Source organism: Streptomyces sp. NPDC031340 (assembly GCF_055569945.1).
Map to the genome: position 1 here is coordinate 75,437 of NZ_JBVIIE010000007.1, position 114,395 is coordinate 189,831.

Consider the following 114,395-nt stretch of genomic DNA (forward strand, 5'->3'; position numbering starts at 1 on the left):
GCCGGGCGGTCACGCCGCGCAGCTCCAGCCGCCCCGGCCCGGGCGGCAGCCGGCGCGCGCCGTGGACGGGGGCGGGCTGCGCGAGCACCTCGCCCAGGCGGCCGGCGGCGGCCCGGGCCCGGGCCAGGCTCGCGAACTGCCCGACGAGCACGCCGACGCCGGTCGCCAGCACCGCGTACCGGGAGGCGGCCAGCACCTCGCCGACCGACAGCCGGTGCCGCACGAGGAGCACCCCGGCCACGGCGATGACGCCGAGCTGCAGCAGCGGCGCCACGGCGACCGCCCGGGCGGCGGCCCGGCCCTGCACCCGCCACATGCGGTGCCCGGCGTCGGAGAGTTCGGGCAGGGGGCGGAGCACCCGTGCCGCCTCCTTGTCCGCGGTGCCCGCCGCCCGGACCGTGCGGTGCCCGGCGACGGCCTCGGCCAGCGCGGACGCGATCCGCCCCTGCACCCGCTGGTAGTCGGCCACACAGCGGGTGGTGTCACGGCTGAACGCCCGCAGCAGCAGCGTCAGCACGGGCGCCCCGGCGAGGAACACCACCGCCAGCCACGGGTCGATGAGGCCGAGTGCCGCCATCCCCCCGAGGGGGCCGACGACCGCGGCGAGCAGCGCGGCCCGGGCGGCCGGAGCCGTCCCGGCCTGCGCCGCGTTGCCGACGAGCCGTGCCACCAGGTCGCCGGAGCCGAAACGGTCCGCGGCCCGCGGGCCCACCGCCAGCACATGGCCGGTCAGCCGGCCGCGCAGCCAGGCCGTGGTACGGGCGTCGACGGTGCCGGCGAGCACGCTCTGGCAGGCGTCGAGCAGCGCCAGCAGCAGCACCAGCCCGGCACAGGCGAGCACCCAGCCGGTCGCCGGGGCGCGCGCCAGCAGCAGGTCCAGGGTCCGGCCGAGCGCGGCCGGCAGCAGCAGTCCGCCGCCGGTGGCCGCCACGCTCACCAGGCACAGGGCCACGCAGCGGGCCGCGCTGTGGCGGGTGGCGGGGCGCATCACGTCGGGGGCGTGCCCGTCCTCGGCACGAGTGGTCATACGGCCGCGGCCTCGCATCCGGGATCGCAGGAGTGCGCGCAGGACCCCGGGCGGCCCCTCCCCAAGGGAGCGGACCGCCCGGAGCCTCAGACGCTGGGTCGCGTCAGAGACAGATCAGAACGCTCGCGGCGCTCACGCACGAGAGCAGGCTCGCCGTGCTCGCGCCGCCGTCGGTGCGCTCCTCGGACTCCATCGTCTGCAGGTCGAGCAGTGCCATGTGGGTTTCCTTTCGCTGGGTTGACCCTTGAATCCCTTGATGGGGACGGGGTTGTGTCACGACTCCGTCAGATCGCGGAGCCGCGTTCGGTGGGCCGCCGCAGGGGCGGCAGGAACGGCAGGTGTGCCTCGGTCTCGCCGTCGAGGGCCGCCGCGAGCGCGAGCAGGCACCCTGCCGTTCCGGTGGCGAGGTCCATGGACAGCCGCATCATCTGGTTTCCGGGGAAGGCCAGTTGGCCTTCGTACGCCATCGCGTACCAGCCGAGCGCGTCGATCTGCTCGGCGCGGCGCCGGTCGGTGGCGTCCGGGTGCGTGGTGCGGCTGAGGTGCAGGATCATTCCGGCGCGGCCCTGGAAGAGGCCGGGCTGCGCGTAGAAGCGGGACGTGGCCGCGGTAAGGATTCCGGCGCGGGCCTTGTCGAACTCCGCGTCGTGTGCGTGGACCAGGTAGTCGTCGAGGACCATGCCGACGCCGGCGCTGCCGTCGCCGAGGTACGGCAGGGTCCGCCAGCCCTCGTCGACCTCCAGGCCGCCGCCCTTCTTCTGGACGACGCAGTGGTCCAGGTCCCGGCGCAGAGCGACGGCGGCCGCGTCCAGCAGGTCCCGCTCGCCGGTCAGCTCGTACTGCCGCAGCAGGAACAGCGCCTGGCCGCTCGCGCCGCGCAGCAGTCCCGCCCGCCGCCGTTCGGCGGCCGGCTCCCCGAGCCGTCGCACCAGGATCCGCGCGGCGTCGGCCGCCCGTTCCCGCAGCTCCGGCTCGCCCGTGCGGCGGGCGAGTTCCCCGAGGACCAGCCCCAGCCCGGCGAGGCCGCCGTGCAGGTCGGAGGAGAGGTTCTGCCACTGCTCGGCGAGGATGGACCCGACGATGTCCAGGGCCCGCTGCCGGTGACCGAGCAGCTCCAGGACGTGGGCGACGCCCGCGAGGCCGTCGTACAGCCCGAGCGGCGTGCCGGGTGGGGTGGGGTCGGTGCGGGCCAGGAGCCAGCGCTCGCCCTCCTCGTACCGCTCGCCGCCGCCCCGGGCCAGCGCGTACAGCACACCGGCCGCGCCGTGGGCGAGCCCGAGCCCGCCGCCGTCGGAGAACTGGGCGATGTCCCCCGGGAAGAGCCGGTCCGCGCGCTCCGGGGTGGCCGAGGCGAGGACCGCCTTGACCATCGAGTCGCGGCTGTGCGGCCAGTCGCCCGGCCGCACGAACGCCGGCGACCCCACGGCCGTGCCCCGGGTGATCTCCCGTACAGCCTCGTCCAGGAAGCCGGCGGGTATGTCGGGGAACTGCTCCGCGATCACCTCGGCCAGGTGGGCCGCCTTCCCGCGGTCCACCACGAACAGCGTCGTGACCGGCAGGAACAGGGCGAGCCGCAGGCACGCCAGCGCGTAACGGTCGACGTCGGTGCCGGTCCGGTCGGGCGGGGCGAAGAAGCCGGGGTGGGCGACGACCTGGCGGGCGCCCTCCGCCACCGGCGCGGCCGCCTCGAAGTCGATCAGGTGCACCGACTCCTCGTCCGGGGCGACCATGATGTTGAAGACGTGCAGGTCGTTGAAGACGATCCCGCGGGCGTGCAGCGCCTCCACCGCCCGTTCCACCGCCCCGTGGATACGCACCGCCCACCGTGTGTACGCGGCGACCGCGTCCGGGTCCGGATCGGGCGAGAGCAGCGGATGGCGCAGGGCGAAGAAGGAGTTGAGCGGTCGCCCCTCTAGGAAGTCCATCACCAGGAACCGGTGGTCGCCCAGTGTGAACCAGTCCCGCACCTCCGGGACCACGCCGGTGCCCGCCACCTGCTCGAGCGCCCGCTTCTCCCGCTCCAGCCGGGCGATCGCGTCGGCCCCGTCGGAGGCCAGCCCGGCGTGCGGCCGGCCCTCCTTCAGCACGACCTTCCGCCCGTCCCGGGTGTCGGTGCCCACGTACACGCCGCCGCCGTTGGAGAAGTGCAGCGCCTTCTCGATCCGGTACGGCAGCTCGCCCACCGTCGTGGTGTTGCGGGCCTCGAGGTGCGGCCGCAGGAACGACGGCAGCGTCACCCACTCCGGCACCTGGAACGACGGCGCCCGCCGGTCCGGCACCATCCGCCCCTCGCCGTCCCGCACCGCCGGCACCAGCGAGCCCCGCTCGTCCACGACGTAGGTGCGCGCGAACGCGCCGTAGCGGACGTACAGCGGACCGTCGTACCAGCGCAGGTCGGTGAGGATGTACGGGCCTTCGAAGCCCTCCAGCAGCTTGCCCAGTTCGCGCAGCACGAGGTGCAGCTGCTCGTCGTCGGCCGGGTAGACGGTGACGAACTTGCCGCTCCCGTCGCGGCCCGCGTACTTGGTGTTGCGCAGGTGCAGCAGGTGCGGACCCGGCACGAACTTGAAGGGGATGCGGCGCGGCACGCAGTAGTCCCACACGATGCCGGCGATCCGCTCCGCGTTCTCCCGGGTGGCCGAGGCGTGGATCTTCCAGCCCTGCGCCGGGCCCGCGAGCGGGCTCCCGTCCGCGGCCGGCGGTGTCAGTGTCAGCCAGTCGCCGATCCGCGCCGCCTGCCAGCCCTCGGGCACCTCGCGGCGGGCCGTCTCGTACAGCGCCGTGTCCTGCCCGGCCGCGGACAGCCGGTCCGGCGTCTCGTAGAAGTGTCTGTCGGCGAGCGCGTACACCTCGTACCGCTTGTCCATCGATCCCCCCTTGGTGGGCCGGTGTCGAGACTTCCAGCCGGCCGGCGGGCCCGACAGTCACGCCTGTCACGAGTGCACGGTGCGATACGCACGGGTCAAGAGATGTTCGGTTTGTTCGATCGGCGGCGCCTGACGGCCGCGGAACGTTCACGGGGGCTGCGCGGGCGCCGGATACGCGCTGTAATGACGAACGTGGTCAGTGAGGGCGCTGCGGAACGCAGAACCGGAAGCCTGCGTGCCGAAGGTGCCCTGAAGGTGCTCATGACCGGCCAGGACACCCCCGAACGGGTGCGCCGGGTGCTGGAGCAGGCACTGGTCTTCGCCGGGGCGGCGTTCGCCGCCGTGTACACCCCGTCAGAGGACGGCGACCTGCTGTGCCTGGCCGAGTCGGTGGGCGTTCCCCGGACCCTGTTCGGGCTCCGCGACGGCTACCCCCGCTCCGGCCGCTCCCCGGTGGCCGACGTCCACCGCACCGGCCGCCCGGTGTTCCTCGGGCCCGAGGAACTCGCCGAGTGCGCCGACTCCCGGCGCACGCCGTCGCCGGAGTTCCACCTCGCCGTCCTGCCGGCGCGCGGCGACGACGGCGACGACGGGTGCGGCGGCTGCCTGGTCGCCGTCAGTGACCGGCCCGGGGGCTTCGGCGCCGAGGACCGGCGCACCCTGGAACTGGTCTCCGAGGCCGTCGCCCTGCCCGCCCCCGAGCAGGCGGCGGAGGGCGGGGTGCTGCCGCCGGGGGCGTTCGTCCTCGCCGCGGACACCGGACGGATCGAGGTCGGCGACGGCATCCTGGAGCTGGTCGGCCTCACCCGGGAGGAGTTCGACGGCAAGGCCGAGACGCTGCTCGGACTGACCGTGCCGGAGGACCTGCCCGCGCTGATGTCCGTGGTGGAGGCCGACCACATGCCCGCCGGCGAGCGCGAACTGGAGTTCCGGGTGCTGCAGCCCGGCGGCCCGCCGAAATGGCTGCGGCTGCGCGGGCGGCTGCTGCCCGGCGGGGAAGGCCGCCCGGTCCGGTTCGTCGGCACGGTGGCCGACGCCTCCACCCTGCGCTCCGACGTCACCGACGTCGCCCGGGTCCAGCGGCTGGCCGCCGCTCTGGCCACCGCCGGCACCGTCCGCGACGTCGGCCAGGCCGTGGTGGCCGCCCTGCGCAAGCCGCTGCGGGCCGACCGGATCGCGCTGGCCGAACTGGAGGGCGACCGGCTCGTGGTCACCGTCCTCGACCCGCCGGAACCGGAGTCCTGGCCGGAGCTGTGGCGGCTGGAGTGGCGTTCGGAGTGGCCCGACGCCCCCGTGCGCGCCATGCCCACCCTGGCCGCCGCCCTGCGCGAGGGCCGCACCCAGATCTGGCCCGCGGGCACCGCCCTGGAAGCCGCCCTCGCCGGCATCGGGCCCGGCGGCCTCGCCGTGCTGCCGCTGCCCGCCGGCGACCGGATGGCCGGCGCCTGCCTGATCGGCTGGGACGCCCCGCACGACTTCAGCCCCGACGAACGCGCGCTGCTCACCGCCTCCGCCGGCCTCGCCGGGCAGGCCCTGACGCGCGCCCACGCCTTCGACGCCGAGCACGAACTCGTCGGCATGCTCCAGCGCCAGCTGCTGCCCCGCCGGCTGCCCCCGCTGCCCGGCGCGGTCGCCGTCGCCCGCTACCTGCCCGCCACCGCCGGCCTGGAGGTGGGCGGCGACTGGTACGACGTGATCCCGCTGCCCGACAACCACGTCGCCCTCGTCATCGGCGACGTCCAGGGCCACAGCACCGCCGCCGCGACCCTCATGGGCCAGATGCGCACCGCGCTGCGCGCCTACGCCGTCGAGGGCCACCCGCCGGACGTCGTCGTCTCGCACGCCAACCGCCTGCTGGCCGACCTGGAGACCGACCTCTTCGCCACCTGCGCCTACGTCGACATCGACATGGAGGAGGGCTCCGCCTGGTACGTCCGGGCCGGACACCTGCCGCCGGTGCTGCGGCACCCGGACGGGCACGCCGAGATCCCGGACGCCGAGGGAGGACCGCCGCTCGGGGTACTCACACAGGCGCGCTTCCCGATGAACGCCCTCAGGCTGCAGCCCGGAACGGTGATCGCCCTGACCACCGACGGCCTCGTGGAGTCCCCCGAATGCGACATCGACGAGGGCCTCGCCCGCCTCGCCCGCGGACTCGCCGCCTGCGACCCCGGCGATCTCGGCACCGTCGCCGACGCCCTCCTCGGCAGCGCGCACCGAGCCGACGACGTCGCCCTGCTCCTGCTGCGCTACGACGGCATGGCCTTGCGCCCGCTGCGCGAGACATGGACGGTCTGGCGCGTGCCCGAGGCCGCCGGACACGCCCGCCGATTCACCCGGCGGACCCTGCGCGTCTGGGGCCTGTCCCGGGACGACCTCGACACCGCCCTGCTGGTGGTCTCCGAACTCGTCACCAACGCCCTGGTGCACACCGACGGCCGGGTCCGCCTCGATCTGACGCTGCTCGGCGGGCGGCTGCGCGTCTCGGTCGCCGACTCCTCCCCCCGCACCCCCGTCAAGCCGACCAGCATCGGCTGGGAGGCCACCGGCGGGCGCGGCATCCTCCTCGTCGAGGCGATGTCGCTGTCGTGGGGGACCGTGCCGGTCAGCGGCGGCAAGCAGGTGTGGGCGGAGCTGGCGGTCGGCGCTCCGTGACCGGAAGGGCGTCGCCGTAGCCCTCCCTCTCCTGCCCCGGCACGTCAGCGGCGGGGCCTGTGATGTCCGTGTGCCGCGTTTGGCCGAATCCCCGCCGGGGACTCGTGAGGGCACCGCGGACGAAGCGGTGGTCCCCGCCCCGTGCGGGCGGGGAGGCAGAGCGCGCAGCAGAAGGAAGATGAAGTGCCGTGACGTCGCAGACCAGTGACAAGCCCGTCGACCGCGACCCCGAGACCGGCTGGCGCGAAGCCCGCCGCCTGCAGGGGAAGCGGGTCGTGCGGACCTGCGTCCCGGCCGTCGTGGACGACGGTCCCACCCGTACGGCGCAACTGGGCCCGGACTGGAACATAGTGCGCGGCGAGGACTGAACACACCCCGGAAGGCAGGCGTCACCGCCGCCGTCGGACGCGCCGGCGCAGCACGGACGTAACGAACCGGCCACACCTGTCGCGATCCCCTTGCCGGGATCGCGACTATGGTGAAGCAGATGAAGGCTCTCGTGCTGTCAGGCGGTGCTGGTACACGACTCAGGCCGATCACGCATACGTCGGCCAAACAACTCGTGCCCGTGGCCAACAAGGCCGTGCTCTTCTACGGACTGGAGTCCATCGCGGACGCCGGGATCACCGAGGTCGGCGTGATCGTCGGGGACACCGCGGCCGAGATCCAGGAAGCGGTCGGCGACGGCTCCAAGTTCGGCCTGGAGATCACCTACATCCCCCAGGAGAAGCCCCTGGGCCTGGCCCACGCGGTGCTCATCGCGCGGGACTGGCTCGGCGACGACGACTTCGTGATGTACCTGGGCGACAACTTCATCGTCGGCGGCATAGCCTCCCTCGTCGAGGAGTTCCGCGACAACCGGCCGGACGCGCAGATCCTGCTCACGAAGGTGGCGGACCCCCGCTCCTTCGGCGTCGCCGAACTCGACGCCTCCGGCCAGGTGGTGCGCCTGGAGGAGAAGCCCGAACGTCCCAAGAGCGACCTCGCGCTGGTCGGCGTCTACCTGTTCACGCCGGTGATCCACGACGCGGTGCGCGCCATCCGTCCCTCCTGGCGCGGCGAGCTGGAGATCACCCACGCCATCCAGCACCTGATCGACCAGCACGCCGACGTGCGCAGCACCGTCATCGAGGGCTACTGGAAGGACACCGGGAACGTCGTCGACATGCTCGAGGTCAACCGGACGGTCCTGGAGGGCGTCGAGCGGCGCATCGACGGCGACGTCGACGAGGCGTCGGAGACGGTGGGGCGCGTGGTGGTCGAGGAGGGGGCGCACGTGGTGAACTCCCGCCTGGTCGGCCCCGTCGTCATCGGCGCCGGAACCGTCGTCGAGGACTCCTACGTCGGCCCCTTCACCTCGGTCGCGGAGAACTGCCGCATCACCGACAGCGAGCTGGAGTTCTCCATCGTGCTGCGCGACTCCTCGATCCGCGGAGTGGGCCGGATCGAGAACTCGCTGATCGGCCGGCACGTCGAGGTGACCCCGGCCCCCAGCGTGCCCAGCGCCCACCGACTCGTCCTCGGCGACCACAGCAAGGTGCAGATCCACACATGAATCTCCTCGTCACCGGCGCCGCCGGCTTCATCGGCTCCCGCTACGTGCGTTCCCTGCTCGACGACGACGGGCCGGACGCGCCCCGGATCACCGTGCTGGACAAGCTCACGTACGCCGGCACTCTCGACAACCTCGATCTCGACCATCCCCGGCTGCGGTTCGTGCGGGGCGACATCCGCGACGCCGAGCTCGTCGACAAGCTCATGGCCGACGCGGACCAGGTCGTGCACTTCGCCGCCGAGTCCCACGTGGACCGCTCGATCACCGGGGCGCAGGACTTCGTGCTGACCAACGTGGTCGGCACGCAGACCCTGCTGGACGCGGCGCTGCGGCACCCGGTGGAGACGTTCGTGCACATCTCCACCGACGAGGTCTACGGATCCGTCGAGACCGGGTCCACCACGGAGGAGGCCCAGCTGCGGCCCAACTCCCCCTACTCCGCGTCGAAGGCGTCCTCCGACCTGCTCGCGCTCGCCTACCACCGCACCCACGGCCTGGACGTGCGGGTCACCCGCTGCTCCAACAACTACGGCCCGCACCAGTTCCCCGAGAAGGTCGTCCCGCTGTTCGTCACCAACCTCCTCGACGGCGAGAAGGTCCCCCTCTACGGCGACGGACTCAACGTCCGCGACTGGCTGCACGTCGACGACCACTGCGCGGGCGTGGAACTGGTCCGCGCCAAGGGCCGCCCCGGCGAGGTCTACAACATCGGCGGCGGCACCGAACTGACCAACAAGGAACTCACCGGCCTGCTGCTCGAACAGTGCGGCGCCGGCTGGGACCGGGTGGAGCAGGTGGCCGACCGCAAGGGCCACGACCTGCGCTACTCCGTCGACTGGAGCAAGGCCCGCGACGAACTCGGCTACCGCCCGCGCCGCGACTTCACCGCCGGCCTCGCCGAGACCGTCGCCTGGTACCAGGACAACCGCGCCTGGTGGGAGCCGCTCAAGCGGCGCGCGGCACTGCGGGAGACATCATGAGGTGGCTGGTCACGGGCGCCGGCGGCATGCTGGGCCGGGACCTGACCGATGAACTCGCCCGGCGCGGCGAGCAGGTGACGGGCCTGGACCGCGGCGCCCTCGACATCACCCGGTCCGACGCGGTCGCCGACGCGGTCGCCGCGCACCGGCCCGACGTGGTCGTCAACTGCGCCGCCTACACCGCGGTCGACGACGCCGAGACGGACGAGGACCGCGCGCTGCGCGTCAACGGCGACGGACCGCGCCACCTGGCCCGCGCCTGCGCCGCGGCCGGCGCCCGCCTGGTCCACGTCTCCACCGACTACGTCTTCCCCGGCGACGCGACCACGCCCTACCCCGAGGACCACCCGCCCGCCCCGCGCACCGCCTACGGCCGCACCAAGCTCGCGGGCGAACGCGCCGTGCTGGAGGAACTCCCGGACACCGGCGTGATCGTGCGAACCGCTTGGCTCTACGGGGTCCACGGCCGTAGCTTCGTGCGCACCATGATGGATCTGGAAGCCCGTCGCGCCACCGTCGACGTGGTCGACGACCAGCGTGGGCAGCCGACGTGGAGCGCGGACGTCGCCGCGCGCGTGGCCGACCTGGGCCCGCTCGTGGGCCGCGGCGCGAGCGGTGTCCTGCACGCCACCAGCTCCGGCGAGACCACCTGGTACGACCTGGCCCGCGAGGTGTTCCACGGCCTCGGCGCCGACCCCGGCCGGGTCCGCCCGGTCGGCAGCGCCGCCTACCCCCGGCCCGCGCCCCGCCCCGCCTACAGCGCCCTCGGCCACGGCCGGTGGCGGGAACTCGGCCTGCCGCCGCTGCGCGACTGGCGCGCCGCCCTGCACGAAGCTCTGCCTCACATCCGCAAGGAGTCCCTTCGTGAAACGCCATGAGTTCCTGCGGGAACTGCACAAGGTCAGCGCGAACCGCAACTACCTGGAGATCGGCGTCAACGACGGCCGCAGCCTGAAGCTGTCGCGGGTGCCCAGCATCGCCGTCGACCCGGCCTTCAAGGTGGTCACGGAGATCCGGTGCGACGTCCACCTGGTCAAGGCCACCAGCGACGACTTCTTCGCCCGCGACAACCCCCTCGCGCACCTGCGCGGCGGCCGGCACCCGCTGCGCAACCTGCGCCGCGGCCGCGCGCCGTTCGGCTACTGGCGGCGCACCACCCTGGACCTGTCGTTCATCGACGGCATGCACCTGTTCGAGTACGCCCTGCGCGACTTCATGAACGTCGAGAAGCACGCGGACTGGTCCAGCGTGATCGTCTTCGACGACATGCTGCCGCGCAGCGTCGACGAGGCGGCCCGCGACCGGCACACCACCGCCTGGACCGGCGACGTCTACAAGATCACCGAGATCCTCGGCCGCTACCGGCCCGACCTGGTGACCGTCCTCGTCGACACGCGGCCCACCGGGCAGCTCGTCGTCTTCGGCGCCGATCCCCGCAACCGGGTGCTGCACGACAAGTACGACGAGATCATGGCCGAGTACGACGTCCCCGACCCGCAGAAGGTGCCGGAGGCGGTCCTGGAGCGGGTGCAGGCGGTGCGGCCCGAGGCGCTGCTGGAAGCGGACTTCTGGCGCCCGCTGGTGCGGGCCCGCAATCGCGGCCTCAGGCGTTCCCGCGGCTGGGAGCCCCTGCGCTCGGCCCTGGACCGGCTCGCCGTCAGCCGCTGAACCGGCTCGCCTCAGCCGCTGGACCGGCTCGCCGTCAGCCGTTGGACGGCCTGCCGCGCAGCTCCTCGTAGCGCGCGACGCACGCCTCGTACGACGGCAGCAGCCCCGTCCGCTCGGCCTCGGCCAGCGACGGGGCCTCGGCGTCCTTCGGCGACAGCACCGGGGTGACGCCCTCCGGCCAGTCGATGCCGAGGTCCGCGTCGAGCGGGTGCACGCCGTGTTCCCGCTCGGGCGCGTAACCGGTCGAGCACAGGTACACCACGGTCGCGTCGTCGCTGAGGGCCATGAAGGCGTGCCCCAGTCCCTCCGCGAGGAACACCGCGTGATGGGTGTCGTCGCCGAGGCGCACCGCCTCCCACCGCCGGAAGGTGGGGGAGCCGGTGCGCAGGTCGACGATCACGTCCAGGACGGTGCCGCGTACGCAGGTGATGTACTTGGCCTGTCCGGGCGGCACGTCGGCGAAGTGCACCCCGCGCAGCACGCCCCGCCGGGAGACGGAGCAGTTGGCCTGCGCGAGCGACAGGTCGTACCCGGTGGCCTCGCGGAACTCCTCGCCGCGGTACCACTCGTGGAAGCTGCCCCGCTCGTCCGGGAAGACCTTGGGCTCCAGCACCCAAGCGCCCGCCATCTCCAGTGATCGCACGCTTGTCACCTCCCTCCGGCCCGGCCGCGGCCCGGCCTCCTGCCCACGGCGACGGCGAGCATCCGCCGCGCCCCGCGGACCAGCCGCCGTACGGCGCCGGGCCGGGGGGTCCGCACCACCCTGACCGACCGGCCGTCGCCGCTCAGGGACAGCGGCAGGGGCAGGAAGCGGGGTTCGCCGGCGTCGGGGGCCGGGCACAGCGTGGTGCGCCAGGTGGCCCCGCCGAGGGCCGCGACGGGCAGCGCGGCCTCCAGGAGGGCCCCCTCCGGGGCCGGCGACAGGGTGCCGGGCGCGTCCACGGAGGCGTCCGGGGAGGTGAACCTGAGCAGCACCGCGGTGTCGCCGGGCACGTGCAGCGGCACGGGCGCGCGCAGCCCGCCGCCGGAGACGACGGTGTCGTCGGGGGAGACCCGGTCGAGCCCCAGGCGCTTGCCGGCCCGGTCGACGTCCAGTGAGAGGTTGCCGTGCCGGTCGGTCCAGTACGGCAGGACGACCCGGCCCGCGACGACACCCGCCGACGCGGCGGCGCGGGCCTTGCGCGGGCCCGGCCCGACCCGGCACTCCTTGGTCCAGCCGCCCAGCCTCACCCGGGCGTGGGCGTCCCACAGCGCGCCGCGCAGCGGCTCGCCGCCGGCCGCCGCGGCCGGGTCGACGGTGGCCGACGCGCGCAGCACCAGCCGGGTCCGCCCGCCGTCCCCGGCCGGCACGATCTCCCGGGTGAGCTCGACGGGCTGGAAGTACTGGGCGGCGGTGGAGCGTTCGCGCAGCAGCAGGTCCGCGGTGGCCGTGCCGAACCGGGCGAAGGAGTCCGCGCACACCCAGGCGATCGCCTCGGCGACGTCCAGCGGCGCGCCGTCCAGCGGGGCGGGCGCGGCGCCGCCCGGGAACAGCAGCGGTGTGCCGCCCGCGGTGAACTCGGCGGCGAACTCGATCCGCAGCCTGCCGCCCGCCCAGGCGACGCCGGTGGGCTCGGCCGACAGGGCGACACCGGCCTCCCACTCGGCGAAGGCGACGACGTCGTCGTAGCGGTCGGCGGCGATCAGCGCGGCGACGACCTGCTGCGTGGGCTGCAGTCCGGCGGCCACGCCGGGGCCGAAGCGTTCCTTGACGACGTGGTGGATCTCCTTGAAGAGGCCCCGCCGGAAGTCGTCCGGCTGGGCGAGGAAGCGGCGGCCGCGCAGCCGCTCCACCATCTCCACCCGCAGCCAGCGCCGGTAGAGGCCGTCGCGCAGCGGCCCCGGCTCGGTGTACCGCTCGACGACGTCCAGGGCCTCCCGCAGGTTCTCGAAGTACCCGACGGGGTCGAAGCGCTGGAAGCCGGCGTTGGAGGAGTCGTCCCGGCGCACGTGGTAGTAGCAGACGTAGTCGCTGAGCACACTCACGTTGTCCGCGCGCAGGAACGCCTCGGTCACGAAGACGTGGTCCTCCAGCCGCCGCCGGCCCTCGGGGAAGCGCAGGCCGATGCGGTCCAGGAACTCCCGCCGGAACATCTTGTGCGGGGTGAGGCTGTCGATGAGCGGGGCGTCGGCGACGGAGGCGCGGGGCCGGTTGCGGCGGAACAGTTCCACCGGGACCGCCCGGCCGCGGCCGGCCATCTTGCCGACGACCACGTCGGCGCCGTTGGCCACGCCGTAGTCGTACATCCGCTCCAGGGCCTCGTGGCCCAGATGGTCGTCGTTGTCGACGAACATGACGTACTCGCCCCGCGCGGCGGCGATGCCGACGTTGCGGGGCTTGCCCGACCAGCCGGAGTTCTCCTGGTGGATGACGCTCACCCGGGGATCCTCGGCGGCGAGCGCGTCGAGCCGGGCCGGGGTGCCGTCGGTGGAGCCGTCGTCGACGAAGATCGCTTCGTATTCGTCGGGTGGCAGCGACTGCCTCAACAGCGAGTCGACGCAGTCCTCGATGTAGGTCCCCGGGTTGTACACGGGGATGATGACGCTGACCTTGACCGGCATCGGGCTTCCGAGCCCCCTCGGGTTCGCTTGCCGTGAATGATCGGATACGGGTGGCCAGATGCTAACTCCGCCGAGCGCCCCGCCCCACTCCGGACCGGCTGTGAGAGCGCCTGCCGGGGCCGCGTCGGCCCTGTGTCCTGGCCGGAGGCTCCAGTATCCCGGACACCGCGCCCCACTGGCCCGACCGGGGGACCCTCCGCGCGCCGCCACCTGCCCCGCATGCCGCGCCGCCGCGGTGCCCCGCATGCCGCGCCGCCGCGGTGCCCCGCACGCCGCGCCGCCGCGGTGCCCCGCACGCCGCGCCGCCACGGTGCCCCGCACGCCGCGCCGCCACGGTGCCCCGCACGCCGCGCCGAGCGCATCGGCCTCCCGGCGGCCCCCGCGTCTCCGGGGTGATCCGCCGGACGGGGGCCCTAGGCTGCCCGTGTGCGCCTGCTCCTCATGTCCGACACCCACCTCCCCAAGCGGGCGAAGCGGCTGCCCGCGGTGCTCCTCGCCGAGATCCCGCGCGCCGACGTGGTGCTGCACGCCGGGGACTGGGTGGACACGGCCACCCTCGACCTGCTGGAGGGCCTCAGCCGCCGGCTCGTCGGGGTGTACGGCAACAACGACGGGCCGGAGCTCCGCGTACGGCTTCCCGAGGTGGCGTACGCGGAACTCGGCGGGCTGCGCTTCGGCGTCGTGCACGAGACGGGGCCCGCGCGGGGGCGCGAGGCGCGCTGCGCCGCCCGGTTCCCGGACCTCGACGTGCTGGTCTTCGGGCACAGCCACATCCCCTGGGACACCACCGCCCCGACCGGACTGCGCCTGCTCAACCCCGGTTCCCCGACCGACCGCCGACGCCAACCGCACCGCACCTACCTGACCGCCACCGCCGCCGACGGCCGGCTCACGGACGTCGAACTGCACCGGCTGCCCCCGCGGTAGGCGGCTCCCGTGGCTCCCTCGGCGCGGGCCGGGGGAGGACCGGCCGGGCGGGTCCGGACTTACCGTGGAGTCAGCAGTGTTGACTGTGTCCGGACATGGCTCGACTGTGGTGGACATGCCAAAAATTTGCGCTCGTCTGCTCGCCGTTCTGGTGGTCCTGTGCGCAGCCGTGACGGCGACGGGTGCGCCGCCCGCCGCCGCCGCGAGCCTTCCCGGCTCGCTCTGGTTCGACGGGACGCCGCTGACCGTGGCCGACGGCCGTCTCGTCGACGGCACCGGCCGCGAAATCGTGCTGCGCGGCTACAACGTCTCCGGCGAGACCAAGCTGGAGGAGAACGGCGGCCTGCCCTTCGCCTCCGTCGCCGACGCGAGGAAGTCCGCGACCTCGCTGCGCGCCCTGGGGGGCGGCAACGCGGTGCGCTTCCTGCTGTCGTGGGCCCACGCCGAACCCGCTCGCGGCCAGGTCGACACCGCCTACCTGGCCGCCGTCACCGACCAGATGCGCGCCTTCCTCGACGCAGGGATCCGCGTCTACCCCGACTTCCACCAGGACCTCTACTCCCGGTACCTCTTCGACGAGGGCAGCTGGTACACCGGCGACGGCGCCCCCGAGTGGGCCGTGGCGGCCGGGGGCTACCCCAAGGAGTCCTGCGGCATCTGCTTCTTCTGGGGCCAGAACATCACCCAGAACAAGGCCGTGCAGCAGGCGCAGTACGACTTCTGGCACAACGCCCACGGCCTGCAGGATGCCTTCCTCGCCACCGCGCAGACGACCATGGCGTACGTCGAGCAGCACCTCGACGACGCGGAGTTCGCCGGCGTCGTCGGCTTCGACCCCTACAACGAGCCGTACGCGGGCAGTTACGACTCCGGCCAGAGCAGCCGCGCCTGGGAGCGGGACCTGCTGTGGCCTTTCTACCAGCGGTTCCGGGCCCGGATGGACGCGGCGGGCTGGCAGGACAAGCCGGCCCTCGTCGAGCCCAACCTCTTCTGGAACGCCAACATCGACTCCCAGAAGCAGGAGGGCGGACTGCTCGACGCCGGCACGCTCGGCTCCCGCTACGTCTTCAACACCCACTTCTACGACCAGAAGGCCATCTCCGGCATCCTCATGTGGGGCAAGGCGGCCGACGGGCAGTACACGACCGACTTCGGCGTGGTCCGGGACCGCGCAGCGGCCGCCGGGACGGCCGCGGTGGTCAGCGAGTTCGGGCACCCGCTCAGCGGCACGGTCTCGGACAAGGCGCCGACCGTGGTCAAGGCGATGTACCAGGCGCTCGACTCCCGGGTGCCGGGCGCGAGCTGGTGGTCCGAACCGGCGAGCTCCGGCCCGGTGCTCTCCGGCACGCAGTGGCAGTGGGACATCTACAGCGGACGCCACCACGAGCTGATGAACGGCAATCCCGGCAAGGTGCTCACCTCCGGTGACGCCTGGAACGACGAGGACCTGTCCGCCGCCCGCCTCGACGACACCGGCGCCGTGACGCTGCGTCAGGACGCCCGGCTGCTGGACCGGCTCTACCCGAGCGCCACCTCCGGCGCGACGGCCGCCTTCACCTACGAGGACCGCTCCCGCGACGGCTCCACCACCCTGACCTGGAACCCGGTGCCGAGCTCGCTGCCGAACGTGGCCCAGCTCGTCGGCGCCGGCCGGTACGGGCTGCTGGTGTGGCGCTCGGGCGGCGGCTCGGCGCCCACCGAACTGCACCTGCCGGCGTCCTTCCCCACGTCCGCCACCACCGTGGTCTCCGACCTGGGCGCCGTGTACGCCCCGCCGGCGTACACCACGTCGACCCCCGTCGCGGTCGCCGCGGAACCGGGCGGCACGGGCAGCCGGCGGCTGCTGCTCACCGACTCCGACTCGGGTGTCCTGCACTACGCGCTGGTGACCGACGGCGCCTCCGCGCCGTCGGCGGCCCTGCTGGGCGCGGCGCGGTCGGAACTGTCGGCCTGGGCGGCGGCGCACTTCTGACGCGCGAAAGGTCCCGGGCAGCGGCCCGGGACCTTTCGCGCGTGCCGGCCGGCTCGTCAGCCCGCCGACGGCCCCGTCCAGCCGTCCTGCACGTGACCCAGGCGCACCCGCTGCGGGTGGTCGCCGACCGGGACGGACAGGACCTTCTTGCCGGTGGCGAAGTCGATGGCGGTGACCTGGTCGGCGCCGCTCTCGGAGACGATGCAGTCCTTGCCGTCGCCGCTGACGGTGGCCCAGTACGGCTTGGAAGCGGTCACCAGGTCGCCCTCCTGGAGGGTGGCCCGGTCGACGACCGTCGCGTAGTCGTCCATCGTGCCCGCGACGCACAGCTTGCTGCCGTCCGGGCTCATCGAGATGCCGTGGTGACGCGAGTCGTTGACCCAGGTGGTGCGGTCCTCGCTGGTCGCCGGGTTCTTCGGCAGCGTCTTCACCCGGGTGATCTTGTCGGCGGCGACGTCGTACTCCATGAAGCCGTTGAAGAAGGAGACCTGGAAGTACAGCTTGGACTCGTCGGGGGAGAACACCGCCGGGCGGACCGCGTCCGAGAAGTTCTTCAGGCCGATGGCGTCCAGCCGGTCACGCATGTCGATGACCTTGACCTGCTTGTACGTCGTCGCGTCCACGACCGTGATGTGCCGGTCGCCCTTCGTCCAGTCCGCGGACGGGTCGTCGAGCGAGGTGTTCACGTCGCCGATCGACATGTTCCAGATGTACTTGCCGTCCTTGGTGAAGATGTTCTCGTGCGGCTTGTCGCCGGTCGAGAACTTGCCCAGCTGCTTGCCCGTGGTGATGTCCAGCACGTGCACGGTGTTCGCGGTCGACGCCGACACCGCGACCCGGGTGCCGTCGGGGGAGACGGCCATGTGGTCGCTGCGGTAACCGGACACGGCGAAACGCCAGTTGATCTTTCCGGTGGCCAGATCGATCGACACGACGTCGGCGAAGCTCGGCCGGGACACCACGACCGACTTGCCGTCGGGGGTGGAGTACATGTCGTCGACGAACTGGTCGTGTCCCTCGCCGACGCCGTTGCGGATCGCCATGAAGTAGATCCACTTGATCGGATCGGCGTTGATCTCCGCCATCCGCTGGTCCTTGTCGGGCACGACATTGATCCGGCCGACCTTCGCGAAGTCACCGGTGGACTTGATGACGTCGGCGGTTCCGTCCCAGTTGTTGCCGACGAACAGCACCTCGCGCAGGCCGGCGGAGGAGGCGTCCGGGGCGGCCGTGGCGGCGGTCGCGGGGGCGGCGACGGTCAGGGCGAGGGCGGCGGCCACGGAACAAAGGTGCCTGGTGGTGAAGGCAGGCATGACGGCTCTCTCCTCTGGAGTGGGGTAACGGGAGCATGCCGAAGTGCGGCTCGGCTGCACACTGAACATGAGGCACGTTCAGATTTGTACTTACTGGAAAGTAAGGAAGGGGAGCCCCGCTCCACAAGACTGTGTGCACGACAAAATCATCCGGCCGGCCGAGGTGGCTCAACTCGCGCCGGAGAAAGGTCACTTCGCATCCGTCCCGGCCGTTGACGCGCTCCTCGGTGCGGCTCTACCGTCGGCGCGACGTGCGTTCGGTAAGTCGACATCGATTCGAAATGCCGAACACTTCCCACTCCCAGGAGCCGCATGTACCCCCCTCACCTCTCGACCAGCAGAGACCTCCCGTGGCGCTGCGGAGCCGTCGTCGTACGCGTCCTCGCTTTCGCCCTGACCGCGACCGCCGCGCTCCTCTTCGCCGCCCCCGGCCCGGCACAGGCGGCGACGAGCCGTCAGATCGCCGTGCCCACCGCGCCCATGGGCTGGGCGTCCTGGAACAGCTTCGCCGCCAAGATCGACTACAACGTCATCAAGCAGCAGGTCGACGCGTTCGTCGCCGCGGGCCTGCCCGCCGCCGGTTACGAGTACATCAACATCGACGAGGGCTGGTGGCAGGGCACTCGCGACAGCGGCGGCAACATCACCGTCGACACGGCGGAGTGGCCGGGCGGCATGAGCGCCATCGCCGACTACATCCACAGCAAGGGCCTGAAGGCCGGCATCTACACCGACGCCGGAAAGGACGGCTGCGGCTACTACTACCCGACGGGCCGGCCCGCCGCGCCCGGCACGGGCAGCGAGGGCCACTACGCCCAGGACATGCTCCAGTTCTCCACCTGGGGCTTCGACTTCGTCAAGGTCGACTGGTGCGGCGGCGACGCCGAAGGGCTCGACCCGGCGACGACGTACCGGTCGGTCAGCGACGCGGTGGCGCGGGCGTCGGCGGCCACCGGCCGCCCGCTCACCCTGTCGGTCTGCGACTGGGGCAGGCAGAACCCGTGGAACTGGGCACCGGGCACGGCCCCCATGTGGCGGACCAGCACCGACATCGTCTACTACGGCAACCAGCCGTCCATGACCAACCTGCTGTCCAACTTCGACCAGGCCCTGCACCCCACCGCGCAGCACACCGGCTACTACAACGACCCCGACATGCTGATGGTCGGCATGGACGGCTTCACCGCCGCCCAGAACCGCACCCACATGAACCTCTGGGCGATCTCCGGCGCGCCGCTCCTGGCCGGCAACGACCTGTCCACCATGACCGCGGAGACCGCCTCGATCCTGAAGAACCCCGAGGTCGTCGCCGTCGACCAGGACCCGCGCGGACTCCAGGGCGTCAAGGTCGCCGAGGACGCCACGGGGCTGCGGGTGTACGGCAAGGTGCTCGCCGGGACCGGCAACCGCGCCGTCGTCCTGCTCAACCGCACGTCCGCCGCCCGGGACATCACCGTCCGCTGGTCCGACCTCGGCCTCACCGACGCGTCCGCGACCGTCCGTGACCTGTGGGCCCGTGCCGACGTCGGCAGGTACGGCACCGGGTACACCACATCCGTCCCGGCGGGCGGCTCGGTGATGCTCACCGTCACCGGCGGCACGGAGGCGGCGGGCAGCACCTACACCGGCGGCTCCGCGTTCACCGGGGTCGCCGCCGGCAGCACCGGCGTCAAGGTCGTCGACGTCTCCTACACCAACGACACGACCGCCCCCCGCACCGCCACCCTGAAGGTGAACGGCCAGACCGCCACCACGGTCGCCTTCCCGCCCACCGGCTCCGGCCCCGGCACGATCTCCGTCCAGGTCGCCCTGGCCAAGGGCACCGCCAACTCGCTCACCTTCTCCGGCGCACCCGCCCTCGACTCGATCACCGTCAGACCCCTGCCCGGCGCCGACGGCAATCTCGTCGTCGGCAAGCAGTCCGGGCGCTGCCTGGACGTCTACGACAACACGATCAGCAACGGCACCCAGGCCGAGCTGTGGGACTGCAACGGCGGACAGAACCAGGCGTGGACGTACACCTCCCGCAAGGAACTCGTGGTGTACGGCGACAAGTGCCTGGACGCCTACAACCTCGGCACCACGAACGGCACCGAGGTCGTGATCTGGGACTGCAACGGCCAGGACAACCAGAAGTGGACCGTGGGCGGCGACGGCACCCTCACGAACGTCCACGCCGGGCTCTGCCTGGACGCGTACGACACCGGCACCGCCAACGGCACCCGCCTGGTGCTGTGGAGCTGCCACGCGGGCGCCAACCAGCAGTGGACGCTGTCGTAGCGCCGCGCCGGCGGCGCGGCTGAAGCACGACCGCCACGATCATTGCCGTGGCCGTGGCCGTGGCCACGGCGCATGCCAGCAGCCGGCTTGCCGGCAGGCGGCGTCGCAGGCCGCGGTACCTCTTCCTCGTACTCGCCCCGCACCTCACGCGCACGCGCACGCGGGCCGTGTGCCGCCGGCCGGAGCGGACGCATCAGGTGCCCCTCGATCTCGTCGAGGAGCGTCCGGGCGTCCTCGCCGCCGCTCGTGACGCGGTCAACTCCCGCCGGCCGTGGCGCAGGTCGAAGGCCGGGGATTCGCTGCGGATGCGGGGGAGCGTGACGAAGTCGCGGCGCGGTGGCGGGCTGGACGTGGCCCACTCCAGCGAACGGCCGTAGCCGCACGGGTCGTCGGTCCCGACCGGCTTGCCGTTCCTGCCGGTCTTCCAGACGTTGTGGAAGAACGGCAGGAACGACAGGCCGAGCAGGAACGAGAAGACCGTCGAGAGCGTGTTGAGCGTCGTCGGTCCCTCGGCCGCCGGACAGTCGGGAATGCCGTCCTGCACGCCGTTCGCGCCCAGCCAGTGCTGGAACAGGAACGTGCCGTGGAATCCGGTGAACAGCGTTCAGGAAGTGATCTTGCCGAGGCGCGGTGACGTACATGTGGTGTGCCCACACGGTCACGGACAGGCCCGCGATCGCGATGGTGGCGTCGACCAGGCCCATGCAGCCGAAGACCGGCATGCGCGGACCAGCCGCCGGTCACGCTGCCGCGGGAGCGTCTCGTGCGCTGGAAGCCCGACGGCAGCCGCACCGAACTCGTCGTCGCGACCGACCCCCGGTATCCGGGCCGGCCCGTCCTCAGCGACGCGGGCGGCCCGAGTACGGCGTCGAGGCCGGCGACGGCGTGGATCACAGCGCCTGGATGCGCTGATCCCCCGGGCCGGGCGGCCGGCCGGGGCCGTGAGAAGCCTCAGGCCGTGGCCAGGAACTGCGTCGCCGCCAGTTCCGCGTACAGCGGGTCGGCGGCCACCAGTTCCCGGTGCGTGCCCACCGCGCGCACCCGGCCCGCGTCCATCACGACGATCCGGTCCGCCATCGTCACCGTGGACAGCCGGTGCGCGACGACCAGCACCGTGGTGGTCCGCGCGACGTCGGCCACGGTGTCGCGCAGCGCGGCCTCGTTCACCGCGTCCAGCTGCGAGGTCGCCTCGTCCAGGAGCAGCAGCCGCGGACGGCGCAGCAGCGCGCGGGCGATGGCGACGCGCTGCCGCTCACCGCCCGACAGCTTGGTGCCCCGGTGCCCCACCAGCGTGTCGAGCCCGGCCGGCAGCCGGGCGACCAGACCGTCCAGGCGGGTCGTCTTCAGCACCCGCGCGACATCGTCGCCGTCCGCATCCGGGTTGCCCAGCAGCAGGTTGTCCCGCAGCGAACCCGACAGGACCGGAGCGTCCTGCTCCACGTAGCCGATCGCCGAACGCAGCTCCGGCAGCTCCCAGTCGGCGACGTCGCGGCCGTCGAGGGCGACGGTCCCGGACTCCGGGTCGTAGAACCGCTCGATGAGGGAGAACACCGTGGTCTTGCCGGCGCCGGACGGGCCCACGAACGCGGTCATCCCCCGGGCGGGCACGGTGAACGTCACCCCGTGATGGACGTACGGAAGGTCGTCGGCGTACCGGAAGCGGACGTCGTCGAAGGCCACCGCGGCCGGCTCGGCGTCCGCCGTGGGCAGCGGGGCGGGGGCGGCCGCCGGCTCGGCGGGCAGCCGCAGCGCCTCCTGGATGCGGGCGAGGGCCGCGGCGCCCGTCTGGTACTGCGTGACGGCCCCGACCACCGCCTGGATCGGCGACATCAGGTAGAAGACGTACAGCAGGAACGCCACCAGGGTGCCCACGTCGATCGCCCCGGTCGCCACCCGCGCCCCGCCCACCGCGAGCACCGTGATGAAAGCGATCTGCATGGCCAGTCCCGCCGTGTTCCCGGCCGCCGCCGACCACTTCGCGGCCCGCACGCTCTGCCGCCACGACTCCTCGGCCGCCGCGTGCAGCGTGTGTTCCTCCCGCTGCTCGGCGCCGGACGCCTTCACCGTGCGCAGCGCGCCGAGGATCCGCTCCAGCGAGGCGCCCATCACGCCCACCGCGTCCTGCGCCTGCCGGCTGGCCCGGTTGATGCGCGGCACGATCACCCCGAGCACCGTGCCCGCCAGCAGGATCACGGCCAGGGTGACCCCGAGCAGCACCGGCTCCACCAGCGCCATCATCGCCACGGTCGCCAGCAGCGTCAGCCCGCCCGTGCCCAGGCCGACGAGCGATTCGGTGGTGACCTGACGCAGCAGGGTGGTGTCGGAGGTGATGCGCGCCATGAGGTCGCCCGGCTCGCTGCGGTCGACGGCCGGCACCCGCAGCCGCAGCAGGTACGACGACAACGCCCGCCGCGCCCCGAGCACCACCGACTCCGCGGTGCGCCGCAGCACGTACGAACCCAGCGCCCCCACCGCCGCGTTGGCGACCACGAGGAGCGACATGGTCACCAGCGCGCCGGTGATCGCCCGGTCGTGGGAGAGGTCGTCGATCAGTCCCTTGGCCACCAGCGGCAGCAGCAGGCCGGTGGCCCCCGTGAGCAGCGACAGCACGGCCCCCGTCAGCAGGGCCCACCGGTGCGGCCGTACGTACCCGAACAGCAGCCGCCAGGCGGGCGGACCGGGCTGGGCCTCTGCGATGCTCACGGCGCTCCTTCGGCGGGCGGGCGGAAGGCAACAGGCTACGTCGGCGGCCGTCGCCCGGGTCGCGCGGGGATCTCCGCCGGCGCCGCACGCCGTGCCGTTACCGATCAGTCACGCGTAGGGTCGGGAAGCACGGACATCGGCCCACGGAAGGGTTCAGCACCATGGCACAGGAAGTACGCGGCGTGATCGCACCCGGCAAGGACCAGCCGGTGCGGGTGGAGACGATCGTCGTGCCCGACCCCGGACCGGGCGAGGCGGTCGTCCAGGTGCAGGCGTGCGGGGTGTGCCACACCGACCTGCACTACAAGCAGGGCGGCATCAACGACGAGTTCCCCTTCCTGCTCGGGCACGAGGCGGCGGGCGTCGTCGAGTCGGTCGGCGAAGGGGTCACCGACGTCGCACCCGGCGACTTCGTGATCCTCAACTGGCGTGCGGTGTGCGGCCAGTGCCGGGCCTGTCTGCGCGGACGGCCCTGGTACTGCTTCAACACGCACAACGCCGGACAGAAGATGACCCTGACCGACGGCACCGAGCTGTCCCCGGCCCTGGGCATCGGCGCGTTCGCGGAGAAGACGCTGGTCGCGGCCGGGCAGTGCACCAAGGTCGACGCGTCCGTCGCGCCGCAGGTGGCCGGCCTGCTGGGCTGCGGGGTGATGGCGGGCATCGGCGCGGCCATCAACACCGGCAACGTGGGGCGCGGCGACAGCGTGGCCGTCATCGGCTGCGGCGGCGTCGGCGACGCGGCGATCGCCGGGTCCCGGCTGGCCGGCGCGGCGAAGATCATCGCCGTGGACATCGACGACCGCAAGCTCGAGACCGCCCGCGCCATGGGCGCCACCCACACGGTCAACTCCCGTGAGACCGACCCGGTCGAGGCGATCCGCGAGCTGACCGGCGGCTTCGGCGCCGACGTGGTCATCGACGCGGTCGGCCGCCCGGAGACCTACCGGCAGGCCTTCTACGCCCGCGACCTGGCCGGCACGGTCGTCCTGGTCGGCGTGCCGACCCCGGAGATGAAGCTGGAGCTGCCGCTGCTGGACGTCTTCGGCCGCGGCGGCGCGCTGAAGTCCTCCTGGTACGGCGACTGCCTGCCGTCCCGCGACTTCCCGATGCTGATCGACCTGCACCTGCAAGGACGCCTGGACCTGGGCGCGTTCGTCACCGAGACCATCGAACTCACCGACGTGGAGAAGGCGTTCGAGCGGATGCACCGCGGCGACGTCCTGCGCTCGGTGGTGGTGCTGTGATGGCCGCGCGCATCGAACGCCTCGTCACTTTCGGCCAGTTCACGCTCGACGGCGGCACCTGGGACGTCGAGAACAACGTGTGGATCGTCGGCGACGACCACGAGGCCGTCGTCATCGACGCCGCGCACGACGCCGACGCCATCGCCGAGGCCGTCGGCGACCGGCGGCTGACCGCCATCGTGTGCACCCACGCCCACAACGACCACATCGACGCCGCCCCCGCGCTGGCCGACCGCACCGGCGCCACCATCTGGCTGCACCCCGACGACCTGCCGCTGTGGAAGCGGACCCACCCCGACCGGGACCCCGACGCCCATCTGCGCGACGGCCTGGTCATCGAGGCGGCGGGCGCCGACCTCACCGTCCTGCACACCCCCGGGCACGCGCCGGGCGCCGTCTGCCTCTACGACCCGGGCCTGGCCACGGTGTTCACCGGCGACACCCTCTTCCAGGGCGGCCCGGGCGCGACCGGCCGCTCCTTCTCCCACTTCCCGACGATCATCGACTCGATCCGCGACCGCCTCCTCACCCTCCCGCCCGAGACCAGGGTCCTCACCGGCCACGGCGAGGAGACCACCATCGGCGCCGAGGCCCCGCACCTGCAGGAGTGGATCGACCGCGGCCACTGACCGGGCCGTATGCGGACAATCGCCCGCGGGAAGCCGCCTGCGGACCATCGCCCGCGGAAAACCGCCGGCGAGGAATCGCCCGCCGAAACCCGACAGAAGATGTCCGGCTTTCCCGGCACCCTCGATCCCGAGCACGCGGAACAGTTCACGAGGGAACGGGAGGCCGGGCATGTCCGGACCGCTGAAGGACAAGGTGGCGCTGGTCGCCGGGGCGACACGCGGAGCGGGACGCGGGATCGCGGTGGAACTCGGCGCGGCCGGCGCCACCGTCTACGTCACCGGGCGCAGCACCCGCGGGCACCGCTCCGAGTACGACCGCCCGGAGACCATCGAGGACACCGCCGACCTCGTCACCCGGGCCGGCGGCCACGGCATCGCCGTACCGACGGACCACCTCGACCCCGCGCAGGTCCGCGCCCTCGTCGAGCGCGTCGACGACGAACAGGGCCGCCTCGACGTCCTCGTCAACGACATCTGGGGCGGCGAGAACCTCTTCGAGTGGGACCGGCCGGTGTGGGAGCACGACCTCGACAAAGGACTGCGGCTGCTGCGGCTCGCCGTGGAGACCCACGCGATCACCAGCCACCACGCGCTGCCCCTGCTGCTGCGCCGGCCGGGCGGCCTGGTCGTGGAGATGACCGACGGGACCGCCGACTACAACCGCGACACCTACCGGGTCTCCTTCTTCTACGACCTCGCCAAGACGTCCGTGCTGCGCATGGCCTTCGCCCTCGGCCACGAACTCGGCCCGCGCGGCGCGACCGCCGTCGCCCTGACGCCCGGCTGGCTCCGCTCGGAGATCATGCTCGACCATTTCGGGGTCCGCGAGGACAACTGGCGCGACGCCCTCGACCGCGTCCCGCACTTCGCGATCTCCGAGACCCCGCGCTACGTGGGGCGCGCGGTCGCCGCACTCGCCGCCGACCCCGAGGCGGCCCGCTTCAACGGCCGGTCCCTCTCCAGCGGCGGGCTCGCCCGCGTCTACGGCTTCACCGACCTCGACGGCAGCCGTCCGGACGCCTGGCGGTACATGGTGGAGGTGCAGGACGCGGCCAAACCGGCCGACGTGACCGGCTACCGCTGACCGGCCGGGGCCGCCGGGTCCGGTCGCTCCCAGTGACCGACGGCCCGTCAGGGGCGGGCGGCGGGAGGCAGCGGCCAGCGCGCCGAGTGGCCCGGCGGCAGGGCCAGGTCCTGCCGCACGGCCGCGTAGTAGGCCTCGCGCCCGGCGCGCTGCCGGTCCAGCAGCGCCTGCCAGCCCCGCGGATCCCGTCGGCCCTCCCGCAGGAACGCCTCCATCTCCAGCACCGTGACCACCCACTCCCGCCCCTTCTCCACCACCCCGGGGCTGCCCAGCAGGATCAGCGCCTCCCCGTACGGGTCCCGGGCGGTCTGCGCCTCGGCCAGCAGCGGCTTCGCCTCCTCGGGCGAAAGCGGGTGCGGGTGCGGATCGTTGCCGAAGTGCGCGGCCAGCCGGTAGTTCAGCGTGACGGTCTGCTTCAACGACCGCGCCCAGTCGGCGTACGCCGCGTAACGGCGCTCCTCCCAGCGGGCGGCCTGCTCCCGCCGGAACCTGGCCTGGTCACCGCGCACGACCACCACGTACGAACCGAGCGCACCGATCACCACGCCGATGAGCGCGGGCAGTTGCTGAATGAACGCGGACATGCGGCGCACGCTACCTGCCCTCTTGATCGCCCGGGGAGTAGCGTCGGCCCATGGCCGACACCGAGCGCTTCGAGGGATACGGGATTCTCGTCACCGCCGCCGCCCGCGGCATCGGCGCCGCCGTCGCCCGGCGGCTGGCCGCCGAGGGCGCGCGGGTGCTGGCGACCGACGCGGACGGGGCGGAGGCGGCCAGGACCGCGGGCGTGCTGCGCGAACAGGGGCTCGCCGTCGAGGCGTTGACGTGCGATGTCACCGACCGGCGGTCCGTGGAGGCGGCCGTCGCCCACGCCGTGGACGCCTTCGGGTCACTGGACGTCCTGGTCAACGGCGCGGCGAACTGCACGCCGGACACCCCGCTGTTCGAGGACGGGACGGACGAGGCGTGGGCCCGCGACCTCGACGTCACCCTCACCGGCACCTACCGCTGCTGCCGCGCCGCCCTCCCGCACCTGGCCGCCTCCGGCCGCGGCGCGGTCGTCAGCATCGGTTCCGTCAACGGCCTTCAGGACTTCGGCAACCACGCCTACAGCGCCGCCAAGGCCGGCCTCGGCTCCCTGACCCGCACCCTGGCCGGGCATGCGGCCGCCCGCGGAGTGCGGGTCAACCTCGTCGTGCCGGGCACCGTGCGCACCTCGGCGTGGGAGGGACGTGACGAGCACCTGGAGGCGCTGCGCCCGCTGTACCCGCTGGGGCGGATCGGTGAGCCGGAGGACATCGCCGCGGCCGTCGCCTTCCTCGCCTCCCGCGACGCGGCCTGGATCACCGGCACCTCGCTGGTGGTCGACGGCGGCCTCACCGCCGTCGACACGGGCTTCCACGAGGTCGGCCGGCAGCACGGCGGGATCTAGCGGTACCGGCCCACCGCGCTCTTCACACGGCCGATCGCGGGCCGGCCGCCGTCGCATGGCCGGTTTTGGTCACCGTTTCGTCGCAGCTTACGGTGGTCCGCAACCTCTTGCCTGGGTGGATGGTCCAGGTAAGTGACAAGGACCACTCAGGAAGGGAATGTGCCGCCATGGGGGGCATAGGCAGACGGGCAGCCGTCGCATTCGGGATCACCGGACTGGTTGCGCCGCTCGCGCTCACGCTGGGCACCGCGCCCGCGCAGGCGGCCACGAGCTGCACCACGAAGACCGGTCCGTACCAGAAGCAGGTGGAGAAGTTTCTCGGCCTGACCGTGGACGGCAAGCAGTCGTCCACCGACTGCAAGGCCATCCAGGCCTTCCAGAACAAGCACGGCATCACGCCGAACATCGGCTACGCGGGGCCCGTCACCTGGGGTGTGATGGATCTCATGAACAAGCAGAAGGCCGTGGGCAGCAACCCCAACAAGGACGGCAAGTGCCCGGTGAACAAGGGCCGTATCGCCTGCGTGAACCTCTCGCTCCAGCTCAGCTGGATCCAGGACGGCAACAAGCTCGTCTACGGGCCCGTCCCGGTCCGGACCGGCCGCGACGGGTACGAGACCCGCACCGGCCTGAAGAAGATCTACTGGCGGGACATCGACCACGTCTCGAACATCTACAACGTGCCGATGCCCTACAGCCAGTTCTTCGACGGCGGCCAGGCCTTCCACTCGGTCAACCTCAGCATGTGGAACCCGCCGGGCTCGCACGGCTGCGTCAACATGACCACGACGACCGCGAAGAAGTACTGGTCGCTGCTGAAGACGGGCGACGACGTGTTCGTCTACGGCCGCAAGCCGGGCACCTGACGGCAGCGGGCCCCGGCGGCAGCCGCGGGCAGTCGACGGGAACGAGGGCGGTCACCGAAGCGTCGGTGGCCGCCCTCGGGCCTGTGGGTGCCGCTCGTGCCGCCGCACCCTGAACCCGACGTGATCAGCAACACGGTCATGAATGTCGCATTTGCCCTTTATTATTCACGCCGCCTTCACCGCCGCCCCCGTATGCTTCACACCATGTCCACCACTGTTGAACCCGTTTCCGATCGCTCGGCGGACGAGGTCAACGAGGAGATCCGGGCCCTGTGGCGCCGGTCGGGCGGGACACTGAGCGTCGAGCAGCGCGAGGAATACCAGCGGCTCGTCCTGGAGTGGGCCGCCGTGGCGGCCCCGCACCCGGTGAAGGCGGCCTGAGCGCCGACCGAAGGCGCTCACGCGTCAACACGCCGTCCCGGGGCACCCCTGCCCGATGGGCGCCCTCCTCGCACTGACCTCGGCCGTCTGCTACGGCGTCGTCGACTTCACCGGCGGCCTGCTGTCGCGGCGCGCCCACTTCGTCACCGTCACCCTCCTCGGCCAGCTGGGCGGCCTGCTGTTCGCCGGCACGGCCGCGACGCCGGCGCCGGCCGGCTCCCCGCGCCCCGCCGACCTGCTGTGGGGCGCGTTGTCCGGCGTCGGCAGCGGCACGGCCATGCACTTCCTCAACCGCGGCCTGGGCCGCGGCGCGATGAGCGTGGTGGTCCCGGTGAGCGCCGTCACCGGCGTGGCACTGTCGGTGCTGTGCGGCGTGCTGCTCCTCGGCGACCGTCCCGGGCCCCTCGCCTGGGCCGGCATCGTGATCACCGTGCCCGCCCTCTGGCACGTGGCGGGCGGCGGCGCGGCCGCCACGGGTGAGGGCACCGCGGACGGTCTCCTCGCGAGCCTCGGGGTCGCCGTGCAGTACCTGGCCCTGGCGCAGGCCGGAGCGTCGAGCGGCCTGTGGCCGGTGACCGCCGGGCGGGTCGCCGCCGTGGCCGTCCTGCTGCCGGCAGCCGTCCGGCACGCCCGCCACCTGCGTCTGCCACCTCGGCGGACCGGCCAGGCACTGCTCGTCGGGGCCGGCGCCGCGCTCGCCCTGATCCTCTATCTCCTCGCCGCCCGGCAGCAGTTGCTCGCCGTCACCGTCGTGCTCGCCTCGCTGTACCCGGCTCTCCCCGTCGTCCTGGGCCTCGCCCTCCTGCACGAGCGGGTCACCGGGCGGCGGGCCTGCTGGGCGCGGCGGCGGCCACGGTGCTGCTGACCGTCGGGTGAGCACGCCGACGACGTGCTGCTGACCGGCGGGTGTCGCACCGCGGCGGCGCGGGCCATGCCTCAGCCCCACGTCGTCGAGTAGTACCGCTGGTAGGCCTTGCGGTCCTGTTCGGCGCGGATGTAGCGGGTGGCCACCAGCGCGATCAGGCTGCCGGCGATCACCAGCAGACCCGGCCCGATGTTCCTCGGGTCGGACAGGCGGGCCAGCAGGGTGGAACCGGCCTCGGCGCCCGTCGCCGGTGCGGAGGAGCCGGGCGAGGCGGCGCCCGGCGCGATCGCGCTCCGGGTCGCGGAGGCGGACGGCGCGGGAGTCGGGGAGGCGCTCTGCCCGGAGGCCGCCTGCTTGGACACGATCAGCTGGACGCCGAGCGCCTGCATCGCCTTCGTCACCGGCTGGAAGAACGTCGTACCGCCCGTGGTGCAGTCACCGCTCCCGCCGGAGGTCACGCCCAGCGCGATCCCCTCGGAGAACAACGGGCCGCCGCTGTCGCCGGGTTCGGCGCACACGTTCGTCTCGATCAGCCCGGTGACCGTGCCCTCCGGGTAGTTGACCGTCGCGTCGAGTCCCGTCACCTGGCCGTCGTGCAGACCGCTGGTGCTGCCGCTGCGGAACACCCGCTGTCCGACGGCCGGATCGCCCACCCCGGTGATCCGCACCCCGTTGCCGTTGCCGATCGCCACCACGTCCGCGCCCTGACCGGCCGAACCGCTCGCGTACTGCACCAGTGAGAAGTCGCTTCCGGGGAAGTCCTGTTGGACGGTCTTGCCGAGCTGCTGCCGGCCCTGGTTGTCGGCGAACCAGAGCGAGCCGGCGGGCCCGCAGTGCCCGGCGGTGAGGATGAAGTCGCTCTGCCCGTTCGTCACGTTGAAGCCCGCCGAGCAGCGACCGGTGGTGGACAGGATCGGCTGCGCCCCGTTGAGCCGGGTGGTGAACGTTCCCCGGGTGCGTTCCATGCGGACGAAGCTGCCGATGCGGGAAGCCACTTGGGTCATCCGGGACCAGTCGTCGGCCGAGACGGTGCTGTCCGCCCGCACCACGACCCGGTTGGTCCGGTAGTCGAGCACCCACGCCGTGCCCGCCACACGTGGCGCCGAACGCAGCGTCGTCGTCGCCGACTTCAGCTCGTTCATGCTGTGCCGCACCATCGTCGCCCTGGCTCCGGCGCGCTCCACCCGGGCGGCCGCCGCCTTGTCGGTCACCGCGACGACCGGGCGGCCGTCGGCACCGATCCAGGTGCCCGCCGTGCGGGAGGCGCCCAGCTCGGCGACGAGCGCCGCGCCCGTGCCTGACGACGACCGGGCCGCGCTGAGGGGGACCGCGGAGGTGCCGGCGGGTTCCCCCGCCATGGCGGCCTGCGCCATCATGCCCCCGCCCAGGAGAAGTCCGCCGACGGCCGCCAGCCGTGCCACTCGCCGGACGATCCGTCGTCGTGCGTGCCTCATGCCTGGCTCCCGAAACCCCGAACAGCGCGGTGTCGCACCGCGGAGCGCTCCGGTCGTCGAGCGCCCTCACTCCATACGCGGCCGGGCCCGCCCGCGTTCACCGCGCGGACGGTCCTGTCCAGGTTGGCGGCGAAAGGAGTCGCAGGCCGGCCCGGCTGCCGTGGTGCCGGAGGGAAAGCGTCGCGCCGGAGGGAAAGCGTCGCGCCGGAGGGAAAGCGTGGCGTCGGACGGAAAGCGTGGCGTCGGACGGAGAAGGGGTGCGCCGGACGGAAAGCGTGGCGTCGGACGGAGAAGGGGTGCGTCGGACGGAGAAGGGGTGCGTCGGCGTCAACCGGCGGCCCGGGCGGCACGGTCGGGATCCGCCGGGGGCGCGGGACCGGCGGACCGTCCGACGAGCGGTGCCCGGCTGCGCTCGTCGCCCCATACCGACGCCGCGTCCACGTACGGCCGCAGCAGCGAGGTCAGTCCGGGGTCCGCCCGGCGGTGCAGCTCGTCGGAGCCGATCTTGCGGGCGATCCCGGCGAGGAAGTCCGCGAGCTGCACCCTCGGGTCCTCCCGGGCGGCCACGAGCCGCAGCCCGTCGAGCGTGATCCCGGCTCCCCGGGCCGTCTCCTCGATCCACGCGACGCGGTCCGGGGTGAGCAGGTTCTGCCGGTCGTGCACCAGGCGGATCCGGCGTCCGCCCCGGCTCCAGTACGCGGCCGTCCTGACGATGGACGGCAGCAGGGGATTGAGGACGGGGATCAGGGGCCGCCCGGCGAGGAGCCCGGCCCGGTAGGCGTCCGCGCGTCCGCGGGCCGCCGCGAACCGCTCCAGCACGTCCGCCGCCTCCGCACCGGCCTCCGCGCGGCGCAGCAGGCCGACGGACCGGAAGAACACGTCGACGGGCTGCCCGCCGTCGCGCACGCGCAGCAGGCGGTTGGCCGCTTCCAGGAAGTCCCGCCACAGCTCGTCGCCGAAGACCCGCGGTCCGGCCCGGAAGAGGGGGAGGGCCTGCCCGCCGTCGCCCAGCAGCAGACCGGCGGTGCGTTCCACGACGAAGTACGCCTTCTCGGTGAGGTGCACATGCGCGGCGCCGTGGATCGGCCCGCCGGGCGCGAGCAGCCATTCCAGCACCGCCCGGTGCTTCTCCCGCAGCAGGTGGCCGGCCTTGTACTCCTCGGCGGGCGAGCGGATCCGGTCCCGGATCTCCCGCAGGTGGCCGGCCGCCTCCGGCACGGCCAGCCGCACACTGGCGTGGGCGAACACGTCGGTGTTCCCGCCGGTGAGGTTCTCGCCGTCCGAGCCCGACTCGTCGCAGGCGACCTCCAGGACACCGGCGACCTCCAGGACACCGGCGGCGTCCCGCGCCGGCGCGGGACGCGGTCCGGACGCGTCGTTCCCGCTCACGCCACAGCCCCCTATCTTGAGCCTCATGACCAGGATCCCGCACGAACCGTCCGGTGAACCGAATCCACTGCGGGTGCTCTCCCTCGACCGGCTGCGGCGCCGTACGAGCATGAAGTGGCGCACCCACCCCGCCGACGTGCTGCCGATGTGGGTGGCCGAGATGGACGTCCCGCTCGCCGAGCCCGTCGTCCGCGCGGTCACCGAGGCGCTCGCGCTCGGGGACACCGGCTATCCGGCCGGCACCGGGTACGCCGAGGCGCTCGCGGAGTTCGCCGGCAAGCGGTGGGGATGGGACGGCGTCGCGGTGGAACGCACGGCCGTGGTGCCGGACGTCATGCTCGGCGTCGTAGAGATGATCAAGCTGGTCACCGGGCCGGGCGACCCGGTGGTCGTGAACCCGCCCGTGTATCCGCCCTTCTTCCAGTTCGTCGAGCACATGGACCGGCGGGTGGCCGAGGCGCCGCTCGGCGCGGACGGGCGCATCGACCTCGACGTGCTGCGGGACGCCTTCGCGCGGGCGACCGCGCACGGAGGCCGGGCCGCGTTCCTGCTGTGCAGCCCGCACAACCCGACCGGCACCGTGCACACCGCCGGGGAGCTGGCCGCCGTCGCCGCTCTCGCCGACCGGTACGGCGTGCGGGTGGTCGCCGACGAGATCCACGCCCCGCTCACCGCCTCCGGCGTCGCCTTCGTGCCGTACCTGAGCGTGCCCGGCACCGAGAACGGACTGTCGCTGATGTCCGCGTCGAAGGCGTGGAACCTGGCGGGGCTCAAGGCCGCGCTCGCGATCGCGGGCCCCGCGGCCGCCGCCGACCTCGCCCGGATGCCCGAGGAGGTCGGCCACGGGCCCAGCCATCTCGGCGTCATCGCCCACACCGCGGCCCTGCGCGAGGGCACCGCCTGGCTCGACGCGCTGCTCGCCGGCCTCGACGACAACCGGCGCCTGCTCACCGCCCTGCTGGCCGAGCACCTGCCCGCGGTCGCCTACGTGCCGGCCGGGGCGACCTTCCTCGCCTGGCTCGACTGCCGGGCGCTGGGCCTCGGCGACGACCCGGCGGACGTCTTCCTGGAGCGCGGGCGGGTCGCCCTGAACTCGGGCATCCCCTTCGGCACCGGCGGGGCGGGGCACGCGCGGCTGAACCTGGCGACCTCCCCCGAGGTGCTCACGGAGGGCGTACGGCGGATGGCCGCGGCACTCGGCTGAGGCAGCCGCGCCGGGCCGCAGCCCGGCCGCGCACGCCAGCAGCCCCCGGCCGCGCACGCCCGCAGCCCGGCCGAAGCCCGTTCGCGGCCCGGCCGCGTCCGGCGGTACCCGACCGCGCGCGACGGGTGCGCCGAGTCGCCGGTGTCCGCACCGGCGTCCGCACTGCCTAGACTCCTGCCATGGACGACACGCCGCTGAAGCGGCTCGGTGAGGGCAAGTACCTGCTGGTCACCAGCTACCGGAAGAACGGCACCCCGGTGGCCACCCCGGTATGGGTGGTGCGCGACGGCGACACGCTCGGTGTCTGGACGGCCGCCGACTCCTGGAAGGTGAAACGGATCAGGGCACGCCCGGAGGTCCTGGTCGGCCCCTGCGACGTGCGCGGCCACCCGGCCGGCCCACAGGTCCCCGCGACCGCGGAGATCGCCGACGAGGCGACCCTCGGCCGCTACCGCGAGCTGATCCGCCGCAAGTACGGCGTCCTCGGCCGACTCACCCTCCTCGGCAGCCGGCTGCGCCGGGGCCTGGACGGCACCGTCGGCATCCGGCTGACGCTCGAGCCCTGAGCCGCCGCGGACAGATCGGGGTGCGGCAGCGGTGAGGCGGGACGAGGGAGCGGCGGCGGACCCGGCGCGGCGCGTGTTCGACGCGGACCGGGCGGCCCGGCGCATGGGCATCGCGTTGCTGGAGCACGCCGCGGGCCGGGCCGTGCTGCGGATGACGGTCACCGCGGGGATGCTCAACGGCCACGGCACCGCCCACGGCGGGTGCCTGTTCCTGCTCGCCGACGCCGCGTTCGCCTCCGCCTGCAACAGCCACGGCCCCGCCACCGTCGCGGCCGGCGCCGACATCGACTTCGTGGCCCCCGCCCACGAGGGCGACGTGCTGACGGCGGTGGCCGAGGAGCGCAACCGTACGGGCCGCAGCGGGATCTACGACGTGACCGTGCGCCGCGGCGACCAGGTGGTCGCCGAGTTCCGCGGCCGCAGCCGCACGCTCAGGGGCGTGGCCGGACCGTCGGCGCCGGAGTGACCGCGCGTCAGGTCCAGGCGCGGTAGGGCTCGTCGACCAGCTGGAACACCGGCTCGCCGCGGACCGGGTCCTTCGCCGTGGACAGCCGTACCCGGTCGCCGCTGTGTATGCCGATCGGCGGGCCCATGACCCGGCCGCGCACGACGAACCCCTCGGCCATCTCCACGAGCGAGACGTTGCGCGCGGCGGGGGTGTTGCGGTGCACCACCGTGGAGTGGCGGACCGTGCCCACGCCCTCGCTGCGCTCCGTGCGCAGGTCGCTGCCCTGGCACACCGGGCACAGCAGCCGGTGGTACATCGCGGTGCCGCACCAGGTGCAGCGCTGGAAGAGGATGCTGTCCGTGTCCCGCGTGCCGGGATCGAGCACGCCCGCCGCGGAGCCGCCTGCCTGACGAGCAACGTTTCCTGAGTGGTGGTACACGCTGGTCCAACTCCCTGCACTCGGCCGGAATCCCACGTGCGCGAAGCACCCGGGCACGGGTGTGCGCGGTCGCCGTGCCACCGTGCACAGCGGTAGGGTATGGCACTCAGTGCCATAGGTAAAGGCACTGGGTTCCCTCTTTTTGCGGCTCAGTTCCGGCCCTGAACGGACTCGATCTCCTGGACCACCCGCCACAGCGGGGCCCCGCGCCGGGCCACGACGACCACCACGTCCTCGGGCTCGTCGGCGGCGGAGCGGCCGCCGGGGGAGCCGAACGCCGACTGGACGTAGCCCAGGGCGTGGTCCAGCGCGGCGCTCGCGTCGCCCTGCCCGCTCGAACGCAGCCAGGAGCGAAGGGCGTTGTTGTGCGCCGCCACCACGGCCGCCGCGATGACGTCGGCCCGCAGGATGCCGTCGCGGCGGCCCACGAAGCGGGCGCGCAGGTACTCGGCGAAGGTGCGCTCGTAGCGCCACACCACCGACAGTTCATGCGCGCGCAGTACGGGCACCTGCTTGGTGAGGCGGTAGCGCTGCACCGAGAAGGCCGGGTTCTCGGCGTACATCCGCAGCACCAGGCGGGCCGCCTCGCAGACCCGCCGCACGGGCTCGTCGTCGTCGGCGCCGCGGCCGAGGAACGCCGTCATGTCGGACAGGCACCGCTCGTGCTCGGGGAAGACGACGTCCTCCTTGGAGGGGAAGTAGCGGAAGAACGACCGCCGCCCGACGCCCGCCAGCGCGACGATGTCGTCCACCGTCGTCTGCTCGTACCCCCGCTCCAGGAACAACCGGAAGGCCGCCGCGATCAGCGCCTCCCGGATGGGAGGCTTCGCGGGCGCCGTCTCGCCCTTCAGGTCGCGACGGTGCGATGCGTTGCCGGAGCTCATGGACGGGAACGTAGCACTTGGAGCGTCAAATGGCACTCAGTGCAGCACGGATGGGGAACTGAGTGCACTCCGCCCGTTGACATAACCTTTCCGCACCCCATCCCACCGCACGCCCCGCACGCCCGAGGAGCCCCGGATGTCCTCCGCCCGAGCCCGCCTGCTGTACGTCACCGACCTGTCGTACCCGGCACGCGGGCGCCGCTACTGCGACGAGGACATACACCTCACCTCCCGGCTCCGCGAGGACTTCGACCTGGCCCTGGTCCACCCCCGCGACGCGGCCGCGCTGATGGACGCCTTCGACGCCGTCGTCGTCCGCAACAGCGGTCCGGTCCTCGGCCACCAGGACGCCTACGACGCCTTCCGCGCGCGGGCGGCGGCCCGGGGCACCCGCGTCTACAACCAGCTCACCGGCAAGGCGGACATGGCCGGCAAGCAGTACCTCGTGGAACTGGCCGCCGCCGGGTACCCGGTCATCCCCACCGTCGACCGCGCGGCCGACCTGCCGCTGCTGCCCGCCGCGGACGCCTACGTGGTCAAGCCCAAGCGGGGCGCCGACTCCGTGGGACTGTCCGTCGTCCCCGCCGGCCGCCTGCCTGAGCTGGGCCGCCTGCCCGGGCTGGCGGACGGCGGCGTGCTGGTCCAGCCGCGCGTCGACTTCTCCTACGAGGTCTCCTTCTACTTCGTCGACGACCGCTTCCAGTACGCCCTGTACGCGCCGCGCCCCGACCGGCGCTGGCAGCTGGAGCCGTACGAACCCACCGCCGCGGACCTGGAGTTCGCCCGGCGCTTCATCGCGTGGAACGCCATCGGCCACGGCATCCAGCGCGTCGACGCCTGCCGTGCCCCGGACGGCGGACTCCTCCTCGTGGAGCTGGAGGATCTCAACCCCTACCTGTCCCTGGACGCCCTCGACGAGACCCGCAGGGACGCGTTCGTCGCCGACCTGAAGGAGTCCCTGCACCGCTTCCTCGCCGCGCCGGTCTGACCGTTCGGCTGAACTCCCGGCGTTCCGGCCGCGTATGTGTTCCCGGGGGACGGGGACACCGGGGCGGGACCCCTGCCACGGGGACCCCTGCCACGGGACGGAAGGAGAGCACTGTGCCCATACCGCGCGCATCCGGCTCACCGGGCGACCGGCCGCCCCTGGAACCGGTCCGCGTCCTGCGCATGCGCCGCACCGACGCCCTGGCCGAACTGCTGCGGGACCTGCCCCGGGACGCCGGCTACGAAGCCGTCCCCGTGCCCGGGCCGCCGTCCGGTTCCGAGGACGCCACCCGGGAGATGCCACCCGTCCGCGACGACGACCGCGCGGGCCCGGTCGGCGCCGGGCGGCGCGGCGCCGAACCGCACGGAGCCACGGGTGCCTTCGGCGCCGGGCCCCGCGGCGGGGTTCCCTTCGGCGCCGGGCCGCGCGGCACGGGTCGTGTCGGCGCCGGGTCCCCGGGCACCGGTTCGGCAGGCCCGGACCGCTTCGGTTTCGGTCCTGGCCAGCGCCGCGCCGCGGTCGCCATCGCGGTCGCCGCGGCCGCGCTCGTCGGCTTCGGCTGCGCCCTGCTGCTGCCGGGCCGGCACCACGGCGCGGCGGCCGCCGCCTCGGTGCCGCCCGCGTCCGCCGAGCCGACCCCCACCGCCTCGGCGCCGGCCGCGGGCCAGGCCGATCCCGACGGCGCGGGCACCCTGCGCGAGGGCGACAGCGGACCCCGGGTGACGGACCTGCAGCAGCGCCTGCTGCGCATCCCGAACGTCTACGACCACGGCTCCACCGCCGGCCGCTACGACGCCGCCCTCACCGAGGCCGTCGCCCGCTTCCAGCTCTGGTACGGCGTCCGGGGCGACGAGACCGGCGTCTACGGCGACGACACCCGCCTGGCGCTGGAGTCCCGGACGTCGTCGGGCACCGGCTGACCCGAAGGGGCCGCACGACTCGAACACGGCGCGACGGGCCGGAAAGCCCGGTGCGTGGAGCGGTGGCACGCGCCACCATGGGCCCAGGGCCGCCCTGCTGCGGTGCTGGCGGCGGCACCGCGGTAATAGCCGAACGGACCCGGCCCGGCCCGGACAGGCCCTAACTCCGTGCTGCCGGCTCCGCGGGCCCGGCATCGGCCGGGACCCGGATGTCGAGGACGCACACGTCGTCCCGGTCCTCTCCGTCCAGCACCGCGGCGAGCAGCGGGGCCAGTGAACCGGGGTGGTCGGCCTGGTGGGCGGCGACGGCCTCCGCGAGCCGGTCGAGACCCCGGTCGAGCCCCTCGCCGGGCCGCTCGACCAGGCCGTCGGTGTACAGCACGACGCGGTCGCCGGGCCGCAGCAGGCACTCCGCCTCCTCGAACACCGGCGAGGCGGTCGCGCCCAGCAGCATGCCGCGGGGCCGGTCGAGGTAGCCCGCCCGTCCGTCGCGCACCAGCAGCGGCGGCGGATGCCCGGCCTGGGCCCACACCAACCGGCGTTCACCGGGGGAGTAGCGGGCGAGGACCATGGTCGCGGTGCCGTGCGTGTCGCGGGAGTGCAGCAGCAGCGTGTTGAGCCGGGCCAGGGCGCCGGTCAGCGACGAGCCGGTGATGACCATGCCCTTGGCGGTGAAGCGGAGCTGGGCCATGGTGGCGACGGCGTCGATGCCGTGCCCGGCGACGTCGCCGACCACGAACAGGGCATCCCCGTCGGGCAGTTCGAGGGTGCTGAACCAGTCGCCGCCGACGTGGATGCCGGACTGGGCGGGCAGGTAGGCGACTTCGACGCTCAGCCCGGCCGGCCGTACGGGGCTGGTCGGCAGCGGCAGCAGCGCGTGCTGCAGCCGCGCGGCCAGCGTGCGCTCGGCGCGCAGGACGTCGTGCTGGGTCAGTATGGCCCGTTCGCTCTCCACCAGGGCGAGTTCGGCGCTGCGCTGCACGGTCAGGTCCTGGACCACGCCGTGGACCTCGGCGGGCGTGCCGTGGTGGTCGGGCACCGCCTCGGCGACGAGCCGCAGATGCCGCAGCCCGTCCGAGGTCCGCACCCGGAACGGGACGTCGAACGGCCTCGCCTCCGCCAGCAGCCGGCCGAGGGCCTCGGCCAGCGCGGGGACGTCCTCGGGCAGCGCCAGGTCCACGAGCCCGCCCAGGTCGACCGGTCCGCTCGCGGGGTCCCGGCCGAACAGCGCGAACACCTCGGAGGACCAGCTCGCCTCCCGGGTGACCAGGTTCCAGCTCGCCCAGCCCAGGTTGCCCAGCCGCTGCACGTCCGCCAGGCGCTGCCGCTGCCGGTCGGAGGAGCCGTGGCGCACCCAGGTGACGATGAGTCCCTCGCCCAGCCGGGCCGCCCGCACTGAGTGGACGGACAGCTCGGCGACGCCGTCCACGACCTCCTGGTGCGCGAACGGCTCGCTCTCGAACGGCTCGGAGCCGGAGAGCGCGCGGGCGAAGCCCCGCCACAGCGGCTCGTCCGTCAGGGCCGCACAGCATTCCTTGAGCCGCCGGCCGACCAGGTCCTGGTGGCCCCCGCCGACCAGGCCGACGGCCTGCCGGGTCGCGGCGTCGATCCGGTAGTCCTCGATCTCTCCCGGTCCGGCGAGCAGCGGGGTCAGCAGCATGGCGGCGCCGGGCAGCGCGTCGAACACGGTCTGGACGGCGGCCGCGGCGCCGTCCTCGCCGGGCCGCGGGCGCGTCTCCAGGGCACGCAGCCGGCCGGCGCAGAGCCGGGCGGCGGCCAGCAACTGCTCCCGCACCCGTGCCGGGAACGGCCCGGTGCGGGTGCGCAGGATGCCGAGGCACGCGTCGGGCGAGTCGCCGTCGGCGGGCAGCGGCAGCCAGGCGCGGGAGCGCCAATGGCCGGGCGGATCCTCGATCAGCAGATACCGCCGGCGGTCCGTCTCCACGTCCTCCAGCCAGCGAGGCTCGCCCGAGCGCAGCGCGTCCAGCGCGGCGGTCCCGCTCAGCGGGGGAACCTGACGCCAGCGCGCGGTCAGGGTGTGGTCGACGCCCGCGTGCCCGATCAGTTCCAGCCCCCCGGCGGGCCTCCGGGCGTAGATCACGACCGCGTCGGCGCCGGCCTCCGCGGGGAGCCGCTCCAGCAGGCAGCCGGCCAGGTCGTGCGGTGTGGCGGCGCGGGCCAGCGCCGCGCCGAGGGGGCCGAGGCCCGTGGTGTCCTCGTCGGCCGGGCCCCGCGAGGTGGGGACGGCGGCGTGGGAGGACCGGACGCGCTGCCGTTCGACGGCCGGGCCGTCCGGCGGCAGCAGACTCCCGAGGGTGATCCAGCACTCCTCCAGCAGCGTCCGCCGGCCGGTCTCGGCGCGCCGCTGCAACTCCTCGGCGGCCGCGTCCGGCGAGCAGCCGGTGAGCGCCATCACGGCGCCCTTGGCACGCTCCAGGACGGCCGACGTCGCCGCCAGGTCGCGCAGCCGTTCCATCTCGGCGCGCTGCCTGGCGACCACCTTGGCCAGCGCCGCCGTGTCCAGCGCCCGGGACTCCGCCGGCATGGAGGGCTCGCTCGTCACCCGTCGAGCATGGCACACAGCACGCGGGCCGATCACGGGGATGCCTGGCCGGACTCCACTCGAAAGCGGTACATGCGCCCCGGTCCGGACCCGACCGGGGGGACCGCCCCACGCGGGTCCCCGGCGCTCGGGCGGCGGATACGGCCACAGCCGCGGCGGGCGGCTGGGACGGGGCACGACTCCCTCGGGCGACGCGGATCAGGCGCCGCGGAGCCGGTGCGCGCTCGGCGCGCTCAGCGGGCCGAGCCGACCAGGGCGTCGGTGACCGCGCGGACGCTGCGGGCGATGTGCTGCAGCTGGAGCACCTCCGCCGCGTACAGCTTGATGGTGTGCTCGATGACCGACTCGGGCAGGCCCAGCCTCGGCAGGTCGGCGCGGGCCGTCTGCAGGGCGGTGCGGGCGACCCGGATCTCGTTCTGGACCTGGATCTGCGCGTGCCGGGCGAGCAGCACGGGGTGGCGGATGAGGGCCGGGTAGCTGGCGTAGCGCGCCGGCACCAGTTCGCGCAGCCACTTGGCGGCCGAGCGCTCCCAGTCGTAGGAACCGGGCGTCTTGACCTGGCACGGCCAGTCCGGGCTGATGCGCGTCGTCGTCAGAGTCATGATCATCGCTTCCGGGGGTGCGGCGTCGTGAGGGGTGGTCCGACGGGGGCGGGCGGCCCCGGCCTAGGGGATGACCGGGGCCGCCAAGGGCGCTCGCACAGGCGAGGCCCGACCGAACACCCTGGGCGCCGACGCGGGTAGGAGACGGCGGCTTCGGGCGTTCGTGCAGGAGCCCGGGAAGGCGTACGGCGTTCATGCGGCGGCTGGTGCGGCGTACGCATGGGCGGACCGTGGCTTTCTGCGGGCGGTGCGGGGGGTGGTGGCGGGGACGGGGGCGCGGAACGTGTCTCGGAGTGAGCCGTGGCGCGATCCGTGAGAAGTATTTATATATGCCGTCTACTTTGCAAGAAGCATGAAAACATTCATGCGTGATCTGTTTGGGAATGTCCCCTTTTGGTGGGGCGTGGGGTGACGGGAAGAACGGCGGGGTCGGCCGGGCAGGGCCGGACAGGTCAATCCCGCAGGAAGAACTGGTGCTGATCGGAGATCTGCTCGTACGCCTCGAGCCGGGCCTGGGTGCGCTCGGCGTCGGCGTCGGTCATCGCCTGTAGCAGCGCGGCCGCCATCACGCCCGGCGCCGCGTAGGAGTCGAACACCAGGCGCGAGCCGGTGCCCGTGGTGAAGGTGACGTCCGCCTCGTCGGCCACCGGTCCGAGCGCCAGGTCGGTCACCAGGGCGACCTTCAGCCCGGCGTCCCTGGCCACCCGCACCGCGGTGAGCGTCTCCTGGGCGTGCCGGGGCATCGAGAAGGCCAGCACCCAGGTGCCGCCGGCCTCACGGGACTGCAACAGCGCGTCGTAGGCGATGCTGCCGCCCCGGGTCACCAGCCGCACGTCGGGGTGGATGCGGCGGGCGGCGTAGGCGAAGTACTCGGCGATCGAGGCCGAGATGCGCAGGCCCAGGACGGTCAGCGGGGTCGACGCGGACAGCTTGCGGCCGACATCGATGACCTGGTCGGGGTCGGCGAAGTCGCGCCGCAGGTTCTCCAGGTTCTCGATCTCCGCGTCGACCGCCGCCTGCAGCTCGTTGCTGCCGTTCTCCTCGGCCGCGCCCGGCCCGCCGGCCAGCGTGCCCAGGGCGACCGACTGCAGCTTCTCGCGCAGCGCGGGGTAGCCGCTGAAGCCCACCGCGGCGGCGAACCGCGTCACCGACGGCTGGCTGACGCCGACCCGCTCGGCGAGGTCGGTGATCGACAGGAACGCGGCCTCGGTGATGTGCTCGATCAGGTACTGGGCGATGCGCCGCTGCCCGGGAGAGAGCCGGGGCCGGTCGAACAGCGTCCGCAGCTGGGAGGTCGGGGACGCCTCGGCCTCCGGGGCGGTCTTGCCCGAGGTGATGGCGGATGCCTGTGCCCGTGCCTGCTGTGGCGATGGCACCGGTACGCCTCCTTTGTCTCGCACAGTGCTTCAACATAGCTCACCCACCGCCGTGACCAGGGCTTGCACCGGCTCTCCCGGCCCGCCGGACGCCGCTGTCCGGCCTGCCACCAGCGCATTGCCTCACCGGCGGTAGATCGTGATCGAGTGACCGACCTCGTCGACGGGGCGGCTGCTCGCGATCAGGCCGGCGAGTTCTCCGCGAGCCTTGGCCACCGCGGAGTCCGACACGACCAGCAGCCCGCGCACTTCGCGCGCGGGGACCTCGCGCGGGTCGGCGGCGTCGATGCCGTAGGCGGACGGCACACCGCTGCCCTTGTAGACCAACCAGATCCGCTCGCCCCGGTAGCGCTCGCGCAGCCGGTCCGCGAGGCGGCCCAGGTCCTGTCCCCAGTCCACGTTGGAGTCGTGCAGCCGCAGATGGGTCCTGGCCGGCCCGCCGAACGCCTCGTTCCCGTACGGCAGGTAATAGGGGAACGTCCGCAGCGAACTCACCGCGACGAACAGCACCAGGGCGCCGGTCGCCCAGGGCGCCCACCGCCACCGCAGCGTCGGGACGCAGCCCGCCGCGACGGCGAGGAACATCGGTACGAAGACGGCGTACCGGGTGCCGAGGTCCCGCGACCCGTGCATGGCCGCGGCCAGCAGCACGGCCGCCGGCAGCAGCACGTACGGCGCCGCGGGCCGCAGCCGCCGCACCGCGAGCACGGCGACGCCGCCGGCGGCCCCCAGGGCCAGCAGCCCCAGCGGCGTCTTCACCAGCAGCGCGGCCGGCAGGTAGTACCAGCGCGAGCCGGTGTAGAGACGGCCGAAGAGGAAGCCCTGCCAGGGGCGGTTCTCCAGGCCGAACTGCACGCGCATCCCGTCCCGGTATGCCTCGGGGAACGGCAGCAGCCGCACCAGCAGCCCGCGCAGCCCGTGCACGGCGGGGACGTGCTGCCCCGGCGACCAGCGCAGCCGCGGATCGACCGCCAGGTACGACGCCCAGACGACGGCCACGGCGGCGAGCGTCACGACGACCGCGCCCGCGACGGCCCGCGCCGCGGTCGCGCGGCGGTCTGGTCCGGCGGTGATGTGGCGGTCTGGTCCGGCGGTGGTGCGGTGGTCCGGCGTCGCGGGGCTGCGGTGGTCCGGCCTGGCGGTGCCGCGGCGGTCCGGTGCTCCGGCGTGCCACATCTGCCAGGCGGCCGTCGCCGCCAGCACCGGAACCGCCGGCAGCGCGCTCATCTTCGTGGCCACCGCCGCACCGAGGGCGAGTCCGGCCAGCGGCAGGTACCGCCGGGGCCGCCGGCGGGCCCGCCACAGCAGCCACACCGCCGTCAGCACGAACCCCGCGGCCGGCACGTCGAGGGTGGCCAGCGATCCATGGGCGATCACGTCGGGGCAGAAGGCGTACAGGGCGAGCGCCGTCAGCGCGCCCGCCGGACCGGCGAGGTCCCGCGCGAAGGCGAACACCACGAGCCCGAACAGCAGCGTCAGCGCGATCACCGGCAGGCGGGACCACAGCATCAGGCGCCAGGGGTCGTTGCCCGACTCGTACAGCAGGTGCCGCCCGAACCGGCCCTGGTCGCCGGGCGATGAGGTGTCGACGTGCGGGTCGGCGGCCGCCACCCCGACGGCGACGAGGAGCTTGCCGAGCGGCGGGTGCTCGGGGTTGCGGCGCACGCGGTGCTCGTGCAGATAGCCGGCCGCCGTGCCGACGTACACCGGCTCGTCGATCGTCGGGGTCTGCCGGCCGGCGGTCGTCACCATCGCCACCGCCATCTGCGCGAGCAGCACGGCCACCAGGAGCGGTGTCAGCAGGCGCCGCGCGGCCCGGCGCGGCGGCGCCGCGTCCGGCGCCGGCCGCTCCGGGCCGTCACGGGTGCCCCGGTCCAGGGCCGAGTGCTGTTCCGGCGCCATCATCCGCTCCGCGGTGACGCCGGCCGTGAGGTGGCGGGAGCGATCGGGGGCCGTCTCATGGCCCCACTCTCGCACCGGCTCCCGCCACCGGGGGCGTCACCGCTTCAGGAGTCGTACCGACAGACCTTCCGCCGTGCAGACGGGTACGGCCCGCAGGGTGGGGGAGTTCAGCTCCACCCGGTCGAACTGACCGCGCAGCACTGCGGCGGCCAGGACGGGCACCGTGCTGCCCGCGGCCGGGGGCCGCTCGGCGTCGAGGCGCAGCGACAGCACGCTGCCCGGGCCCAGCAGCGCCCGCCGGGTCACCTCCAGGGCCGCGTCCTGCCCGGCGCGCAGCGTCACCTCCAGGGCCGCCGACTCCTGCCGGTACCCGCCGCGCACCTCGGCCGGCCGCTGGAGCCGCAGCGTGCCACCGAGCACCCGCACGTCGCCGTGGCCCAGGGCGTGGGACGAGCCGGCCACCAGCACGCCGTCCGTCACGGTGGTGCCGCCGGTGTAGGTGTTGCGGCCCGTCAGGGTCAGCGTGCCGCTGCCCCGCTTGGTCAGCCCGCCGGCCCCGTCGATGTCGTTGCGCCAGCTGTCGGCCACGGCGAAGCCGCCCGCCGCCGCGTCCAGGGCGACGGTCACGTCGGAGTCGAAGGAGCCGTACCCGTCCGCCGCGGCGAACAGGTTCAGCCGCCCCCACTGCTCGAAGCCGTCCAGCAGGACGTACCCGGAGGGCAGCGCGGTCGTGCGCAGCACCTCCCGCCGCTGCCCGGCGTCCAGGTACGGAAGCCGCGTCTCCAGCAGCACCTCCGCGCCCTTCGGCACGGTCATCGGCTCGCTGCGGCCGTGCCGGGTCAGCACGTACGTCAGCCGGGGCCGCACCGCGCGGGCGTTGGCGTCGCGGTCCGCGTACGGGTCGGCGCCCGGGGCGGCTGTGTGGGCGTAGGCGTACAGGGTGTCGGCCGTGGCGCCGGTCTGCTCCTGGAAGTAGGCCAGGGCCTGGGCGCGGGCGGCGGCCTTCAGCTCCGCGTTCGCCGGATCGGCGAGCGTGGCGGCGGCCAGCGCGGTGGCCATGACCCGCCCGCCGAGGACGTCGACCGTGGAGTGCATGCCCGCCATGATCCGGGTGTGGCTGAGCTCGAAGGCCCGCGTCACCAGTTCCTGGAACCGCTCGGGCACGGCGTACGCGAACGCCAGGGACGCCAGGTGGAAGGCGTTGGTGTGGCCGCTGGGGAAGCCGCCGTCGTCCACCGGGGAGGTGCTGCGCTGGCGCAGCAGCTGGGGAGCGACGACGACCCGCGAGTCGTACACCGGGTAGCCGAGTGCGTCCTTCGCGCCGGTGTCGACGACCTCGCTGTCCTCGTTCATGCGCCACGGACGCGGGTACTGGAAGGCGTACTTGGCCGGGTTGCCGGAGGCGTACGGGCCGCGCACCGTGTCGACGAGCTCGGCCACCTTGCCGAGCGCGGAGTCGTGCGCACCGGCGCCGAGCGCGGAGCCGGCGGGGGCGCCGGCGGGCACCGCGTCGCTGATCGTGGTCGCGGGCGTGCCGTCGGGCGCGCTGGTGATCGACGTGACCGCCTTCGCGCCCGCCTTGTACGGCTCGGCGAGCGGACCCAGGCCCGCGATCATCGCGTAGCTCTGGTGCTGGCGGTCGTAGAGGAACGCCTCCTTCGCCTGCGCGTCCGTGCGCGCGGCGGTGAGCTGCGCGCAGTAGCGCATGTTGGCGCGCAGCACCTCCGGCCGCAGCGGCGTGCCGGTGTTCCACGCGCCGCCGGTCTTCCACACCTCGGCGAAGCCGCCGAGCGCGCGCACCACCGCGTTGGTCTCCGGCGTGAGGTTCGCCAGGACGTTGCTCTTGTAGTCGTCGACGAACGCGGCGGCGGCCGGGGTGCCGGCCGCGGTGTCCGCGGCGGCCGGCCACGCGGCGAAGGCGGGCACGGCGAACGCTCCGGCCGTGACGCCGAGGGAGGTCTTGAGGAACTTCCTCCGGTCGACGGCGAGCCGGCCGGTCGGAGAGGGGGACTGGTGCGAGGGGGACGGGTGCCCGGCTGGGGACGGCATGCGCGTGCCTCTCTTCGGTTCCGCGGCCGTGCGGCCGGGAAGGGGATCGGGGGAGTGGAGCGACGTGTCCGCATGGGTGCGGACACGGTGGATCCGGTGCGTTCCGTGGTGCTCCAGCGAAGATCTACGGCCGGGCGCTGTCGGGCCGTAGAGGGAGCGGCGACCGCGGCATGGCCCGCGGGTGAACGCGCGCCGTGCGGTTCACAGGATCGAACGGGCCAGCGCGACGGCGCCCTCGACCGGCGCCTCGCGCAGCGGCCGGGGCCGCGCGCCGGGGACGGAGGAGGCGAGCGCCGAGGTGAAGGCGTCGTAGAGCGAGGGCTGACCGAGGACCGTGCCGCCGGCGACGACCACGTCGTCGACCGCGACCCCGCGCGCCGCGAGCCGTCGGACGAGCGCGGCCAGGCGGCGGCCGCCCTCGGCGATCACGGTGCGGGCGAGCGCGGAGCCGGCGTCGGCGGCCGCGAACACGACCGGCGCGTGCCGGCCCCAGTCCGCGGAGACGTCCGTCGCGGCCTCCAGCGCGGCGCCCAGCGCGGGCACCTCGGGGACGCCGAACGCCTCGACGAGCCCGAGCGCCAGCGCGTCGGGCCGCTCCCCGCGGTCGTGCGCCGCCCATACGGCGCGGGCCGCCTCGCGGACGAGCCCGGCCGAGCCGCCCTCGTCGCCCAGCACCGCGCCCCAGCCGCCCACCTGTACGGGGCTGCCGTCGGCGAGCCGGCCCACCGCGACCGAGCCGGTGCCGGCCACCAGGCCGACCCCCTTGTCCAGACCCGCGGCGGGCACGAGCAGCTCGGCGTCCCCCACGACCAGCGCGGGGGCGCCGAAGTGCAGTTGCAGGGCGGTGCGGACCGGAGCGCACTGGCGCGGGGTCTCGCAGGCGTGGCCGCCCACGGCCAGCGCGGACGGGCGCGCGCCCGCGGGCAGCGCCTCGGCCACCAGCGCGGCCAGCCAGCCGGCGGCGGCCACCGGGTCGTGCGGCCGCCAGCCGCCGCTCGAGCGGACGTGGTCGGCGACGCGGGCGTTCCCCACGACGGCGCGCAGATGCGTCTTCGTGCCGCCCACGTCGATGCCGACCACCAGGGGCAGGGTGTCCTGCACGGATCCTCTTTCGTCGTTGCGTGGAGGTGCAACGGTGGGCGAACCGTGCCTTGGTGAACAGCAGTTGCAGCGTTCGGGAAGCCCCGGGACAGGCCTCGTGCGGATCACGGCAGGCGAGTACCGTGAACTTCGTTAGGAAGTTAACTAACGAAGTACAGTGCGTCAAGAGGTGTCGCACAGCCGGCCACCGGGACGACCGTCCGGGCGGCCGCGCTGTCGGCCGCGACACCCGGGCATCCATCGCCGCCTGCCGCGGAACCGTCCCGTGGACGCGGCCCTTGACCCGTGGGGGAACTGTGGAACACGACGTGGCGGAAGCCCCCCGCCTGACCGAGAGCGCGAGCGCCGTATTCGCCGTGCTGGCCGAGGCCGGCAGCGCGACCCGGCCCCAGCTCGCGGCCCTGGCGGGCCTGTCCAAGCCGACGGTGTCCTCCGCCGTCGCGGAACTGGAGAGCGCCCGCCTCGCCGCCCACTCCGGCACCGCCTCCAGCGGCACCGGCCGGTCCGCCGCCGTCTACGGCCTCGGACCGGCCGCCGGCGCCGTCCTCGCCGTCGATCTCGGCCCCGCCGTGACGCGGGTGCGCGGCTGCGCCCTGGACGGAACCCTGCTCGCCGAGACCGCCGCCTCCCGCGAGGAGGCCGCCGAAGCCGTGCGCGGAGCCCTCGCCGCGCTGCCCGCCGGCGCCCCGCTGCGCGCCATCGTCGTCGCCGTCGGCGACGTCACCGCGTGGGACCGTGAGGGCGCCGGCATGCGCCCCGCGACCGCCAAGGCCGGGCCCGTCTACGACGCGGTCACCGTCGCGCTGCCGCCGGGGGTGCCCGTCCACCTGGAGAACAACGTCAACTGCGCCGCGCTCGCGGAGCTGCACGAGGGCGCCGCCCGCGGCCGGCGGACCTTCGGCTACCTGCGCATCGGCGTGGGCATCGGTCTCGGCATCGTCGTCGGCGGCCACGTGCTGCGCGGCGCGAACGGCGCCGCGGGTGAGTTGGCCCGGCTGCCCTACCCGTGGGACGAGGGCCGCGAGCCGCGCCGGGAGGCCCTGGAGGAGCACGTGGGGGCCCGTTCCCTGCTGCGCAGGGCGGCGCGGGCCTGGCAGGACGCCGACGGGCCCTGCCCCACCAGTACCGAGGAACTCTTCGCCCTCGCGGCGCAGGGCCGGCCCTCCGCCCGCGCCGTGATAGGCCGGCACGCCGCCGACGTGGGCCGGCTGGCCGCCGCCGTGACCGCCGTGCTGGACCCCGGACTGATCGTGCTGGGCGGCAGCACCGGCGCGTTCCCGCAGCTCCTGCCCGGTGTGCGGGACGAACTGGCACGCCTGAGCTGGCCCACCGAGGTCGTCAGCAGCACGCTCGGTGATCTCGGTACGGTCGTGGGCGCCGCGCGGCTCGCGGTGGCCCGAGGAGTCCAAACCGTGACCGATGCGGCGCGGACGAAGGATTGACGCCCTCGGACTCGGTCTGCCAATGTCCGGACAAGCGCTTTCTAAGCCGGTCGGGAACACCGGTTTGGGTTGGCGTCCCGCCCGTACGCGACGTACGGGAGCCGCACGAGGGCGTGCTTGTGCGACGACGGCCCTCATGGCCGGGGATCCCACCCGCGAAGGCGACGCGGCCGGGCGAGGCCGCGCCCCCGGAAAGCGAAAATTCCTCGCACAATGCACCAGTGCCGCTTCAGTCGGCGCCGTGCTCCGTCCCCTCCGAAGAAAAAAGGGATCGAAGATGACCAATGTGGGTGTGCGGCGCTCCCGCCGGCTCGGCCGCGGCGGCATACGCCGCGTGGTTCCCCTCGCTGCCGTGGCGACGGCAGGTGCCCTGCTGATCTCCGCCTGCGGCTCCGGCTCCGGGTCCTCGGGCGGTACCTCCAAGTCCCTGACGTTCTGGATCTCCACGGTTCCGGGGCAGGACGCGGGCTGGAAGAAGCTGGTCGCTCAGTACAAGAAGGAAGCCGGCGTCAAGGTCAAGCTCGTCAACATCCCCTACGACGGGTACACGACGAAGCTGCACAACGCCGCGCAGGCGAACTCCCTGCCCGACGTGGCGGCCGTCCCGGCCCTCGACCCGATCTGGTCGAACAAGCTGATCGACCTCAGCTCCATCGCCGACAACAAGGCGAACAACATCAACGCCAACTTCCTGGCCAAGGACTCGTCCGGGAAGGTGCTGTCCATCCCCTCGGACGTCACCGCGTCGGGCCTGTTCATCAACAAGTCGCTGTTCGAGAAGGCCGGGGTCTCCTTCCCGACCTCGCCGCAGAAGACGTGGACCTGGACCGAGTTCATCAAGGCGGCGAACAAGGTCCGCGAGAAGACCGGCGCCAAGTACTCGCTCACCTTCGACCAGTCGCCGTCCCGGCTGCGCGCCATGGTGTACGAGCTCGGCGGCAAGTACGTTCACGCCGACTCCTCCGGCAAGTTCTCGGTGGACGCCGCGACCAAGAAGGCCGTGAACACCTTCGTCGGATGGAACGACGACAAGATCATGCCGAAGTCGGTGTGGACCAGCGGCGCCGACCCGTCGGCCATGTTCCAGAGCGGTGACGTGGTCGCCTACTGGTCCGGCGTGTGGCAGGTCGCCGCCTTCTCGGAGAGCATCAAGAAGTTCGACTGGGCGAGCGTCCCGACCCCCGCCGAGCCGGTGCAGGCCAGTGACGTCAACAGCGGCGGCATGATGGTCGGGTTCAACAACAACGGCGCCGCGGCCACCGCCGCGAAGAAGTTCATGTCCTGGCTGTACGAGCCGGACCACTACACCGAGCTGTGCGCGGCGTCCGGGTTCCTGCCCGTCGAGAGCGGTCTGAGCCCGAAGTACCCCTTCAAGTCCGAGGCGGCGCAGGCGGCGTTCAAGCTCTACAACGAGGAGATCCCGCTCTACGACCCGATCTCCGGCTACTTCAACAGCGCGCAGACGAACTGGGTGCTGAAGGGCAAGAGCCTCACCGAGGACCCGACCAAGGCGGAGCTCGGCAAGGCGATCAACGGCCAGCAGTCGCCCGAGAAGGCCCTGGAGAACATCGTGGCCGGCTACAACCAGCAGGTCGGCGGCGCGTCGTAGGCCACAGGGCCGGGCGGCGGAGCAGACCCCGCCGCCCGGCCCTGGTGCCCATGCGATGCCGGGCTCATGGCCCTTGAGCCCACAGGAATCCATTCCACCAGCACCACGGAGTCAGGAAGATGACAAAACGCGCCTCGGCCGTGTCCGCGAGCTCGCCCAGGAGACGCAGTAAGTACATTCTTGCGCCGCTCGTCCTCATCGCGGCCAATGTGGTGCTCTTCGCGCTGTTCTTCGTGTGGCCGGCGGTGATCGGGCTCGTCTACTCCTTCACGAACTACACGGGCGTGGGAGCGTTCCAGTTCGTCGGACTGGACAACTACCACCACCTGTTCGGGGACTCCACCTTCTACGACGCGCTGACACGGACGCTGCTGTACGCGGTGCTCTTCGTACCGCTGAACTTCGCGCTCGCGCTGGCCGCCGCCAACCTGGTGGTGAGCAAGCACGCCAAGGGCACGTCGGTCGCCCGCGTCATCTTCTTCATTCCGTGGCTGCTGTCGCCCATCGTCGTGGGTGTTCTGTGGCGGTGGCTGTTCGGTGAGAACTTCGGACTGGTCAACTACCTCATCGAGAAGCTCGGCGGGGGCGCCGTCCCGTGGCAGTCGAACGCGGACCTGTCCCTGCTGGTGGTGGTGATGGCGGCGTCCTGGGCCTGGACGGGTTTCTCGATGCTGCTGTTCATAGCGGCGATCAAGAACGTGCCCACCTCGTACTACGAGGCGGCCGCCCTCGACGGAGCCGGCCCCTGGCGGCAGTTCGTCAGCATCACCCTGCCGAGCATCGCGCCCACCTCGTTCATCGTCATCCTGCTCAACACGATCAACGCGATGAAGGAATACCCGGTGTTCGTCGCCCTCAACAACGGCGGACCCGGAACGTCGAACAACCTGCTCGTCCAGTACATCTATGAGACCGGCTTCAAACGGGGTCAGATCGGCTACGCGAGTGCCGCGTCATTCGTGCTCATGCTCATTCTGATGGCCGTCGCGATCATCCAGCTGATCGTCAACCGGCGGGTGGAGAACCGATGACAACCACAGACATTCCTCGCCCCGTCGACGCCGGTCCCGGACGGGCCGTCCCGAAGAAGCGACCCCGCGGAGCGAGCAGCGGCGGGCTCCGGCGGGCGGTGCCCGCGACGGCACTGCTGTGGATCCTCGCCTGCCTGTACGGGCTGCCGGTGCTGTGGTTCATCCTCAGCTCCCTCAAACCGGCCTCGGACCTGTTCTCGTATCCGCTGACGCTGGTTCCGCACAACCCCACCCTGTCGGGTTACCTGACGGCGTGGCGCAGCGCCAACTTCTCCCAGTACTTCATCAACACGATCATCGTGTGCGTGATCACGACGGTTCTCACGGTGGGCGTGAGCTGCTGCACCGGTTACGCGCTGGCCAAGTACGACAACAAGTGGCTCAAGGCGTTCTTCATCTGCATCCTGGCCACCACCATGCTGCCGTCCGAGGTCATGCTCGCCCCGGAGTTCCTGGTCGTCCGCAACCTCGGCCTCTACAACTCCTTCGCGGGCATCATCCTGCCGGCCGTGCTCACCGCGACCGGATGCTTCATGTTCCGCCAGTTCTTCCTGACGGTTCCCGACGAACTAGTGGAGGCCGCGCGCATCGACGGCGCCCGCGAACTGTCGATCTTCCTGCGGATCATGGTGCCGCTCTCCCGGCCCATCATGCTGACCCTCGCCATCCTGTCCTTCCAGTGGCGGTGGAACGACTACATCTGGCCGCTGCTGATGCTCAACGACCCCAGCAAGTTCACCGTGCAGATCGGCATCCAGAGCATCGTCGGCGCGCAGAACATCAACTGGTCGGTCCTGCTCGGCGCGTCGGTCATCTCCATGATCCCGCTGATCGCCATCTTCCTGGTCTTCCAGCGCTACGTGATGGGCGCCGACATCAACGCCGGACTGAAGGACTGACCGTGCCCACCCCGCTCGACCACGAGTTCGTCCGCGCGGTGGCCCGCGCCGCCGACAGGTCGGCCGCCCCGCTGGCGGCCGGCCCCGACGAGGAACCCGCCGGGATGCCCCACCGCGTCCTGGCGCGCCGGGTGAAGACGCTGGTCGCGGCCTACCGCTCCCCGGAGTCGGTGCTGCACGGCAGCGGGCGGGCCGTCGCCGCCGCGACGACCCACCTGCGCGCCCTGCGGGCCGCGCAGACGTCCACCGGCCTCTTCGCCGGCGGCGACAACGTGCAGTCACCGCCCGACTCCGCGTTCACCGTCAACGACGTGTGCGACGCGCACGTCCTCGCCGCCGGCGCGGGGCCGGAACTGCGCGACGTCACGGCCGCGCTCGCCGGGATCGCCCGCGCCGCCACCGACAGCCTCCTCACCGGCGGGGTGCACACCCCCAACCACCGCTGGGAGCTGTGCGCGGCGCTGGCCCGGCTGCACCGGTCCTTCCCCGACGACCGGCTGCTCGACCGGGTCGAGGAGTGGCTCGGCGAGGGCGTCGACATCGACGCGGACGGCCTGTACTCGGAACGCAGCGCCAACTACGCGGCCCACGTGTCCAACCCGTCGCTGCTGCTGCTGGCCGGAGTGCTCGGCCGCGCCGACCTGCTGGACGCCGTCGAACGCAACCTCACCACGACCCTTGACCTCATCAGGCCGGACGCGACGGTGGAGACCGTCCACTCGCGACGGCAGGACCAGCACCACCCGTTCCCGCTCGCGCCCTACCTGCCGCACTACCGGCTGCTCGCGATCCGCACGGGCCGGGGGGACTTCAGCCGGGCGGCGCGACTGGCGGCCGCCGGCGGCATCGACGACCCCGGCCTGCTCGCCGAGACCCTCCTCACCCCGGACCTGTGCCACGTCCTGCCGGCCCCGGCCGCGGAACGGCTCCCGCGCGACCGGTACATCGCCTCCGCACGCCTGGCCGCACACGCCTCGCACGGCGCGCACACGGTGGTGTACGGCGGGTCCGACGTGCCCGGGCACCGGCGCATCCGTTCGGGCCTGGCCTGCAATCCCACGTTCCTGCGCCTGTTCGCCGGCGAGGCAGTCCTCGACGCGGTCCGGCTCTCCCGGGGCTTCTTCGACCTCGGCCCGTTCCGCGCCGCCGACATGCACCGGCTCACCGACACCCGCTACCGGCTCACCGAAACCCTCACGGCCGCCTACTACCAGCCGCTCCCGCCGGCCCTGCGGCGGGACGACGGCGCCTACCGGATGGCGGACGAGGGACGCTTCTCGGCCGCCATGGCCTTCCCGGACCGGCCCCGGGACGAGGTCTCGCACACCACCCGCGTGGAGGTGGACCTGCGGGAGGACGGCGCGGACCTGCGGATCGACATCAGCGGACCGCCGGTGCCCTGGGCCCTCGAACTGACCTTCCGGCCGGGCGGCGTGCCGGAGGGCGCCGTGCCGATCGGCGACGGACGCTGGTGCCTGACGACCGGGCCGATGACCTACCGGGCCGGCGAGGACGAGATCCGGGTAGAGGTCGGCGTCGAGGCCGGCGAACCGCTCGCCGGGCCGGACCGCGGCGACGTCCTGCGGTACGACCCCGGCCAGGACCACACCGTGGTGGGCGGCACCGACGCGACGGCCGGCAACCGCGTCTACGTCGGCGGCCAGGGCCCGCACACACTGACCGTCGCGCTGCGCGCCCACCGGCCCGCACCCGTCGGGTGACCCCGACCCCACGCCATGGCCACCTCCGGCATGAAGGGCTGAACCCCGTGCACCTCCCGCACCCTCCCGTGCACCTCCCGCACCAGCGCGGCCCGCTGCACGACCTCCCCGACACCCCCGAGGCGTACGACGCCGTCCTCGCCGACGTCACCGAGCAGGCCCTGGCCCGGCTCACCCCCGAGGGCAGCCTCGAACACCCCGACTGCACCGACGACATCGGCGACACCTCCCTCGGCGTCACCTCGCTGCTGGCGCTCGCCTGGCAGCGCACCGAGGACCCGCGGCTGCCGGACGCGGTGCGCCGCAGCCTCGCCTTCCACCTGGACCGGCGGGTCTTCACCGAGGACAACCCCGGCTACCCCAACCTCAGGGTCCGCGACTCCGGCCTCCCGTACGCCCGTTACGTCCTCCAGGCGGGCGCCCACCCCATCGGCGACTGGCCGAGCACCGTGTGGGCGCTGCTGCAGGCGGTCGACGTCCTCGATCTGGCCGACGGTCTGGTGGACGACGACCGGCGGGGCAGGCTGCTGGAGGTGGCGCACGGCTACTGGCGCTGGCTGACCGAGGCCACCTTCTTCAACCCGCAGGAGGCCGCCAACCAGGCGATCGGCTGTGTGGTGGGCGGCCTGATGCTGGCCCGCCACCTGCCGGGCGCGGAGGGCGAGCGGGTCCGCGAACGCGCCCTCGGGCTCTACGCCGACGAGATCCGCGCCCACCGGGTCCGCGACCGGGGCGCTCTGCTGCCCCCCGAGCACGGCGGCGCCTACGACAACAACTACGGCCCGATCTCCCTGTCGTTCCTCGCCCAAGCCCACCGGGTCAGCGGCGAGGAGGTCTTCGCCGCCGACGGCGACGCCCTCGCCCGCTACATCGACGCCCGGCTCACCGGCGGCGGCTTCGACAACGGCGGCCCCCGCTACAGCGAGCAGCACTCCGCCTTCGAATCCGTCCTCGGCCTGCGCTACTTCGGCGCCCGCATCGGAGCCGACCTGGGCCGCTACCGGGGCGACAGCCGGTGGGCCCGGCACGCGGTCAAGCCGGACGGCGGGGTCGACGGCCACTTCGCGTGGATGCTCGTCTGGCAGATCCAGGACACGACGCGCTGGCACCGTACACCGTCGACGGAGCCCGCCCGGCACCAACTGCGGGCCGGCACGGTCTCGGTGGCCTTCGACGACCGGATGACCCCGTCCCTGGTCGAGGCGGACGGCACCTACTGGATGGCGGCGGCCGTCAACCGTCAGCACGGGTTCGGTCCGGTGACCGACGGCTTCCTGCTGTGCCGCCCCATGGGGCGGGTCCGGGTCCGCGACGTACGCGCCGACGGCCTCGCGGCCAAGCTGGTGACCAAGCCGGTCGTCGGCCCCGACCAGGTGCTGCGCCATGTCCGCTCGCTGTACGTCACGGACGGCGCCCGCCTGTGGACGGTGGTCGCGGTGGAGCGGCTCGCCGGCAGCCCCTACCTGCTGGCCGGGCTGCCGTACGCGGCCGACGACGGCGACCGGGTGCGCCGCACCGCCGACGGGGCCGTGGCCTCGGCCGGCACGCTGCGGCTCACGCATCCCGCGACGCCGGGCCCCCACCACTTCGACGCCCGCGCCGAACTCACCCAGGAACAGGCGGCGTTCGCCCTCGCGGCCGACCCGCGCGGCTACGGCGACCCCGACGAGGGCTGGCGGCACCTGGTCGCCTCCAGCGCGCTGGAGGCCGGACCGGCCCCGGGCGCCCCGGAGGACCTCAGCGTGTTCGCGGTCCAGTACGGCTCACGGGAGGCCTTCGCCCCGGTCTTCGAGCGGGACGGGGACGCCCTCACCGTCCGCACGGACGTCTTCACCGCCGTGCTCGGCCCGGTGGCGGGCGACGCCCGCGCGGAACCGGAACTGACCCTGCGCGCCGGCGCGTGAAGCCGCGGTCCCGGGACCGGTGTTCCGGGACCGGTGTCCCGGGACCGCGGCCCCGCCTCACCCGCTCCCCGTGCGCCCGTCCGCCCGCCTCGGGGTTCGCACCACCAGGTCCGCCCGCACCACCAGGTCCGCCCGCCCGCGCGTCGCCGCCACCAGTTCGGCGTTGCGCTGGTCGGAGCGCTCCACCCAGGCCACGGCCGCCTCGTGGTCCTTGCCGAACTCCTCGTGCCGGGCGACCAGTCGGCGCACCCGCTCGTCCTCGTCGAGTTCGCAGAACCACACCTCGTCGAGGCGCGGCCGCACGCGCGCCCACGCGCCCGTCTCCAGCAGCAGGTAGTTGCCCTCCGTCACCACCAGCCGGGCGGCCGGCGGCACCGGGATCGCGCCCGCGACCGGCTGCTCCAGCACCCGCTCGAAGCCCGGCGCGTAGACGACGTCCGCGGTGTCCTCCCCCAGCCGCCGCAGCAGCGCCGCGTACCCGGCGGCGTCGAACGTGTCCGGCGCGCCCTTGCGGTCGCGGCGGCCGAGCCGGTCCAGTTCGGCGTCGGCGAGGTGGAAGCCGTCCATGGGGACGTGCGCCACCCACGGCTCCCCGTCGCCGTTCAGTTCGCGGACCAGGTGCTCGGCGAGCGTCGTCTTGCCAGCGCCCGGGCTGCCGGCGATGCCGAGCACCGCACGGCGGCCGTCCCGGGGCAGGGCACGGGCACGGGCGAGGAGGTCGTCGAACGTCGGCGGCACACCCCAGAGTGTGCCACCCGCCCCGCGTCCGTGACACAGACGGTCATACCGCCACATACCCGACCAACCATGCGTTTCCCCGTGTTCCGTCGCGCACATGTGGCCGGAACCACCCGCTGGACCCGCCCCGATGGGGAAGGGTGTCCGGTATGACGCAGCTCGGTCTCCCCGAAGACATCCAGGCCTGCCTCTTCGACCTCGACGGGGTCGTGACCAAGACGGCGGTGGTGCACGCGGCCGCCTGGAAGGAGACGTTCGACGCCTTCCTGCGCGAGCGGGAGGGCGACGGCTTCCGGCCCTTCGACATCGGCGCCGACTACGACGAGTACGTCGACGGACGCCCCCGCGCCGACGGCGTGCGCACCTTCCTCGCCTCCCGCGGCATCGAACTTCCGGAGGGCCACCCCGACGACCCGCCGGAGGCGCAGACCGTCAACGGCGTCGGCAACCGCAAGAACGTCCTGCTGCTGGAGCGGATCCGCACCCAGGGCGTCGAGGCCTACGACGGCACGCTGCGCTACATCCGGGCGGCGCGGGCTCGGGGCCTGAAGACCGCCATCGTCTCCTCCAGCGCCAACACCCGCGACGTGCTGCACTCGACCGGCATCGAGGACCTCTTCGACGTCCGCGTCGACGGCGTGGTGGCCGCCGAGCGGGGACTGCCGGGCAAGCCGCGTCCCGACACCTTCCTCGCCGCCGCCCGGGACCTGGGCGTCGAGCCGTCGCGGGCCGCCGTCTTCGAGGACGCCCTGGCCGGCATGGACGCGGGCCGCTCCGGCCACTTCGGCTACGTCGTCGGCGTCGACCGGGTCGGGCAGAGCGAGGCGCTGTACGCGCACGGCGCCGACATCGTCGTCAAGGACCTCGCCGAGCTGGGAGGGCGTGCGTGATCACCCACCGGTCGTACACCGTCGAGCCGTGGTGCGTGCGCGAGACGGAACTGCACCTGGACGTCCTGGCCCAGAGCGAGTCGGTGTTCGCCCTGTCCAACGGGCACGTCGGCTGGCGCGGCAACCTCGACGAGGGCGAACCGCACGGCCTGCCCGGCAGCTACCTCAACGGCGTCCACGAACTGCACCCGCTGCCGTACGCCGAGGCCGGGTACGGCTACCCGGAGTCCGGCCAGAGCGTCATCAACGTCACCAACGGCAAGATCCTGCGGCTGCTCGTCGACGACGAGCCGTTCGACCTGCGCTACGGGCAGGTGGTCGCCCACGAACGCGTCCTCGACCTGCGCCGGGGCGTGCTGGAGCGCACCTGCGAGTGGACCTCGCCGGCCGGGTCGACGGTCCGGGTCCGCTCCACCCGGCTGGTGTCGCTGACCCAGCGGGCCGTGGCGGCCGTCGCCTACGAGGTGGAGGCGGTCGGCGACCGCTGCCGGGTGGTGATCCAGTCGGAGCTGGTCGCCAACGAGAGCCTGCCCGAGCCGGACGGCGACCCGCGCGCGGCGCGGGCGCTGACGTCGCCGCTGGAGCCGGAGGAGCACTTCGCCTCCCGTGACAAGCTGCGCCTGGTGCACCGCACCCGGCGCAGCGGCCTGCGTGTCGCCGTCGCCGCCGACCACACCGTCACCGGCCCGCCGCGGACCACGACCAGCAGCGAGAGCGACGCCGACGTGGCCCGGCTGACCGTCACCTCCGTGCTGGAGCCCGGGCAACGGCTGCGGGTGGAGAAGCTCGTCGCCCACGGCTGGTCCGGCGTCCGCTCGCGGCCCGCGATGAGCGGCCAGGTGGAGGCGGCCCTGGCGGCGGCCGCGCACAGCGGCTGGGACGGCCTGCTCGCCGAGCAGCGGGACTACCTGGACGACTTCTGGTCGCGCGCCGACGTCGAGGTCGACGGCGACGAGGAGATCCAGCAGGCCGCACGCTTCGCCCTCTTCCACGTCCTCCAGGCCGGCGCCCGCGCCGAACGGCGCGCGATACCCGCGAAGGGCCTGACCGGATCCGGCTACGACGGCCACGCCTTCTGGGACACCGAGACGTTCGTCCTGCCCCTGCTGACCTACACCGCCCCGGACGCCGTGGCCGAGGCGCTGCGCTGGCGCCACAACACCCTCGACGCCGCCCGCGAGCGCGCCGCCCAACTCGGCCTGGACGGGGCCGCGTTCCCCTGGCGCACCATCGAGGGCTCGGAAGGGTCGGCGTACTGGCCGGCCGGGACCGCGGCCTTCCACGTCAACGCCGACATCGCCGACGCCGTCGTGCGCTACGTCGCGGCCACCGGCGACACCGGCTTCGAGCGCGAGGCGGGCGTGGAACTGCTGGTGGAGACCGCCCGCCTGTGGCGCTCGCTCGGCCACCACGACGCGCACGGCACCTTCCACATCGACGGCGTCACCGGCCCCGACGAGTACAGCGCCGTCGTCGACGACAACACCTACACCAACCTCATGGCCCGGGCGAACCTGCTCGCGGCCGCCGACGCGGTGGAACGCCATCCGCAGCAGGCCGCCCGGCTCGGCGTGGACGAGGAGGAGTCCGCCGCCTGGCGGGACGCGGCCGAGGCCGTGCACCTGCCCTACAACGACGATCTCGGCGTGCACGAACAGCACGCGGGCTTCACCCGCTACCAGCGCTGGGACTTCGAGAACACCGCCCCCGGGCAGTACCCGCTGATGCTGCACTTCCCGTACTTCGACCTGTACCGCAAGCAGGTCGTCAAGCAGGCGGACCTCGTCCTGGCGATGTACCTGTGCGGCAGCCACTTCGACGACGAGCAGGTGGCCCGCAACTTCGCCTACTACGAGCCGCTGACCGTCCGCGACTCCTCCCTGTCGGCCTGCGTCCAGGCCGTGATCGCCGCGCAGGCGGGCCATCTGCGGCTCGCCTACGACTACACGGTCGAGGCGGCGCTGATGGACCTGGCGGACCTGGAGCACAACACCCGCGACGGACTGCACATCGCCTCGCTGGCCGGCACCTGGACGGCACTGGTGGCGGGCTTCGGCGGCCTGCGCCGCGACGGCGACAGCCTCGCCTTCGCGCCCCGGCTGCCCGAGAGGTTCAGCCGCCTCGCCTTCCACGTGCAGCTCCTCGACAGCCGCCTGCGCGTGGAGATCGGCCCGGACAAGGCCGCCTACACGCTGCTGTCCGGGCCGTCCGTGACGATCAGTCACCACGGCGCGCGGGTCAGGGTCAACGGCGACGGCCCGGCCGTGTGCCCGATGCCGCCGACGCCGGTGCGCCCGGCCCCCGCGCAGCCACCGCACCGCGGACCGGGCGGGCGCTGATCCCCGGCCCGGAGCCGGACACGGGGGAGGGCAGCGCCGCCGGTGCGCGGCGCGGCCCTGCCGGCCGTCGGTCAGACGCGCAGCTTGGCCTCTCTGCGGAACTTCGCGAACTGCTGGTCCGGATCGCCCGTGTACGACCAGGGCGTCCGCGTGGCACGTCGGCCGAGCATCCGCAGCAGAGACGCCGAGATGTCCTGCACGCCGGCATGGCAGGCCGCGTGCGCCAGGTGGTTGAGGTCGCGCAGCTCGCCGGGCGCGATGGCCTCGTCGGGCCGGACCGACATCCAGCACTGCCAGGTGCGGCGCACGGCGCTGACCGCCCCCTCGTGGCTCCAGTGCTGCCCGTGGCCGACGGCGGACTGACCGCCGTCGACCGCGTCGAGGAGGTGGCGGTACTCCTCGACCCGCGCGTACTGCACCAGCACCGGCAGCGGGCAGCCGGGCGGCGCGACGCCCGCCGCGTCGTGGGCGAAGTCGTACATCAGGCCGTGCGAGCCGTGCCAGCGCGCCGAGTAGTAGTGCAGGACCTGCAGGTGGCCCTCCACGCTGTACGGGTCGCGCGCGTGCAGCTCGTCCCACCAGCGCGCCAGTTCCTGCCGCCGCACCCCTGCCGGGTACAGCCGCGCCACGGAGATCAGGGAGACCCATGGGGTGGGGTCGTCCGGCAAGGCCTCGGCGGCCTGCAGGCAGGCCATCACCGCGGTGTCGATGCGGTGCTGGTCGATCGGCACGCCCCGGCCCGCGGCGATGGCCAGGTTGAACGCCCGCGCGGTCTCCGTCGCCGCCCGCAGCACCAGCGCGTCGGCGCTGCGGGGTTCGGCGGCCAGCCACGTCTCCACCGTCGAGTTCGCGGCGCAGGCCTGTGCGAGCAGGCGGATCCGGTGACCCCGGGCGAGCCAGTCCGGGCCGGTGGCGCGCAGCAGTTCCCGCAGGCCCTGCCAGCGGCCGATGACGATGTCGTGACGGCTGGAGGTGAGGGAGGCGTCGCCGCAGTCGGGGTCGTAGTCGGGGGTGAAGCGTTCGCGCGCCATCTGGGACTCCCTCAGAAGTCGGTGGGGAGACCTTCGTGGGCCCGGGTGCCCGCGGGCGCCGCGTAGGCGTCGGGGACGACGTAGTCCGCTTCCACGGTGCGGGAGGCGTCCAGGCGGGCGGGCCGGTAGTAGTCGCTGCCGCGGCGCCAGTACCACAGCATCGGCACCAGGCCGACGGCGAGCCCGCCGATGCCGATCGTGATGGCCGCGGTGCTCAGCTCGCCCAGCGACTCGACGAAGACCCAGAACATGAACCCGGCGCCGAACAGCGGCCACAGTCCGCCCAGCAGGAAGTTGGCCGGGGACTTCAGCAGCATCTTGCGGTACGCGACGACCACCGCGAGGCCGGCCAGTCCGTAGTACACGGCGATCTGCAGGCCGATCGCCGAGATGGCGTCGGAGAGGATGTCGCCCACCGTGCCCAGGGCGTTGGAGGCCACCAGCATCACCATGGCCACCGCGCCGACCACCGTGATGGCCACCCAGGGGGTGTTCCAGGTGCGGTGCACCTTGCCCAGCGCGGACGGCATCGTGCGGTCGCGGCCCATCGCGAACAGGGAACGCGTGACCTGGATCAGCGTGGTCTCCAGGGTGGCGATGGTGGACAGCATCACCGACACCAGCAGCAGCTTGCCGCCCCAGCCCGGCCAGATCTCCTCGCCGAGCACCGCCAGCACGTTGGCGTCGTTCTCCTCGATCTGCCGGGAGCTGAGGATGACGTTCACCGCGATGGTGAACACCTCGAAGAGCAGGAAGACGACGCCCACCCCGATCAGTCCCGCGAGGCCCGTCGTACGGCGGCTGTTGCGGGTCTCCTCGCTCAGGTTGCTGGTGACGTCCCAGCCCCAGTAGTAGAAGGCGGCGATGAGGGCGCCCGAGGCGAAGCCGGACATTCCGTCGAAGTGGGAGAAGCCCAGCCACGACCAGTCGAAGGCCCGTGCGTTGTCCGTGTGGACGAGGGCGAGCACCGCGAACAGGCCCAGGATGGCGAGCTCGACGCCGGACATGATCAGCTGCGCGCGGGCGGTGAGCCGGGCGCCGCCGAGCACCACCAGCAGCATGACCAGGAACCAGCCCGCGCCGACCGCCGTCGCCAGCGCGGTGTTCCCGGCGAGATCGTCGTCGAACAGGGCCAGGGTCATCGAACCGGCGGGCAGCGAACCGGCCACCATGAAGATGGTGGTCGAGATGACCAGCGCCCAGCCGCTGATGAAGCCCAGGAACGGGTGGAGCGTGCGCCCCACCCACGAGTAGCTGGCGCCCGCGTTCACGTCGATGCGGCCGAGGTAGCTGAAGGCCAGCGCGATGCCCAGCATGGGTATCGCGCAGTACAGCAGCGCCGCCGGGCTGGCCAGCCCCACCGCGCCGACGAGGACCGCGGTGGTCGCGGTCAGCGAGTACGCCGGGGCGCTGCCCGCGACGGCCATCACCACGGTGTCGAACGTGCCGAGGGCGTTGGCCTGGAGCCCTCTGCCCCTGTTGTTGCTCATCGTTTGCGCTGCTTTCCGTCGTGCACGTCGCGAGGACGACCTGACCCCGACGTCGTCGGTGGGGTGGGGGTGGTGCTGCACTCCTGACCGGTGAGGGGTTCACCTCGGGCCAGAAGCGGCCAAATGGCGTGGTGGATCCCGCCCGGTCGGTGCGTCGCCGGGCGATCACAGCGTGTGTGCGAGTGATGATAGCCCTCCTCGTCACTCTGGCAACGCCCACCTCCTGGGTCACGTGGGGACCGGTGGGGTTGGACGGCGCGCATCGGGAAACGCGGATCGGGACACCCGACGGATCCGATCAGGCGCAGTGCGCGAAGGAGACCACCATGAGCAGCGAGGAGACCGCCCCCGCGCCGATGGGCGACGACGCCTACCAGCCGACCGGGACCAACGAGGAGCAGGCGGACGCCGCTCCGCTCGACCTGCAGGACGCCGTCGGCGAACGGACCTACGACGACACCCTCGACGAGGGCTGGTCGCCGCCCGAGAGGCCGCTCGGCGTCACCAAGTACGGCACCACGGCGGCGGAGCAGCACGAGGGCGAGAGCCTGGACCAGCGGCTCGCCCAGGAGGTGCCGGACGCCGGGGTGCCCGCCGGGGACGAGGTCGGGGACCTGCCCGGGGGCGAGGGGGAGCCGACCGACCCCGAGGCGGGCGGCGACCGCGCCGGACGCCTGGTCGCGCCGGACGAGGGGGCCCACGCGGACACCACGAAGGAGGAGGTCGCCTTCGACGTGGGCGTCGACGGCGGAGCCGCCGGCGCGGAGGAGGCCGCCGTCCACGTCGTCGACGACACGGCGCTGCCCGGTGCCGAGCGGGACCGCTGACACCGGGTTCCCGGTCCCTTGCCTCAGTCCGTCCGGTACCTCAGTCCCCGAGGCGGTCGATGTGCCGCAGCTTGTTCGTGGCGTCCAGGGCGGCGACCTTGTAGGACTCCGCCAGCGTCGGGTAGTTGAAGACCGCGTCGACCAGGTAGTCGACGGTGCCGCCGCAGCCCATCACGGACTGCCCGATGTGGATCAGCTCGGTGGCCCCGGCGCCGAAGCAGTGCACGCCGAGCAGGGTGCGGTCCTCGGGTGAGACGAGCAGTTTCAGCATGCCGTGCGAGTCGCCGATGATCTGCCCGCGGGCCAGTTCCCGGTAGCGGGAGACGCCCACCTCGAACGGCACCCGGTCCTCGGTGAGCCGGTCCTCGGTCCGGCCGACGAAGCTGATCTCCGGGATGGTGTAGATGCCGATCGGCTGGAGCTGGTGCATCCGCCCGGCCGGTTCCCCGCACGCGTGGTGTGCCGCGGCCCGGCCCTGTTCCATCGCGGTCGCGGCCAGCGCGGGGAAGCCGATGACGTCGCCGACGGCGTAGATGTGCGGGACGGCGGTGCGGTAGTGCTCGTCGACCGCGATCCGGCCGCGCGCGTCCGCCGTCAGGCCCGCCTTCCCGAGGTCGAGCTCGTCGGTCAGGCCCTGCCGGCCGGCCGAGTACATCACCGTGTCGGCCGGGATCTTCTTGCCGCTCTCCAGGACGGTGAGGGTGCCCCGCGGATGGCGTTCCACCGCGGCGACGGTCTCTCCGAAGCGGAACGTCACCGCCAGATCCCTGAGGTGGTACTTGAGCGACTCGACGATCTCGAGGTCGCACATGTCGAGCATGCCCGCGCGCTTCTCCACCACCGTCACCTTGCTGCCGAGCGCGGCGAACATGGAGGCGTACTCCATGCCGATGACGCCGGCGCCGACGATGACCATGGAGCGCGGCACGTGCTCGAGGGTGAGGACGTTGTCGGAGTCCATGATCGTGCGCCCGTCGAACTCCACGCTGTCGGGGCGGGCCGGCCGGGTGCCGGTGGCGATGACGATGTGCTCGGCGCTGAGCAGCCGTTCGTCGCCGTTCACCTCGCGCAGCGCCACGGTGTGCGGGTCGGCGAAGCGGCCGGTGCCGGCGAAGAGGGCGACGTGGTTGCGGGAGAGCTGGCTGCGGATGACGTCGACCTCGCGGCCGACCACGTGCTGGGTGCGCGCGATCAGGTCGGCGACGGTGATGTCCTCCTTGAGCCGGTAGCTCTGCCCGTACAGATCCCGCTGGGTGAGGCCGGTGAGGTAGAGCACCGCCTCGCGCAGCGTCTTGGAGGGGATGGTGCCGGTGTGGATGGAGACCCCGCCGACCATGTCGGGGCGGTCTACGACGGCGACCCGGCGGCCGAGCTTGGCCGCGGCGATGGCGGCCTTCTGGCCACCCGGGCCGGATCCTATGACGAGCATGTCGAAGTCGGGCACCTCAGGAGTCTGGCAGCCCTCAGGCACCCTCCGGAAGGGCGGACCGGCACGAACCGGCGCCGGGCACCGCGCCGCGTCGCGCCCGTGGGCCCCGCGCTTCTCGCGCCGGACCTGCGGGCGGGTGGGCGGACGCTGGTTACGGCAGCAGTTTGTCGAGGGCGGCGGGGCCCTCCGCGTCCAGCTTGCGCTGGGCCCATGCGAGGTTGCGCGGGTTGAGGTCCCTGCCTGCGGCAAGGACGACGTCCTCAGCCGACACATCCGTGCCGGTGCGGGCGTGAAGCAGGTCGTCCGGGGTGACGCCGTCCTCGGACGGCCCGGACGCTTCGGGCTGTGACGTCGACATGATCTCTGCTCCTCGAGTCCGGATCATTTCTTCGGGCCCGGTGCGGTCATCGGGTCCGCTACCACCATTGAACCCCCTTTGCCCACCCTGCATCCGGTACGGGCGTCGCTCAAGAGGCCCGGCGGACCCGAGGGACGCCGCGTGACGACTCGGGGCCGCACGGCTGGGCCGAGCGGCACGCCCCCCGGGACCACCGCACGATGCGCCCGGCGGACGCCCGTGCGCGGTACGTCCCGAACGCGGCCGGAGAGCGCCGCACGCGCGGAAAACCACTGGACGCCGGGGAGCGCGCTCCGTATCGTCGGACGCCACGCCCAGGACCGGACGAAAGGAGGCGAGTGCCATGCAGTCCCACCGCACCCAGCGCTCTCCCGCCGCCGTCCCGGCGTGCATGGCCTGACCCGGCCGGGAGCGCTCCACGCAGCACGCATCCCGGAGGATCCCGTGACCGGACTGGTCATCCGTACGCTCGACGAGAACGACGCCCCTGTCTTCGACACCCTGCCGGACCCGCTCGGCGCCCGCGAGGTGCACCGCCTGACACGTCACCGCCCCGACTGGAAGCGCGTCGCCCTGCGCGACGGCACCGTCGTCGCTCGCGCCGCCTGGTGGGGCGGCCCCGAGGACACGCGGCCGGTCAACATCAACTGGTTCGACGTCGCCGAGGGCGAGGAGGAGGCGGGGGCACGGCTCCTGCGCACCGCGCCCTGGCACGTCGACGACCTGGAACTGACGTTGCCCGCCCACTGGCGGGACACACCGGCCCTGCGGGCCGCCGCCGAGACACGCTTCAGGGCCGCACGCGCGGCCGGCTACGAGCTGCTGGTCGAGCGCTTCCTGTACCGCTGGACGCCGGAGTGCGGGCTGCCCGAGCGGCCGGGGCGGCTGCGGTTCGCGGCCGAGCCGGACGACGCGGTCTTCCTCGACGCGCTGCGCCGCATCCACTCGGCCACCCTCGACGCCCACGCGCTCAGGGCCGTCGCGCTCGGCGGCGTGGACCGGGCGGCGCGGGAGGAGCTCGACTTCTTCCACTGGTGCCCGTCACCCCGGAGCTGGTGGCAGGTGGCGCGCACCCCGCAGGGAGACCCGGTCGGCATCCACATCCCCGCCCACAACCCCTCGGGACCCTGCGTCGGCTTCATCGGGGTCCTGCCGGAACAGCGCGGGCACGGCTACGCCTACGACCTTCTCGTGGAGTGCCTCCGCTTCCTGGTGGAACAGGGCGCCGAGTTCGTCGCCGCGGCCACGGACCGGGCGAACGCCCCCATGGCCGCCCACTTCGCCAGGGCGGGCTTTCCCGTCGTGCGGGAACGCGTCAACTTCCATCCCGGCGAAGCGGCCTCCGCCGGGTGAGGGCCGCCGTTCGGTGACCCGTTCGGTGCGGGGCGCGGTCAGTCCTGCCGGGCCGACCGCCGCAGCACGTCCTCGGCCTCGGTGAGGATCTCCGTGACCCGCAGCCCGAACGCGGCGTCGCAAGGGTGCGGCCGCCCCGTGCGGGCGGCCGCACACAGCGCGTCCGCGGCCCGGGTCAGCGACTCGACCACCGAGTGCGGGCTGCGGGGCAGCAGCGTCACCCCCGACTCACCGCGCAGTTCGACTGCGGACCCCGCCGCCGCGGGCGGCGCCGTGAGGCTCAGCGTCAGCGTGCTCGACGCGCCCGAGGCGTGCTCCAGCACCACATGGACGGTGTCCCCGGGGCCGGGCGCCGCGGCCGGCACCCGCCGTACGTCGCCGAGCACCGGCAGGACGACGGACAGCGCGTGCGGGCCGACGTCCCACAGCGCGCCCTTCTCCCGCCGCCACGGCGAGGCCGCGAACGGGCTGTCGGTCGTGAAGACCGCGCCCAGCCACTGCGCCCGCGCGGTGAACCAGCCGCCGCGCTCGGCCTGTTCGGCGATCCACGCCTCCGGCTCCGGCTGGAAGCGGGTGGTGAAGAAGACGACCGAGGCGGTGCCGGCCTCCCGCACGGCCTCGACGACCGCCCGGCCCTGATCGACCGTCGTCGCCAGCGGCTTGTCCAGCAGCAGGTGGCAGCCGGCGCGGGCGGCCCGGACGGCCAGCTCCGCCTGGACGGCCGGGGGCAGCGCGACGGCCACCGCGTCCACGTCGGCGAGCAGGGCGTCCACGTCGTCGTAGGCGCGGGTGCCGTGACGGTCGGCCAACTCCTTCGCGGCCTGCGGACGACGACCCCACACGCCGACGAACTCCAGTTCCGGGTGCGCGGTCAGAGCGGGTGCGTGCGCCGTCTTCGCCCAGGGGCCGGTGCCGAGCAGTCCGATCCGCATGCCGTCGCCTCTCCACGTCGTGAGGTCTTCACGTCTTCACATCGCCAAGTCGCCGTGTCCCACCGTCGAGCTTCGCACACGCGTCCCTCCTGTGGGCAGCCCGCGATCCGGATGCGGCGTCGCGGGGCGAAACGGCCGTGAGACGAGAAGAAGGCCGCCCCGGTCCGGCAGGACCGGGGCGGCCGTGTGTCCGGGACCGCGCCCGCGGTGACCGGCACGGCCGCCCGCGCCCACTGGCGGGGCCGGCCGTGGCGGCCCGTTCAGGCCGCCCGGCGGTCCGCGGTGGCGGACTCGCCGGCGAACGGCGCGACGTCGGCGCCGGCGTGGGCCGAGTCACGGCTCGAGACCAGACGCAGATGCCTGCGCCCCCCGGCATGTCGGCGGCGGGCCGGTGCCGGGTCGACCAGGCGGTCCTCCAGACGGTCCATCAGCACGAGCATCCCGCACAGCGAGGGCAACAGCAGTACAGCGACGAATATCACGACGACAACCCCTTGGACCGGTGACGCAGTCCGGGTGCTCGCATGCGCGCGGCTCATGAGCAGTCCACCTGTGAAGAATTGGTGATGATTTCGCGTAGATGTATTCGTCACGCTTGCTTCCAGTGCCTTGCTGACGGGCAACAACCGCTCGCTGCACGCGACTTGGGGTTCGTGCCGCACTGCAGGACGGCACCGGTCCCCGGCCGGCCCGGATCGGTACGGGCGCCGGCGGCCACGAAGCGGACTTCCGTGGCTATCCCGACGCCAGGCCGTACTGCCTCCCGCCGCCTGGCGCGCCGTGCCCGGCACCCCCGCATATCAGGCGCCCCGGCGCCCCGGCGCCCCGGCGCCCCGGCATCCCGGGGGCCCGACACCGCGACGACCAGCCGACTGCGTCCCGGTCGCGGGCCCGCCACGGGCCGGCGGCGACCGGTCCGGACCGGCGCGCCGCCCCCGATTCCGGCCCGCTTCGAAGCGCGGGCCGGCTCCCATTCAGTGCCCCGGCTGCTGAATGCGTTCTCTTTCCTCTATTGGACCTTGGACCGTCGGGCGGGTGAGGCTGGAAGGCGTGCTCCGGCGCGCCGCGGTCGAACCCCGGCCTGCCGGACGCCCATCGGTCCCGCGACAGTCTGAAGAGGTCACGAGCTCATGCACAACCGCCGCATCGGTGACGTCGAGGTCAGCGCGATCGGCCTGGGCGCGATGCCCATGTCGATCGAGGGACGGCCGGACGAGGCGCGTTCCCTCGCCACGCTGCACGCCGCCCTCGACGCCGGCGTGACGCTGATCGACACCGCGGACGCCTATCACCGGGACGCCCACGAGGTCGGTCACAACGAGACCCTGATCGCCAAGGCCCTCGCCTCCCACGAGCGGGGCAAGGATGTCCTGGTCGCCACCAAGGGCGGCCATCTGCGCCCCGGTGACGGCAGTTGGACCCTCGACGGCAGCCCCCGCCACCTCAAGGAGGCCTGCGAGGCGTCCCTGCGCCGGCTCGGCGTCGAGGCGATCGGGCTGTACCAGTTCCACCGCCCCGACCCGGGCGTGCCGTACGCCGAATCCGTCGGCGCGCTGCGCGACCTGCTGGACGAGGGCAAGATCCGCATGGCGGGCATCTCCAACGCCGACCCCGGCCAGATCCGGCAGGCCCGCGAGATCCTCGGCGGCCGGCTGGTGTCCGTGCAGAACCAGTTCTCCCCGGCCTTCCGCTCCAGCGAGCCGGAACTGCGGCTGTGCGACGAGCTCGGCATCGCGTTCCTGCCCTGGAGCCCGCTCGGCGGCATCTCCCGGGCCCGTGAACTGGGTTCCGCCTACGCGCCGTTCGCCCGGGTCGCCGAGGCCCACGGGGTGAGCCCGCAGCGGGTGTGCCTGGCCTGGATGCTCGCCAAGTCGCCGGTCGTCGTCCCGATCCCCGGAGCGAGCCGCCCGGAGACGATCCGCGACTCCGTCGCCGCCGCAGGCCTCGTCCTGAGCGCCGGGGAAATCGCCGAACTCGACGCCGTCTGACGCTGCCTCACGCACGCAGGTGTACTTCCCGGACACATGGGGAGAGAGCGCTTGCTGCCACAGGTCACCGGGGAGGAAAACGCCGATGGCATCGCCTTTGGAAAGACCGCTCGACCACCGCTACCGGGACGAACACCCGCTCCGCACACTCGCCTACCTGCTGCGCGCCGACCGTCGCCGCCTCGTCGCGGCGGTCGGCGTCTTCACCGTCAAGCACAGCCCCGTCTGGCTGCTGCCGCTGATCACCGCGTCCATCGTCGACACCGTCGTGCAGCACCAGCCGATCAGCAGGCTCTGGCTCAGCACCGGCGTCATCATGTTCATCCTGCTGGTCAACTACCCCCTGCACCTGCTGTACGTGCGGCTGCTGTACGGCAGCGTGCGGCGGATGGGAACCGCCCTGCGCTCGGCGCTGTGCACCCGGATGCAGCAGCTCTCGATCGGCTACCACTCGCGGGTCAGCGCCGGCGTCCTGCAGGCCAAGGTGGTCCGCGACGTCGAGACGGTCGAGCAGATGGTGCAGCAGACCGCGGAGACCGGGCTCGGCGCGATCACCGTGCTCGTCGGCGGACTGGTCATCATCGGGGTGCGCACGCCTGAGTTCCTCCCGGTCTTCCTCGTCGTGGTGCCCGCCGCCGCGCTCGTCGTGGCCCGCCTCAGGGCCCGGCTGCGCACCCACAACGAGCACTTCCGCCACGAGGTCGAGACCCTGTCCTCGCGGGTGACCGAGATGACCCGGCTCATCCCGGTCACCCGCGCCCACGGCCTGGAGGGCAAGGCGCTGCGCCGCATGGACGGCACCCTGCACCGGCTGCTGACCTCCGGCATGCGCCTCGACCTCGTCAACGGCCGCTTCGGCTCGCTGGCCTGGGTGGTCCTCAACGTGGTCGGCGTCATGGTCCTGGCCGGCGCGGCACTGGTGTCGTACTACGGCGTCTGGGGCGTCACGGCCGGCGACGTCGTCATGCTCAGCGCCTTCCTGACCACGCTCACCAACTCGACGACGACGCTGGCCGGTCTGGCCCCGGTCGTCACCAAGGGCCTGGAGTCGGTCCGTTCCGTGGGCGAGGTGCTGCAGGCGCCGGAACTCGAGGAGAACGAGGGCAAGGCGGAGCTCACCTCGCTGCGCGGCGCCGTCACCTTCGACGGCGTCGGCCACGCCTACGGCGACGACGGACGCTACGCGGTACGGGACTTCAGCCTCTCCGTCGCTCCCGGCGAGACCATCGCGCTGGTCGGCGCGTCCGGCGCGGGCAAGTCCACGGTGCTCAACCTCGTCATCGGGTTCATCCGTCCGACCTCGGGCCGGCTGCTGCTGGACGGCACCGACATGACGACCCTCGACCTGCGCACCTACCGCAGGTTCGTCTCGGTGGTGCCGCAGGAGTCGATCCTCTTCGACGGCACGATCCGCGAGAACGTCGCCTACGGCATGGACGACGCCGACGAGGAGGAGGTGCGCGCCGCGCTGCGCGACGCCAACGCGCTGGAGTTCGTCGACCGGCTCCCGCAGGGCCTCGACACCCTCGTCGGGGAGCGCGGCGCCCGCCTGTCCGGCGGTCAGCGCCAGCGCCTGGCCATCGCCCGCGCGCTGATCAGGGACCCCAAGGTGCTGATCCTGGACGAGGCGACCTCGGCACTGGACACCCGTTCCGAGGCGCTCGTGCAGCAGGCGCTGGCCCGGCTGCTGCACGGGCGGACCACCTTCGTGGTGGCGCACCGGCTGTCCACGGTGCGCGGCGCGGACCGGATCGTGGTGATGGACGACGGCCGGATCCTGGAGACCGGCACGCACGAGGAACTCCTGCGCCGCGGCGGCGCCTACACGGCCCTGCACGGCGGACAGGTCGCCTGACGGCCTCCGGCGCCCCCTGACCGGCCTCCGGCCGCCCCCGACGACCCCTGACGGGCGGACGGGCCGGGCAACGGGCGGCTGGGCGGCTGCGCGGCCGGTCAGGCGGCGCTGCTGCGTGGCACGCGGTGCCGGCACGTCGTGTCGTGGTCGGAACCGAGGCTCGTCCACCAGCGCTCGCAGCACGCGGCGTCCAGTTCCTCGCGGACGATCGCGTCGGCGCCGGGGCCGCCGGGGCCTCCCCGGCCGCCGGGCGGGACCGGCTCGGCGGCCGCCCGGCACAGGTCGGTGACCACCGACTCTCGGACGACGGCGATCACCGGGACGAGACTGGCGGCGGCGAACAGGAATCCGGCCCACAGCGGGCCGTGACGGAACTCGAGGAGCGTGGTCCAGACGAGTCCGCCGCTGGTGGCGAGGTAGAGGGCGCTGAGGAGGCGGCCTGAGCGGTTCATGGTCGGTCACCGTTCGTGCTCGGGGGATTGCTCTCTGCTCAACGCGCCAGAACGCCAGGGGAATCGGGTCGTAGGTGACATCGCGTCATTCGTGGCACGCGGTGCCGCCGGGACGCATGATCCGGCCGTGTCCGGGAACACGAGGCGCAGACCAAGAAAGGGGCGCCCCGTGCTCGTTCCGGACCCGAAGGCCGTCAGGACACTGCTCACCAGGTACGCCACGCTGCGCATCGCACAGGCGGAGCGGGAGAGCCCCGAGATCGCACGCGAGGTGCGCGCCGTCGGCGACCGACTGTGCGCGATCACCGGCGCCGCGGACCTGGACGAGGCGATCGCCAGGGCCGACGCCCTGCTGCTTGCCTCCCGGCGGACCAGCCGCGCGGACGGCGGGCTCTCGCTCGCCGTGTGAGGCACGGGCGACATCGGGCGCGCGCGGGCTCCCCGCCCTGCCCGAGTACGGCACCGCGCCCGCCGGGTCTCGCGTCGGCGTCGGGCCGGCGGACGGCTTGTGGCGTCCGTCACCCTGGTCGCCGCGGCCGTCGGCATCCCGGTCGCCTTCGTCCTGCCCCGCCAGGACCGGCTCCTCGGCCGGCTCGGTGACGGGCAGCCCGCGGAGCGGGCGGGCGCCGGGCAACTCGTAGTGTTCACGGGCGTCTTCACCCTGCTCCGGGCCACCGTCGCGGAGCTCGTGATCGTCCGGCCCGGCTCGACGGCCGGCGCCCGGCGGGCCCCGCGACCCGGCCGCGCTCCCGGGCGTACGTCACGTCCTCCCGCGGATTCCGCCCTCGGGTGTCGGTCGTGGCCCCTAGACTCGGCATTCGTGCCCATGTGCGTGGGCAGCACTACGAAAGGCGCGTTGACGGGTGTTCCAGGAGTCCCCCATCTACGACAGACTCGTCGCCGAGCGCGGCGACGTCCCCGCACAGACCCGCCGCGAGGCCGAACGGGTGAGCCGGGAGCTGGAGTACGTCATGCGGCCTCTGCAGTCCTCCGGTTCCTTCGCGCCGGCCGAGCGCCCGGCCGCCCCGGGAGCCGGCTGGCAGCGCACGGCTGCCCTGCTGCCCGGCTCGCTGCCGCACTGACCGGCGCTCAGCACACCGTCCGGCTCGAGTCGTCGCGACGGGGGCGCGGCGACGGACCGGGCCGCGAAAGCCACTCGGCGATGGTCCGGGCGATCGGCTGACCCGTCTCCACCTCGACGAAGCCGAACTGTCCCGACTGGTTGCACTCGAGGAACCACCAGGTGCCGTCGGCGTCCTCGGCGAAGTCGAAAGCGCCGTACGACAGCTGGGCCTCCCGGATGTAACGGCGGACCGCGTCGGCGATCCGGGGCGGTACGTCGGCCGCGCGCCACGGCACGTCGCCCGAGGCGAAGCGGACGTCGACCTCGTCGGGATCGGCGTCCTCGGCGACGGCCTTGCGGGCCGCCAGCATCCGCTCGCCCACCACGGTCAGGCGGACGTCGGCCCGCTTGGCGACCCGGCGCTGCAGCAGCGTGGGCCCGTAGGCGACCGCGGAGAAGTCCGTGTCCGGCGCGACCCGGCTGGTCGGCACCGCCCGCGGCGGGTCCTGCGGGTGCGCCCCGGAGACCGGTTTGACCACCAGGTCCGGGAAGCGTTCGGCGAAATCCCGCGCGGCCTGCGGGAACGTGGTGATCAACGTGGCCGGAACGGGCAGCCCGCAGCGCTGGGCGAGGCGCAGCTGCCACGGTTTGTGCCGGGCCCGGCGGGCCGCGTCGGGATGGTTCATCCAACGGGCCCCCGAGCCGCGGAGCACGCCGTAGAGGGCCTGGGAGGACTCCTCCGTCAGCCATGCGGACGGTGCGGCGGCCCGCGCGGCCGCCGCACCCGGTCTGCGGATCCACACGGACCGCACACCGTCGATGCTCACCAGGCGTCCCGCGGACTGCAGATGGCCGCGGAACGCCCCGTGCACGTACTCGGCCGACAGGGCCACGCCGTCGGTCAGGTCGGCGGGGTCGAGCCGGATCACCGGGACACCGGACGAGTTGAGGTGCACGACGACCATGTCGGCCGTCACGTCCTCTTCGGAGGTCAGGATCAGCACCGTCATCGTCGGTGGGTCCGCGTTCAGTCGTCGAAGTGAGTCTTGGAACCCGCTGTGGAGGTCGTGGTGCCCAGTTCCCTCAGCAGCGCGAGGTCGCGCGCGGCGACCCGGCCGTCGAAAAGCACGTTCAACTGCAGCCCGGAGTCGTAGACGTACGGGGTGGTGGCTTCCAACTCCACCGCTGGACGTGCGTAGTTGAGCGTGAACGGTTGCATCGTCTCTCCCTCGTCGGTGCTGCGCCGATCAGACGGTCCTCCTCATCGTGGCTCCGTCTGGTCCGCCGACTGCCTTGCCCTTCCAGTCACTTATACGAATCGAACTTGTGATTGGTTTCCTTACTCTGCGTAGTCAAAGGGACGATTCGTGACCATTCGCCCGGCCGACGCTGCCGCGCAGGGTGCGCAGCGCGAGCAGGAGGACGGCGATGTCATCCAGGTAGACCGGATCGGGCAGCAGGTCGGTCGGCAGCACGAAATAGAGCACGGCACCCCAGAAAACCCAACGTGGGCCGGTCGGCAGCCCCGCGCGCCGCAGGCTGCGCCGGGTCCGTACCAGCCGCACCAGAAGCACCACGGCGAACCCGAGCACGACGGCCGCCAGGACCGCCGCGACGGTGATCATCATTGTGGTGGATCTCACGGGACCGTCCTCCATTCGGCGTGCCGCACGGCGCGCCCACTTCACGGATTCCCGCATCCGGCGCGCATACGTCCCTGACCACCTGTGAGGATCCGGTCACGGTCCGGCCCCGCGCACCCCGCGGGCTACTCCTCCGCCGTCCTCGACGGGGCGTCACCGTCGTTCTCCTGCCCGCCGTCCGGCGTGTCCGACGCAGGACGCGGCACTCTGGCGGCGGTGACCTTCAGGCGCTCGAAGGTCCGGGTCAGCTGCCGCAACGGGGACCGGGCCGGCGCGGGGGACGGGTCCGGCCGCGCGGGGAGAGCGGCGGCCGACTCCCGGTAGACGGCCAGCGCCTCGTGGGCGCGTTCGGCGGCCTCCCGGTACAGGTCCCGGGACTTGGTCATGGCCTCCAGCGCCTCGGCGTACATGGCGACGAGCTTGCGCTGGTGGACGAGTTCCTCTTCCGGGGTGCGCAGGTGCCAGTCCTCCCGCAACGCCGTCAGGGCCTCCTCGCCGCCCGGGGGCAGCGGCGGGGGCAGCGCGGCGAACCGGGTCAGGGCGTCGACGAGTTCCGCGGGCCGCGAGCCGTCCAGGAAGACGGTGCGCACGGCGAAGTCCCCGGCGTCGAACCCGTCCGGGGCCGGGAACGGGGGCAGCAGGACGGCCCCGCCGCGCGGCACCTCGACGTGGAACTCGCGCAGGGCCCAGTTGACCACGCGCAGTTGCTCGGGCGCGGCGCGGTGCTCCAGCACGCGGTGGCGCAGGCTGGGCGGCAGCAGCGGGGCGAGCGGCCGCCGGCCGTGTTCGTCGGGGGTCATCGCCTCGTGCACGACGACGTCGATGCTCCAGCCCTCGCGCACCGAGGCGCGCAGCAGGCGCCGGATGTCCTTGTCGTCCGAGGGGAGGCGGTTGACCCCGCCCGGACGCAGGCCCGTCGCCGGGTCGTGGGCCCAGTCGGCGTCGGGGGCGTCGGGCCAGAACATGGTGGCGGGCGAGGGCCACTCCGGGTCCCACGGTGCTTCCGCCTCCGCCGCCAGCACCCATTCCTGACCGTCGGCCGTGTCGCGGGCGATCGTCAGCCGGGCCCGCACGGTCACCGTCCCGGCGGCCTTCCAGCGGGCCTCGAAGACGTGCTGCGAGGCGCTCTGGCCGTCGGGCAGTTCCAGGTGGTCGTCGATGACCTGGTGCTGTCCGCGCCGTCGCAGGGTGTCCCGGACGACGTCCGGCGCGTCGGGCCCGGGGTGGCGGCCGCGAGCCAGCCACACCGTGGGGGGAATCGGGGGGTGGGCGGTGGCGGAGGCGGGCATGGGTCCATCTCGGAGTGGGGGCACGTGCGTCCACCAGTATCGCCCTCGGCGTCGTCCGACGATCATCCGGGGGTGGGCGCACGGGAGCGTGTCCCCGCACTCGGGGCGCGCGCGGTCCACCCGTGCCCGCACCGCTTCACTCGTCCCGCCACGGGGCGGTGCGCGGGGACACTGGGCCCCGCGAACGGGGCCCGCCCGTCCATCCGCTTCGGGGCGGGCCCTGTTCGCGACGTTTCCGTGGCGGCTCCCGGCCGCGGCGCGTGCTCCTTAGGCGCCGCTCTCCCGGAGCATGTCCTCGCGTTCGACGATCTTCACGCGCTCGCGGCCCTGCGGCTCGCCCAGGGCCTTCTCCGCGGCGTCCAGGCGGTGCCAGCCCTCCCAGGTGGTGAAGCGGACGCCGTGCTCGGCGAGGAACGCGTCCACGGCCTCGGGCGCGGGCGCGGCGGGGGTGTGCAGCCGGCCGTTCGCGTAGTCGTCCAGCAGATTGGCCACCGTCTCGTTGGCGTCGCCCTTGGTGTGGCCGATCAGGCCGACCGGGCCGCGCCGGATCCAGCCCGTGACGTACGTCGACTGCAGGTGCTCGCCGGTCTCCTGGACGACCCGGCCGCCCTCGTCCGGGACCGTGCCCGAGTCGATGTCCCACGGCAGCTTGGGCAGCTTGTCGGAGAGGTAGCCGACCGCGCGGTAGACCGCGGTGACGTCCCAGTCCTTGAAGGCGCCGGTGCCCTTGACGTTGCCGGTGCCGTCGAGCGCGGTGCGCTCGGTGCGCAGGCCGACGACCTTGCCGTCCTCGCCGAGGATCTCCACCGGCGACTCGAAGAAGTGCAGGAACAGCTTGTGCGGACGGTCGCCGACGTCGCGGATCGCCCAGTTCTCCAGGGTCTTGGCGACCATGTCGGCCTGCTTGTTGCCGCGCCGGGTCTCGATCGAGCCCGCGTCGTAGTCGATGTCCTCCGGGTCGACGATCACCTCGATGGTGGGGGAGTGGTCCAGCTCCCGCAGCTCCATCGGGGAGAACTTCGCCTGCGCCGGGCCGCGCCGGCCGAACACGTGGATCTCGCGCGCCCGGTTGGCCTTCAGGCCGTCGTGGACGTTCGGCGGGATCTCCGTCGGCAGCAGTTCGTCCGCCGTCTTGGCCAGGATGCGGGCCACGTCGAGCGCGACGTTGCCGACGCCGAGCACGGCGACCTTCTCGGCCTCCAGGGGCCAGGTCCGCGGCACGTCCGGGTGGCCGTCGTACCAGGACACGAAGTCGGCCGCGCCGTAGGAGCCGTCGAGGTCGATGCCCGGGACCGGCAGCGCCCGGTCGGCCGTGGCGCCGGTCGAGAAGATCACGGCGTCGTAGAACGCGCGCAGGTCGTCCAGGCTGATGTCGGACGGGTAGTCGACGTTGCCGAAGAGGCGGATCTGCGGCTTGTCGAGCACCTGGTGCAGGGCGGTGACGATGCCCTTGATGCGGGGGTGGTCCGGCGCGACGCCGTAGCGGATCAGGCCGAACGGGGCCGGCATGCGCTCGAAGAGGTCGATGGACACACCGGGGCCGGCGGCCACCTCGGACTTGAGCAACGCGTCGGCGGCGTAGATCCCGGCGGGGCCGGCTCCGACGATGGCTACCCGCAGGGGGCGGGGCATGATCAGGTTCCCTTCGAGCGAGGACAAAGCGACTCGAACGGGAAGCCTAAGCTAAGGCAAGCCTAAGTCAGTACGCGGGTCCGCCCTATGAGCCCATAACCCAGGCTTATGGGCTGGCTTCCCGTCCTGCGGCCTGGCGGGGGAACAGGCCGCGCCGGGCTCGTCGGCCGTCGGAGCCTCCGTCCGAGGCCCCGCGGGTGGTCGCTGCGATGAGCGGCCGGGCGATGACGAGAACGAGGACCAGGCCGACGACCAGGCCGCAGAGGGGCACGCTGTCGACGACCAGGCCGCGGGGATCGGCGCGATGGTCGTGCGCGGCACCCCGCGCGACAGCCTGTACACGCTGGACACCCTGCTGGACCCCGGCGGCGGGGTGAAGTCGGAGATGGTCGCGACCGACAAGGCCGGCGGCCCCGGCCAGGGCCCGCGCGCCCTCCGGAACCAGACGCCGTCGAGGACGACGAGGACTGACGGCCGGCGCTGCCTGGGCGACCGTCAGTCCGCTGGTCTGTCCTCAGCGCCCCCGGCGGTCGAGGCCGGCGACCTCGCGTACGGCCTTGGCGACGGCCGGGAAGTCCTTCTTGAGGATCGCACCGTGGTTGCTGGCGACCTTCGCGCCGATCTGGATGTTCGGATTGCGGGCGGTCACCGCGTCGAGGCTGGTGCGTATCCGTTCCTGCTCATCACCGCGGCTTCCGAAGGACGTCCCCGAAGCGACCACATATCGCACCGGGACGGTGATGTTGTCCAGCACGGGGCCCAGCTCGCGCTCGCGGGAGAGCCTGCCGACCTCGATGTTGCTGTCGGCCTGCTGTTCGGCGGTCATCCGCGGGGCCAGGCCCGTCGGGCGCAACAGCGGCAGGAACCAGCTCATCCGCCTGAACAGCTTCCGGATCCGCTGCTCCATGGCCTCGTCGAGCCAGTCGTACGGGAACGCGCCGTCGACCAGGACCGCGCCCAAGGCGCGCTCCGGATTCCGGCCGGCCCAGTGCGCCCCGACGAGCGCCCCGTAGGACCAGCCCACCACCAGCGCCCGGTCCACACTCCTGGCCGCGAGAACGGCATCGACGTCGCGGACGGCTGCCTCGAACGAATAGTCCGCCGAACGCTTCGATGTGCCTCGGGCCCGCTCGTCGTAGGTGATGTGCCGCCACCCCGTCCCCAGTTCGGCGGTGACCCGTCGCCAGTACCCCTGCGTGGCGAACTGGCCATTGAGGTAGACGACCGGGATACCGGGACTGCCGGTGTCGGTGACGGCCAGGGCCGTGTCGTCAACCGGCACCATGCCGGTCCACTTCGAGCTGGTCGAGGAAGTGCTGTTCTTCGTCATGTGTTCCCCCTGGTCGGGTGAGAGCGTCTTGTACGGCTTCTCCGGGTCCTGCGCTTGGATCGCAGACCCCTGGGGAGGGACGGCCGGGTCCTCGGCGACGACCGACAGGATCGCGATCGCGGTGGGCCCGGCCGGATGGTCCTGGTTCCGCTCCTTCAGAGGCTGCGGGCGGTGATGTCGCCGTGGGAGGCGGTGGCGCGGATGTTGAGGCCGGCGACGGCGCCGTCGGCGTTCAGGAGCGTGTTGCTGACCCGGCCGTAGCCGGTGCCGGCGTCCAGGGAGGCGGAGACCCCGTGGGCGGCGCCCACCGAGATGTCGCCCTTCTGCGTGCTGAGCGTGACGGTGCCGCGCACGGCCTCGGCGATCCGGATGTCGCCCCTCGCGGTGCTGATCTCCGCGGATCCGCCCAGCCGGCCGACCTCGACGTCGCCGTCGACCGCGGTGAGACGGACGCTCGCGGCCTCGTCGATCTTGATCTGGGAGTACGCGCCTTCGAAGGCGACGTCGCCGAGGCGGCCGACGACACGGAACTCGGCGCTCGCAGCCCTGGCCTCGACGCAGGAGCCGGCGGGCAGCTGGACCGTCACCTCGACGGATCCGGGGTTGCCGAGGATCCGGTTCTTCGCCTCCGGGGTCTCGATCCGCAGGACGCCCTCGCTGTAGGTGACCTCGACCTGCTCTGCCGCCTTCACATCGCGGCTCTTGGCGGCGTTGGCGGGCCGGACCTCGACCGTGGTGTCGGCCCGGTCGGCGGCGATGAACTGGATGCGTCCCGCGGGGATGTCGAGGACGGCGGAGACCGGGGCGGGGGTGGCGAACTTCTGCATCGTGCGCTCCTTGGGGTCGTCGTTTCCGATATTGGAAACGCTACGTTGCATTCGAATATTTGGCAACATCCTCGTTGCATTTCGACGTCATAAGTACTGGTGAAGGCCGATGTATCGTTGCAATGGCTTGGGTTGTAACGCAACAACCCCTCATTCGGTTCGTTGCAATGAATTGAAGGTGAACGCTATGCTGCAGCCCCCAGGAACCACGAACGACCACGAACCGTGAAGGAGACCGCGATGCCGGGAGGCAGGCTCACCCAGCAGGAACGCCGGCAGATCGCGCTGGGACTGGCCGACGGCCTCGCCTACGCGGAGATCGCCAGAGGTCTCGACCGCCCGACCTCAACCGTCACCCGCGAGGTCATGCGCAACGGCGGCCCCACCGCCTACCGCGCCGACCTTGCCCACCGCGCCACCGAGCGCCGCACCCACCGGCGCAAGCCGGCCGCACCCCGTGACGCGACGCTGCCCCCGGAGGCCCACGGGCGCGACGCCGAGGCGGTGCGCGAGTACGAGGAGACGCTCACCACCGTCTTCATAGGCTCGGGCACGCCCAAGATGATGGCCCGGGTGATGGCCTGCCTCTGCACCAGCGACGCGGGCAGCCTCACCGCGTCCGAACTCGTCCAGCGCCTCCAGGTCAGCCCGGCGTCCATCTCCAAGGCGATCGCGTTCCTGGAGAGCCAGGACCTCGTCCGCCGGGAACGCGACGAACGCCGCCGCGAGCGCTACGCCATCGACGACGACGTCTGGTACCAGGCCATGATGGCCAGCGTCCGCTCCACCGCCCAGGTCGCCGAAACCGCCCGCCAGGGCGTCGGCATCCTCGTCCCCGGCACCCCGGCCGCCGTCCGCCTGGAGAACATCGCCCGCTTCCTCGACTACGTCTCCGAGAGCCTCGCCCGCGCCGCCGACCAGGCCCGCGACGTCCTCCACACGAAACCCGGAACAACCTCGAACGACACCGCCCAACCAAGTCCAGACCAGTTGGATCAAGTGGGTTGATCGTGTCGGCGTCCGCTGACAGGCTGCCGCCGTGGATCTGGGACTTGCGGGGAAGACAGCTTTCATCACCGGGGGAAGCAGTGGCATCGGGCTGGCCATCGGGGGGCGTTCCCCCGGGCACGCTGTAAACCACATCCCGGACCTGCGCGAGCCGCGTGCCGGCGCCGTCCTTCCTCAGCTCGAAGCGCCCGCACGGCAGGCGGACCCGAGCAAGATCAATCTCAGCGGCACTTTCTGTGCCTCAACTACTCACACCCGGAGCTGATCAGGCGCAGCAGCAAGAGGGCGAGGCCGACAGCGAGTGCCTGAGCGCCGATCTCGGGCGGGGTCCCGCGATGCTGCGGCCTGCGGCCTGGTGGCCCGCGTCGGTGTTCGGATGAGTTGAGCGGAGGGTCAGGGGAGGGGTTGTTCGGACCAGATGATCTTGCCGGACGGGGTGTAGCGGGTGCCCCAGCGTTCGGCGAGTTGGGCGACGAGGAAGAGGCCTCTTCCGCCCTCGTCCGTCATGGTCGCGTAGCGCAGATGTGGCGAGGTGCTGCTGCCGTCGGAGACCTCGCAGATCAGAGTCCGGTCGAGCAGCACCCGGACGCCGATGGGCTCCCCGCCGTGGCGGATCGCGTTGGTGACCAGCTCGCTCAGGATCAGCTCCGTGGTGAACGTCAGCTCCTCCAGGCCCCACCGCGCGAGCCTGCGGGTGACGGCGGCGCGTACCTCCCCGACGGCCGCCGGGTCCGACGGCACCTCCCACTCCGCGATCCGGTCGGCGGGCAGCGCCCGGGCGCGGGCGACGATCAGGGCGATGTCGTCGCTCGGCCGGGCCGGCAGCCGCCCGTCGAGCACCGCCCGGCAGGTGTCCTCCGGCGAGGGACCGGCCCGCTCCAGCGCGCCGAGCAGCAGGTCGAGGCCCTCGTCGATGTCCTGCCCCCGGCCGCCGACCAGCCCGTCCGTGTACAGCACGAGACGGCTGCCTTCGGGCAGTTCGATGTCGGCCGCCTCGAACGGCAGACCGCCCAGGCCCAGCGGCGGCCCGGCGGGCACCTCCGCGAGACCGACATCGCCGTCCGGCCCGATCACGGCCGGCGGCGGATGGCCCGCGCGGGCGACCGTGCAGGTCGCGGACACCGGGTCGTACACCGCGTACAGGCAGGACGCGCCGATGACCGGGGCGCCGCCGTGCTCGGGCGCCTCGGCCTGGTCGATGCGGCCGACCAGCTCGTCCAGCAGGGTGAGCAACTCGTCCGGCGGCAGGTCGAGGGCGGAGAAGTTGTGCACCGCCGTACGCAGCCGCCCCATCGTGGCCGCCGCGTGCAGCCCGTGCCCGACGACGTCTCCGACCACCAGGGCGACGCGGGCCCCCGGCAGCGGCAGCACGTCGAACCAGTCGCCGCCGACGCCGGCCTGCGCGGGCCGGTACCGGTAGGCGATGTCCAGCGCGGACTGCTCCGGCAGGCTGCGGGGCAGCAGACTGCGCTGCAGGGTCACGGCCATGCTGTGCTCGCGCGTGTAGCGGCGCGCGTTGTCGATGGAGACCGCGGCACGCTTCACCAGCTCCTCGGCGAGCGCCAGCTCCTCCGCGTCGAAAGGCTCGGGCTTCCGCGAGCGCCAGAAGCTGACCAGGCCCAGCACCAGCGCCCCGGCGCGCAGCGGCACGACGATCAGCGAGTGGATGCCGTGGTCCATGATCCGCGCGGCCCGGTCCAGGTCCTGCTCGTGCCAGCCGGACACCGCGCGCAGGTCCGGCTCCAGCACGGCCCGGCCGGCCCGGAGACTGCGCGCGTGCGGCGAGGATTCGACGAACTCGATGTGCCGGCCCACCGGGTAGAGCGGGGAGTCCTCGCGGATCCCGGTGGCGGCGGTACGGCGCAGCGAGGTCGCGGTCTCCGGCTGGCCCCCGCCGAGCACGGCCTCGTAGAGGTCGACGGTCGCGAAGTCGGCGAACCGCGGCACGACGAGCTCGGTCAGTTCCTCGGCGGTACGGGTGACGTCCAGGCTGGTGCCGATGCCGACTCCGGCGTCGTAGAGCATGTCGAGGCGTTCGCGTGCCGCCTCCGCCCGGCCGGACAGGGCGCGCAGCTCCGTGGAGTCGCGGAGCGTGGCGACGCTGCCGGGCGGGCCGCCCTGGGTGTCCGTCGGCCGCTGGTTGACCGCCAGCAGTCGGTCACCGACCCGGAGCACCTCGTCGGTGGCGACCCGCCCCGAGGCCAGCAGGCCGACGGTGTCCGCGGCCAGGCCCAGGTCGCGGACATGGCGTCCCTCGGCGTCCGCGGGCAGGCCGAGCAGCCGGTGCGCCTCGTCGTTGGCCAGCAGCAGCTTGCCCTCGCCTCCGACGATCAGCACACCCTCGCGCACGGCGTGCAGCACCGCGTCGTGGTGGTCGTACATCCGGGTCATCTCGTGCGGGCCGAGGCCGTGCGTCTGGCGCAGCAGTCGCCGGCTCACCAGCGCGGTGCCCGCCGTGGCCAGGGCGAGGGCCGCGGCGGCGGCGACCAGGACCAGGGGCAGCTGCCGGTTGGCGACGCCGCCCACGTTCTCGGTGGTGATGCCCGCCGACACCAGCCCCACCACGGAACCGTCCGGTGCCCTGATCGGCGCCACCGCCTGCACCAGCCGCCCGATCGTCCCGTCGACCTCCTCGGTCACGGTACGGCCGGCCAGCGCGGGAGCGATCGTCCCCACGAACCGCTTGCCGATGCGGTCCGGCTTGGGGTGGGTGTAGCGGATGCCGTGGGTGTTCATGACAACGATGAAGTCCACACCGGTCGCCTTGCGCGCCGCCTCCGCCCGGGGCTGCAGGACGGCCGTCGGGTCGGGGGCGTCGAGCGCCTCCCGGGTGCCCGGCGCGTTCGCGAACGCCTGGGCGACCGCGACCGAGCGGTTGCGGGCCTCCAGGTCGCTGTCCCGCCGCACCTGCAGGACCAGCGCCACCACCGCGGCGACGACCAGCAGCAGCACGATCACCACATGCAGGACGAACACCTGCCCGGCCACACTGCGTCCGCTCAGCGCCGACCGCAGCCGGGCGGTCCGCCCCGGCGTCCGTCTTTCATACGGTTCCGGCCGGGTGGGCGCACCGCCCGGGACCCGCCGCGTCGGCTGCCCGTCCACCTCGAGCACGAGGCCGGGCGCGCGCCGGGTACGGGGACCGCTGGAACGGAGGGTCGACCGCGGCCCGGAGCGACCCACAAGTCGGACCATGCGCCTATGTCTACACCGTTACGCCCCAAGAGGCGAGAGACATCACAGAAGGTGACAGACCGTGCGCTCCCGCGCGGGGCCGGTTCAGTGCCGGCCGCCGGCCCGGGCGGCCTGCGGGGCACGGCGGGTGGCGAGCAGCAGGGCGATGTCGTCGGGCCGGTCGGTCATGTGCCGGGCCGTCGCGGTCAGCCGCTCGGCGACACCGGCCAGCGCGCGGCCCCGGCCGCCCGCGCGGGCGGCCGGCGCGCCCGCCCGGGCCAGGGCCACCCGCAGGGCCGAGATGCCGTCGTCGATGTCCATGCCGGGCCGCTCGACCAGCCCGTCCGTGTACAGCGCGAGAATGGCGCCGGGCTCGATGTGCAGCTCGGCGACCGGGTACCGGGCCCGCGGGTCCACCCCGAGCACCACACCGCCGGGCAGGTCGAGCACTTCGGTACGGCCGTCCGCGCGGCGCAGGATCGGCGGCGGGCGCCCGGCCCGCGCCACCCGCGCCAGCCCCGTGGCCGGGTCGAGACGGATGTAGCAGCAGCTCGCGAACTGCCCCGGGTCGAGGTCGATGAGCAGGTGGTTGGTGCCGCTCATGACCTCGTCGGGCGGGTGGTCCCCGAGCGCGAACGCCCGCACCGCGCTGCGCAGCTGCCCCATGGTGGCGGCCGCCTGCACGCCGTGCCCCTGCACGTCGCCGATGACCAGGGCCAGCCCGTCCCCGGCCTCCACGACGTCGTACCAGTCGCCGCCCACCTCCATGCCCTGGGTGCCCGGCAGGTAGCGGCCGGTGGTCTCCACCTGCGGGTGCAGCGACAGCCGACGGGGCAGCAGGGCCTGCTGCAGGCCCCGCGCGAGCGCGGCCTCGTTCTCGTAGCGCTGCGCCTTCTCCATGGCGTGGGCGATCAGCCCGGCGAGCGCGGTGAGCACCGTCCGCTCCTCGGTGCTGAAGCTGCGCGGGCGGTCGAAGCCGAGGATGCAGGAGCCGACCGGCCGCCCGGAGGCGATCAGGGGGAGGAAGGCGCGGGAGCCCTCGGTCGCGTCCAGCGGCAGGTCGGGATAGGCGGCGCTCAGCTGCTGCATGGAGTCGAAGAACAGCGGCCGGCCACTGGTCAGCGTCTCCACACCGGGCAGCCGGGCGTCCAGCCCCACGCCCTCGAAGGGCGTCAGGAACCCCGGCGGGAAGCCGGTCTCCCAGGCCAGGTACAGGTGCCGGTCCTGCAGCAGGTAGATGGCGAGCCGGCCGCCCCCGAACGCGGGCAGCAGCTCCCGCACCACCACGGCCGACACCTGGCGGGCGGTGACCGCCTCGGTCAGCGCGATGGCCAGGACGATGGGCCGGTACACCGCCGCCAGGGACGCGTCCCCGGAGGCCGCCGCGACGCCGCTCCCGCCCTGCTCGGGCACGGGCGCGAGACCGGAGGCCGTGTCCGCCACCCGGCCCGACGGGCGCAGCGTGTACGTCAGGATGGTGTCTCCGGGATGGACGGATACGTCGAGCCAGGTGCTCTCGTCCGACGTCCCGGCGGTGTCCGACGCGGCCCGCCCCAGGTGGAAGTGGACCGGGTCGGGGGACAGCAGGGCGCTGCGCAGATGGTCCTCGCAGTGCGGCTGCCCCAGCCACGGCACGCCCTCACACAGCCCACGGCCGAGCAGCTCCGACCGCGGCCGGCCCAGCAGCTGGGCGGCGCGCGGGTTGGCGTACAGGATCAGGCCCAGCCGGTCCGTGCAGAGCACGCCGTCGGGCAGCAGGTCCGCCGCGGCGTCGGCCGCCGCGCCGGGGCCCGGGTGGACGACGACGCCCCGGACCGGGTGCGCGCCGGACGGGAAGCCGTGCGGGGCGGGTGCGGTGTACGGGCTCCACAGTTCCACCACCCGCAGTCTGTCGTCGGCGGTCCGCATGTACAGCGGCAGCGCCGGCGGCCGCCCTCCGGCCGTCTGGCGAAGCGCGGTCAGCACCTGCTCCGGGCTCTCGGGGCAGACGGCGTCGGCGAGCGCGTCCACCCCCGTGATGTCCCCGGCGGGCAGGCCCAGCAGGTCGGGCAGGCGCTCGTCCACGGTCACCACGTCCGTCACCGGGTCCCAGGCGAAACCTCCGGCCCGCCCCGCGGCCGGACGCGTGCCGGGCGGCCGGACGCACACCGGGTCGTCGTCCCAGGCGACCGTCCGCCGGCCGCTCTCCAGGCGCAGCAGCGCCGTGCCCAGGTCCTCGGCGAGCTGCGCCACGCGGTCGCGTTGCGCGAGCAGTTCGGCGGCGTCCGCGGCGGGCGGGCGCAGCACGGTCAGGACGCCGAAGGTCGTCGACCCGCCGACGACCGGCACGTACAACGACCCGAACGGGAACGGCAGGCCCGCCGCGAACTGCGGATAGCGGCGCATCGTCTCCGCAGCGTTCGGCAGGACCACCTGGACGCCGAGCCGGTAGGCGTCGGCCACCGGGAACGGGCTGTCCGCGTGCAGCCGCCACCAGGACCGGAACAGGGGGCCGGGCAGCCCGGCGAGCACCGCCAGCCGCAGCAGTCCGGGCACGCCGGACCGCAGGTAGACCCCTCCCGAGTGACCGCCGGCCGCGCTGATCGCCTCCGTCGTGGCGTCCACCAGCAGCGCGGCCAGTTGCTCGGGTATCCGCTCCGTGTCCCTGGCGCTCCCAGTCATCGCCCCTACCTCGTCCGCGCGCCGCCGAGCGGGCGACACAGCAAGAATGCGCCACGACGGGCGCGGGGCGCACCCGGGCGGACAGAGTGATTCTTGAGACGCAAAGGGGCGCCCGGGTCTGCGGCCGTGGCCCGGCGCGCCGTCCCGCCCGGACGCGGAGCCGCAGGCGGCGCGCCGTCCCGGTTCAGGGCGCCCTTCGCCGCGGCCCGGGCGCTCCGGGCCGCGCCGCGCCGCGGACGGATCCGTGTCACCTGAGCGGGTGACGACAGGAGCGGGGTGTGGTCCGCGGGTCATGCCGCGTCGGGGGAGTGCTGGCGGGGCCGGACGGTCATCCGCGGGGTGGCGGGCCGTACGGTCGCCGCGCCACCGGACGGACGCGCTGCCCGGGCCCTGGCGTGATCACCGCCGGGCCCGGGCCCGGCGGTGATCGCGGCGGTGCTCGCGGCGTTGATCGCGGCGGTGCTCGCGGCGGTGCTCGCGGTGGCGATCCCCCCGGCGCGAAGTGGCCGCCGATGCACCGGTGCTTGCCGGCCGCCAACGGCAGGAACGCCCCCTCGGACAGCGTTGGCCGACTGCAGTCGAGCCACCGGTCGGGGTCGAACCCCACCGTCGGGGCGGAGCCGCGGGGCGCGGTGCAGCGTGCGTCGGCAGTACGCCAGTACGCCGGTCCCGGCCCGGCGGGCGGCGAAGCACCCGGCCTCCTGCCACGGACGAGCCTCCGGCCTCTTGCCGCGGGATGCGGCCCGGCAGCCGCGCCGGTGCCGGGCCCCGTCCCGGCGTGTCCACGGCGCTTGGGAGCGCCGGTGCCGGGCCCCGTCCCGGCGTGCCCACGATGCTTGGGAGCGCCGGTGCCGGGCTCCGTCCCCCCGCGTGTCCGTACCACTTGTGGGAGCGCTCTCAGCCGGGCAGGATGCTGCGGTGACCCAGCCTGCCGCCGTACGTCCCTACCGCCCCGAGGACCGCGAGGCCCTCGACGACATCTGCGTCCGCACCGCGCACGGCGGCCAGGACAGCCGGCCGTTCTACGCGGACCCCTCGATCTTCCCGGCGACCTTCGCCGACCCGTACGTCCATCTGGAGCCGGAGCTGGCGTTCGTCCTGGACGACGGCGAGGGCCGGGCGGTCGGCTACATCCTCGGCACCGCCGACACGCCGCGCTTTGCCGAGGACTTCCGCGCCAAGTGGCTGCCGCTGGTCGCGGACCGCTACCCCGACCCGGTCGGCGAGCCCGGCACCCCGGACGAGGCGATCGTCCGTCTGCTGCACCGCCCCGAGCGGATGGTCGTCCCGCAGGTCGCCGCCTACCCGGCCCACCTGCACATCGACCTGCTCCCCGAATGGCAGGGCCGCGGCCACGGCCGCGGCCTGATGCGGACGTTCCTGCGGGCCCTGCACGACCGGCGGATCCCGGCCGTCCACCTCTGCATGAGCACGGCCAACACCCCCGCCCGCGCCTTCTACGACCGCCTGGGCTTCCAGGAGATCCCGGTCCCGGACGCCGGCCCGGTCACCTGGCTGGGACGCCCGACCGAGGGGTTGGACCGCCTGTGACCGCGGGGCCCGGACCCACCCGGCCTCACACCCAGGCGTCCAGCTACACCGGGGCGTGCCAGTCGGCTTAGGGGATCGTCTCGGTGCCCTGGACGCCGTCACGCCCCGAGGCTCGCCAGCGCTGCCAGCAGCCGGTCGACGTCCTCCTCGTCGGTGTAGGGGGCGAGCCCGACCCGTACGGCGCCCGTGTCGCCCAGGCCGAGTCGGCGGGAGGCCTCCAGGGCGTAGAACGAGCCGGCCGGGGCGTCGACGCCGTGCGCCGCGAGGTGTGCCGCGACCTGCGCGGAGTCGTGGCCGTCCAGGGAGAACAGCAGCGTCGGGGTGCGCAGCGCCGCGCGCGAGTACACGGTGACGCCGGGGAGGGAGGCCAGACCCCGCTCCATCCGTTCGCGCAGGGCCTCCTCGTGGGACTCCAGTTCCGCGAACGCGGCGAGCAGGCGTTCGCGGCGGGTGCCGGACGACCGGGGCGCCAGATCGGCGAGGAAGTCCACCGCGGCGCGCGCCCCGGCCAGCAACTCGTAGGGCAGCGTGCCCAGTTCGAAACGCTCGGGCACGGCGTCGGAGGAGGGCAGCAGCTTGTCCGGGCGCAGCGTCTCGAGCAGTTCAGGCGCGGCCGCCAGGACACCGAGGTGCGGGCCGAGGAACTTGTACGGCGAGCAGACCAGGGTGTCCGCGCCGAGCGCGGTCAGGTCGACCGGCGCGTGCGCGGCGTAGTGCACGGCGTCCACGTGCAGCAGCGCGCCGACGCCGTGCGCGAGGGCGGCGAGGGCGGGGACGTCGGGGCGGGTGCCGATGAGGTTGGAGGCCGCGGTCACGGCGACCAGCCGGGTGCGCGGCGACAGCACGGTCTCGATGTGCTCGGGGTGGAGTTCGCCGGTGGCCGGGTCGAAGTCCGCCCAGCGGACGGTGGCGCCGGCCGCCCGCGCCGCCTGGACCCACGGCCGGATGTTGGAGTCGTGGTCGAGGCGGGTCACGACCACCTCGTCGCCGGGCACCCAGTCCTTGGCGAGCGTGCGGGAGACGTCGTAGGCGAGCTGCGTCGAGCTGCGGCCGAAGACTATGCCGTCCGGTTGCGCGCCGAGCAGGTCGGCGAGGGCGGCGCGGGACGCCGCGACGATGGCCTCCGCGTTGCGCTCGCCCTCCGTGACGTGCCCCCGGTTGGCCAGCGGACGGGACAGCGCGTCCACGATCGCGTCGATGACCGGCTGCGGTGTCTGCGTGCCGCCGGGCGCGTCGAAGCGGGCCGTACCGGATTTCAGCGCGGGTACCTGTGCGCGGATGGCGGCGACGTCGAGGGCCATGGGTGCTCCTGGAGGTGTCGGGTGTCTGCCCGGTGACAGCCTCGCATGCCGCGTGGCCTGCCGGAACGCCGGCCGGGGCCGTCGCGGCGGCACCCGGCCGGGCGCGGTCGTCCCGGCCGCCGTGAGATGAACGGCGAATTTCTCGGAAGTTTCTGTTGTCGACCCGCCCGTCGAAGCATCTACAGGGGTGGGAGCGCTCCCATCGTGCGCTCCCATCGTGCCGGTCACCACGGCGCGCTCGTCCCCCGCCCCGCCCTCGGTCAGGAGGCCAAGGTGTCAGAAGGACTATTGAGAAGACTGCGGCACGCGCTGGTGGCGGCCTTCATGGTCGCCGCGACGGCAGGCGCCGTCGGAGTCGCCGCGCAGCCGTCGCAGGCGGCGACCGCCCCGGTCGCCGGCAGTACGTATCAGCTCGCGGTCGCCAAGAGCGGCAGGTGCCTCGAGGTTCCGCCGGTCATCCAGGAGACCTGTACCGCCAACACCGACAAGCAGTGGGCCTTCGACCTCGTCGCCGGGTCCACGAGCACGCCGACGGTGGCCTCCGACGGCACCGGCACCTACCGGACCGTGCAGGCGGCCGTCGACGCCGTGCCGGCCAACAACACGACCCGCCGGGTCATCACGATCAAACCGGGCACCTACCGGGAGATCGTGACGATTCCGTCGAACAAGCCCTACATCACCCTGCAGGGGCTGGGCAGCTCGGCCGGCTCGACCGTCATCGTGAACAACCACTACGCGGGCGCGTACGGCACCTCGGGCAGCGCGACCGTGTTCGCCTACGGACACGACTTCGTGGCCACCGACCTCACCATCTCCAACGACTTCGACGAGAGTTCGGTGACCAGCGGCCAGCAGGCGGTGGCGCTCCATCTCAACGCCGACCGCGCGGTGTTCAGCAATGTGCGGCTGCTGGGCGACCAGGACACCTTCCTGGTCAACGACGCCACCCGCGCCTACATGGTCAACTCGTACGTGGAGGGCACCGTCGACTTCGTCTTCGGCGGCGGCACCATCGTGTTCAACAACTGCTCGATCTACGAGAAGCGCTCGACGGGCGGCACGCTCACCGCCGCGAGCACCGCGGCTGACAAGACCTACGGCTTCCTGTTCTACAAGTCGACGATCACCGGGGCGGCGAACAACAACACCAACCTGGGCCGGCCGTGGCGTGCCGCCGCGCAGGTGCTGTACCGCGAGTCGAACCTGAGCGCCACGGTCAAGACCTCCCAGCCGTGGACTGACATGTCCGGCAACAGCTGGAAGAACGCCCGGTTCCTCGAATACAGGAACACCGGCTCCGGCGCGACGGTCAACGCGAACCGGCCGCAGATGAGCGACTCGACCGCGGCCGACTACACCCCGCAGAAGTACCTAGCGGGCTCCGACGGCTGGAACCCCGTCGGCTGACATCACACCACCCGGCTGGACATCACACCAACCCAGCTGACATCACACCCACCGAAAGGACAAGGGACACCACCATGACCGGAATCAAGGCAAACCGGCGCTATGCACTCGCGGCGCTCGCCCTCGCTGTACCCGGCATGCTCGTCGGCCTCACCACGCAGTCCTCGCAGGCCGCCACGTCGGTCGCCGCTCGCAGCTGGTCCAACACCCCCGACGGGTTCGCCTCCACCGGCGGCGGCACCACCGGCGGTGCCGCAGGCGCCACGGTCACCGTCACCACCTACTCCGACCTGATCAAGTACGCCACCGCCGGCGCCGCCTACGTGATCAGGGTCAACGGCACGATCACCGTGCCGAACTACGGCTACGAGATCCCCGTCACCTCGAACAAGACCCTGGTGGGGGTCGGGACCAACGGCCGGATCAAGAACGGTGGGTTCTTCCTCGGCTCGGGAGTCCACAACGTGATCATCCGGAACCTCACCATCGGGGACACCGCCGTGGCCTCCGACGACCCGGACGACAAGCAGTTCGACTACGACGGTATCCAGATGGACACCGCCGACCACGTGTGGATCGACCACAACAAGTTCACCAACATCAACGACGGCTACATCGACTCGCGCAAGGACACCAGCTACGTGACGGTGTCCTGGAACCAACTGGGCAACCACAACAAGACGTTCGGCATCGGCTGGACCAGCAACGTCACCGCGCGGATGACGATCCACCACAACTGGCTCCACGACAACACCCAGCGCAACCCCAGCGCGGACAACCTCGCCTACGCCCATCTGTACAACAACTACCTGCAGAACATCAGCAGTTACGGCAACTACTCGCGTGGTGCGACCAAGATGGTGCTGGAGAACAGCTACTTCGACAACGTGAACAACCCGTACTACCCGGACACCACCGCCCAGCTCAAGCAGAGCGGCAGCATCGTGGTGAACAGCTCGGGCAAGAAGCAGACGAGCGGCTCGGCGTTCGACCCGCACGACTTCTACTCGTACACCCTTGACGCGGCGGCCGACGTGCCCAACCTGGTCAAGACGTACTCCGGGCCGCAGGCCGACATCGGCCTCTGACCCGACGGGCGGCACCGGTCGCGCGTAGGAGGCCGCTTCCCAGGTCGCTCCACCCGATGTGTCACCCCGGGACCGGTGCCCGGTCCCGGGGTGAACGGGTCGCGCCAGGAGACAGTGGCCTCGCCCGGCCTCGGCGAACAACGGAACAGCCGTCAGCGCTGGAGCATGTCGTCGGTGATGACGGGCGGCCGGTCGCCGTGCTTGCAGCTCGCGCTCCTACCAAGTAAGGGCTGCGTGGCGGAGGGTGTCGCGGACGAGGACGACGTCGGGGTTGGCTTCGGCGCCGGGGCGCTGGACGAGGAAGAGGGTGTTGAGTGGTGGTTCGTCGGGGTCGTGGAGGAGGGCCAGGGTGCCGGCGGCGAGGTGGTCCTTGCACAGGGAGCGGGGCAGGACGCTGTAGCCGGAGCCGGCGGCGACCGCGGAGAGGACGGCGTACAGGTTGGGCACGGTGACGGCGGCCTGGGCGGTGAGCTGCCTGCCGAGGACGAGGCGCCAGTAGCGGCGCACGATGGGCAGGTCTTCCGCGTAGGTGACGAGCGGGATGTCCGCAAGCGCGCTGCAGAGGCCGTCGGGCGCCAGGGCTTCCGTCCGCGTGGCCCAGTGTGGCGCCGCGACGAGCATGTACTCCTCGTCGGCCAGGGGTGCGGAGGGCAGGGCGCGGCCCCTCGGCCGCCGGGTGGCGATGACCAGGTCGTGCCGGCCCGCCCGCAGCTCTTCGACGAGCGGTTCGGTCAGGCCGGTGTCGACGCGGAGCTGTACTCCCGCAGTGACGAGCGGGGCGAGTGCGGGCAGCGCCCGGGTGCACAGCAGCTCGGAGGGGCCGGCGAGGTGGACGGGGCCGGCTCGGCCGGACAGGGGGTCGCTCTCCAGGGAGGCGAGGGCGTCGAGGGGGCCCGCGGCCCGGGCGGCGAGTTCGTGGGCGATCGCAGTGGGTTCCGCTCCGCGCGGGAGCCGGGTGAACAGGACATGCCCGGTCTGCTGCTCCAGTGTGCGGATCTGGGCGGTGACGGTCGGCTGCGACAGCCCGAGCAGAGGCGCCGCGGCGGTGAACGAGCCGGCACGGTAGACGGCCAGAAACGTGCGGAGCAGGTTCAGATCCGCGTGCGGGGCGATTCTCACCCCGCCGGGGACGGCCTTCGGCTTGTCCGGCGTCGCGTGCTTCATGGCCACCAGAGTAGCTCCGATGGCCATCGGAGCTTCGATGGGAGCGATCGGTTCCTCTATTGGCTCTCCGATGGATCCCAGGCCTAGCTTCGAAGAGTCGCCGGATGGCGGCACAGCAGCGGGCCGTGATGATGCCCGTGACGCGACGACGCGGTCCGGAAGCCCGCCCGTATCCGAGAGGACCCCCACATGACCACGCAGAACGCGATCAACTGGCCCGAGAAGTACCTGCCCGGCACCGGCGACAACTTCGTCTCCAACGAGGTGATCGTCCAAGGCCTGACCGCCGCCCAGGTGTGGCATCACCTCGTCGACACCTCGACCTGGGAGTCGTACTACGACAACGTCGCCGACATCTCCTTCCCGCAGGGTGGCGGCCCCGAGCTCAGGACGGACACCGTCTTCGGCTTCGGCACCTTCGGCTTCCCGCCCCTGGACGCCCGCGTCGTCGAGTTCCAGGCCCCCGCTCAGGGAGTTCCCGGCCGCCTGTCCTGGACCGCGAAGCAGGACGGCACGCCCGAGGAGCAGCTCGATGTGCTGCACGCCTGGCTGGTGGAAGACCTGTCCGGCGGCCGGGTGCGGATCCTGACCCAGGAGACGCAGATCGGCCGGCCCGCCGCGGCGCTTGCCGAGGAACGGCCGAACCCGATGCTCAACGGCCACCAGGCGTGGCTCGACGGCCTGGTCCGTGCCGCGTCCGGGAAGGCGGGCCGATGAGGAGTCGCCGAACGGGACGCGTGGTCCTGTTCGCCGGCTGTCGGCGTCCGGTCTCGAAGGCCATGGTCGCTCCTCTGGAGACGCCTGACACTTGCCGCCGCCCCATCATGCCGATCGCCGACCGGCAGACTGCCGGGTGCCGCCGAGCTCGCGCAGATCACTCAGCGCGAGCCCCATCCGGGCTCGGCCGCGAATACGCGACACCTGAACCTGCGAGCTGACCGGTCCCGAGGCCGTCGCCGGCCGACGGGCGGGCCATGCGTCACCGGCCCGGGTGCCCGGTGCTCCCGCGGGACCTCCCCGGTTCCGCCGGGGCGCCGCGCAGCGGTTTCCGTCTCCGATCACGGACCTGTGGGGCGGGCCCGTTCAGCCGGCCCGCAGGGTCCGCTTGGCGAGTTCGTACGCCGGGAGCATCGCCTCGTGCTCCTCGGTGTCCATCCCGCCGAGGTGCAGGACGACCGGCCCGCTCGACGTCGTGACGGCGAGGGCGCGTTCCCTCTTCGTCTCGCCCAGGATCTCGCTGGTGTACAGGTACTCCACCTCGGCGCCGGTGAGGCCGCCGCCCGTGCGGAACGTGCGGTACTGCGCCTTGCTCGCGCCGTCCTCGGCCGCCACGAACGCCTCGAGCACGGCGCGCGCGTCGCCGCCGCCCGGATCGCCGGTCCACACCCGCAGGTAGCCGATGTGCCCGGCGGGCTTGGCGTCCACCTCGCACGCGGCGGTGACCGGGCCCTGGTGCAACAGCGCGTCGGCGAGTTCCTCACCGAGGCCGGAGCCGGAGTCGCCGGCCTTCTCCGTGGCGGCCTCCGCGTCGACGGCCTCGGCCTTCCAGTCCTCGGCGATGTCGAAGGTGACCGGGAGCCTGCACGCCGAGCCGGCGGCGCCGACGCTGCCGCCGCTGGCGGCGACCGCCGCCTCCGAATCCGCCGACGCGTTCACCGACGCCTTCGTGGACGCGTCAGCCGTCGCCTTCGCGTCGTCCGGCGCCGCTTCCGAGCAACCAGTCAACACCCCTGCCAGCAAAGCCGCGTTGACCAACCGGCGCCGTGCGCTCCCCGTCCTGCCCGGCATGTGTCCGCGCTCCCCTCGTCGAGGGGTCACCCTATCCGAGCCCTGAAACCCGCCGTGGATCCGCCGGACCGACCGGTGCCGACCTCTTGACCCTGGCTCGGCGCGGGGCTTAGCGTTCCGGCGTTTACAGGAGCTTGAAACGATTCAACTCCTTGCACGACTCACCCTTTGGGGCGCACATGCATGAACTCGTCTCGCAGCGCGGCGGGATGTCGCGGCGCGCGGTCCTGGCCGCCTCGCTGGCCGCGGGCGCCGTGGCCGCCCTCGGCGCCGCGGCGCCCGCCGCAGCCGCCGTCACCGCACTCCCCGCCGGCGCCGGATCAGCTCCCACCGCCGACTGGTTCGCCGACCCCTCGCGCTCGGTGCGCCCCAAGTTCCGCTGGTGGTGGCCGGACGGCCTCGTCGACCCCGACGAGGTCGCCCGCGAGATCGACCAGATCGCGGACGCCGGCTTCGGCGGCGTCGAGATCGCCGCCGTCCACCACAGCATCAAGGACAAGTCGGTGCTGGACACCGCCCGCCACGGCTGGGGCAGCAGGCCCTGGCTCGACGGCGTCGAGGCCGCCCTGCGCCGCGCCGCGAGACGTGGCCTCACCGTCGACCTCACCCTCGGTCCGAGCTGGCCCGTGGCCGTACCCGGCGTCACCCCCGACGACGCGGCCGCCGCCCAGGAACTCGCCCACGGCCGTGTCTCGGTGCCCGGCGGAACCACCTACCAGGGCCCGGTTCCCGAGCCCGTGCGCGCGGCCGCATCCGGCGTCACCCGCCGACAGCTCCTCGCCGTCCAGGCCGCCCGCGTCAACACCGCGAACTCCACCCGCAAGGAGACCGGCCTCGACCTGGCCAGCGTCCGCGACCTGACCGCCACCGTCAGCGGCGGCGCCCTCACCTGGACCGCGCCCGCGGACGGCGACTGGGTGCTGATCTCCTACTGGCAGCGGGGCTCCGGACAGCAGCCCGAGTCCGGCCCGCACTCCTCGCCCGCCGCCTACGCCGTCGACCACTTCAGCCCCGCGGGCACCGCCGCCGTCACCGACTACTGGGACTCCCTGCTGACGCCGTCGCTGAAGGTCCTGCTGAGGGCCGCCGGCGGCGCGTTCTTCGAGGACTCGGTGGAACTGGAGACCGAAGGGCTCGTCTGGACCTCGCAGTTGCCCGACGCGTTCGAGAAGCACACGGGACGCTCCCTGCTGCCGTACCTGCCCGCTGTAGTCCTCGACAAGAGCAACCAGGTCTTCGCCTTCGAGGCGCAGCTCACCCGGCAGATCAGGCACGACTTCTGGGAGACCGTCTCCGGCCTGTTCAACACCCACCACCTGCGTGCCCTCCGGACCTGGGCGCACTCGCTGGACATGGCCCTGCGCTCGCAGCCCTACGGACTGCAGACCGACGCCATCGCCTCGGCGGCGATCCTGGACATCCCCGAGGGCGAGTCGCTCGGCTTCAAGAACCTCGACGACTACCGCTGCCTGGCCGGCGGCCGCGACATGGCCGGGCGCACGGTGCTGTCCTGCGAGGCCGGCGCGTACAACGGCACGGCGTACAGCACCACCTGGGACCGCTTCCTGCGGACGATGGGCGGCGCGTACGCGGCGGGCGTCAACCAGACCGTCGTGCACGGCTTCTCCTACGCCACCGCCCCGCAGGTGAGCTGGCCCGGATTCGCCGCCTTCAGCCCGTACAACGGCGCCCCCGGCTACGGCGAGTCGTGGGGCCCCCGGCAGCCCACCTGGGGTCACGTCGAGGACATCTCCGGCTACCTGGGCCGCGTGCACCGCGTGCTGCAGACCGGCACCGCCCGCGCCGACGTCGCCATCTTCCGGCAGACCGGCTACACGGCCACCGGCATCGGCGCGTCCTGGTTCACCGCCACCGGCATCCCCCTCGGCTGGACCCACCAGTTCCTCAGCGGCCCGCTGCTGGACCTGCCCAGCGCCACCGTCTCCGACGGCCGGCTGGCGCCCGACGGGCCCGCCTACAAGGCGCTGTTCGTCGAGGGCGACTTCTTCTACGGCTCCACCCCGACGCTCGCCCTCGCCGACGCGCGCAAGCTGCTGAAGCTGGCCGAGGCGGGCCTGCCCATGGTCCTGTTCGGCGCCTTCGACCAGGCCCTGACCCCCGGTGTGCCCGACGACGGGGAGACCGACCAACTGCGCGCGCTCCTGGCCCGGCTGCTCGCCCTGCCGGGCGTCGTCCGCGTCACCGACAAGGCCGCCGTCGGCGACGCCCTCGCCAAGCTGGGCGTCACCCCCGACGTCCGCTACGCCAACTCCTCCACGCTCCTCAACGCCCACCGGGCCACCGACGACGCGGACTTCTACTACCTGTGCAACGGCAAGCACGCCGAGACGGTCAAGCCCGCGGTGGCCGCGATCGCCCACGACGTCACCCTGCGCGCCACCGGCCGCCGCGGGGCGACGGTGCCGTACCTCCTCGACGCCTGGACGGGCCGGGCGGTGCGGCTCGCCCGCTACACCCAGGACGGCGACGACTTCACCCTGCGCGTCACGCTCCAGCCGGGGGAGACGGTGATCGTCGCGCTGGGGCGGCCCGGACTGTTCGGCGACCGCTACGGCAACCGCCCGCACGCCGTCGCCTCGGACGCCGACGACGTACTGTTCACCGGCCACGGACTGACCGTGCGGGCCGGCGCGGAGGGCACCCGCACCACCAGTCTGTCCGACGGCAGCACGGTCACCACCACCCTGCCGTCCGTGCCCGGCCCGATCACCCCGGCCACGTGGGAACTCGAGGTCGAGGACTGGTACCCCGGCTCCGACGCGACCCGTACCGAGCGCGTCCGTCGCACCCTCACCCTGAACACGCTCGCGCCCTGGTCCAAGATCCCCGAACTGGCCGACTCCGCGGGCGTCGGCCGCTACCGCACCGAGGTCACCCTGCCGGACGACTGGACCGCGTCCCACGGGGCCGTCCTCGAACTCGGGCAGGTCTCCGACACGGTCCGGGTCACCGTCAACGGCACCTCCCTGCCCGCGATCGACCGACTGCACCCCGTCGTCGACATCGGCCCCTACCTGCGCGGCGGCGACAACAGCATCGAGATCGAAGTGGCGACCCCGCTCATCAACCGGCTGCGGGTCGTCCAGCCGTCCGTGTTCGGCACGGCCGCCCGCCAGGACTACGGCCTGGTCGGTCCCGTGCGGCTCGTTCCGTACGCGCAGGCGGTGGTGTCCTGACGTCACGGGGCGCACCGGCCGATGCCGGTGCGCCCCACCGCGGGAGCGCGGGCGCGTGCACGCGGGTGCGCCGACAGGGCGGCCCGCGGGCGCGTCGGCCCGCGTGTGTGCCCGGCTGCCCGTCAGTGCGGAAGCTTGGCCCGCAGGCCGCCGGCCGTGGCGGCCGGACGGGCGGCGGCACGGGCGGTCCGGCGCACCAGCCGCGCGTCGCGCCGCACGTCATGCACGGCGTGCCGGCCGCGCCACACCAGCGACGGGGAGCCCGCGGTGTCGTCGGCCGCGATCAGCAGACCGCCCAGCATCGACAGGTTCTTCAGGAAGTGGATGCGCTGCTGGGTCCGCTCGGCGGGGTCGCTCGCCTCCCAGAAACGATGGCCCGCCAGGGTGGTGGGCACCAGCGTGCCGGCGATGGCCAGCGCGGCCAGCCGGGGCATCCGGCCGATGCCCAGCAGCACACCCGCCGCCACCTGCACGGCGCCGCCGAGGCGCACCAGCTGCTCGGTGCGGTCGGGCAGCACCGGCACACGTTCGGTGATCGGCCGGACCACGGGCTCGGCCACCGGGGCCACGTCCTCGGGCGCACGGACGGAGTTCAGACCCGCGGTGACGAACATGGAGGCGAGCATCGGACGGCCGGCCACGCGCAACAGACTCATGGTGCTCTCCAGACGTGTGAGTGCGTACGGCCGTCCCCGGGTTCCCCGCAGCCGGGGCGGCAATCGAGGGCACATGGGGAGCGGGTGCGGCTGAGATCTTCCTATGAATTCGTGAAGCGGTTGAACACGCGGCCGCCGCGGTCCGTATGGGGCGAGGGATTGCCATGCCCTGACCGCCATGATCCGTATCCGTAGGAGAGTTCTCGTGGGACGCAGTACGCGCAGACGCCCGACAGGCCCACGCCGCGCGACCTTCGCGGCATTCGCGCTGATCCTGGGCGGAGGCGGGCTGGTCGGGGTGAACGTCTACGCCTCGGCGACCGAGGGCGGCTCCGGCGGTGACGCCGCCCAGACCCGCAGCGCGATGGCCGGCACCATCGACTGCCCTGATGTCGGTGCCCAGTTGACGCAGGTGCCGGAGCAGGCGCGGGCGGACGTCGACAAGGAACTGGCCCTGCTGGACCAGCAGATCGCGGAGGCCTACCAGCGGCTGCAGACGACCGCCCCGGATCAGCGGCAGGACAGCGGCTTCGCCGACAACGCCATCATGAACCCGCTGAAGGAGAAGCGGGCCGCGGCGATCGAGCGGATCGCCGTCGCCATCGGCCGGGTCGGCGACCGCCCGGCCGGTCTCGACTCCCTGGCCGCCTGCACGCTCGCCGTCCCCGACGCCCAGGCCGGTGGACAGGACCAGGGTCAAGGCCAGGACCAGAGCCAGGGGCAGCAGGGCGACGGCGGAGGACAGGCGGGCAACGGCGGCCAGGCCGGCAACGGCCCGGTCGCGGCGGACTTCGTGGACATCACCAAGGTCCAGCCGAACGTCCCCGCCGCGCCGCGCACCACCGCGGACGCCTCGACCGGCTCCTTCACCACCAAGTGCGGGGTGAACGCCAACAAGAACTACAACACCGACAACGTGATCGTGGCGCCCGGCGTGACCAACGGCGCGCACCACACCCATGACTACGTCGGCAACCAGAAGATCAACGCCTTCTCCAGCAACGGCACGTTCCTGGAGGGCGGCACCAGCTGCGAGAACAAGGACGACCTGTCGTCCTACTACTGGCCGGTGCTGCGGCTGCAGGACGGCACGCAGGAGTTCGACCAGAACCAGGACGGCGGCGGAAAGGAAGGCAACGTCGGCCGGATCCTGACCGCACAGGAAGCCGAGATCAAGTACGTCGGCAGCCCCACCGGCAAGGTCGTCGAGATGCCGCAGTTCCTGCGCATCATCACCGGTGACGCCAAGACCACCACCAACGGCCTGGCCAACGCCAACGCGCACTGGAGCTGCACCGGCTTCGAGGACAAGGTCCAGCTGACCGAGCAGTACCCGATCTGTCCGCAGGGCAGCAAGGTGGTGCGCTCCTTCGCCTTCCAGAGCTGCTGGGACGGCCGCAACACCGACAGCGCCAACCACCGCACGCATGTCGCCTTCGCCGACGCGAGCGGCAACTGCCCCGGCGGCTTCCAGGCGATCCCGCAGCTGACGATGCGCCTGGTGTACGACGTTCCGGCGCCGACCGTCGAGAACGGCCAGGTCAAGAACGCCTACGCGGTGGACGGCTTCCCGGAGCAGTTGCACAAGGCGGCCACCGACCACGACGACTTCATCAGCATCACGACCGGTGGACTGGCCCAGGAGATCGCCGACTGCGTCAACAGCGGCCGCCAGTGCGGTTCCGGGGCCGACGGCGGCGCGGACCCGGGCTCGGGCGGGGGAGCGGCCCAGCAGCCGACGGACGCGCCCACCCAGGAGCCCACCCAGCAGCCGACCGACCAGCCCACGGAGCAGCCCACGGAGCAGCCCACCACGGACGCGCCCACCGCGCAGCCGTCCGAGGCGCCGTCCGAAGTGCCGTCCCAGGAGGCTCCCGCCACCCGGTCGCCCGCCGGCGGCGGGGACGGCAAGGCGGCGGGGTCCACCACCACGGCGCCCCGGGTCTACGCCACGTCCTCGTCCCGTCAGAGCACCGCCGCCGCGACCGACGACGACGCGGCGGACGACAACAGCGCGACGGGCGACAACAGCGTCACGAACGGCGGCAGCGCCACGAGTGACGACAGCGTCCCGAACGGCGGCGGCGCCGCGCAGTCCCAGGCAGCGGCCCCGAACGAGCCCGTCGCGGCCGGCCAGGCGGAGCAGCAGGCGGTCCAGGGCGGCGGACTCGCCGAGACGGGCACGACCCTGTGGCCCGCCGCGGCCGGCACCGTCCTGCTGATCGCCGGATTGATCGTGCTGGCCCGCTCGAAGCGTGGTTTCGTGCGGTGAGGTTCCGCGCGGCCTCGGGGAGGCCGTTGTCAGTGGCGGATGCGAAGCTGCGGACATGGACGAGACGGAGTTCATGCGCGGCCGGGTCTACGGCGCCGATCACGACGACGCCGGTCCGCGACCCGGCCGCACCTACGCGGAACTGGTCGGCGGCCCGCTCGACGGGCTGCTCCTGGACACCACCGGCCGGCCCGACCACGAACTGCGGCACGGTGTCGCGCTCGACACCGAGATAGGCCGCTACGGCCCCGGCGGCCGCGCCCTGTACGTCCCGCGCCCCCACGACGGCCGCCGCTTCGACTGGCACGGCGACAGCCCCTGAGGCGCCGGCCCGCGAGGCGCCGGCCCCGGGGGCGAACCCGCCTGCGAGCTGCCGGGCGCGGGCGCGAAGCGGCGAAGCGCCTTCGCCGTGCCCCGGCCGAGACGCTTCGCCGCGGTCCTCACGTCAAGGTCTAGACGTCGCCGGGCCGGATGCGCCCGCGCCAGGCTCCGGACTCGCTCCCGCGGCCCTCGATGAACTCCTTGAAGCGCCGCATGTCGCCCTTGACGCGCCGGTCGATGACCCCCAGCATGTCCGCGGTCTTCTCCGCCGCCCCGCTGGGTTCGACGTCCATCACGAGTTCCACGCGGGTGTGCGTCTCGTCGACGCGCTCGAAGCGCACCGTGCCCTTCTGGTGGGTGTCACCGCTCGTCGTGCGCCACGTGATCCGCTCGTCGGGAAGCTGGTCGACGATCTCGGTGTCGAACTCCCGCTGCACGCCGCTGATCTTGGTGACCCAGTGGTTGTGGCCGGCGTCGAGCTGCCTGATCTCCTCGACGCCTTCCATGAACTGCGGGAATTCCTCGAACTGGGTCCACTGGTTGTAGGCGGTGTGAACGGGGACCTCGACTTCCACGGTTTCCTTGACTGTGCTCACCACTGTGCCTTTCGTTGTCGCTGGTCGACGGCGGGGCCGGGCCCCGGCGCCGCCGTGCGGATCGTGCACGAGGAGCTGGGTACCCGAGGATCACCGGCCTACGACTGTGGAGCCCGGACGGTTCACACAGGCGGCCGCGGCGGCAGGCGGACGGTGAAGCAGGCGCCGCCCTCGGGCGCGCGCCCCTCGGCGCCGATGGTGCCGCCGAGCCGGGTCGTCAGGCGGTGTGCGATGGCCAGGCCGAGGCCGCTGCCGACCGCCCGGACGCCCCGGTACCGTGCGGTGAGCGCGCCGCGTTCGAAGGCGATCGCGACATCGTCGTCGGTGAGTCCGGGACCGCCGTCGCGCAGCTGGATCCGGGCGCCGTCGCCCTCCGGGGCGAGAGCCAGGACCAGCGGCTTCCCGGCGGGTGTGACCCGCAGCGCGTTCTCGGCGAGGCCGTCGACGAGCTGGCGTACCCGGAAGCCGTCGGTGGCGAGGACCAGCGGCCGGCCGGGGCGTTCCACACGGAAGTCGACGTCGTGCCGGGCGCAGCGCACCGACCAGGCGGCCGCGGCCTCCCCCACCAGCACGTCCAGATCGACCTCGTCGACGTCCAGCCGGAAGTCGTCGGCTTCGAGGCGCGCCAGGGCGAGCAGGTCGCCGACGAACCGTTCCAGACGCTCGATCTCGGTGCGCAGCACCCGGCCGGCCTCCGGCACCTCGTCCCCGGTGATCACCTCGTCGGCGAGGGCCTCGGCGTAGCCGCGTGCGGTGGTCAGCGGGGTGCGGATCTCGTGGGAGACGGACAGGAGGAACTCCCGCTGCCGGCTCTCGCTGCGGGCGAGGGCGGCGTCCAGGGTGTTCAGGGCGCCGACGAGCTCCGCCAGCTCGGCGGGGCCCTCCGCGGACACCGTCAGCCCACGCGCCCCGTCGGACAGCCGGTGCGCCGTGCGCGCGGCGGACACCAGCGGACGGGCCAGGCGCCGGCCGAGCAGCGCGCCGGCCAGCGCCGCACCGGTCAGGCCGAGCACCAGCGGCAGGACGAGGCTGCCGCGGATTCGGTCGGTGGCCTCGTCGACGGCGCTCATCGGCTGTGTGAGCACCAGCCCGCCGCCCGCGGGGGTTGGCGCGCCCTCCACCAGCACCTCCTGCCCGTCGACACCGGCGGTGGCGGACACGGAGCGGCCCGCGAGCAGGGCCCCTCGCCGGCCGGCGTCGACGACGGCCGCCGCGGGTCCGTCCACCGCGCCGTTGGGGCGCACGAGGGCGAGCCGGATGTCCTCACCGCCGGCGATCCGCTGCTGCCGGTCGAGCATCCAGGTGGCCAGCGGCGGGGTGCGGGCGAGCACCTCCGCCTGCCGGGAGAGCTGATCGCGTTCCTGCGCCTCCGCGGTCGTGCGGATGATCCGCCAGGCGAACAGCCCGGTCACCACGACGGCCACGGCGGCCACCGCGGTGGTGAGCAGGACGATGCCGCCGGCCAGGGAGCCGCGGCGGCGCACCCGGGTCACGGGCGGTCGCCGGTGACGCTGTAGCCGACCCCGCGGACGGTGCGGATGGGGCTGGCGTCACCGAGCTTGGCACGCAGCTGGGAGACGTAGACGTCCATCACGCGGGTGTCCCGGTATCCGGCGTAGCCCCAGACCTGGGCGAGCAACTGCTCGCGGCTGAAGACCTGTTCGGGGTGGAGCATGAGGAAGGCCAGCAGGTTGAACTCGGTGGTCGTCAGCTCCACCGCCCGGTCGTCGACGCGCAGGGTGCGGCGGCCGGCGTCCAGCGTGAGCCGCCCCAGCCGGCACACCGGGTCGCGCTGCGGGCCCGCCGCCCGCCGCAGCAGGCTCTTGACCCGGGCGACCAGTTCCTGCGGGGAGAACGGCTTGGTCAGGTAGTCGTCGGCGCCGATCTCCAGGCCGAGGATGCGGTCGGTCACCTCGTCCCGGGCGGTCACGAACACCACTGGGGTCCAGTCGCCCGCCTCGCGCAGCCGACGGCACACCTCCATGCCGTCCATGCCGGGCAGGGCGATGTCCAGCACGATCGCCACCGGGCGCAGCCGGCGGGCGGCGGCCAGCGCCCCCTCACCGTCGGCCTCGACGTGGACGCCGTAGCCCTCACGGCTCAGATAGCGCCGCTGCAGGTCGGCGATGTTCCCCTCGTCCTCGACCACCAGGACGAGCCCCTTGTTCTCCGGCATGTGCCTCTCTCCTCGCCCCCGCGGCCGGGGCCCGGCCCCGATGCTAGCCAGCCGCCGACCGCCGGGCCGCCCGGGCGGCCGGCGCCTTACACAGCCCGAACATTCGCCGAACCTTCCGCTCGCACCCCTCCGACACGCTGGGACCAAGATCGAGCGACATCGGCGAGGAGAGATCGTGAACCGCATCCGCACCACGGCGGGACACCGCGCCCGCACCACCGCACTGGCCGTCGCCGGCGTCACCGTGCTGTCCGGGCTCACGTGGTCGGCGGCGTCCATGTCGTCCGCGTCGACCGGCGCCGCCTCCGCGGTCGCGGTCACGCCGGCCGTCGGGCTCGCCGACGCCGTCGTCCGCACCGGCGACGAGCCGCGGCCGGCAGTCCGGCCGGGGACCGGCCTGCCGGCCGAACTGCGGCACGACCTGCGGGCGTTGCGCGGTATGGAGCCGCGCCGGCGCGCGCAGGCGGCGGCCCGGATCAGGCGGGACGCCCTCGACGGCGACTACGGCACGCTCGTGCGGAACCGTGCCGAGCGGGCACAGCACCGTCGGCAGGCGCTGCCTAAGCAACTCCGCGAGGACCTGGCCGAGTTGCGCGGGCTGCCGGGCGAGCAGTGGCGTGTGCGGCTGCTGTCGATCCGCGACAAGGCGCTCGACGGCGGCTACGGCGACCGCGCGCGGCGCTGGGCCGAACGCCACCGCCGCTTCTGGCGGCAGCCCTGAACGCGGCAGTCCTGACGCGGCGCCCCTGAACGACCGGCGCTCCTGAACGCGGCGGCCCGGAGGCGCCCTCGCGGCGAGGGCGCCGACCGGTCCCGTCCCACCCACTTAGCCCGCCAGGGCCCGACCAGGAACGAGTGCATGAACCACGTTCCGGAAACACCAGAGACGACACCAGTGACCTCACCGGAAACACCGGAAACACCCGAAACGCCCCCCTCCGACGACCGCCCCGGCCCCGGCCCCCGCCCGCCCGTCGCCGCCGGTCGGCTGGCTCGGCTCGGTCGCGGCTGCGCCCGGCGGCCCTGGTGGGTGCTCGGCGCCTGGCTGCTGGTGCTGGTGGCCGTGTTCGCCGCCGACCGCGTCCGGGGCGGCACCTTCGAGGACGACTTCTCGCTGCCCGGCACCTCCGTGCAGACCGGCGCCGACCTGCTCGACGCCCATGGGTCCAAGCAGGTGCGCGGCAATGCCTCCCAGGTCGTCCTGCACACCGGCACCGGACGGCTCGACGCCCACGCGGACGGCGTCGCCGGGGCGGTCGGCGCTCTCGCCGAACTGCCGGACGTGACCTCGGTGACCAACCCGCTGAGCACGCCGGGCGCGGTCTCCGCGGACGGCGCCACCGGCATCGTCACGGTCCGCTTCACGGACAACCCGGCCAAGTTCGGCACGTCCTACCTCGACCGGGTGGACGACGCGGTGAGCGGCCTGCGCGCCGACCGCGTCGACGTCGAATACGGCGGCCAGTTGGGCCAGTTGGCGCGTCCGAAGGGCGGGGACCGGCTGTCGGAGATGATCGGGCTGGGCACCGCCGTGGTCGTGCTGCTCGCCGGGTTCGGCAGCCTGGCGGCGGCCGGACTGCCGCTGCTGACCGCCGTCGTCGGCCTCCTGGGCGGTGTGTCGCTGCTCGGCCTGCTGGCCGCCGCCTTCACCTTCGGCACCGCGGCCCCCACCCTGGCGACGATGATGGGCCTGGGCGTGGGCATCGACTACGCGCTGTTCCTCACCACCCGCCATCGCCGGCTGCTGCGGGACACCGGCGACCCGGTGGAGGCGGCGAGCCGGGCGGTGGCCACCAGCGGCCGCGCCGTGATCGTGGCCGCCGCGACGGTCGCCCTCGCCCTGGGCGGCCTGTACGCCTCGGGTGTGGCGTTCATCGGCACCCTCGGTATCGCCTCCGGCCTGACCGTGCTGGTCGCCGCCGTGGCCGCGCTCACCCTGACCCCCGCACTGCTGGGCCTCGCGGGCCGCCGTATCGACCGCTGGCGGGTACGGCCCCCCGTCGACGAACCGGACGCCACCACCGACACCTGGCACCGCTGGGCCGCCACCGTCGGCCGCCGTCCCTGGCTGTTCCTCGCCGTCGGCACGCTCGTCCTGGGTGTGCTCGCCGTCCCCACGGCCGTCATGCGGCTCGGCCACGTCGACAACGGCGCCGACCCGGCCGGCTACACCGACCGCCGGGCCTACGACCTCGTCTCCGACGCCTTCGGTCCGGGCGCCAACGGCCAGTTCACCGTCGTCGCCGCCCTCGCGCCCGCCACCACCACCGCGCAGGCGCGGCAGCTGTCCGCGTCCCTGCACGACGCGCTCGCGGCCACCCCCGGCGTCGCGGCGGTGTCGCAGCCCGCCGTCACCGACGACCGGGCGCTGCTGACGGCCACCGTCACCCCCGACAGCGGGCCCCAGGACCAGGCCACCTCCGACCTGATGCACCGCCTGGAGGACGACACCCTCCCCGACGTGCTGGAACGTCACGGCGCGGACGGCTACGTCACCGGCCACACGGCCGCCCAGCTGACCTTCCGGGACGTCGTGGTGGACCGGCTGCCGGTCATCATCGCGGTCGTCGTCGCGGCGGCCTTCCTGCTGCTGCTCGTCGTCTTCCGCAGCCTCCTCGTCGCCCTGAAGGCGGCCGTGCTCAACCTGTTGTCGATCGGCGCCGCCTACGGTGTCGTCGTCGCGGTCTTCCAGTGGGGCTGGGGCGGCTCACTGCTCGGCGTCGACGAACCCGTACCGGTCGAGTCGTACGTGCCGATGATGATGTTCGCCATCGTCTTCGGGCTGTCCATGGACTACGAGGTCTTCCTGCTCTCCCGCATCCGCGAGTCCTGGCTGCACACCAGGGACAACCACCTCAGCGTCGCCACCGGCCTGGCCGGCACGGCCCGCGTCATCACCTGCGCCGCCCTCATCATGACCAGCGTCTTCCTGGCCTTCCTGCTGTCCGCCAACGTGGTGATCAAGATGCTGGCCCTCGGTCTCGGCGTCAGCGTCGTCATCGACGCCACCCTCGTCCGGCTGGTCCTGGTGCCCGCCACGATGTACCTGCTGGGCCGCGCCAACTGGTGGCTGCCGCGCGGACTGGACCGGGTCCTGCCCCACCTCGACCCGGAGGGTTCCGCGCCACCGCCCGACGCCCCCGGCACCGTGCCGGGCCCGGCCGTCACGAGCGCCCCGGAGGAGCAGCGGTGATCCGGTCCCTGTTCCGGCGGCACCGCGCCGCGTCCGTCATCGCCGTGGTCCTCGCCGTCGTACTGCTCGTCGCCGGCGTCGCCGAGGCCGCCGCCCGTACCCTGCTGCACAGTCGCCTCACGGCCGCGGCCGGGCGCCTGCTCGGCGACGGCAGCGACGTCGACATCGACGGCGGCCCCGCCCTGCTCGCCCTGCTCGACCGGCACCTCGACTCCGTGACGATCAGCGGCGACCACGCCACCCTCGGCCGCATCTCCGACGTGTCCGTCCGCGCCCGCCTGGACGACATCCGGCTGACCGGCAGCCGCTCCGGCACGGTCGCCCGCACCCACGCGAACGTCGAGATCCCCGCGGAGTCCCTGCAGAGCATGGCCGGCGCGCGCGGCAAGCGGCTGCCGATCACCGCCGTGCACCTGGACGCCGGGGCCGACACCATCACCCTCGAACTCAGGGGCGGGCTCGGTCGGGCCACGCTGCGGCCCAGCCTCGAGGACGGGCGCCTGGCCCTGAGCCTGGAGGACGCCGAGGTCCTCGGCAGTCCCGCACCCGCCCGGCTCGTCGACCGGATCGAGAGCAACCTGGCCGGCCGCGCCGACGCCGACTACCCCCTCGGCCTGAAGGCCACGGCGCTGGACGTCACGTCCACGGCCCTGAAGGTCACCCTGGACGGCGGCCCCGCCCGCTTCCCCGCCAAACGGAAGACATGACCGCGGCCACCGCCGCTGCCCCCAGGCAACGCCCCCTCGGGCGGGGCCGGCCCTGCCGGCCGGGATCAGGTGTCGGTCGTCCGGGTCAGCAGGTCGGTGACCTGGTCGGCGACCACATCCCGGGCCTCCGGGTGCAGCGTCCCGATGGTTCCCTCGTCCAGGGTCCGGACCGCCTGCCCGGGGTCGCCGTCGCAGGGGACGCTGCCGCTGAGCACGTCGTAGCCGTCGCGGACGGCGACCCGCAGGCGACGGCGTCCGCCGCCCTCGTCGTGCATCGCGGCGGCGACGACCAGGGGCGGCGGCCCGCCCGGCTCGGCGGCCGACTTGCGGTAGCTGCTGGCGACCGGCTCGCGCCACCGGATGCCGAGCAGCAGCGGCTGCTTGGCCACCACCTCGGCGAGCGCGCTCTCGTGCGTGCGGTCCCGCTCCAGCACCGTAGCCCGGGCGTCCAGGACGAGGGCCGCGGGCAACAGGCAGCGCAGCGTGCTGCCGACGAGGTTGCCGCCGACGGTGGCCGTCCGCCGCACCGCCCCGGTGCCCACCGTGGCGGCCGCCCGCCTGAGCACCTCCGGCACGCGGTCGTCGACGCGGTTCAGCACCACGGCGGCGCCCAGCCTGTCGTGGGCGATCACGTTGGCCTCCGGCAGGTTGCGCAGCGACATCGCCTGCTCGGGGAAGCCGTCGCGCTGCCAGACGGCCCACACGAGGGTCGCCCCTCCGACAGGCACCGCCCCCGCGGCCATGCACTCCTGCGCCTCGGGCACGGACTCGGGCAGACGTAGCAGCACGGGAGCCGACCTCTTTCTGGAGGGACCTGGTGCCGGGGCGGGCGGCCGCACCGGCCGCCGTGACCTTCGGCACGGCGCATTCTTCCCTCCGGAGCGGCGGCGCATACAAGGCTCACGGCGGCACGAGGGCGTACGCCGGATCACCGATCCGCCGTCCGGCGTGCGGGATGCCGTGCGGTGGTAACCCGTACCGGGGGACGCGGCGAACGCGGAACGCGGCGGGCGTGCCCGGCGGGGACGGGTGGAGTCGGGCGGAGACTGGAGATCCGGTGCACTTCGGAACACGGGCGGGCGCGGACCGGCAGAGGCCGGCCGAGGCGGACGGCGGCAACGACCCCAGGCGGTGGCGGGCCCTGTGGGTCACCCTGGTGGCCGGGTTCATGAGCCTGCTCGACGTGACGATCGTCGCGGTGGCGCTGCCGTCCATGCAACGCGACCTGCACACCACGGCGCCCGCCATCCAGTGGGTCGTCTCCGGCTACGCCCTCACCTTCGCACTGGTGCTGGTGACGGCCGGCCGTATCGGCGACGCGGTCGGCAGGCGCCGCATCTTCCTGCTGGCGCTGACGGCCTTCGTGGTGTGCAGCGCGATCGCGGGAGCCGCCCCCACCATCACGCTGCTCGTCGTGGCCCGCCTGGCCCAGGGCGTCGCCGCGGGCTGCCTCGCCCCGCAGAACTCCGCCCTCATCCAGCAGATGTTCCGGGGAGCCGAACGGGGCCGCGCCTTCGGCCTGTTCGGCGCGACGGTGGGCGTCTCCGGCGCCGTCGGCCCGGTGGTGGGCGGTCTGATCCTGAAGCTGGCCGCCGGACCCGACGGCTGGCGCTGGATCTTCTACGTCAACGTGCCGGTCGGTGTGGTCGCGCTCGTGCTGGGAATCAGGCTGCTGCCCAGGACGGCCACGGGCCGCCGCGAGAGCCTCGACCTGGGCGGCGTCGCGCTGCTGGGCTGCGGGGTGCTGGCGCTGATGCTGCCGCTCGTGCTGGCCGAGTCCGGCGGCGTGCGGCGGCTGTGGTGGCTGTTCGCGGTGGGCCTGGCCCTGCTGGTGGTCTTCGCCCGGTGGGAGCGGCGGGTCGCGGGCCGCGGCGGCCGGCCGCTGCTGCATCCCGCTCTGGTCACCGCCACGCGCGGATACGCCGCCGGGGCCGCCATCGCCACCCTGTACTTCGTGGGCTTCAGCGGCGTGTGGCTGGTCTTCGCCCTGTTCCTGCAGAACGGCCTGGGCTACTCGCCGCTGCGCTCCGGGCTCGCGGTGACGCCGTTCGCCCTCGGGTCGGCCGTCGCCGCCGCGGCGGCCGGCCGGCTGGTGGAGCGACTGGGCCGGCTGCTGACCGTCTGCGGGCTGGCCGGCGTGGCGCTCGGCCTGGGCACGACCGCGGCCGTGCTGCGCTGGGCGCCCGCCGGCAGCATGGTGTGGCTCGCCCTGCCCGCGCTGCTCCTCGGCGGTGTGGGCAGCGGCTGCGTCATCTCGCCGAACGTCACCATGACGCTGCGGGACGTGCCGGTGCGGATGGCCGGAGCGGCCGGCGGCGCGCTGCAGACGGGGCAGCGACTGGGCGGCGCCGTCGGTACGGCGGCGCTGCCCGGGGTGTTCTACATGGTGCTCATCGCCGGTCACCACGACTACCGGTCCGCCGTGGCGGCCGCCGTCGGACTCGGCGTGCTGCCGGCCCTGGGCGCGCTGGTCCTGGCGGTCCGCGACTGGTGGCTCGACCGCGACGTCGGCCGGCGCCGCACCTCGCCCGGGACGCCTCCCGGTCACGAGCACGCGGGCGGGGGCTGACGGCCGGTCGCCGCGCCCCCACCCGCCCGCTGCCGCCCTGGCCCGGTCAGGGCTGGAGGGGCAGGCTCGCGCAGTTGGAGGTGGCGGGCTTGCCGTTGAGCCGGTCGGTCAGCCAGGAGATGGCGTCGCCCTGGTCGGTGAGCAGCGGCGTGAAGTGGTTGATGAGGGCGCTGCCCAGGCTGGGCAGGACGACGGGCTTGTAGGTCACGTCGGCGCCCTTGGCGCACCAGTCGACCGCGAGCCGTCGCGCCTGGGCGTGGGGTACGAGGTTGTCGCTGGTGCCGGTGGCCACCCGCACGGGGGAGGCGGGCTTCATGGTGCCGATGCGCTGCTCGTTCAGGAACGCCTTCAGCATCGGCTCCGCGTCGATGACGTCGCTGAGGGAGCGTCCGTCGGTGGTCCACTTGGTGCTGCGCGCATAGCCGTAGGACAGCAGCGCGTCGCCCACGCACATGGTCGACAGGTCCTTCAGCGCCGCCTTGCCCGCCGTGTTCAGGTGGGCGCCGGCGACCTGCTCCAGCGCCGGGTCGGACTGCAGGAAACCGTTGACCGACCAGCCCAGGGCGCCGGTCAGCTCGCTGCCGTCGATGCCCTTGGTGACCTCGATCAGGTTCGCGGGCGGGGCGCCCGCGGAGGTGCCGGCGAGGGCGACGTCGGGCGCGTAGGAGGGCTGCAGTTCGGCGGCCGCCGCGGTAGCGCCGCCGCCCTGGCTGTAGCCGAACAGGGCCACCCGCGAGGCGGAGGTGACCGAGGTGCCGCTCAGGGACCGCGCGGCGCGGACGGCGTCGAGGACGGCATGCCCCTCGTCCACGCGGTTGACGTAGGTGTGCAGCCGGTCCGTGGCGCCGAGCCCCGCGTAGTCGGTGACGACCACGGCGATGCCCCGGGCCAGCAGGCGGTAGATCGCCAGGTCCTCGTAACCGACCGACAGCGTCTGGCCGTTGACCAGCAGGGGGTGCTCCAGGCCGAGGGACGCGGCGCACTGGTCGCCCTGTCCCATGGTGCCGGGGGCCACGGCGACCAGGGGCCGGGCCCCGCTGCCGTTCCAGGCGGCGGACGGTTCGATGTAGGCGCCGGTGACCGCCACCGGACCACCGCCAGAATCGGTCGACCTGTACATCAGGCGGGTGGCGGTGCCGGGCAGCGGTCCGTCGAGGCCCGGCAGGCTCAGCGCCAGGGGAAGCGGTTCGCTGCGGATCACCGTGCCGTTCGCGGCGGGCAGGTCCGCGGGCGGGGTGTAGAAGTCCGGGATGGTGACGCCGCGCGAGACCACGGCGTCGGACTGCGGGGCAGCGGCGGCGGGCAGGGCCGCGGCACCCAGACAGGCGGCGGTCGTGACGGCCGTGGCCAGCAGGCGGGCGGAAACGGGCATGGCGGATCTCCGGGGCTGTGGGGAGGCTGAGCCTTCGGCTGCGGCTCGGGCGGTGACGGCCCTTGGGACAGGGGCCTGCGGTACCGGACCGCGGCCGGCCGCCGTCCCGCACCGTTCTTAGACGAAGTGTCAGGACGGTAACCGCGACTGCGTTACCCGGGGTAGCCCTCGGTAGGTTACGGTTCAGTAATATGACGGCGGAACAGCTCGCGACGGCCGCCGCGACCTCGTGCGATACGGCGTGCGGGCGCTTTCATCGCTCTCCCGGAGCACCCGGCGCCGGGCTCACGCGGCGCCCGAACGGGCTGAGCGTCACGCCGGCGGCCGGGCGGGTCCGGCGGCCACCGCGTCGAGGACCCGGTCCGGACCGGTCGCGGGAGACGTCTCGGCGTCCACGTTCGTGCCGTCGTACACGGCCCTGCTCGGCGCCCGGAAGCGGTCGGTGGCCGGCGTTCTCGTGAGTGCGGGCCGGAGGTGCGCCGCCGGTCGCGCATCGGACCGGCCGGTGGCGCGCTCGGCCCACGGGCTCGGCCGGTGCGTCAGCGCAGCGTCAGCCCCCAGCCCGCCCCCAGGGCCGCCAGCCCGGTGACGAACCACAGGGCGTAGTCGCCCATCGAGCCGTCGTGCACCGCCTTGACCGTGCGGACGGGCACGAGCAGCGCCCTGCACAGCGGTGCCCACGTCGTCTGCCACCACATCGAGGCGGCGGCCGGCAGCACCGCTCCCACGGTCGCCGCCGTGCCGCCGAGCCAGGCGGCGCCGCCCGGCCGGTAGGGCGCCGGGGCGGGAGGCGGCGCCGGCGTGCGTCCGGACAGCACGTGCGCCGCGTTGGGGCGCGGCCGTTGCGCCGACTGCGCCACCTGGGTGAACCAGTCGGCGATCCCGGGCACGAACGACAGCCCGTACGCGACCAGGACGTGTCCGTCGACCCCAGGTCACCGTGGATCAGGTGGCGTGCCGCGCGCGCCGACGTCGAGCACGTAGGCGTTGGGCGAGTAGGTGGCCGGCAGCGTCGGCCACGCGGCGGCGGGGCCGCGCCCGGCGTCCGGTACGTCCCGCCGTACGAACCGGCCCACCGGCCCGCGCCGCCCGGTCGCCAGGCTCCGGATCAGGACCGCGGTGACGACGCCGAAGTCCAGGACCGTCTGCCGGGCGGCCCGGGGCAGGCCCGCGGCCCACCGCAGTCGCGGCCGGCCCGTCGACAGCCGCCCGGTCACCAGCACGGCCCCGACCGCCGCGGCCCGGCGGACCGGTGGTCCGTGCCCGGAGAACCCGCTCGTCACCGGTGTGTTCCGATCACCGTCACGGCCGGCGGGTACCCCGCGCCGCCCGGCTCAACGCGGTACGGCACCCGTGCGGCGGACGGCCGCGTGCCCCGATGGCCGCGTTCCCCGGTCCGTCGGCGTCCGTCGGCGTCCGTCGGTCGTGGAGATCGCGTGGTGGAAAGCTGTTTAAAATCTGAAGATCGAATCGAGAGGGAACGTGCGTGAGTGAACCGACGGGGCCCGTCTGCCCGGAGTGCGAGACCCCCCGGGCCGCGGACGGCACGCCGGCCTGCACCTGCGCCCGACGCGCGTCCGACGCTCACCGTGAGACGCGTACGGCGGAGGCGGCGGTCGCGGAGGACTTCTCCCCGCTGCGCATACGGCCGTTCGTGGAGGTCGGCGCCGCCGCCGAGGCCCCGGACGCGCCGGATGCCCCGGACATGCCGGATGCCCCGGAGGCTCCGGAGACCTCCGACGCATCGGAAGCCTCGGACTCGCCGGATGAGCCGACCGGCTCCGCGAAGGCGGCCGGGGATCCTCGACCCACCGGCTCCGCAGCGGCGTCCGACACCGCGCCCGCGACGCCGGCGGCCGCCGGGGACGGTCCGTCCTCACGGCTCCCGGACGCCCCGGCCCCGCAGCTCACGCCGGACGGCACCCCCGGCCCCCGGCGTCGGCGTCGCGCGACCCTGGTCATGGGAGCGGGAGCCGCCGGGGCGGTTCTGCTGACCGGTGGTCTCATCGGGGGACTCTTCTTCTACACCGGCCCGTCGCGGGACGGCTCCGGCACCGACGGTGTGCGGGCGGCGCTGCCGGACGCGTCCACGGGCGACGCCCCGTCGTCCGGACCCGCCTCCGCCACGATCTCCTTCGCGCCGTCTTCAGTGGCCCCGGCGTCCTCCTCGCCGACCGCCACGACGACCGACAGCGCGACCGCCACCCCCACCGGTTCCGCCGAACCGACCCGGACCCCGGCCGACGCCGCCATAACCACCGCGCCCGTTCCCGCGCCGGGCGAGTCGGACGGCGGGGCACCCGTGCTGCGCCTCGGCGACCGGGGAGCGGAGGTCACCGAGCTCCAACTGCGCCTGCGCCAGGTGGGTTTCTATCAAGGGGACGCGGACGGCGACTTCGACGCCGAGGTCGAGAACGCGGTCCGCGGCTACCAGTTCACCCGTGTCGTCCTGGCGGACGAGCCGGGCCTCTACGGCGCGGCGACCCGGGCCGCACTGGAATCGGAGACCTCCGAGCCGTGATCCGCCGGCCCGGGGACGGCCCGGCGCGCGGGGCGCGTCGCTCACCGCCCGGGGCGCCTCGCCGGGGGTACGGCACTCACCGCCCGGCGCCGTCGCGGCTGTCGGCGGGCGCGTCGACGCACCGGAAGACGGCCGGCCCGAGGGCGATCACGCCGTCGGACAGGGGAGTGCACCGGACCCCGCCCTTTCCGCGCAGGGCTTTCTGCGCGCCCGGACCGATGATGACGTCCATCCAGGCGCAGGGCCGGGCCGGGCGGTTGACCAGGAACGTCACCGGACCGGCGCCGGAGTCGAGTTCGATCGTGCGGCCGACGAAGGCGTCGATGTCGACGCCGCGGAGCAGGATGTTGCGGCGGGTGTGCCGGAGGTCGGCCTCGGCGGCGATGTGCCGGGGCAGGTTCTCCACGGCCATCAGGGTGACGGCCGCGTCGCGGTGCGCGGGCCGGCCGAAGTAACGGTCGCCGACCAGCCCGAGACCGCGGCGCACCTCGACCTGCCGTACCCGCTCGTCCGCCGGTCCGTCCGAAGGCCCGTCGGCGGGCCGCCCGGCCAGCCGGTGCGCCGGAGAGACGAGCAGCTGAACCACCTCCACCTCGAGCATGCGGCCACCCTAGTGCGAGGGTGGGGAAGAGTGGTGCGCCCCGCTGCCGCCGGAGACCGG

General features: G+C 73.4%; 95 protein-coding genes and 1 pseudogene (1 of these 96 cut by a window edge). 48 read left to right on the forward strand and 48 right to left on the reverse strand.

Annotated features, from left to right (window positions below):
• From ACZ5GT_RS06905 to lanKC, 3 genes are all read right to left on the reverse strand, one after another.
• On the reverse strand, positions 1–1,027 hold the 5' portion of the coding sequence (locus ACZ5GT_RS06905; protein ID WP_469015716.1) for an ABC transporter ATP-binding protein. The gene continues 680 nt to the left of window position 1, outside the view; only the first 1,027 of its 1,707 coding nucleotides appear in the window; its start codon is at positions 1,025–1,027; its stop codon lies off the left edge, out of view.
• 103 nt (positions 1,028–1,130) lie between these two features.
• On the reverse strand, positions 1,131–1,244 hold the full coding sequence (locus ACZ5GT_RS06910; protein WP_469015719.1) for a SapB/AmfS family lanthipeptide: 114 nt from the start codon (positions 1,242–1,244) through the stop codon (positions 1,131–1,133).
• Positions 1,245–1,311: 67 nt separating this feature from the next.
• Positions 1,312–3,894: a class III lanthionine synthetase LanKC gene (lanKC, locus tag ACZ5GT_RS06915; RefSeq protein ID WP_469015723.1), complete on the reverse strand. Its 2,583-nt coding sequence runs from the start codon at positions 3,892–3,894 to the stop codon at positions 1,312–1,314.
• Between the two features lie 183 nt (positions 3,895–4,077).
• Between lanKC and ACZ5GT_RS06920 the strand changes: the two genes are divergently transcribed.
• The 6 genes from ACZ5GT_RS06920 (at position 4,078) to ACZ5GT_RS06945 (ending at position 10,752) form a co-directional block, all read left to right on the forward strand.
• Positions 4,078–6,549, forward strand: coding sequence for a SpoIIE family protein phosphatase (locus ACZ5GT_RS06920; protein ID WP_469015727.1), 2,472 nt, complete (start codon positions 4,078–4,080; stop codon positions 6,547–6,549).
• A gap of 188 nt (positions 6,550–6,737) precedes the next feature.
• On the forward strand, positions 6,738–6,917 hold the full coding sequence (locus tag ACZ5GT_RS06925) for a hypothetical protein (RefSeq protein WP_469015730.1): 180 nt from the start codon (positions 6,738–6,740) through the stop codon (positions 6,915–6,917).
• A 119-nt stretch (positions 6,918–7,036) separates the two neighbouring features.
• Entirely contained in the window at positions 7,037–8,104 is a 1,068-nt protein-coding gene (locus ACZ5GT_RS06930) for a glucose-1-phosphate thymidylyltransferase (RefSeq protein WP_469015737.1), read from the forward strand.
• Entirely contained in the window at positions 8,101–9,084 is a 984-nt protein-coding gene (gene rfbB / locus ACZ5GT_RS06935) for a dTDP-glucose 4,6-dehydratase (RefSeq protein ID WP_469015740.1), read from the forward strand. The genes ACZ5GT_RS06930 and rfbB overlap by 4 nt, the downstream gene beginning before the upstream one ends.
• Positions 9,081–9,962 (forward strand): dTDP-4-dehydrorhamnose reductase, encoded by an 882-nt coding sequence (gene rfbD / locus ACZ5GT_RS06940; protein WP_469015743.1) that lies wholly within the window; start codon positions 9,081–9,083, stop codon positions 9,960–9,962. Before rfbB ends, rfbD begins: the two co-directional genes overlap by 4 nt.
• Positions 9,949–10,752, forward strand: coding sequence for a class I SAM-dependent methyltransferase (locus tag ACZ5GT_RS06945; RefSeq protein ID WP_469015746.1), 804 nt, complete (start codon positions 9,949–9,951; stop codon positions 10,750–10,752). Before rfbD ends, ACZ5GT_RS06945 begins: the two co-directional genes overlap by 14 nt.
• Before the next feature lie 34 nt (positions 10,753–10,786).
• On the opposite strand, the gene rfbC is transcribed toward ACZ5GT_RS06945, so the two are convergent.
• Together rfbC and ACZ5GT_RS06955 are read right to left on the reverse strand one after the other, a co-directional pair.
• The gene (rfbC, locus tag ACZ5GT_RS06950) at positions 10,787–11,380 is read right to left on the reverse strand and encodes a dTDP-4-dehydrorhamnose 3,5-epimerase (RefSeq protein WP_469016226.1); all 594 of its coding nucleotides are present in this window, start codon (positions 11,378–11,380) and stop codon (positions 10,787–10,789) included.
• 20 nt (positions 11,381–11,400) lie between these two features.
• Positions 11,401–13,353: a glycosyltransferase family 2 protein gene (locus ACZ5GT_RS06955; protein ID WP_469015751.1), complete on the reverse strand. Its 1,953-nt coding sequence runs from the start codon at positions 13,351–13,353 to the stop codon at positions 11,401–11,403.
• Between the two features lie 426 nt (positions 13,354–13,779).
• On the opposite strand from ACZ5GT_RS06955, the gene ACZ5GT_RS06960 reads away from it, so the two are divergent.
• Together ACZ5GT_RS06960 and ACZ5GT_RS06965 are read left to right on the forward strand one after the other, a co-directional pair.
• Positions 13,780–14,280 (forward strand): metallophosphoesterase family protein, encoded by a 501-nt coding sequence (locus ACZ5GT_RS06960; RefSeq protein WP_469015757.1) that lies wholly within the window; start codon positions 13,780–13,782, stop codon positions 14,278–14,280.
• Positions 14,281–14,395: 115 nt separating this feature from the next.
• The gene (locus ACZ5GT_RS06965) at positions 14,396–16,252 is read left to right on the forward strand and encodes a cellulase family glycosylhydrolase (RefSeq protein WP_469015764.1); all 1,857 of its coding nucleotides are present in this window, start codon (positions 14,396–14,398) and stop codon (positions 16,250–16,252) included.
• 56 nt (positions 16,253–16,308) lie between these two features.
• On the opposite strand, the gene ACZ5GT_RS06970 is transcribed toward ACZ5GT_RS06965, so the two are convergent.
• Positions 16,309–17,565 carry a YncE family protein gene (locus ACZ5GT_RS06970; RefSeq protein WP_469015771.1) on the reverse strand — a complete coding sequence of 419 codons (1,257 nt, stop codon included), beginning with the start codon at positions 17,563–17,565 and terminating at the stop codon, positions 16,309–16,311.
• Positions 17,566–17,877: 312 nt separating this feature from the next.
• Between ACZ5GT_RS06970 and ACZ5GT_RS06975 the strand changes: the two genes are divergently transcribed.
• On the forward strand, positions 17,878–19,845 hold the full coding sequence (locus ACZ5GT_RS06975; RefSeq protein ID WP_469015774.1) for an RICIN domain-containing protein: 1,968 nt from the start codon (positions 17,878–17,880) through the stop codon (positions 19,843–19,845).
• 193 nt (positions 19,846–20,038) lie between these two features.
• Here ACZ5GT_RS06975 and ACZ5GT_RS06980 read toward each other — a convergent pair.
• A pseudogene (locus tag ACZ5GT_RS06980) lies at positions 20,039–20,473 on the reverse strand (aa3-type cytochrome oxidase subunit I); the annotation flags it as partial.
• A 323-nt stretch (positions 20,474–20,796) separates the two neighbouring features.
• Entirely contained in the window at positions 20,797–22,548 is a 1,752-nt protein-coding gene (locus ACZ5GT_RS06985; RefSeq protein ID WP_469015778.1) for an ABC transporter ATP-binding protein, read from the reverse strand.
• A 161-nt stretch (positions 22,549–22,709) separates the two neighbouring features.
• On the opposite strand from ACZ5GT_RS06985, the gene ACZ5GT_RS06990 reads away from it, so the two are divergent.
• From ACZ5GT_RS06990 to ACZ5GT_RS07000, 3 genes are all read left to right on the forward strand, one after another.
• A complete protein-coding gene (locus tag ACZ5GT_RS06990; RefSeq protein ID WP_469015781.1) occupies positions 22,710–23,795 on the forward strand; it encodes an S-(hydroxymethyl)mycothiol dehydrogenase in 1,086 nt (361 codons plus the stop codon).
• On the forward strand, positions 23,795–24,424 hold the full coding sequence (locus ACZ5GT_RS06995) for an MBL fold metallo-hydrolase (RefSeq protein WP_469015784.1): 630 nt from the start codon (positions 23,795–23,797) through the stop codon (positions 24,422–24,424). The genes ACZ5GT_RS06990 and ACZ5GT_RS06995 overlap by 1 nt, the downstream gene beginning before the upstream one ends.
• A gap of 169 nt (positions 24,425–24,593) precedes the next feature.
• Complete coding sequence (locus ACZ5GT_RS07000; protein ID WP_469015787.1) at positions 24,594–25,508, forward strand: SDR family oxidoreductase; 915 nt, start codon at positions 24,594–24,596, stop codon at positions 25,506–25,508.
• 47 nt (positions 25,509–25,555) lie between these two features.
• Here the strand turns inward: ACZ5GT_RS07000 and ACZ5GT_RS07005 are convergent, their stop codons facing one another.
• Positions 25,556–26,092, reverse strand: coding sequence for a hypothetical protein (locus ACZ5GT_RS07005; protein WP_469015791.1), 537 nt, complete (start codon positions 26,090–26,092; stop codon positions 25,556–25,558).
• 50 nt (positions 26,093–26,142) lie between these two features.
• Here ACZ5GT_RS07005 and ACZ5GT_RS07010 point away from each other — a divergent pair, with 50 nt between their 5' ends.
• From ACZ5GT_RS07010 to ACZ5GT_RS07025, 4 genes are all read left to right on the forward strand, one after another.
• Positions 26,143–26,940: an SDR family NAD(P)-dependent oxidoreductase gene (locus ACZ5GT_RS07010; RefSeq protein ID WP_469015794.1), complete on the forward strand. Its 798-nt coding sequence runs from the start codon at positions 26,143–26,145 to the stop codon at positions 26,938–26,940.
• A gap of 167 nt (positions 26,941–27,107) precedes the next feature.
• Positions 27,108–27,806 (forward strand): L,D-transpeptidase, encoded by a 699-nt coding sequence (locus ACZ5GT_RS07015; protein WP_398266435.1) that lies wholly within the window; start codon positions 27,108–27,110, stop codon positions 27,804–27,806.
• Positions 27,807–27,998: 192 nt separating this feature from the next.
• Positions 27,999–28,187: a hypothetical protein gene (locus ACZ5GT_RS07020; protein ID WP_360750621.1), complete on the forward strand. Its 189-nt coding sequence runs from the start codon at positions 27,999–28,001 to the stop codon at positions 28,185–28,187.
• A gap of 55 nt (positions 28,188–28,242) precedes the next feature.
• Positions 28,243–29,052, forward strand: coding sequence for an EamA family transporter (locus tag ACZ5GT_RS07025; protein ID WP_469015798.1), 810 nt, complete (start codon positions 28,243–28,245; stop codon positions 29,050–29,052).
• A gap of 71 nt (positions 29,053–29,123) precedes the next feature.
• Here ACZ5GT_RS07025 and ACZ5GT_RS07030 read toward each other — a convergent pair whose 3' ends face one another.
• Together ACZ5GT_RS07030 and ACZ5GT_RS07035 are read right to left on the reverse strand one after the other, a co-directional pair.
• Entirely contained in the window at positions 29,124–30,506 is a 1,383-nt protein-coding gene (locus tag ACZ5GT_RS07030; RefSeq protein WP_469015803.1) for a S1 family peptidase, read from the reverse strand.
• Between the two features lie 327 nt (positions 30,507–30,833).
• Positions 30,834–31,895: a hypothetical protein gene (locus tag ACZ5GT_RS07035; protein ID WP_469015811.1), complete on the reverse strand. Its 1,062-nt coding sequence runs from the start codon at positions 31,893–31,895 to the stop codon at positions 30,834–30,836.
• 25 nt (positions 31,896–31,920) lie between these two features.
• On the opposite strand from ACZ5GT_RS07035, the gene ACZ5GT_RS07040 reads away from it, so the two are divergent.
• The 3 genes from ACZ5GT_RS07040 (at position 31,921) to paaI (ending at position 34,131) form a co-directional block, all read left to right on the forward strand.
• Positions 31,921–33,099, forward strand: a complete 1,179-nt coding sequence (locus tag ACZ5GT_RS07040) for a MalY/PatB family protein (protein ID WP_469015818.1) — start codon at positions 31,921–31,923, stop codon at positions 33,097–33,099.
• A gap of 179 nt (positions 33,100–33,278) precedes the next feature.
• On the forward strand, positions 33,279–33,665 hold the full coding sequence (locus ACZ5GT_RS07045; protein WP_469015823.1) for a PPOX class F420-dependent oxidoreductase: 387 nt from the start codon (positions 33,279–33,281) through the stop codon (positions 33,663–33,665).
• Positions 33,666–33,768: 103 nt separating this feature from the next.
• Positions 33,769–34,131, forward strand: coding sequence for a hydroxyphenylacetyl-CoA thioesterase PaaI (gene paaI / locus ACZ5GT_RS07050; RefSeq protein ID WP_469016232.1), 363 nt, complete (start codon positions 33,769–33,771; stop codon positions 34,129–34,131).
• Between the two features lie 7 nt (positions 34,132–34,138).
• On the opposite strand, the gene ACZ5GT_RS07055 is transcribed toward paaI, so the two are convergent.
• Both ACZ5GT_RS07055 and ACZ5GT_RS07060 read right to left on the reverse strand, forming a co-directional pair.
• The gene (locus ACZ5GT_RS07055) at positions 34,139–34,552 is read right to left on the reverse strand and encodes a Zn-ribbon domain-containing OB-fold protein (RefSeq protein ID WP_360750609.1); all 414 of its coding nucleotides are present in this window, start codon (positions 34,550–34,552) and stop codon (positions 34,139–34,141) included.
• A 149-nt stretch (positions 34,553–34,701) separates the two neighbouring features.
• Positions 34,702–35,436 carry a TetR family transcriptional regulator gene (locus ACZ5GT_RS07060; protein WP_469015829.1) on the reverse strand — a complete coding sequence of 245 codons (735 nt, stop codon included), beginning with the start codon at positions 35,434–35,436 and terminating at the stop codon, positions 34,702–34,704.
• A gap of 136 nt (positions 35,437–35,572) precedes the next feature.
• Here ACZ5GT_RS07060 and ACZ5GT_RS07065 point away from each other — a divergent pair, with 136 nt between their 5' ends.
• Both ACZ5GT_RS07065 and ACZ5GT_RS07070 read left to right on the forward strand, forming a co-directional pair.
• The gene (locus tag ACZ5GT_RS07065) at positions 35,573–36,424 is read left to right on the forward strand and encodes an ATP-grasp domain-containing protein (RefSeq protein ID WP_469015832.1); all 852 of its coding nucleotides are present in this window, start codon (positions 35,573–35,575) and stop codon (positions 36,422–36,424) included.
• A 113-nt stretch (positions 36,425–36,537) separates the two neighbouring features.
• Positions 36,538–37,344 carry a peptidoglycan-binding protein gene (locus ACZ5GT_RS07070; RefSeq protein ID WP_469015838.1) on the forward strand — a complete coding sequence of 269 codons (807 nt, stop codon included), beginning with the start codon at positions 36,538–36,540 and terminating at the stop codon, positions 37,342–37,344.
• 160 nt (positions 37,345–37,504) lie between these two features.
• Here ACZ5GT_RS07070 and ACZ5GT_RS07075 read toward each other — a convergent pair whose 3' ends face one another.
• The 6 genes from ACZ5GT_RS07075 to ACZ5GT_RS07100 all read right to left on the reverse strand — a co-directional run bounded on the left by ACZ5GT_RS07075 (position 37,505) and on the right by ACZ5GT_RS07100 (position 46,937).
• Entirely contained in the window at positions 37,505–39,889 is a 2,385-nt protein-coding gene (locus tag ACZ5GT_RS07075) for a SpoIIE family protein phosphatase (protein ID WP_469016236.1), read from the reverse strand.
• Positions 39,890–40,140: 251 nt separating this feature from the next.
• Positions 40,141–40,515, reverse strand: a complete 375-nt coding sequence (locus ACZ5GT_RS07080; protein ID WP_469015845.1) for a hypothetical protein — start codon at positions 40,513–40,515, stop codon at positions 40,141–40,143.
• Positions 40,516–40,961: 446 nt separating this feature from the next.
• Positions 40,962–41,885 (reverse strand): MurR/RpiR family transcriptional regulator, encoded by a 924-nt coding sequence (locus tag ACZ5GT_RS07085; RefSeq protein WP_469015849.1) that lies wholly within the window; start codon positions 41,883–41,885, stop codon positions 40,962–40,964.
• 123 nt (positions 41,886–42,008) lie between these two features.
• On the reverse strand, positions 42,009–43,790 hold the full coding sequence (locus tag ACZ5GT_RS07090) for a phospholipid carrier-dependent glycosyltransferase (protein ID WP_469016239.1): 1,782 nt from the start codon (positions 43,788–43,790) through the stop codon (positions 42,009–42,011).
• A gap of 93 nt (positions 43,791–43,883) precedes the next feature.
• The gene (locus tag ACZ5GT_RS07095) at positions 43,884–45,836 is read right to left on the reverse strand and encodes a phosphatase PAP2 family protein (RefSeq protein ID WP_469015852.1); all 1,953 of its coding nucleotides are present in this window, start codon (positions 45,834–45,836) and stop codon (positions 43,884–43,886) included.
• A gap of 201 nt (positions 45,837–46,037) precedes the next feature.
• Positions 46,038–46,937 (reverse strand): N-acetylglucosamine kinase, encoded by a 900-nt coding sequence (locus tag ACZ5GT_RS07100; RefSeq protein WP_469015856.1) that lies wholly within the window; start codon positions 46,935–46,937, stop codon positions 46,038–46,040.
• 308 nt (positions 46,938–47,245) lie between these two features.
• On the opposite strand from ACZ5GT_RS07100, the gene ACZ5GT_RS07105 reads away from it, so the two are divergent.
• The 6 genes from ACZ5GT_RS07105 to ACZ5GT_RS07130 all read left to right on the forward strand — a co-directional run bounded on the left by ACZ5GT_RS07105 (position 47,246) and on the right by ACZ5GT_RS07130 (position 55,543).
• The gene (locus ACZ5GT_RS07105) at positions 47,246–48,379 is read left to right on the forward strand and encodes an ROK family transcriptional regulator (protein ID WP_469015859.1); all 1,134 of its coding nucleotides are present in this window, start codon (positions 47,246–47,248) and stop codon (positions 48,377–48,379) included.
• 277 nt (positions 48,380–48,656) lie between these two features.
• Positions 48,657–49,988, forward strand: coding sequence for an ABC transporter substrate-binding protein (locus tag ACZ5GT_RS07110; protein ID WP_469015864.1), 1,332 nt, complete (start codon positions 48,657–48,659; stop codon positions 49,986–49,988).
• Positions 49,989–50,107: 119 nt separating this feature from the next.
• Positions 50,108–51,019 (forward strand): carbohydrate ABC transporter permease, encoded by a 912-nt coding sequence (locus ACZ5GT_RS07115; protein WP_469015870.1) that lies wholly within the window; start codon positions 50,108–50,110, stop codon positions 51,017–51,019.
• Entirely contained in the window at positions 51,016–51,918 is a 903-nt protein-coding gene (locus tag ACZ5GT_RS07120; protein ID WP_469015877.1) for a carbohydrate ABC transporter permease, read from the forward strand. Before ACZ5GT_RS07115 ends, ACZ5GT_RS07120 begins: the two co-directional genes overlap by 4 nt.
• A 2-nt stretch (positions 51,919–51,920) precedes the next feature.
• Complete coding sequence (locus tag ACZ5GT_RS07125; protein WP_469015884.1) at positions 51,921–53,639, forward strand: hypothetical protein; 1,719 nt, start codon at positions 51,921–51,923, stop codon at positions 53,637–53,639.
• A 68-nt stretch (positions 53,640–53,707) separates the two neighbouring features.
• Entirely contained in the window at positions 53,708–55,543 is a 1,836-nt protein-coding gene (locus tag ACZ5GT_RS07130) for a hypothetical protein (protein WP_469016245.1), read from the forward strand.
• A gap of 57 nt (positions 55,544–55,600) precedes the next feature.
• Here the strand turns inward: ACZ5GT_RS07130 and ACZ5GT_RS07135 are convergent, their stop codons facing one another.
• Positions 55,601–56,281, reverse strand: a complete 681-nt coding sequence (locus ACZ5GT_RS07135; RefSeq protein ID WP_469015887.1) for a nucleoside/nucleotide kinase family protein — start codon at positions 56,279–56,281, stop codon at positions 55,601–55,603.
• A gap of 149 nt (positions 56,282–56,430) precedes the next feature.
• Here ACZ5GT_RS07135 and ACZ5GT_RS07140 point away from each other — a divergent pair, with 149 nt between their 5' ends.
• Both ACZ5GT_RS07140 and ACZ5GT_RS07145 read left to right on the forward strand, forming a co-directional pair.
• Positions 56,431–57,171 (forward strand): beta-phosphoglucomutase family hydrolase, encoded by a 741-nt coding sequence (locus tag ACZ5GT_RS07140; protein ID WP_469015890.1) that lies wholly within the window; start codon positions 56,431–56,433, stop codon positions 57,169–57,171.
• Positions 57,168–59,510, forward strand: coding sequence for a glycoside hydrolase family 65 protein (locus tag ACZ5GT_RS07145; protein WP_469015894.1), 2,343 nt, complete (start codon positions 57,168–57,170; stop codon positions 59,508–59,510). Before ACZ5GT_RS07140 ends, ACZ5GT_RS07145 begins: the two co-directional genes overlap by 4 nt.
• Before the next feature lie 71 nt (positions 59,511–59,581).
• Here the strand turns inward: ACZ5GT_RS07145 and ACZ5GT_RS07150 are convergent, their stop codons facing one another.
• Together ACZ5GT_RS07150 and ACZ5GT_RS07155 are read right to left on the reverse strand one after the other, a co-directional pair.
• On the reverse strand, positions 59,582–60,541 hold the full coding sequence (locus ACZ5GT_RS07150) for a hypothetical protein (protein ID WP_469015897.1): 960 nt from the start codon (positions 60,539–60,541) through the stop codon (positions 59,582–59,584).
• Positions 60,542–60,552: 11 nt separating this feature from the next.
• The gene (locus ACZ5GT_RS07155) at positions 60,553–62,031 is read right to left on the reverse strand and encodes an APC family permease (protein WP_469015903.1); all 1,479 of its coding nucleotides are present in this window, start codon (positions 62,029–62,031) and stop codon (positions 60,553–60,555) included.
• A gap of 326 nt (positions 62,032–62,357) precedes the next feature.
• Here ACZ5GT_RS07155 and ACZ5GT_RS07160 point away from each other — a divergent pair, with 326 nt between their 5' ends.
• Positions 62,358–62,858 carry a DUF5709 domain-containing protein gene (locus ACZ5GT_RS07160; RefSeq protein WP_469015909.1) on the forward strand — a complete coding sequence of 167 codons (501 nt, stop codon included), beginning with the start codon at positions 62,358–62,360 and terminating at the stop codon, positions 62,856–62,858.
• A 40-nt stretch (positions 62,859–62,898) separates the two neighbouring features.
• Here the strand turns inward: ACZ5GT_RS07160 and sthA are convergent, their stop codons facing one another.
• Together sthA and ACZ5GT_RS07170 are read right to left on the reverse strand one after the other, a co-directional pair.
• Entirely contained in the window at positions 62,899–64,302 is a 1,404-nt protein-coding gene (gene sthA, locus ACZ5GT_RS07165) for a Si-specific NAD(P)(+) transhydrogenase (RefSeq protein WP_469015915.1), read from the reverse strand.
• 136 nt (positions 64,303–64,438) lie between these two features.
• Positions 64,439–64,645, reverse strand: coding sequence for a hypothetical protein (locus tag ACZ5GT_RS07170; protein WP_324788233.1), 207 nt, complete (start codon positions 64,643–64,645; stop codon positions 64,439–64,441).
• A 444-nt stretch (positions 64,646–65,089) separates the two neighbouring features.
• Here ACZ5GT_RS07170 and ACZ5GT_RS07175 point away from each other — a divergent pair, with 444 nt between their 5' ends.
• A complete protein-coding gene (locus ACZ5GT_RS07175; RefSeq protein ID WP_469015924.1) occupies positions 65,090–65,998 on the forward strand; it encodes a GNAT family N-acetyltransferase in 909 nt (302 codons plus the stop codon).
• 38 nt (positions 65,999–66,036) lie between these two features.
• On the opposite strand, the gene ACZ5GT_RS07180 is transcribed toward ACZ5GT_RS07175, so the two are convergent.
• The gene (locus ACZ5GT_RS07180; protein WP_469015927.1) at positions 66,037–66,930 is read right to left on the reverse strand and encodes a Gfo/Idh/MocA family protein; all 894 of its coding nucleotides are present in this window, start codon (positions 66,928–66,930) and stop codon (positions 66,037–66,039) included.
• A gap of 260 nt (positions 66,931–67,190) precedes the next feature.
• Positions 67,191–67,412, reverse strand: a complete 222-nt coding sequence (locus tag ACZ5GT_RS07185; protein ID WP_469015934.1) for a hypothetical protein — start codon at positions 67,410–67,412, stop codon at positions 67,191–67,193.
• Between the two features lie 648 nt (positions 67,413–68,060).
• Here ACZ5GT_RS07185 and ACZ5GT_RS07190 point away from each other — a divergent pair.
• Positions 68,061–68,918, forward strand: a complete 858-nt coding sequence (locus tag ACZ5GT_RS07190) for an aldo/keto reductase (protein ID WP_469015939.1) — start codon at positions 68,061–68,063, stop codon at positions 68,916–68,918.
• A gap of 85 nt (positions 68,919–69,003) precedes the next feature.
• Positions 69,004–70,773 carry an ABC transporter ATP-binding protein gene (locus ACZ5GT_RS07195; RefSeq protein WP_469015944.1) on the forward strand — a complete coding sequence of 590 codons (1,770 nt, stop codon included), beginning with the start codon at positions 69,004–69,006 and terminating at the stop codon, positions 70,771–70,773.
• 98 nt (positions 70,774–70,871) lie between these two features.
• On the opposite strand, the gene ACZ5GT_RS07200 is transcribed toward ACZ5GT_RS07195, so the two are convergent.
• Positions 70,872–71,225 (reverse strand): hypothetical protein, encoded by a 354-nt coding sequence (locus tag ACZ5GT_RS07200; protein ID WP_469015947.1) that lies wholly within the window; start codon positions 71,223–71,225, stop codon positions 70,872–70,874.
• A gap of 169 nt (positions 71,226–71,394) precedes the next feature.
• Here ACZ5GT_RS07200 and ACZ5GT_RS07205 point away from each other — a divergent pair, with 169 nt between their 5' ends.
• Positions 71,395–71,634, forward strand: a complete 240-nt coding sequence (locus ACZ5GT_RS07205; RefSeq protein ID WP_469015952.1) for a DUF5133 domain-containing protein — start codon at positions 71,395–71,397, stop codon at positions 71,632–71,634.
• A gap of 454 nt (positions 71,635–72,088) precedes the next feature.
• On the forward strand, positions 72,089–72,307 hold the full coding sequence (locus ACZ5GT_RS07210; RefSeq protein ID WP_469015959.1) for a hypothetical protein: 219 nt from the start codon (positions 72,089–72,091) through the stop codon (positions 72,305–72,307).
• A gap of 7 nt (positions 72,308–72,314) precedes the next feature.
• Here the strand turns inward: ACZ5GT_RS07210 and tgmB are convergent, their stop codons facing one another.
• The 7 genes from tgmB to ACZ5GT_RS07245 all read right to left on the reverse strand — a co-directional run bounded on the left by tgmB (position 72,315) and on the right by ACZ5GT_RS07245 (position 79,009).
• The gene (tgmB, locus tag ACZ5GT_RS07215; protein ID WP_469015963.1) at positions 72,315–73,298 is read right to left on the reverse strand and encodes an ATP-grasp ribosomal peptide maturase; all 984 of its coding nucleotides are present in this window, start codon (positions 73,296–73,298) and stop codon (positions 72,315–72,317) included.
• A gap of 17 nt (positions 73,299–73,315) precedes the next feature.
• On the reverse strand, positions 73,316–73,507 hold the full coding sequence (gene tgmA / locus ACZ5GT_RS07220) for a putative ATP-grasp-modified RiPP (protein ID WP_324788242.1): 192 nt from the start codon (positions 73,505–73,507) through the stop codon (positions 73,316–73,318).
• Between the two features lie 133 nt (positions 73,508–73,640).
• Positions 73,641–73,916 (reverse strand): YkvA family protein, encoded by a 276-nt coding sequence (locus ACZ5GT_RS07225; RefSeq protein WP_469015967.1) that lies wholly within the window; start codon positions 73,914–73,916, stop codon positions 73,641–73,643.
• A gap of 140 nt (positions 73,917–74,056) precedes the next feature.
• The gene (locus ACZ5GT_RS07230) at positions 74,057–75,220 is read right to left on the reverse strand and encodes a hypothetical protein (RefSeq protein ID WP_469015970.1); all 1,164 of its coding nucleotides are present in this window, start codon (positions 75,218–75,220) and stop codon (positions 74,057–74,059) included.
• Between the two features lie 267 nt (positions 75,221–75,487).
• Positions 75,488–76,852, reverse strand: coding sequence for an FAD-dependent oxidoreductase (locus tag ACZ5GT_RS07235; protein WP_469015974.1), 1,365 nt, complete (start codon positions 76,850–76,852; stop codon positions 75,488–75,490).
• A gap of 514 nt (positions 76,853–77,366) precedes the next feature.
• Positions 77,367–78,182 carry an alpha/beta fold hydrolase gene (locus tag ACZ5GT_RS07240; protein WP_469015977.1) on the reverse strand — a complete coding sequence of 272 codons (816 nt, stop codon included), beginning with the start codon at positions 78,180–78,182 and terminating at the stop codon, positions 77,367–77,369.
• A 155-nt stretch (positions 78,183–78,337) separates the two neighbouring features.
• Entirely contained in the window at positions 78,338–79,009 is a 672-nt protein-coding gene (locus ACZ5GT_RS07245; protein ID WP_469015980.1) for a DUF4097 family beta strand repeat-containing protein, read from the reverse strand.
• 240 nt (positions 79,010–79,249) lie between these two features.
• Between ACZ5GT_RS07245 and ACZ5GT_RS07250 the strand changes: the two genes are divergently transcribed.
• A complete protein-coding gene (locus ACZ5GT_RS07250) occupies positions 79,250–80,017 on the forward strand; it encodes a helix-turn-helix domain-containing protein (RefSeq protein WP_360752009.1) in 768 nt (255 codons plus the stop codon).
• Positions 80,018–80,410: 393 nt separating this feature from the next.
• Here ACZ5GT_RS07250 and ACZ5GT_RS07255 read toward each other — a convergent pair whose 3' ends face one another.
• Together ACZ5GT_RS07255 and ACZ5GT_RS07260 are read right to left on the reverse strand one after the other, a co-directional pair.
• Entirely contained in the window at positions 80,411–83,212 is a 2,802-nt protein-coding gene (locus ACZ5GT_RS07255) for a SpoIIE family protein phosphatase (RefSeq protein ID WP_469015985.1), read from the reverse strand.
• A gap of 84 nt (positions 83,213–83,296) precedes the next feature.
• Positions 83,297–85,852, reverse strand: a complete 2,556-nt coding sequence (locus tag ACZ5GT_RS07260; protein ID WP_469015990.1) for a SpoIIE family protein phosphatase — start codon at positions 85,850–85,852, stop codon at positions 83,297–83,299.
• 918 nt (positions 85,853–86,770) lie between these two features.
• Here ACZ5GT_RS07260 and ACZ5GT_RS07265 point away from each other — a divergent pair.
• Positions 86,771–87,403, forward strand: a complete 633-nt coding sequence (locus ACZ5GT_RS07265; RefSeq protein ID WP_469015996.1) for a GNAT family N-acetyltransferase — start codon at positions 86,771–86,773, stop codon at positions 87,401–87,403.
• A gap of 98 nt (positions 87,404–87,501) precedes the next feature.
• On the opposite strand, the gene ACZ5GT_RS07270 is transcribed toward ACZ5GT_RS07265, so the two are convergent.
• Positions 87,502–88,704: a cysteine desulfurase-like protein gene (locus ACZ5GT_RS07270; RefSeq protein ID WP_469015999.1), complete on the reverse strand. Its 1,203-nt coding sequence runs from the start codon at positions 88,702–88,704 to the stop codon at positions 87,502–87,504.
• A gap of 204 nt (positions 88,705–88,908) precedes the next feature.
• Between ACZ5GT_RS07270 and ACZ5GT_RS07275 the strand changes: the two genes are divergently transcribed.
• Together ACZ5GT_RS07275 and ACZ5GT_RS07280 are read left to right on the forward strand one after the other, a co-directional pair.
• A complete protein-coding gene (locus tag ACZ5GT_RS07275; protein ID WP_469016003.1) occupies positions 88,909–90,114 on the forward strand; it encodes a pectinesterase family protein in 1,206 nt (401 codons plus the stop codon).
• Positions 90,115–90,188: 74 nt separating this feature from the next.
• Positions 90,189–91,202 carry a pectate lyase family protein gene (locus ACZ5GT_RS07280; protein ID WP_469016006.1) on the forward strand — a complete coding sequence of 338 codons (1,014 nt, stop codon included), beginning with the start codon at positions 90,189–90,191 and terminating at the stop codon, positions 91,200–91,202.
• A gap of 216 nt (positions 91,203–91,418) precedes the next feature.
• Here the strand turns inward: ACZ5GT_RS07280 and ACZ5GT_RS07285 are convergent, their stop codons facing one another.
• Positions 91,419–92,366: a LysR family transcriptional regulator gene (locus ACZ5GT_RS07285; RefSeq protein ID WP_469016009.1), complete on the reverse strand. Its 948-nt coding sequence runs from the start codon at positions 92,364–92,366 to the stop codon at positions 91,419–91,421.
• Between the two features lie 189 nt (positions 92,367–92,555).
• On the opposite strand from ACZ5GT_RS07285, the gene ACZ5GT_RS07290 reads away from it, so the two are divergent.
• Positions 92,556–93,083, forward strand: a complete 528-nt coding sequence (locus ACZ5GT_RS07290) for an SRPBCC family protein (RefSeq protein WP_469016014.1) — start codon at positions 92,556–92,558, stop codon at positions 93,081–93,083.
• 366 nt (positions 93,084–93,449) lie between these two features.
• Here the strand turns inward: ACZ5GT_RS07290 and ACZ5GT_RS07295 are convergent, their stop codons facing one another.
• Positions 93,450–94,154, reverse strand: a complete 705-nt coding sequence (locus tag ACZ5GT_RS07295) for a lipoprotein (RefSeq protein ID WP_469016019.1) — start codon at positions 94,152–94,154, stop codon at positions 93,450–93,452.
• 179 nt (positions 94,155–94,333) lie between these two features.
• Between ACZ5GT_RS07295 and ACZ5GT_RS07300 the strand changes: the two genes are divergently transcribed.
• A complete protein-coding gene (locus ACZ5GT_RS07300) occupies positions 94,334–97,351 on the forward strand; it encodes a glycosyl hydrolase (protein ID WP_469016026.1) in 3,018 nt (1,005 codons plus the stop codon).
• Positions 97,352–97,473: 122 nt separating this feature from the next.
• Here ACZ5GT_RS07300 and ACZ5GT_RS07305 read toward each other — a convergent pair whose 3' ends face one another.
• Entirely contained in the window at positions 97,474–98,007 is a 534-nt protein-coding gene (locus ACZ5GT_RS07305) for a DoxX family protein (protein WP_469016030.1), read from the reverse strand.
• A 205-nt stretch (positions 98,008–98,212) separates the two neighbouring features.
• Between ACZ5GT_RS07305 and ACZ5GT_RS07310 the strand changes: the two genes are divergently transcribed.
• Both ACZ5GT_RS07310 and ACZ5GT_RS07315 read left to right on the forward strand, forming a co-directional pair.
• Positions 98,213–100,279 (forward strand): DUF1996 domain-containing protein, encoded by a 2,067-nt coding sequence (locus ACZ5GT_RS07310; RefSeq protein ID WP_469016034.1) that lies wholly within the window; start codon positions 98,213–98,215, stop codon positions 100,277–100,279.
• A gap of 55 nt (positions 100,280–100,334) precedes the next feature.
• On the forward strand, positions 100,335–100,601 hold the full coding sequence (locus ACZ5GT_RS07315) for a hypothetical protein (RefSeq protein ID WP_469016039.1): 267 nt from the start codon (positions 100,335–100,337) through the stop codon (positions 100,599–100,601).
• A gap of 130 nt (positions 100,602–100,731) precedes the next feature.
• Here ACZ5GT_RS07315 and ACZ5GT_RS07320 read toward each other — a convergent pair whose 3' ends face one another.
• From ACZ5GT_RS07320 to ACZ5GT_RS07330, 3 genes are all read right to left on the reverse strand, one after another.
• The gene (locus ACZ5GT_RS07320; protein ID WP_469016046.1) at positions 100,732–101,196 is read right to left on the reverse strand and encodes an SRPBCC family protein; all 465 of its coding nucleotides are present in this window, start codon (positions 101,194–101,196) and stop codon (positions 100,732–100,734) included.
• 122 nt (positions 101,197–101,318) lie between these two features.
• Positions 101,319–102,689 (reverse strand): sensor histidine kinase, encoded by a 1,371-nt coding sequence (locus tag ACZ5GT_RS07325; protein WP_469016051.1) that lies wholly within the window; start codon positions 102,687–102,689, stop codon positions 101,319–101,321.
• Entirely contained in the window at positions 102,686–103,372 is a 687-nt protein-coding gene (locus ACZ5GT_RS07330; protein ID WP_469016056.1) for a response regulator transcription factor, read from the reverse strand. The genes ACZ5GT_RS07325 and ACZ5GT_RS07330 overlap by 4 nt, the downstream gene beginning before the upstream one ends.
• Before the next feature lie 175 nt (positions 103,373–103,547).
• On the opposite strand from ACZ5GT_RS07330, the gene ACZ5GT_RS07335 reads away from it, so the two are divergent.
• The 3 genes from ACZ5GT_RS07335 to ACZ5GT_RS07345 all read left to right on the forward strand — a co-directional run bounded on the left by ACZ5GT_RS07335 (position 103,548) and on the right by ACZ5GT_RS07345 (position 107,272).
• Positions 103,548–104,093 carry a hypothetical protein gene (locus tag ACZ5GT_RS07335; RefSeq protein WP_469016060.1) on the forward strand — a complete coding sequence of 182 codons (546 nt, stop codon included), beginning with the start codon at positions 103,548–103,550 and terminating at the stop codon, positions 104,091–104,093.
• Positions 104,094–104,267: 174 nt separating this feature from the next.
• Entirely contained in the window at positions 104,268–106,565 is a 2,298-nt protein-coding gene (locus ACZ5GT_RS07340) for an MMPL family transporter (RefSeq protein WP_469016065.1), read from the forward strand.
• Positions 106,562–107,272 (forward strand): LmeA family phospholipid-binding protein, encoded by a 711-nt coding sequence (locus ACZ5GT_RS07345; RefSeq protein ID WP_469016068.1) that lies wholly within the window; start codon positions 106,562–106,564, stop codon positions 107,270–107,272. Before ACZ5GT_RS07340 ends, ACZ5GT_RS07345 begins: the two co-directional genes overlap by 4 nt.
• 65 nt (positions 107,273–107,337) lie before the next feature.
• Here the strand turns inward: ACZ5GT_RS07345 and ACZ5GT_RS07350 are convergent, their stop codons facing one another.
• On the reverse strand, positions 107,338–108,060 hold the full coding sequence (locus ACZ5GT_RS07350) for an FAD binding domain-containing protein (protein ID WP_469016071.1): 723 nt from the start codon (positions 108,058–108,060) through the stop codon (positions 107,338–107,340).
• Positions 108,061–108,329: 269 nt separating this feature from the next.
• Here ACZ5GT_RS07350 and ACZ5GT_RS07355 point away from each other — a divergent pair, with 269 nt between their 5' ends.
• A complete protein-coding gene (locus tag ACZ5GT_RS07355; RefSeq protein WP_469016078.1) occupies positions 108,330–109,841 on the forward strand; it encodes an MFS transporter in 1,512 nt (503 codons plus the stop codon).
• A gap of 46 nt (positions 109,842–109,887) precedes the next feature.
• Here the strand turns inward: ACZ5GT_RS07355 and ACZ5GT_RS07360 are convergent, their stop codons facing one another.
• From ACZ5GT_RS07360 to ACZ5GT_RS07370, 3 genes are all read right to left on the reverse strand, one after another.
• Positions 109,888–111,213: an alpha/beta fold hydrolase gene (locus ACZ5GT_RS07360; protein ID WP_469016085.1), complete on the reverse strand. Its 1,326-nt coding sequence runs from the start codon at positions 111,211–111,213 to the stop codon at positions 109,888–109,890.
• Positions 111,214–111,752: 539 nt separating this feature from the next.
• Positions 111,753–112,103 (reverse strand): hypothetical protein, encoded by a 351-nt coding sequence (locus ACZ5GT_RS07365; RefSeq protein WP_469016088.1) that lies wholly within the window; start codon positions 112,101–112,103, stop codon positions 111,753–111,755.
• Positions 112,104–112,148: 45 nt separating this feature from the next.
• On the reverse strand, positions 112,149–112,496 hold the full coding sequence (locus tag ACZ5GT_RS07370) for a hypothetical protein (protein ID WP_469016091.1): 348 nt from the start codon (positions 112,494–112,496) through the stop codon (positions 112,149–112,151).
• 203 nt (positions 112,497–112,699) lie between these two features.
• On the opposite strand from ACZ5GT_RS07370, the gene ACZ5GT_RS07375 reads away from it, so the two are divergent.
• Positions 112,700–113,734, forward strand: coding sequence for a peptidoglycan-binding domain-containing protein (locus ACZ5GT_RS07375; protein ID WP_469016094.1), 1,035 nt, complete (start codon positions 112,700–112,702; stop codon positions 113,732–113,734).
• A gap of 76 nt (positions 113,735–113,810) precedes the next feature.
• Here the strand turns inward: ACZ5GT_RS07375 and ACZ5GT_RS07380 are convergent, their stop codons facing one another.
• Positions 113,811–114,335, reverse strand: coding sequence for a molybdenum cofactor biosysynthesis protein (locus ACZ5GT_RS07380; protein WP_469016097.1), 525 nt, complete (start codon positions 114,333–114,335; stop codon positions 113,811–113,813).
• Between the last annotated feature and the right edge of the window lie 60 nt (positions 114,336–114,395).

Excerpts from the sequence above, each read along its gene's own strand:
- ACZ5GT_RS07115 (WP_469015870.1), top strand. The coding sequence starts at position 50,108 with ATGACAAAACGCGCCTCGGCCGTGTCCGCGAGCTCGCCCAGGAGACGC.
- ACZ5GT_RS07000 (WP_469015787.1), top strand. The coding sequence starts at position 24,594 with ATGTCCGGACCGCTGAAGGACAAGGTGGCGCTGGTCGCCGGGGCGACA.
- rfbD (WP_469015743.1), top strand. The coding sequence starts at position 9,081 with ATGAGGTGGCTGGTCACGGGCGCCGGCGGCATGCTGGGCCGGGACCTG.
- ACZ5GT_RS06955 (WP_469015751.1), bottom strand. The coding sequence starts at position 13,353 with ATGCCGGTCAAGGTCAGCGTCATCATCCCCGTGTACAACCCGGGGACC.
- lanKC (WP_469015723.1), bottom strand. The coding sequence starts at position 3,894 with ATGGACAAGCGGTACGAGGTGTACGCGCTCGCCGACAGACACTTCTAC.
- ACZ5GT_RS07255 (WP_469015985.1), bottom strand. The coding sequence starts at position 83,212 with ATGGTCCGACTTGTGGGTCGCTCCGGGCCGCGGTCGACCCTCCGTTCC.
- ACZ5GT_RS07030 (WP_469015803.1), bottom strand. The coding sequence starts at position 30,506 with ATGAGGCACGCACGACGACGGATCGTCCGGCGAGTGGCACGGCTGGCG.
- ACZ5GT_RS07270 (WP_469015999.1), bottom strand. The coding sequence starts at position 88,704 with ATGGCCCTCGACGTCGCCGCCATCCGCGCACAGGTACCCGCGCTGAAA.
- ACZ5GT_RS07060 (WP_469015829.1), bottom strand. The coding sequence starts at position 35,436 with ATGAGCTCCGGCAACGCATCGCACCGTCGCGACCTGAAGGGCGAGACG.
- ACZ5GT_RS07095 (WP_469015852.1), bottom strand. The coding sequence starts at position 45,836 with ATGCCGTCCCCAGCCGGGCACCCGTCCCCCTCGCACCAGTCCCCCTCT.
- ACZ5GT_RS06930 (WP_469015737.1), top strand. The coding sequence starts at position 7,037 with ATGAAGGCTCTCGTGCTGTCAGGCGGTGCTGGTACACGACTCAGGCCG.
- ACZ5GT_RS07025 (WP_469015798.1), top strand. The coding sequence starts at position 28,243 with ATGGGCGCCCTCCTCGCACTGACCTCGGCCGTCTGCTACGGCGTCGTC.
- rfbB (WP_469015740.1), top strand. The coding sequence starts at position 8,101 with ATGAATCTCCTCGTCACCGGCGCCGCCGGCTTCATCGGCTCCCGCTAC.
- ACZ5GT_RS07020 (WP_360750621.1), top strand. The coding sequence starts at position 27,999 with ATGCTTCACACCATGTCCACCACTGTTGAACCCGTTTCCGATCGCTCG.
- ACZ5GT_RS06920 (WP_469015727.1), top strand. The coding sequence starts at position 4,078 with ATGACGAACGTGGTCAGTGAGGGCGCTGCGGAACGCAGAACCGGAAGC.
- ACZ5GT_RS07065 (WP_469015832.1), top strand. The coding sequence starts at position 35,573 with ATGTCCTCCGCCCGAGCCCGCCTGCTGTACGTCACCGACCTGTCGTAC.
- ACZ5GT_RS07010 (WP_469015794.1), top strand. The coding sequence starts at position 26,143 with ATGGCCGACACCGAGCGCTTCGAGGGATACGGGATTCTCGTCACCGCC.
- ACZ5GT_RS06965 (WP_469015764.1), top strand. The coding sequence starts at position 14,396 with ATGCCAAAAATTTGCGCTCGTCTGCTCGCCGTTCTGGTGGTCCTGTGC.
- ACZ5GT_RS07235 (WP_469015974.1), bottom strand. The coding sequence starts at position 76,852 with ATGCCCCGCCCCCTGCGGGTAGCCATCGTCGGAGCCGGCCCCGCCGGG.
- ACZ5GT_RS07195 (WP_469015944.1), top strand. The coding sequence starts at position 69,004 with ATGGCATCGCCTTTGGAAAGACCGCTCGACCACCGCTACCGGGACGAA.
- ACZ5GT_RS07155 (WP_469015903.1), bottom strand. The coding sequence starts at position 62,031 with ATGAGCAACAACAGGGGCAGAGGGCTCCAGGCCAACGCCCTCGGCACG.
- ACZ5GT_RS07240 (WP_469015977.1), bottom strand. The coding sequence starts at position 78,182 with ATGACGAAGAACAGCACTTCCTCGACCAGCTCGAAGTGGACCGGCATG.
- ACZ5GT_RS06970 (WP_469015771.1), bottom strand. The coding sequence starts at position 17,565 with ATGCCTGCCTTCACCACCAGGCACCTTTGTTCCGTGGCCGCCGCCCTC.
- ACZ5GT_RS06975 (WP_469015774.1), top strand. The coding sequence starts at position 17,878 with ATGTACCCCCCTCACCTCTCGACCAGCAGAGACCTCCCGTGGCGCTGC.
- ACZ5GT_RS07315 (WP_469016039.1), top strand. The coding sequence starts at position 100,335 with ATGGACGAGACGGAGTTCATGCGCGGCCGGGTCTACGGCGCCGATCAC.
- ACZ5GT_RS07230 (WP_469015970.1), bottom strand. The coding sequence starts at position 75,220 with ATGCCCGCCTCCGCCACCGCCCACCCCCCGATTCCCCCCACGGTGTGG.
- ACZ5GT_RS07075 (WP_469016236.1), bottom strand. The coding sequence starts at position 39,889 with ATGCCGGCGGAGTCCCGGGCGCTGGACACGGCGGCGCTGGCCAAGGTG.
- ACZ5GT_RS06995 (WP_469015784.1), top strand. The coding sequence starts at position 23,795 with ATGGCCGCGCGCATCGAACGCCTCGTCACTTTCGGCCAGTTCACGCTC.
- ACZ5GT_RS07290 (WP_469016014.1), top strand. The coding sequence starts at position 92,556 with ATGACCACGCAGAACGCGATCAACTGGCCCGAGAAGTACCTGCCCGGC.
- ACZ5GT_RS07080 (WP_469015845.1), bottom strand. The coding sequence starts at position 40,515 with ATGATCATGACTCTGACGACGACGCGCATCAGCCCGGACTGGCCGTGC.
- ACZ5GT_RS07045 (WP_469015823.1), top strand. The coding sequence starts at position 33,279 with ATGGACGACACGCCGCTGAAGCGGCTCGGTGAGGGCAAGTACCTGCTG.
- paaI (WP_469016232.1), top strand. The coding sequence starts at position 33,769 with ATGGGCATCGCGTTGCTGGAGCACGCCGCGGGCCGGGCCGTGCTGCGG.
- ACZ5GT_RS07090 (WP_469016239.1), bottom strand. The coding sequence starts at position 43,790 with ATGATGGCGCCGGAACAGCACTCGGCCCTGGACCGGGGCACCCGTGAC.
- tgmA (WP_324788242.1), bottom strand. The coding sequence starts at position 73,507 with ATGCAACCGTTCACGCTCAACTACGCACGTCCAGCGGTGGAGTTGGAA.
- ACZ5GT_RS07170 (WP_324788233.1), bottom strand. The coding sequence starts at position 64,645 with ATGTCGACGTCACAGCCCGAAGCGTCCGGGCCGTCCGAGGACGGCGTC.
- ACZ5GT_RS07305 (WP_469016030.1), bottom strand. The coding sequence starts at position 98,007 with ATGAGTCTGTTGCGCGTGGCCGGCCGTCCGATGCTCGCCTCCATGTTC.
- ACZ5GT_RS07160 (WP_469015909.1), top strand. The coding sequence starts at position 62,358 with ATGAGCAGCGAGGAGACCGCCCCCGCGCCGATGGGCGACGACGCCTAC.
- ACZ5GT_RS07285 (WP_469016009.1), bottom strand. The coding sequence starts at position 92,366 with ATGAAGCACGCGACGCCGGACAAGCCGAAGGCCGTCCCCGGCGGGGTG.
- ACZ5GT_RS07005 (WP_469015791.1), bottom strand. The coding sequence starts at position 26,092 with ATGTCCGCGTTCATTCAGCAACTGCCCGCGCTCATCGGCGTGGTGATC.
- ACZ5GT_RS07300 (WP_469016026.1), top strand. The coding sequence starts at position 94,334 with ATGCATGAACTCGTCTCGCAGCGCGGCGGGATGTCGCGGCGCGCGGTC.
- rfbC (WP_469016226.1), bottom strand. The coding sequence starts at position 11,380 with ATGGCGGGCGCTTGGGTGCTGGAGCCCAAGGTCTTCCCGGACGAGCGG.
- ACZ5GT_RS07295 (WP_469016019.1), bottom strand. The coding sequence starts at position 94,154 with ATGCCGGGCAGGACGGGGAGCGCACGGCGCCGGTTGGTCAACGCGGCT.
- ACZ5GT_RS07150 (WP_469015897.1), bottom strand. The coding sequence starts at position 60,541 with ATGGCGCGCGAACGCTTCACCCCCGACTACGACCCCGACTGCGGCGAC.
- ACZ5GT_RS07110 (WP_469015864.1), top strand. The coding sequence starts at position 48,657 with ATGACCAATGTGGGTGTGCGGCGCTCCCGCCGGCTCGGCCGCGGCGGC.
- ACZ5GT_RS07015 (WP_398266435.1), top strand. The coding sequence starts at position 27,108 with ATGGGGGGCATAGGCAGACGGGCAGCCGTCGCATTCGGGATCACCGGA.
- tgmB (WP_469015963.1), bottom strand. The coding sequence starts at position 73,298 with ATGACGGTGCTGATCCTGACCTCCGAAGAGGACGTGACGGCCGACATG.
- ACZ5GT_RS07245 (WP_469015980.1), bottom strand. The coding sequence starts at position 79,009 with ATGCAGAAGTTCGCCACCCCCGCCCCGGTCTCCGCCGTCCTCGACATC.
- ACZ5GT_RS07120 (WP_469015877.1), top strand. The coding sequence starts at position 51,016 with ATGACAACCACAGACATTCCTCGCCCCGTCGACGCCGGTCCCGGACGG.
- ACZ5GT_RS06910 (WP_469015719.1), bottom strand. The coding sequence starts at position 1,244 with ATGGCACTGCTCGACCTGCAGACGATGGAGTCCGAGGAGCGCACCGAC.
- ACZ5GT_RS06990 (WP_469015781.1), top strand. The coding sequence starts at position 22,710 with ATGGCACAGGAAGTACGCGGCGTGATCGCACCCGGCAAGGACCAGCCG.
- ACZ5GT_RS07250 (WP_360752009.1), top strand. The coding sequence starts at position 79,250 with ATGCCGGGAGGCAGGCTCACCCAGCAGGAACGCCGGCAGATCGCGCTG.
- ACZ5GT_RS07360 (WP_469016085.1), bottom strand. The coding sequence starts at position 111,213 with ATGCCCGTTTCCGCCCGCCTGCTGGCCACGGCCGTCACGACCGCCGCC.
- ACZ5GT_RS07260 (WP_469015990.1), bottom strand. The coding sequence starts at position 85,852 with ATGACTGGGAGCGCCAGGGACACGGAGCGGATACCCGAGCAACTGGCC.
- ACZ5GT_RS07380 (WP_469016097.1), bottom strand. The coding sequence starts at position 114,335 with ATGCTCGAGGTGGAGGTGGTTCAGCTGCTCGTCTCTCCGGCGCACCGG.
- ACZ5GT_RS07180 (WP_469015927.1), bottom strand. The coding sequence starts at position 66,930 with ATGCGGATCGGACTGCTCGGCACCGGCCCCTGGGCGAAGACGGCGCAC.
- ACZ5GT_RS07330 (WP_469016056.1), bottom strand. The coding sequence starts at position 103,372 with ATGCCGGAGAACAAGGGGCTCGTCCTGGTGGTCGAGGACGAGGGGAAC.
- ACZ5GT_RS07040 (WP_469015818.1), top strand. The coding sequence starts at position 31,921 with ATGACCAGGATCCCGCACGAACCGTCCGGTGAACCGAATCCACTGCGG.
- ACZ5GT_RS07140 (WP_469015890.1), top strand. The coding sequence starts at position 56,431 with ATGACGCAGCTCGGTCTCCCCGAAGACATCCAGGCCTGCCTCTTCGAC.
- ACZ5GT_RS07190 (WP_469015939.1), top strand. The coding sequence starts at position 68,061 with ATGCACAACCGCCGCATCGGTGACGTCGAGGTCAGCGCGATCGGCCTG.
- ACZ5GT_RS07280 (WP_469016006.1), top strand. The coding sequence starts at position 90,189 with ATGACCGGAATCAAGGCAAACCGGCGCTATGCACTCGCGGCGCTCGCC.
- ACZ5GT_RS07225 (WP_469015967.1), bottom strand. The coding sequence starts at position 73,916 with ATGATGATCACCGTCGCGGCGGTCCTGGCGGCCGTCGTGCTCGGGTTC.
- ACZ5GT_RS07200 (WP_469015947.1), bottom strand. The coding sequence starts at position 71,225 with ATGAACCGCTCAGGCCGCCTCCTCAGCGCCCTCTACCTCGCCACCAGC.